This window comes from Pseudomonas sp. TH34, assembly GCF_016650865.1.
GTDB lineage: Bacteria > Pseudomonadota > Gammaproteobacteria > Pseudomonadales > Pseudomonadaceae > Aquipseudomonas > Aquipseudomonas yamanorum.
The window spans coordinates 1-87,394 of sequence record NZ_JAEKFB010000024.1 but is presented as its reverse complement, the minus strand read 5'-3'; the positions used below and the strand labels follow the sequence as shown (position 1 = coordinate 87,394).

Genomic DNA, 87,394 nt, shown 5'->3' with positions numbered 1-87,394 from the left:
CCGCGATGGCGGTGTGTCAGGCAACCTCTTTATCAACCATGCCGCCGCCTTCGCAGCCTCGCTAAAGCTCGACAGCTCCCACATTTGATTTGTGCAGCCCGAATGGTTGCGACCGAACACACAATTCCCAGACTTCCCCCAAACCCTGTGGGAGCTGTCGAGCCCTGGCGAGGCTGCGATAGCGGTGTGTCAGGTAACCTCTTTATCAACCATGCCGCCGCCTTCGCAGCCTCGCTAAAGCTCGACAGCTCCCACATTTTACCGTGCCCGCTTTAGCCGTCCCCGGCCAGGGAGGACTCATGGGTCCAAAGCCGGATAGGCACGCCCCCTCAAACGCATCCAATATAGTTAGCCTGCTTCCTTTTACCCCAAGCCCTTGCCATGATGCGCTCACCGCCCGCCCGCGAACGAGTTCCCATGCCTGCCACACAGCCCGCCGCCCCCAGCTCCTTGTCGATCACTCTGCAGATCGTCTCCATCGTCTTCTACACCTTTATCGCGTTTATCTGCATCGGCCTGCCGATTGCGGTGATCCCCGGCTACGTCCACGGCGAACTGGGCTTCAGCGCAGTAATTGCCGGGATAACCATCGGCTCGCAATACCTGGCCACGCTGCTCAGCCGCCCGATGGCCGGACGCATGTCAGACAACGTAGGCACCAAACGCGCCATCGTGCTGGGCTTGAGCGGAATCCTCCTGAGCGGCGTGCTGACGTTTATCGCCACGCTGGTGCAAAGCCTGCCGTTGCTGAGCCTCGGCATCTTGATTGTCGGGCGGCTATTACTGGGGGTTGCGCAGGGCCTGATCGGCGTCGGCACCATCAGTTGGTGCATGGGCGCAGTCGGTGCCGAACACACCGCACGCTCGATCTCCTGGAATGGCATCGCCTCCTACGGTGCAATTGCCATCGGCGCACCGCTTGGGGTCGTGATGGTTGCAGACTACGGCTACACCAGCCTCGGAATCGCCCTCACGGTGCTATCCGCCCTGGGACTGCTGCTGATTCGCAACAAGCCTTCGGTGCCCGTGGTACGCGGCGAGCGGCTGCCCTTCTGGGCGGTCTTCGGACGTATCGCGCCGTTTGGCGCCAGCCTGTGTCTCGCATCGATTGGCTACGGCACCCTCACCACCTTTATCACCCTCTACTACCTGAGCCGAGGCTGGATCGGCGCGGCCTGGTGCCTGACGGTATTTGGCGTGTGCTTTATCCTGTCACGCCTGGTGTTTATCACGGCCATCAACCGCTTCGGCGGCTTCACGGCGGCGATTGCCTGCATGACCATCGAAACCCTGGGGCTGACGCTGCTGTGGCTGGCACCGTCCACCGGCGTGGCCTTGATCGGCGCCGGGCTGACGGGCTTCGGCTTGTCGCTGGTGTACCCGGCGCTGGGGGTGGAGGCGATCAAGCAGGTGCCCAACAGCAGCCGGGGCGCCGGGTTGAGTGCGTATGCGGTGTTTTTTGACCTGGCGCTGGCGATTGCCGGGCCGGTGATGGGCGCGGTGGCGTTGAACCTGGGCTATTCGTGGATCTTCTTCTGCGCCGCCTTGCTCTCCGTCACCGGCCTGGGCCTGACGTTGCTGCTCAAGCGCCGCGCTTACTGATCCGCCGTTTGCAAGCCCGCCCGGGTGGATTGCCCAAGGGTGTGATTGAAGAACCGCCCGGCCTCGGAAATCAGGTCGCGGTGGATGCTTTCACGGTCAACCCCGTCGGCATCGGTGCACATGGCCGGCATCGCGGCCAGTTGGCTCTCATCGCAAGGCGCCATGAACACGAAGTGCCCTGCCCCGGCCAACAGCTTGAAGTCCGGCGGCTCCGGCAGTTTGCGCGCCAGGGCCTCGGCGTTCTTGTCCACGGCCACCAGCTTGTCGCCGTCGCCACTGTAGAGCAGCACCGGTACATGCACGTCCGCCAAGGTGTGGCGGCCAAACATCAGGCTCAGCGGCGCCATCAGCATCAACGCATGAATGCGCGGGTCGGCCTGGGGCTGCAAATCGTCACGGTCGACGATCAACTCGCCCTTGGTGGTGCAGGCGTCGCGGTCTTCGGGGCGTTGTTGGCAGTAACGGCGCAGGCGGTCCAGGTCCGGCTTGGCACCGGCGAGGATCAGCGCGGTTTCGCCGCCGGCCGAATAGCCGATGACACCCACCTGGTCGACGTTGACGAACGGCGACAGCATCGGGTCGCCGAGGGTGGCGGTGATGGCTTCGGAGATCTGGATCGGGCGCCCATACAGGTTGCTCAAGGTCCCCAGGCGGCTGTGGTCCTTGTAGTTGTCGCCAGGGTGCAACACCGCCACCACGACAAACCCCTTACGCGCCAGAGAGGTCGCCAGGTCGTGCAGGGCCAAGGGTGTGCCGGTATTGCCGTGGGACAGCATCAACATCGGAAAACGGCCAATGGCGATTTTAGAATCTTCAGTGGCAGCGATGTGATAAGCGCCCACCTTGGTGATGTGTTCCTGGTCGGTGGACGGATAGAACGCGACGGCCTTCATCGGCTGAAGATCCAGCGGATCGAGAAACGTCATGCGATGAAAGCCCACACTCCAATGGGGGTGCGGTGCGGGCGCGGCTTGCACTGAAATCAGGCCACCGAGCAGAGAAAGAACCAAGACGGCACAAAGACGCATCATGAGGATGTCCAACTTTGCTGCATAAGCCCGCGTAGCTATTGAAGTATCCATGGTTCAGGCGCTCGGACTGGCAGGGTTTACCCATGCGTGCATAACCTGGGCCAAAGTAGTGACAGCGGGTAAACGAAAAAACTCCGTACTCCGTTCGCTTTTCAGGCGAGCAGAATACAGAGTTTAGGCGCCTCGATTCAGATTGATATCGAGGAACAGCAAAATTTACACAAGTCTTACGCTGCGGCGAACAACTGGTCGCTGATCAATACATGGGCGTCGCTCAGTGCCTTGGTGCGGGCCTCGTCACCATAGGCCAGGCCGTGGGCACGGACGAACTCGATGTCGGTGATCCCGAGGAAACCCAACAGCACGGTCAGGTAGTCTTCGTGGGCTGCGCCCGTCGGCTGGCCCACATGCAAGCCGCCGGAGGTGGAGACAATGATGACTTTCTTGCCGCCACACAGGCCTTCCGGGCCGGCTTCGGTGTAACGGAACGTCTGGCCGGCGACGGCAATGCGGTCGATCCAGGCTTTCAGTTGGGTCGGGATGGTGAAGTTGTACATCGGCGCGGCCAGCACTACGGCATCTGCTGCCAGGAATTCGGCCAGGGTGGAAGCGCTCAGGTCGGCTTCGTGTTTTTGCACGGCATCGCGCAATTCGGCGGCAGTGCCCAGGGCGCCCAGAGTGACACCGGAGAAGTGGGTGATGGCGTCAGCGGCCAAGTCACGATAAACCACTTCGACACCCGGCTCTGCTGCCTGCCAGGCTTTGACGACACCGGCGCTCAACTGACGGGAAACCGAGTTGTCGCCGAGGATGCTGGAATCGATATGCAACAGTTTCATGGTTCATCTCCAAGTAAGCATCGCCTTTGGCGACGGAATGGAACTAAGCCTACAGATGAATCCAATCAACGATTAGTCGGGCAGAATGCGATTGTTTGTCCCACTGACAGGACAGTGATCCTAATGTGACGAGACATAGATCGACGCGCTCGTGGGCGGCGGCAACGCGTAGGTACGTTTCATCCAGTCAATCTCTTCATGGGGCGTGCGACCGAAAAACCGCTTGAACTCGCGGCTGAACTGGGAAGCGCTCTCGTACCCCACCCTGGCGCAGGCCGTGGCAGCGCTGATGTCACTCCTCAGCATCAGTAACCGCGCCTGGTGCAAGCGTGTCGACTTCAGGTACTGCATGGGCGAGGTGTCGGTCACCGTACGAAAATGCGCATGAAAACTCGGTACGCTCATCATCGCTTCGTTAGCCAACCCTTCCACGTCCAGGCGCTGGTGGTAACACGCGTGGATCTTGCGAATCGCCCGGGCCACCTTGCCAAACTGACCCTGGAGATTCAATGCAGCCCGCATCGAACCGCCCTGCTCGCCCGTGATAATGCGGTAGTAGATTTCACGCATCAGGGTCGGCCCGAGCACCCGCGCGTCCACTGGCACACTCATCACCTCCAGGAAGCGCAGCAACGACTCACTGAGCTTGTCATCCATCGGCGAGGCGTACATGCCCTTGGGCCTGGCGTCGGGCTGCGGGGCCACCGCGTCGAGCTCCAGCATCAGCTCGGCGGCCAGGTTGAAATCCAGGCGCAAATACACCGCGAGCATTGGCTCTGCTTCGCTGGCCTCGGTTTCCATGGTGAACGGCACCGGCACCGACACCACCAGGTAGTGCTGGGCGTCGTAGACGTAGATGTCTTCCCCCAGGAAACCGCGCTTGCGGCCCTGGCACACGATCACGATACCCGGGTCGTAAAGCACCGGAACCCGCGTCAATGGCCGATTGGAGCGCAGGAAGCGCACGTCATCCAGCGGCGTCAGGTTGTAACCCTCCACGGGCGCCAACTGTCCCATCAGCTCGATGATTCGGCGGGTACGTGGCTGCTCAAGGTTCATTGGAATGCACTGGCCGGGGAAAACCAAAAGGTAACCCGTCGGTGCTTCACTGGCCAGCCAACCGTAGTCGCAAGCTTGCTCACCGCTGTATTTTGGGGTGGATTTGCCGACGTCAGGCGCGGATAGTTCGTCCCATCGACAGGACAATAGGCCGACCATGCAAGATCTGAATGACCTCTACTATTTCGCCAAGGTAGTGGAAGCCGGCGGTTTCGCCGCCGCCGGACGGCTGTTGGGGATCCCCAAGTCGCGGCTGTCGCGGCGCATTGCCGAACTGGAGGAGCGCCTCGGCGCCCGCTTGCTGCAACGCACTACCCGCCAACTGACCCTGACCGCCGTGGGTGAACGCTACCTGCGCCACTGCCAGGCGATGCTGCTGGAGGCGGAAATGGCCGATGAGGCGGTGGCCAGCATGTCCAGCGAACCCCGTGGCAGGCTGCGGGTCAGCAGCCCGGTGGGCTTGGCTCACCAATTCCTGCAAACCGTGGTGGCGGAGTTTCTCACCGCCAACCCGTTGGTGCAGTTGGAGATGAACCTGGTCAACCGCCGCGTCGACCTGGTGGCCGAAGGCATTGATGTGGCCTTGCGCGTGCGCGAACTGGGGGATGAAGACCCGCTGCTCGTCACCAAGCGCCTGCGCCAGGCCCAGACGGCGATTGTTGCCAGCCCCGGCTTTGTGCGTGAGCGGCAGATCAACAGCCTCGAAGACCTCAAGCAATTGCCGGTGCTGGGCGCCCTGGAAGCAGACCGCATGGTGCACTTCCGCATGCTCAGCCCGGAGGGCAACAGCCACGACCTGGTCATGGAAGCCCGATTGGGCATCGACGATTTCCTGGTACGCAAGGCCTGCGCCCTCGCCGGCCTGGGGTTTACAGTGCTGCCGATGATGTATTGCGAAGAGGAATTGGCTAACGGCCAGTTGGTGCAGCTCTTGCCCGAATGGTCATTGCCGGGTGGCTGGTTGCAGGCGGTGTACCCACATCGACGCGGCGTGTTGCCAGCAGTGCGAGCCTGGATCGACCATCTGGATAACGCCTTCAAAGGTTGCGGAGACCGTTTGCTATGAGAATGACCGAAGAACAAGTCGCCACGTTTTGCCTGGGCTTGCCCGGCGCGCGGGAAGACTACAAATGGGGTGGCGTGCGGGTGTTTTCGATTGCCGGCAACAAGATGTTTGCCTTGCAGAATCTGCGGGGAGACTCGCTGGCGTTCAAGGTCGACAAGGAGCTGTTCCTGGGCCATGTGGATCGCCCCGGCATCCACCCGGCGCCGTACCTGGCACGGGCGCAGTGGATCATCATGGAAACGCCCTACCCGCTGGGCGCTGAGGAACTGCGTGGCCTGTTGCAGCGTTCCCACCAGTTGGTGGTGAGCAAGCTGCCCAAGCGCACGCAGGTGGGGCTGAGGCGGGATGACTGATACACAACCCTCAGGCCAAAAAAAGCCACTCTATTGAGTGGCTTTTTTGTATCTGAGGAGGAATCAGCATCCCGTTTCCGCAGCGGGTTGTTACCGTGGTAGCGGCTAAATAAGCACGCCCCCGCATCGACCATTACTCCAGGGGCAAACCTTGCTCCACCAGTGAGGCCAATAAGCCTGCGCCGAGGGGGATGATGCTGTCGTTGAAGTCATAGTGATCATTGTGCAACTGACAGGAACCGGCGCCCTGGCTTGGGCTGCCTCCCTGCCCCAGATAAATATAGGCGCCCGGTCGTTGTTCCAGCATGTATGAAAAGTCTTCGGCCCCCATGGTCAAGGGTTCGTTGCACTTCACGTTTTCCTCGCCTATCAAGCTACGGGCAACCTGGGCGGCGAACAGCGCTTGCTCAGTGTGATTGACGGTCGGCGGATAGCCTCGCTGGTAATCACACGTGGCCGTGGCACCGAATGCGGTGGCGACGCCCTGGGCAATCTCACCAATGCGCCGGTCCAACAAATCCCGATTGGCCGCCGTAAAGCTGCGGGCAGTTCCACGCATTTTCACCTGTGCCGGAATAACGTTAGAAGCAGTAAGTTGACTGGTTTGCATACTGGCAACTGTCACCACGCCCGCCTCCAGAGGGTGCAGGTTACGGCTGACAATGCTTTGCAGTGCAATGACGATATGGCTCGCGACCACCACCGGGTCAATGGTTTCGTGAGGAATGGCGGCATGGCCACCACGACCGGTCACGATAATGTCGAACGTGTCGGCGGCCGCCTCCACAGGTCCCGGCTGAACTGCGATGACCCCTGCCGGGTAATCCGGATTGTTGTGCAGGGCATAAATCGAATCCACGTTAAATTGTTCGAACAGGCCTTGTTCAATCATCACCTGCGCGCCCCCGCCGCCTTCTTCCGCAGGCTGGAAAATCACCACTGCCGTACCGCGGAACCGGCGCGTCTGCGCCAGGTAGCGGGCTGCGGCCAGCAACATCACGGTGTGCCCGTCGTGCCCACAGCCGTGCATCAGGCCGGGGTGGACCGAGCGGTGCGCAAAGTCGTTGGCCTCGACCATGGGCAGGCAGTCCATGTCCGCCCGCAGGCCAATGCTCCCGCCGGGGCTGGCGCCATGGATGACACCGACAACCCCGGTACCCGCCAGCCCACGGAAAACCTCAATGCCCAACCCCTCAAGAAAGCTTGCGACGATCTGTGAGGTTCGATGCTCGTCAAACCCCAACTCCGGGTGGGCGTGGAGGTCGCGTCTCAAGGCGGTCAGTTCTTCGAGGTCTGGACAGATTGCATCTACTGGGTTTTGTGACATGGACTGGCTCTTCTTATTGGAATAGTCGAACTGCAAATCTACAGGCCGTCAGCGTTAGTTCAAGCCCCAGGTGAGGCATCAGGCGCGTTTGCCGACCCTCCAAATACGCCAAGGTCGCGAAGGTGATGTATCAACTTCCTGGGCTGACGCACTGCGGGCGAACTCAAGCCAAATGGAACGCAGGGCTTTACCCTGAATTTCAAGGTCACTCCATACCGCGCCCTCAAGCATCGGCGCAGTCGACCAGGCACCTTCATCGCCTAACAAAAAGGGCAGTTCAATACAGTGGGCAGCGCCCCAGATAGAGTCGGGTGCTTGCCAGGAGAATTTGTAGAGATAAACCGGCTGGGTACCGTCAGCCAGCGTGGAAGCCAGCTCTTTCATGCCATCGGTGAACAGCGAATGAGTCAATGCCTTTCCATGCTGGCGCATTGCCAACTTGCGTTGCTCCTTTGACAGGTGTTCCCCGTCCACCACGGGAAGGAACGGCAATGCTTCATCGTCTACCCATCCCATTAATGTCGGTATGCGACAGGCAGACCAGGCCTTTTCCAGTTCAGGCAATCCAGGCAGTGGGTAGCAATCGACAATCGGCCCTACGATCATCACGGACTCTATTTGCGCAGCGGCCTGGGCTTGTGCGGCCAACAACTCTTCTACCGTTGCGCTGAGCGGGTCTTTGCCCAGCAGTGCTGCGAACACGTTACCGAACGCCCTGGCAGTTTTTTGATCCTGGTGGGATCCCATGGGTGGACTTTGCAAAATGGCATGGGCGAACAGTGGACGGTCTTTTCCCATCGCCATCATATAAGCAATCGAATGAGCGCCCGCAGACTGCCCGAATAATGTGATGTTGTTTGGGTTACCCCCCAGTTTTGCGATATGGCGGTTCACCCAGCGAACGGCCTCAATCTGATCCAGCAGGCCCAGGTTGCCCTGGCAGACTCCATCCAGCAGCAAGTAGCCGAATACGCCCAACCGATAGCTCACATTAACAACGATAACGTTACCTTCCTGCGCAAGCTTTTCAGCCCCGTACCAGGGCATTCCTCCACCGCCACTGAAGTAGCCACCGCCATGAAACCAGACCATCACCGCGCGGTTTTGTAGGTTGCCCGCTGGCAAAGTGATATCCAGCAGTAGGCAATCCTCACTCTGCGGCATATCCACCGACGGCTTCCCCATTACCCGTTCCAAACGTGAGGGCAACTGGCAGGGAATCTTCGATGAGGTGGGCGCCGATCGTAAATCTTCAGGAGGCAAGACCGGCTGTGGAGGCTGAAAACGTTCGGCTTGAGCGTAACGAATACCTGTCAGGCGCGTAATACCCGTATCGGGCAATGAACCTGAACCATTTTTTTCTTTCGACGACATGGAAACTTCCTGTTAGTTGGCGATTAATGAACACAACCGGATAAATATGACCTGACAATGAAACGTGATATAGGTCAGACACATGAATATCGAATTCCAGAGAACTATTTACCGTAACCCGGCTTTGGAGAGATTACATGGATGCTTACTCGAACTTGCTTCTTCAGGTGTTCCACGAAGAAATACTCACACCGTTAGCACTATCATTCGCCTTAGTCATATTTTTGAACGGTATCGTCAAAAAGGTAAAAAACACCGCCCTGTGGAAAATATCGATACTGCTAACCCTGGGGCTGGTTTTAATCATTTTTTGGCCTCACGTTTGGTTTATGTTCTATCCCGAACCGTGCATTCAGGCGGCTGGCCCTCCAACAGCCCCTTGCCATTTCAGCCCTTGGGCTCGGATTAAACTGGGTTTGTTCTCCGCGATGCTCGGATGCCTGCTGGCTTTACTCTCGGTGAAAGCATGGCAGTTCTTGGGCGAAAGAATGCTTAACCCTAAATAGACATTTAAATCAGATATTGGCACGTAGTTGATCGTAGCCACGCACGTAATAATTAACGGCCGAGATCAACCAGCACAGCACAAAGATCCCAATAATCCAGTAGCCAATCTGGCCGAAGTTATCGCTGATGGCGTTGATTGGCGTCCAGATACCACCGGTCAATTCCAGCTTTTCGGAAATCAGGCCCAGTGCTTCAACACCACCGATAAACAGCGCAACGACAACCGAGGCCGCCGTGATGGTGATGTTGTAGTAGAGCTTGCGTACCGGCTTAGAGAACGCCCAGCCGTAGGCGCCCACCATCACGAAGTTATCCAGCGAATCGATCAGCGCCATGCCCACCGCAAACAGCACCGGGAACACCATGATCGACCACAGGCTGATGCCGTGTGAGGCGCTGGTGGCACTGATGGCCAACAATCCGACTTCCGTAGCGGTGTCAAAACCCAGGCCGAACAGAAAACCTACCGGGTACATGTGCCAGCTCTTGTTGACCAGGTTGAACACCCGCCGAAACAGGCGAGCCATCAGGCCGCCGACGTCCTGGAACCAGGCCATGTTGTCCTTGAATGCCATCGCGGTGACGGCAATCGCAAAGCACGCCAACACCACAATGGTGGAGTGCCCCAACGAGAACCAGGTGCCCACCGCAATCGGCCGTTTGCCTTGTTGCATCAGCTTGCGGGTTACGTTGTCGATAGCCGCGATATGGTCGGCATCCACCGCGTGGCGCAGACCGAAGCCGTAAGCCAGTAACGCGGTGCCCATCAGCACCGGGTTGTGGCCGAACTCGATCAACGCCCACGCCCACGCGAGGCCGTTGGCGGCAAGCAGGCCGGTGAGCAAGTAGAGTGCATGTCGCTTGGTGGTTGCAGGCTCGCAGGTGCTGGATAACGGAGTGATAGCGTTCATTACGGTTTCTTGTTTGGCAGTGAGCGTGCGGGGTTGGCTCAGCGCCAAAGGACTGTGTGGTGACATGCCCGCAGGCACCCACAACCTGCCGTGGAGATCATGGTGACGCAGGGCAAACCGGGCAGCTCTTCGTCCCGTTACAACGTCTTCTGCACCAGCGATGGCACGCGCCGCTCAATGTCCGCCAGCACACTGCGATTGCCGCGCTTCTCAAAACCCAGGCGCAGGTAACCGCTTTTGCCGACCGCCCCACTGGATCGAGGTCGAATGCGCAGTCACTGAGTGAACGTTTGGAAACAGCCGAATAATCGGCTGCTAGCGGAGGAGTCTAGGCTGCGGGGGGCACATTTGATCTTGATCGGCTCCCGCGAACCTGTAGGGAATTTCCCAAGGATAGATTTTTTCGGGCTAATAGGGCGTTAGAAAATCGATAACAGTGTGCCACCCAGGAACAGCTGATCAATCCAGAACACCTGGTGCAGCAACACGATCAGCCAGAAGACCACCTGATAAGACACCTTGCGCGTCTTGTGGCGGAATACCTGCTGAGCAATCAACGCCCCCGGCCAACCGCCTGCCAGCTCCACGGCGTGCAGGACGTTTTCCGGGGTGCGCCAGCTGTCTTCGCGAGCCTTACGCTTGTCGCTCCAATACAGCAGGAACGCCACCACGCTGACTACGCCATAGGCCACCAGCGGGATCAGCGAGACCCCGCGGTACCACAGCAGCGCCGAACCAAACAGCGGCGCGGCGCACAGCAGTGCAAACACCAACGCCTTGAAGCGCGGATGCTGGATGATCATGGCTTGACGGCCGACCAGTCGATCCAGCCGAACTGCCAGGTGGCCAGGATCACCAGGCCGAAGGCGATCCGGTACCAGGCAAACGCCGCGTAGCTGTGGCTGGCGATGAACTTGAGCAGCGCCTTGACCGCGATCATCGCGAAGATGAACGAGGTGACAAAGCCGATGGCGAACACCGGCAAGTCATCCGGCTGGAACAGGTGGCGGTACTTGTAGCCCGAATACACCGCAGCACCGACCATGGTCGGCATCGCCAGGAAGAACGAGAACTCGGTGGCGGTCTTGCGCGACAGGCCGAACAACAGGCCGCCAATGATGGTGGCGCCCGAGCGCGAGGTACCCGGGATCATCGCCAGGCACTGGGCGAAGCCAACTTTGATCGCGTCCTTCCAGGTGATGTCGTCGACGGTTTCGGCGTGCACTTCATGCTGGCGACGCTCGGCCCACAACATGATGACGCCGCCCACCACCAACGCCGCCGCCACGGTGATCGGGTTGAACAGGTAGTGTTTGATCAGGTCGGCGAAAATCACCCCCAACACCACCGCCGGCAACACGGCGATGATCAGGTTGACGGTGAAGCGTTGGGCATTGCGCTGGGTCGGCAAGCCGACCACCACGTCGAGGATCTTGCGTCGAAACTCCCACACCACCGCCAGGATCGCGCCCAGCTGGATGATGATATTGAACGCTTCAAAGCGTTCGCCACCAAAGTTGATCAAGTCGGCCACGATAATCTGGTGCCCGGTACTGGAGATCGGCAAAAACTCCGTCAATCCCTCTACAACGCCGAGTATCAGTGCCTGTACGGCGGTCCAAAGATCCATCGATTCCCCCAAAGGTCATGCCCACGGCATGCCTCGTTGATATTTTTTAGACGTTCACTAACGAAGAGTGCGCTGCAAGCACAGCGCAAATAATCAAGGCCGAACTGCGAAAATTCCGTGAAAAATCAGGCAGGACTCAGGTTTTTTGATTCTGGGCCGAAAGCCTATCAGACAAGCCGGAAAAGTCGATGCAGCACCCAAAATTATAAGAACACGGAGTGACAGGACCATGAACAGTTTGCGCAATATGTCTATCAGCCGGCGCCTCTGGCTGATCCTGATCGTCGCCGTGCTGATGCTGCTAACCCTCGGCCTGCTTATGCTCAAGCAGATTCATGGCGACCTGTACCAGGCCAAGAGTGAGCAGACCCAGCGTGTGGTGCAAACCGCCAGCGGGATCCTGACTTATTATCACAGCCTCGAAACCAGCGGCGTGCTGACCCGTGAAGCGGCGCAGAAGCAAGCCTTGAGCGCAGCGCGCGGGCTGCGGTATGGGAAGGATGATTACTTCTGGATCAATGACCTCACGCCCGTGATGATCATGCACGCGGCCAACCCCAAGCTCGACGGCCAGAACCTGTCGGCCATCCGTGACCCGGATGGCTTTGCGGTGTTCAATGAGTTCGTGATCCTGGCCAAGGCCAAGGGCGCCGGGATGGTGAATTACCGCTGGCCCAAGCCCGGCGCCGATGCACCGGTGGCCAAGACCTCCTATATCCAGCTGTTTGAACCCTGGGGCTGGATCATCGGGTCCGGCGTGTATGTCGATGACGTGCAAGCGGAATTCCGCGGCCAGGTGTGGAAGGCCTCGATGGTGGGCCTGGTGATCGCCGTAATCATGGCCCTGCTGGTGGTGCTGATTGCCCGCAGTATCGTGCGCCCGTTGCAGCAAGCGGTGAACGCGATGGCCAATATCGCCAGTGGCGAAAGCGACCTGACCCGCACCCTCGACACCCACGGCCAGGACGAGGTCACTCAACTGTCCCGGCACTTCAACAGCTTTACCGCCAAGTTGCGGCAGGTGGTCGGCCAGTTGCAGACCTGCGCCAATGCGTTGGGCCAGTCATCCACCGAACTGGGCAGCAACGCCAGCGACGCCCATGACCGCAGCCAGCAGCAATCGCAGCAGATGGAATTGGTCGCAACCGCGATCAACGAAGTCACCTATGGCGTACAGGACGTGGCCAAGAACGCCGAGCACGCGGCCAGCGAAATGCGCGATGCACAGGTGCAAGCCGAACAGGGCCAGCTCAATATCGACGGCAGCCTGCAACGCATCGACCAACTCTCCAGAACCATCAGCCAGGCCGTGGACGTGATCCGCACGCTGTCGACTGAAAGCACAGAGATTGGCGGGGTACTGGAAGTGATCCGCTCCATTGCCGACCAGACCAACCTGCTGGCCCTCAACGCCGCCATCGAAGCAGCCCGTGCCGGGGAACAAGGTCGTGGGTTTGCGGTGGTGGCCGATGAAGTGCGGCTGCTGGCCCAGCGTACGCAAAAATCCACCGCTGAGATCCAGGCCATGATCGAGCGCCTGCAAGGTCATTCGGAGGCAGCGGTCAAGGTCATCAGCGACAGCCACCAGGCCTCGCAACTGACCATTGAGCAAGCGGGCCAGGCGGGAGCGAGCCTGACGGCTATCGGCCAGGCGCTGCGTAATCTCAACGGCTTGAACGCTTCGATTGCCAGCGCCACGTTGCAGCAGGCGCATGTGGTGGAAGACATCAACCAGAATGTGACCCAGGCGGCTGGTTTGTCCCACAGCACGGCATTGGCGGCGCAGCAGTCCAGCGTGGCCAGTGCGCACTTGAAGGGCCTGAGCGAACAACTCGACAGCCTTCTGCACCAGTTCAAGGTCTGACGCCGATGATCGTTCCCACGCTCCGCGTGGGAACGCATCCTGTGACGCTCTGCGTCACCGTTGCGCAAAGCCGGGACGCGGAGCGTCCGGAACTGCATTCCCACGCAGAGCGTGGGAACGATCTACCCCCGCGCCCACCACTCTGGTTACAATCACCGCCCTCTTCGACTCCCCCAAGGAACCGCCATGTCCGGGCTTGAACTGTTTGCCGCCGCCCTGGGGGTGATCGCTGTCTGGTTGACGGTTAAACAGAACCCGTGGTGCTGGCCCATCGGCCTGGTGATGGTGCTGCTGTACACCTGGATCTTCTTCGATGTGAAGCTCTACTCCGACATGCTCCTGCAAGTGATCTACGCCGCCCTGCAACTCTACGGCTGGTGGCAGTGGACCCGCGCCGGCGAGGTCAAGCAAGGGCGGCAAGTCACTAGCCTGGGCCTGCAACCGATCCTCCAAGGCCTGGCCGTGGGCGCTCTGGGCAGCCTGTTGCTGGGCGCCGCCATGGCCCACTGGACCGACGCCGCCCAACCCTGGCTAGACGCGGCCCTGACTGGCTTCAGCCTGGTGGCGCAGATGTGGATGGCGCAGAAGCGCGTGCAGTGCTGGCCATTGTGGGTTGCCCTGGATGTGATCTTTGTCGGGCTGTTCCTCTATAAAGGCCTGTACCTCACCGCCGCACTCTATGCCTTGTTCACCGTGATCGCGGTGCAGGGCTGGCGCGAATGGCGCGCCGACCCGGCGTTGCATGCATGAAAGTCGTGGTATTGGCCGGCCCGGAATCCAGCGGTAAAAGCTGGCTGGCCACGCAGTTGCAGGCGCATTTTGGCGGGGTGATGGTGGGCGAATACGTGCGCCATTTCATCGACCACCACCAGCGCGATACCACCCTGGCCGATATCCCCGACATCGCCCGTGGCCAACTGGCCTGGGAAGACGCCGCCCGCGCCCGGCAGCCAGCGTTGCTGATCCTGGACACCAACCTGCTGACCAACAAGCTGTGGAGCCAGACCCTGTTTGGCGACTGCCCGGCCTGGCTCGGCAGCGAACTGCTCGCCCGCCACTACGACTTGCACCTGCTGCTGTCGCCGGAAGACGTGGAGTGGACCGCCGATGGTCAACGCTGCCAGCCGGAGTTTGCCGACCGCCTGGCGTTTTTCCAGGCCAGCCTTGACTGGCTGGAGCAACATCATCAGCCGTTACGGATCATCCGTGGGGATTGGCAAGCGCGCCAGGACCAGGCGTTTTCAGCGGTGGAACAACTGCTGGATTGACCGACGAGGACAGTTTTCATGAATAGCTCATTACGCATTGCCATCGTCGGAGGCGGCCCTGCCGGGCTGACCCTGGCACGGATTCTTACGATCAATGGCTTTACCGCCAGCGTGTTCGAGCGCGAGCGCGGGCCACTGGAACGACCTCAAGGCGGGACTCTGGATTTACACGTTGAATCCGGCCAGCTGGCGCTCAAAAAAGCCGGCCTTGAAGATGCCTTCCACACCATCGCCCGTTATGAAGACCAAGGCTCGCGCCTGATGGATAAACACGCGCGACTGCTGTTTGAAGACCCCAGTCCGGCCGCCGGCGACCGTCCGGAAGTCGATCGCACCGCCTTGCGACAAATCCTCTTGGATTCGTTGCCTGCTGATTGCGTGAAATGGGACGTCAACGTCAGCGAGATCCGCCAGGCAGGCGACACATGCTGGACCCTGCATCAGGGCGACACCGTCCACGGCCCGTTCGACCTGGTCGTCGGCGCCGACGGGGCCTGGTCGAAAGTGCGCCCCTTGCTGTCGCGCTATCAGCCTCAATACAGCGGGCTGACGTTTATCGAATTCGGGGTTGATGACGTCAACCGCCGCCACCCGGCCCTGGCCACGCTCGTCGGCCAGGGCAAACTGGACGTTTCGGGCGACGCCAGGTTGCTGGTCGTGCAACGCAACGCCAACGCGCATCTGCGCGGCTATGGAATCTTTCGCGTCCCCACTGACTGGGCGGCGCAGCAACTGGACTGGTCTTCGCCACAGGCGACCCGGCAATCGCTGCTGGCGCAGTTCGAAGGCTGGCACCCGGACATCCTCGCGCTGCTGCACGCCTCAAACGAGCGCTTTCTGTCCCGGGCCATTTACGCGCTGCCCGTCGGGCATCACTGGGCACACCGCCCAGGCCTGACCCTGATCGGCGATGCCGCACACCTGATGTCACCGTTTGGTGGCGAAGGCGTCAATGCGGCGATGCTCGATGCTGCGGAGCTGGCCCGGCACCTGATCGAAAACAGCACATGCTCCGAGGCGGTAAGGGCCTATGAAACGCAGATGTTCGACCGCATAGAGCCGATCGCCCGTGACAGCGCCGAAGCGGCCGCCACCCAACTCTCCCATGATGATATCGCCCTCTCCCTGGCGCATTTTCGCAGCCACAGCGCGCAAGACTGAAGACCGGTTATCGGGTCAACGCAGTTCTCCACGCAGGGCACAGGTCAATCCTTAAAAGGAGATTGGCCTATGAACATGCGCATTGTTGCCCGCTTGATCAACTTGCCCGAAGACCGTGGCGTTCGCGTTGAAACCGCCGCCCACAAGCTCCTGCTGGTGCGTTCGGGCAACCAGGTGCGGGCCTATCAGGCGGAGTGTCCCCACGCCGGGGCGCCTTTGGAGCAAGGCGTAATCTGTGACGGGAGGATCATTTGCCCGTGGCACAAGGCGGCTTTCCAGGTGGATGACGGCCAGGTCTGCGAGCCGCCCGCATTGGTGCAGCTCACGCAATATCCGGTGGAGATTCACGATGGTGTGGTCAGCGTGGGAGACGAAGCGCTGCCCTCTTCATCAGCCCCACAACCCAATGATTCCCGCTGCTTTATCGTGATTGGCGCCGGCGCAGCTGGTTCGGCGGCCGTCGCCACCCTGCGCCGAGAAGGCTTCAGCGGCCGCCTGCTGTGGATCGACCAGGAGCAAAATCCTGCCTACGACCGCACTGCCTTGAGCAAATTCGTCATCGCAGGCGAGATGCCGCCCGACGAAACCCCACCGTTGCTGGATGAAGCCAGCTACCGCGACATCCAGATCCACGGCGAAGTCCAAAACCTTGACCCTCACGCCAAATGCCTCCAACTCGTAGACGGTCGCCGCTTCGACTACGACGCGGCGCTGCTGGCCACTGGTGGCGAGGCCAAACCGCTGGATATTCCGGGCGCCGTACTCAATAACGTCTTTGTGCTGCGCTCACGGGATGACGCGGTGCGCATCGTCAAGGCAGCGCAATCCGGTAAATGCGCGGTGATCATCGGCGACAGTTTTATCGGCCTGGAGGCCGCTTCAGCGTTACGCAAGCGTGGGTTGACGGTACAGGTGGTGGGCCGTCGCGAGATTCCTCTGGCAGCCCAACTGGGCAAGCGCATCGGTGCGTCACTGCGCCAATTGCATGAGGCCAATGGCGTGATATTCCACAGCGCCAGTGAGCCCGCGCGCCTCGAAGGACACGGGGACGTGACGACGGTCGTGCTGAAAAACGGCCACAGACTGGCCGCAGACCTGGTGCTGGTGGGCGTCGGCGTGACACCTGCCACCGGTTTTGTTCAGGGGTTGGAAAAGGCCGAGGACCAGTCACTGAAGGCCGAAGCGGATTTGCGGGTCGCACCCGGGCTATGGGCAGCGGGCGATATGGTGACCTTCCCATGGAACGATCAGCCCGTGCGCATCGAACACTGGCGCGTGGCGCAGCAACTCGGGGTGCTGGCGGCGCGCAACATGCTGGGAGCGCAGCAGGCGTATGCCGACGTGCCGTTCTTCTGGACCTATCACTTCGGCAAGACGTTCGAACTGCTGGGCCATCCCCGTCACTGGAATCAACTCCACGTGGAAGGTGACCTGCAGCACCACCACTTCATCGCCCTGCTCTGCCGTGGCGATGAAGTGGAAGCAGTGATTGCCTGCGAACATCAGCGGGCCATGGTGCTGCTCTCGCAACGCATGAAGCACCCGCTGAAAAAAGCCGAGGTGCTTGAGCTGATCCGCGGGCTCTAACGGGCCTTGCGGGTGCCGAGCTGGATCCAGGTCGGCGCATGGTCGCTGGCATGGGGCTCGTTGCGCACCCACGCATCCACCCCGGCGCCTTTCAGATAAGGCTTGAGCGCCGGATTGAGCAGCAAGTGATCAATTCGCAGGCCGGCGTTTTTCTGCCAGTGCTGGCGGAAATAATCCCAGAAGGTATAGACCTGCTCGTCGGGATACAGATGGCGCAAGGCGTCCGTCCAGCCCTGCTCCAGCAGGCGCTGATAACACTCACGACTTTGCGGTTTCAACAACGCGTCCTTCAGCCAGGAGCGCGGGTTGTAGATATCGAGGTCGGTGGGCACCACATTGAAATCCCCGGCCAGCAACACCGGGTGTTCACTGGATTGCAGGTGCCTGGCGTAGTCGATCAGCCGTTCAAACCACGCCAGCTTGTAGTCGAATTTCGGCCCCGGCTGGGGGTTGCCGTTGGGCAAGTACAGGCAGCCCACCAGAATGCCGTGCACGGCGGCTTCGAGGTAGCGGCTTTGATGGTCGGCGTCATCGCCGGGCAAACCCCGGCGGCTTTCCAGCGGTTGCGCGTCGCGGGCCAGAATCGCCACGCCGTTCCATGAGGCCTGACCCAGGCACAACGCACCGTAGCCGGCGGCGTCAAAGTCGTTGAAGGGAAACAGGCTGTCGGGCGCCTTGAGTTCTTGCAGGCAGACAATATCCGGCTGTTCCCGCGCCAGCCATTCCAGCAGATTGGGCAGGCGGGCGCGGATGCCATTGATGTTGAAGGTCGCGATCTTCAGCGCTTTCATGGGAAGGGTCCTTCCAGGGCTCTTGGAGTAGAGCCTGGAAGGTGTTCGGTCGTTCCGTTTTCAGGCGCGATTGACCTCAGTAGCCCAACGACAACCCGGTATTGCGCCGTGGGTCGTTGGCCCCATAGAAACGGTTATTGCCCACCGGCTTGCCGTCCAGGGACGGTGCGCCCACCAGGATCGCCGCCAGGTGGTTGGCATCTTGCGGGCCGGCAAACTTGTGGCCCCAGCCTTCGAGGATTTTCTGGGTATCGGGGCTCAGGGCAAAGCGCTCGATATTGGTCGCCTCAGGCAGCCATTGCTGGTGGAAACGCGGGGCGTCCACGGCTTCCTGAATGTTCATCTTGTAGTCGATGACATTGAGGATGGTCAGCAAGGTGGCCGTGATGATGCGGCTGCCACCCGGCGTCCCCACCACCATCACCGCCTTGCCATCCTTGGTGACGATGGTCGGGCTCATGGACGACAGCGGCGTCTTGCCCGGCGCGATGGCGTTGGCTTCGCCCTGGACCAGGCCGTACATGTTCGGCACGCCGATCTTGGAGGTGAAGTCGTCCATTTCGTCGTTGAGGATCACCCCGGTCTTGCTCGCCATCACGCCGGCGCCGAACCAGTCGTTGAGGGTGTAAGTCACCGAGACGGCGTTGCCCCACTTGTCGACGATGGAGTAGTGGGTGGTGTTATTGCCTTCGTGGGGCGAAACCCCGGGCTTGATGTCCTGGGAGATCCCGGCTTTCTGCGGGTCGATGGCGGCGCGCAGTTTGGCGGCGTAGTCCTTGTCCAGCAGGTGCTCGACCGGGTTCTGCACGAAGTCCGGGTCGCCGAGGTAGCTGTTGCGGTCAACGTACGCATGGCGCATGGCCTCAATCTGGTAGTGCAGGCCCTGGGCCGAGTGATAGCCGAGGTCGGCCATCGGGTAACCTTCGAGGATATTCATGATTTCGCAGATGACCACCCCGCCCGAGCTCGGTGGTGGCGCGGACACCACGTGGTAGCCACGGTAGTCACACTCGATGGGCGCCAGTTCGCGGGTCTTGTATTTGTCCAGGTCGGCCTGGGTGATGATGCCTTTGCCCGACTGGCTGGAATCCACGATCGCCTTGGCTACCCAGCCTTTGTAGAAGCCGTCGGTGCCCTTGGCGGAGATTTCCCTCAGGGTTTTCGCCAGGTCTTTCTGCACCAGCTTCTGGCCCACCAGCATCGGCTCGCCACCGTGCAGGAAGATGCCGCGCAGGTCTTTGTCTTTCTTGAATTCGTCGGTAGCGGTGTGCAACAGGTCGACATCGCCCTGCTCCAGGGCAAAACCGTCTTCGGCCAGCTTGATCGCCGGGGCGATCACCTGGGCACGCTTGAGGGTGCCGTATTTGCTCAACGCCAGTTCCATGCCCGACACGGTGCCGGGTACGCCGACGGCCAGGTGACCCTTGGAGCTGAGGTCCGGAACGACGTTGCCGTCCTTGTCCAGGTACATGTCGGCAGTCGCCGCCAGCGGGGCTTTTTCGCGGAAGTCGAGGAAGGTTTTGCGTCCATCGGCCAGTTGCACGGTCATGAAGCCGCCGCCGCCCAGGTTGCCGGCCGCCGGGTAGACCACGGCCAGGGCGTATCCCACCGCCACCGCCGCATCCACCGCATTGCCACCGGCCTTGAGCACATCCACCCCCACATGGGTAGCGAGATGCTGGGCCGTGACCACCATGCCATTTTCGCCAGCCACCGGGGCCTGGGAGGCCGCCTGTACACCGCTGACGGTCAGCACCAACGCGGTGGCAATCAAAGTTCGGGTAAACGGTTGGTATTTCATCCCTGGCTACTCTGCTTATTAGAAGAACTAGAAAGTAATACGTTTCCGATCCAAGCCCCAGCGTTATGCCGCGTTTGTGACAGAGCCTGTCGGTAACGGAATAATGCCCATGCTATATTCCGGGCCTTTACGCTGCGCAGCTGAGGCTTTTCGATGGTGATCAAGAAGACCGGTATCCGCGCCCAGCAAGCCGACCAGACCCGCGCGCGGATTCTCCAGGCGGCGGTCAAGGTCTTCACCCGGGACGGCTATTCCGGCGGGCGTGTGGAAAGCATTTCCCGGGAGGCCGACTCCAACGACCGCATGTTGTATTACTACTTCGGCAGCAAGGAGCACCTGTTTGTGCGTGTGCTGGAGCACACCTATGAGCAGTTCAATAAAGCCGAAAGCAAACTCAAGCTCGACCTGAGTGCGCCGGTGCAAGCGTTGCAGGCGTTGGTGGGGTTTATCTGGAATTACTACGTCAAGCATCCCGAGTTTGTGGCAATCCTGAGTATCGAGAACCTGCACAAGGGCAAGCATGCGAAGCAGTCCGGGGAGCTGCGGCGGTTGTCCGGGGAGGCGGTTGGGGTGTTGCGGCCGATTATCGAGGCGGGTCAGGCCCAGGGGCTGTTTCGTGAGGATGTGGACATCAAGCACGTGTATTTGATGATTGCTTCGTTGTGCTACTTCTATAACTCCAACCAGCACACGCTGAGTTCGTTTTTGGGGGAGGATTTGGCGGACAAGGGACAGCAGCGGGATTGGCTGGGGTTTATCAGTGATCTGGTGTTGCGTGGGGTACGGTAGAAACCGAATCAAAATGTGGGAGCTGGCTTGCCTGGGATTGCGGTGGGTCAGCTCATAATTCAGTGACTGGCGCACCGCTATCGCAGGCAAGCCAGCTCCCACATTTGATCTCCATATGGCTTGAATCCGTCAGTGAGTGCCGGGATTGGCTCGCAGGTGAGCGACCTTTTGCTCCAGGCCTTCCCACTGTGGTGCATTGGGCGCGAAGCGGGTACGCAGGTATGACGCCAGCTCTGCCACTTGGGTATTCGACAGGCTGTCCTTGAAGCCCGGCATATAGCCCAGGTCCCTGGTCGCCGGAGTGCTGATCCCTTGCAAAATCACCTTGATCAGATTGTCCGGTTCATCGCTGTGCACGTTGGTATTGGTCGCCAGTGACGGGCTGACCCCGAACAGCTTCGGCCCCTGCCCGTCGGCATGGCAGGCTTTGCACGAGCCTTCGAATACCCGCCGCCCGTTGGCATTGGGCACTGTCACAGCCGCCACCACCTGTGCTTCGGCGGCGCCGCTGTCATTCAGCGAGGCCAGGTATACCGCCATCGCGCGGATATCGGTCTTGGGCAGTTTGGCCAGCTCAGTCACCACCGGCCCCATCGGCCCTGTCGCTACGCCGTGGGCATCGGAATAACCGGTGCTCAGATAGGTGAACAATTGGTCCTCGGTCCACGGCGTTGGCGCCTTGGACAAGCCATTCAACGCCGGCGCCTCCCAACCATCCACCCTGCCGCCCGCGAGGAATGCTTTACCGCCCTTCTCCGCGCCCATCAGGTTGCGCGGCGAGTGGCACGCCGCGCAGTGCCCCAGCCCATTGACCAGATAGGCGCCGCGATTCCATTGCTCACTTCTTTGGGGTTGCACGCTGATTTCCCCTCGGCGCAAAAACAGTGCGTTCCACCCGGCCATCAACGGCCGGATATTGAATGGAAACTTCATCGCATTCGGCACCGGTGCCTGGCTGACCGGCGCCTGGGACATCAGGTAGGCGTACAGCGCCTGCATGTCCGCATCGTTGATATTGCGAAACGCGGTATAGGGAAACGCCGGGTACAGGTTGCGCCCGTCACGGCCGATGCCGTCGCGCATCGCCCGCTCGAACGCCGGGTACGACCAGCCGCCAATCCCGGTCTTCTCATCCGGGGTGATATTGCTGCTGTACAGCGTGCCGAACGGCGTGTGCATGGCCAGCCCGCCGGCATTGGTGGCGCCACCCGGCGCCGTGTGGCACACCGCGCAATCCCCTACGGCCGCGAGCAAACGCCCACGTTCCAGGGTGTCCTTGGACCAGGTGCCGGCGCTGGGCGGCGCGATCGGGGCGATTTCACTGTGAAACGGCCACGCGGTGGCGGCCATGCCCAGCACCGCGCCAAAGGCGGCGAACAATGAGCCGAACAACCATTTGCGGCGCTTCTCCGGGGACTTCGCCGGCTCGCCCAATGTGCCTGCATTCAGCGCCGCCAATACCCGCTCGGGAGTAATCGGCAGCTCGCGAAAACGAATCCCGGTAGCGTCGTAGATCGCGTTGGCAATCGCGGCTGCGCTGGGCACCGAGGCGGATTCACCGGCGCCCATCGGTGGCTGGTCCTGGCGCGGCATCATCAGCACGTCGATCTGCGGCACTTCAGGGAAGGTCAGGATCGGATAACCGCCCCACTCTTTGCTCGCCACGGTGGACTCTTCAAAGGTCACGCGCTCCTTGAGTACGCGGCTGGTGGACTGAATCACATTGCCGTGGATCTGATGCTGCACCCCCGCCGGGTTGATCATCATCCCCGAGTCGTGCCCGATCACCACGCGGGTCACCGAGACATCGCCGGTCTGTTTGTCGATGGCCACATCCGCGACCCACGCCGCCCACGCCGCGCCGAAGCCAGGGAACTTGCTGTGGATATAGCGCGCATAGGCAAAGCCCCGGCCTCGCAGCAGGTGGTCTTCGTTGGCAGTCTGCATCGGCGCGGTACGCGGTGCCCAGTTGGCCCGCTCGGCAGTGGATTTCACCAGGTCGATGGCGCGCTCGTCCTTCAGGTAACGCAGGCGGTATTCCACCGGATCGACGCCGGCGGCGAACGCCAGTTCGTCGATATAGGATTCATGGGCGAAGGTGTTGGGCAACGCCGACACGCCGCGCATCCACGAGGCTCGCACGATCGGTGCCATGTCGTTGATGGTGACGCGCATGTTCTCGATGTCGTAGGGCGGAATTGAGGTGCGGTCGCCCATCTCGAACATCGCCGCCACCGGCTCGACCCGGCCGGTCAGCAGCAGCGCCAAAGTGGGCGCGCCGTTGGACGGGTAGCTGGTTTCAAAGTCATAGGCGGCGATGCTGCCGTCGGCGTTCAGGCCGCCGTCGACCTCCATCAGTTGCGCAGTGCCTTTGGGCTCCCACTGGTGTTCCTGTTCGCGGGTCAGTTGCACACGCACCGGCTTGCCCACGGCGCGGGACAGCAGCAACGCGTCGGCGCATACATCGTCGGCGCAATTGCGGCCGTAGCAGCCGGCCGCCTCCATGCGGATCACGTCGATGGATTCTTCCGGGCACTCCAGCAGCCACGCAAGATCAGCCCGCAGCAGATGCGGGTTCTGGCTGCCGGACCAGACCCGGCTGACCCCGGGCTGATAATCCGCCACGCCGCAAGACGGGCCGATGGAGCCGTGCATCTGGTACGGCCACAGGTAGGTGCGCGGCATGCGCTGGCTGGCGGCGGCCAGGGCTTCGTCGACATTGCCTTGGTCGAGCACGGTTCGGCGTACCCGTGGGTTGTCGCGAATCGCCTGCTCCACATCGCTCATGTCCGGCAGTTGGTTATTCCAGGGTTTCCAGTGAACCCGCAGTTCCTGGGCGGCCTTGATCGCCTGTTCTTCACGCAAGGCGACCACACCGACAAAATCACGGATCACCACCACGGCAACAATGCCCGGGATATGGGCAACGGATGATTCGTCGACGTCCAGCAGGCTATTGCCGACAAAATCACCGCAATCCAGCCCAGCATAAGGTGGGCGGATTACCCGGCCGTGGAGCATGTCCGGCACGCGCATGTCGTGAACGTAAGTCAGCTCGCCGGTGGCTTTGCCGGGGATATCCACCCGGGCTGCGCCCTTGCCCACCAGGCGGTAATCGACGGTGGCTTTAAGCGGTGCATCGCCGCTGATGCGCAGTTCGTCATGCTCGCCCATGACCAGTTCGCCATAGGTGGTGGTTCGTCCGTCTTCGGCGGTAATCACGCCCGCGTCGACCGTGAGGCTCTGTGCACTGACCGACCAACGTTGCGCCGCCCGCATCAGCAGGAAACGCCGGGCTTCGGCGGCGGCGTTGCGCAACGGGATTGCGGAGATCTGCAACGTTGCGCTGGCAATGGTCGCGCCCTGGTTCGGCGCCCGTTCGGTGTCGCCCAGCACCATGCGCACCTGCTCCATGGTCAGGTCCAGTTCTTCGGCGACGATCTGCGCCAGAGAGGTGCGAATGCCGGTGCCCAGGTCCACATGCCCGTTGAAGGCGTACACCAGCCCGTCATCGTTCACCGCGATAAACAGCCCCAGTTCCTTGGGCTTGATCGTAGGTGTACCGCCCTTGGCTACCGGACCCGAAGGCGGCAGCACGTCGTCGACGATCAGCAGGACGCCGGCCTTGGCCAGCCATTGGTCGCGGGAAGGGATTGCGTCAGTCATGGTCATCGATCCACGTTCAAGGCGTTTGGCGGGCGGCACGCAGCACCGCGCGGAGGATTTCGATATGGGTGCCGCAGCGGCAGAGATTGCCCGACAGCCCGGTGCGCACCTCGGCTTCGCTGGGGTTGGGATTGCGGTCGAGCAAGGCCTTGGCGGTCATGATCATGCCGTTGAGGCAGTAGCCGCACTGGGCGGCCTGCTCGTCGATAAAGGCCTGTTGCACCGGGTGCGGGGTTTGGCGGGTGCCGAGGCCTTCGAGGGTGACGATGTCGCGGCCCACGGCGCCCGACAGAGGGAAGACGCAGGAGCGTGCAGCCACGCCGTCGATGATTACCGTGCAGGCGCCGCACTCCCCCAGGCCACAGCCGTATTTGGGGCCGTTGAGTTGCAGGTCATTGCGCAGGATCAGCAACAGCGGGGTGTCGGCCATTGCGCTGACTTCGCGGGTGTGGCCGTTGACCTCAAGCGTTACCGTGATGTGCTGGCTGATCATTCGCTTCGCCCGTTGGTTTTGGTGAAGTGCCCACTACATCAAACAGTCAAAAAAAGCGTCGCGTACCTGGGGTCTCGCGACACACTTGACTGGTGAAGTGGTTACTACATGAACGTAGAGCAAAAACGGTGCCAGACCATCGTGGAAATAACATATCCGCCGTAGCAGCTGTCGAGCCTTGGCGAGGCTGCGTGGCGGGCGACGCGGTTTTGTGCCTGGCTCGATAGCGGCGGTGCGGCCGACGCGGTCTTGTGCCTGGCTCGATAACGGTGGTGCGGCCGACGCAGCCTCGCTGGGGCTCGACAGCTGCTACGGGGGGTCAGGTTTGGGGGTCGTCGATCATTTTGCGTAGCAGGAAGAGTACGGCGACGCGTTCGGCGGGGTTGAGGTTGCTCAGGGTCAGTTCGGTGATGGTGGCGGCGCAAGGCACGGTTTGCTGCACCAGGGCGGCGCCAGAGTCGGACAGGTTGACGACGACTTTGCGTTTGTCCTGGGGATCGGGTTCGAGGGTGATCAGTTCGCGGGCCTTGAGGCGTTCGACGATGCCGCGGATGGTCGCCTGGTCGACGGCGGTGGCCTTGACCAGTTCGGTGAGCGAACTTGCACCGTGATCGCGCAGGGCGCACAGGGTGACGAACTGCACGGCGGTGAGCTGGGAGTCGCCGACGTTCTGCTGGAAGATCGCCAGGTGGCGCTGGTAGGCCTTGCGCAACAGGTGGCCGACTTGCTCGGAGAAAACGTAGGAATCAGGCACGGCGGGCTCGGGAAGGCGGTGGTCGATGGGGTGGCATGATGGCGGGCTTACCCGAGGTTCTCAAGTTTCTCATCGAAGAAACCCGATCAAAAATGTGGGAGCTGGCTTGCCTGCGATAGCGGTGTATCAGGCACATTGGTGTTGAATGTGCCGGCGCTATCGCAGGCAAGCCAGCTCCCACAGAGATTTTCAGTGGGCCAGGGAGGCCTTGGGGGCTACGACGTCGCCGGCGATGACGACGGCTTGGTCATTGAGGTAGACGTCGCAATTGCGCAACGGGATGTCCATGTGGCACGGGGTTTTGCGGGTGCCGCCGACTTCGGTGTTCGGGCCGGTGGAGAACAGGAAGTTGCCGTAGAACGCCCGGGCGTCCATGCACATGCCGTCGTTCTTGTCGTGCAGGCCCATCGCCGTCCATTGCGCCCGTGGCTGCAGGCCCCAGCCGATGTGGGAGATGCCGTAAACCTCAGGGTCGTTGAAGTATTTCATGTAGTCGCGCAGGTATTCGGCTTCGAAACCACCGTGGATTTTGGTGATGAAGCCCTTCTCGATCTCCAGGGTGATTTTCTCCCGGGTGTAGGTCTTGAACGGCAGCAGGATGTCGCCGATGTCCAGCACCAGCACGCCTTCGGCGGTTTCTTCGTTGGGCCAGGAGAACAGGAAGCCGCTCGGCCAGTGGTCCCAGCGCCCAGGTTCGTCAGCAAAACCGTATTCGGTGACGGACGGGTATTGCCCCAACGCTGCACGGAAATCACTGCCGGCGCGGGATTTGACGTGGATCGAGCGGGCCTTTTTCAGCAGTTCTTCAGCGGCCAGCACCCGTACCTTGTCTTCTTCGGTGGGCAGCATGCGCGCCAGTACTTCCGGGGGTTCGACCGCCAGCAGAATGCGTGTGCCGGTCTTGAGGATCTGTTCCTGCTCCGGCGAGTGCAGCAGCATCATGGTGTCGACGATCAGGTCCGCCGCTTCCAGCGCCCGCTGGGCCGCGATATTCCCGGTCAGCGCGGTGTCGCCGCAGTAGGCGGTCATGTCATTGCCCATCGCCCGGGGATGGTTGAACGACGGCAACTCCACCGCATACACCTTGGCCCCCAGACGCTGCGCCGCATCCATCGCGGCGCGCACGATGCGTGGGTCGGAGTAATGGCTCTTGAGCACGGCGACGCTCTGGGTCGGGTCGACCTTGGACAGCTTCAACACGTGTTCAAACATCTGGGTCAGTTCGCAATCACTTACCGGCATTTCCTGTCTCCTCAGCTGCTGCACCAAGATCTTGCAGTGCGCTTCACTCTAGTGCGTTTTTATAGCGTATACACCAATTAACCACGATAAGAACTGATTTCAGGATGGACTGCAAGCGCCAAGCCAAAACGTTACCAATCCACACAACCCCAATGATATATGGCGATAATCGGTTACAGGGGATCGATATGGCCAAAAATACAATTTTTCAAACCCGGGCTTTTCATTTGAAAAAATGAGCGTATACACTTTAAAAACCTTGCGGACTGACGCCGCTGGCCATCATTCGAAAAAGAGGACCACGCCCCATGGCAAGCACACAAAAAATCGCAATCGTCGGCGCCGGCCTTGGCGGTGCCGCCGCTGCCACGCTGCTGCAACAGGCAGGGTTCGACGTGGACATCTACGAACAGGCGCCAGAATTTTCGCGCCTGGGTGCCGGGATCCACATGGGACCCAACATCATGAAAATCTTCCGGCGCATGGGCATTGAAAAGCAGCTGGACCTGATGGGATCGCACCCCGAGCACTGGTTCAGCCGCGACGGTGAAACCGGTGATTACCTGTCCCGCATTCCTCTCACCGGCTACGGCGCGTCCTACATCACAGTGCACCGTGGCGACTTGCACGCGCTGCAGATGTCCACCCTCAAGCCCGGCACCCTGCACTTCAACAAACGCCTGGAAACCCTCGAGGAAACCGACACCCAGGTGCGCCTGACCTTCGCCGACGGTGAAGTGACCTACGCGGACATCGTGATCGGTGCCGACGGCATCAACTCGCGCATTCGTGAAGAGCTGCTGGGCGCGGAAAAGCCGCTGTACAGCGGCTGGGTCGCCCACCGTGCGTTGATCCGTGGCGATCAACTGGCCAAGTACGACCTGAAGTTCGAAGACTGCATCAAGTGGTGGACCGAGGACCGGCACATGATGGTCTATTACACCACCGGCAAGCGCGACGAGTACTACTACGTCACCGGCGTGCCGCACCCGGAATGGGACTTCCAGGGCGCCTTCGTCGACAGCAGTCGCGAAGAGATGTTCGACGCCTTCAAGGGCTACCACCCCACCGTCCAGGCCCTGATCGAATCCACCGAAAGCGTGACCAAATGGCCGTTGCGTAACCGCAACCCGCTGCCGCTGTGGAGTCGCGGCCGCCTGGTATTGCTGGGCGATGCCTGCCACCCGATGAAGCCGCACATGGCCCAGGGCGCCGGCATGGCCATCGAAGACGCGGCGATGCTCACCCGCTGCCTGCAGGAAACCGGCATCGGCGACTACCGCACCGCCTTCGAACTGTATGAAGCCAACCGCAAGGAACGGGCTTCCCGGGTACAAGCCGTGTCCAACGCCAACACCTGGCTGCGCACCCAGGAAGATCCGGACTGGGTCTACGGCTATGACCTCTACGCCCAGCAGCTGAAATCGGGGGTGGCCGCGTGAGCAGCTTTCTCTACGGCGGCAACATCCAGGCCAATGGCATTCGCCAGCATTACCTGCGCTATGGCGGCAAGGGTCCGGCGCTGATCCTGATTCCCGGCATCACCAGCCCGGCGATTACCTGGGGTTTTGTTGCGGAACGCCTGGGCCTGCATTTCGACACCTACGTGCTGGATGTGCGCGGTCGCGGCCTGTCGTCCACCGGCCCGGAACTGGACTACAGCGCCGACATCTGCGCCGATGACATTGGTGCCTTTGCCGACGCTCTCAAGCTCGACAGCTATCACTTGGTAGGTCACTCCATGGGCGCGCGGTTTGCGGTGCGCAGTGCGGTGCGCCACCCACGAGGGGTTAACCGTGTGGTGCTGATCGACCCTCCGGTGTCCGGCCCCGGTCGCCGTGAATACCCGAGCAAACTGCCGTGGTACGTCGATTCGATCCGCCAGTCGCTGGTGGGCATGGACGCTGAAGCAATGCGCGCCTTCTGCGCCACCTGGACCGAAGAACAATTGCAACTGCGCGCCGAATGGCTGCACACCTGCTACGAGCCGGCCATCGTTCGCGCCTTCAACGACTTCCACACCGTCGACTTCCATCAGGATCTGCCGCACCTGGAGGCCCCTGCCCTGTTAATTGTTGCCGGACGCGGCGGTGTTATTCAGCCCGAAGATGTCGCGGAAGTCCGGCAGTTACAGCCAGGCCTGCAGGTCGCCCATGTGCCGAATGCGGGACACATGATCCCTTGGGACGACCTTGAGGGGTTTTTCAGCGCCTTCGGCGACTTCCTCGGCCAGCCCCTGACTGCATAACGGAGACCATCATGCTCAAGCCTTACCGCATCGGCCAGATCGTGCCGAGTTCCAACACCACCATGGAGACCGAGATCCCGGCGATGCTCAACGCACGCCAGGCGATCCGCCCGGAACGTTTCACCTTTCACTCCAGCCGCATGCGCATGAAGCAAGTGCGCAAGGAAGAACTGGCGGCGATGGACGGCGAGTCCGACCGTTGCGCCATCGAGCTGTCCGACGCCAAGGTCGACGTGCTGGGCTACGCCTGCCTGGTGGCGATCATGGCCATGGGGCTCGGTTACCACCGCAAATCCGAGCAACGCCTGCGCAAGGCCACTGCCGACAACGACGCCAACGCCCCGGTGATCACCAGTGCCGGCGCCTTGATCGAAGGCCTGAAAGTGATGGGCGCCAAGCGCATCGCCATCGTCGCACCGTACATGAAACCCCTCACCGAATTGGTGGTGAACTACATCCGCGAAGAAGGCTTTGACGTGGTGGACTGGCGCGCCCTGGAAATCCCCGACAACCTCGAAGTGGCCCGCCATGACCCGGCCAACCTGCCGGCCATCGTCGCCGGGATGAACCTGGAAGGCGTCGACGTGATCGTGCTGTCGGCCTGCGTACAAATGCAGTCGCTGCCGGTAGTGGCCAAGGTCGAAGCGCAAACCGGCCTGCCGGTACTCACCGCCGCCATCGCCACCACCTACGCCATGCTCAAGGCCCTGGACCTGGAACCCATCGTCCCCGGCGCCGGCGCCCTGCTCTCCGGCGCCTACTAAAAACGCTTTTGTGGCGAGGGAGCTTGCTCCCTCGCCACAGGTTATGTGCACTGTCCATTACCGAGGACTGAAAAATGACCGAACAATCCGCCGATGCCAACTACCAGGGCGTCTGGGGCAACCGAATCGGCTTCGGCAAAAAATCCGCCCTGCTGATGATCGACTTCATGCAAGGCTATACCACCGAAGGCGCCCCGCTGTTTGCCCCCGAAGTGCGCATCGCCGTGACCGAAAGCGCCGAGCTGCTGGCCTGCGCCAGGCGTCACGGAATCAGCGTGGTGCACACCAATATCCGCTACCATCCCGGCCATTTCGCCGACGGCGGTATCTGGGTCAAAAAGGCCCCGGTGATGAAAGACATGGTGGAGGGCAATCCCCTCGCCGCCTTTTGCACCGAGGTCTTGCCCCTGGCCAATGAAGTGGTGATCACCAAACAATACGCCAGTGCGTTTTTCGGCAGCAGCCTGGCCCCGATGCTGCACGCCCAGGGCATCGACACCGTGGTGCTCGCCGGCTGTTCCACCAGCGGCTGCATCCGGGCTACGGCGGTGGATGCGGTGCAACACGGCTTTCGTACCATCGTCGTGCGCGAATGCGTCGGCGACCGTCACCCGGCGCCCCATGAAGCCAACTTGTTTGATATCGACAGCAAGTACGGCGATGTGGTCAGCAAGCAGGAGGCGATGAGCAAGTTCAAGGAGCAATAAGGTTTCATAAGAACCGCGCCACAGAGCGCGGTCTTGCACTCTTCTGACACTGCCTTTGGACGTCGCTTTCACAGCACTCCGAAGTGCTGAAAAAAAGCGGCTGTATAAAAACCATAAGTCACCGCCAGGAGACACCCCAATGCCCATTGCGAATGCAGCGCCCGCGACTACGGTCGCCGATCCGGTCAACACGCTCTACCACAAGATCACCTGGAAGCTGATTCCGTTCCTGTGTTTCTGCTACCTGGCAGCCTACCTGGACCGCATCAATATCGGCTTTGCCAAACTGCAGATGCTCGACCAGTTGCACTTCAGCGAAACCGCGTTCGGCCTCGGCGCCGGGCTGTTTTTTGTCGGCTATATCCTCTTCGAAGTCCCGAGCAATCTGATCCTGGAAAAGGTCGGTGCGAAGATCTGGATCGCCCGCATCATGATCACCTGGGGCCTGCTTTCGGCCTGCACCATGCTGGTCACCTCCACCACCCAGTTCTACATCCTGCGGTTCCTTCTGGGCGCCGCCGAAGCCGGGTTCCTGCCGGGCGTGCTGTATTACCTGACCACCTGGTTTCCCACCCATCGCCGGGGGCGGATCATCGCCCTGTTCATGATCGGCCTACCGTTGTCCAGCGTGATCGGCGGCCCGTTGTCCGGCTGGATCATGGGCCACTTCGACAACATGGGTGGCCTGCGCGGCTGGCAGTGGCTGTTCCTGATCGAAGCGGTGCCCAGCGTATTGCTCGGTGTGTGGACCTTCTGGGCCCTGCCCAATACCTATCAGCAAGCCAAGTGGTTGTCGCCGGAAGAAAAGACCCTGCTGGAAAGCGAACTTCGCAAGGATGACGCCGACGGTGCCGACAGCAAGCACAGCTTCCGCGACGGGTTCTTCAACCTCAAGGTATGGATGCTCGGCGGTATCGACTTCTCGATCCTGCTCAGCGCCTATGCCATGGGGTTCTGGATGCCGACCTTTATCCGCAACGCCGGCATCACCGACACCTTTCACATCGGCATCCTCACCGCCTTGCCCAGCGTGGCGGCGCTGCTGGGTATGCTGCTGATCGGCGCCAGCTCCGATAAACACCGCGAACGCCGCTGGCACATCATCGTGCCGTTTTTCATCGGCGCAGCGGCGATGGCCACCAGCACCTTCTTCACCCATAACGTGGTCGCCACCGTGGCCTTGTTTGCGATTGCCTCCGCGGCAATCATCGGTGCGGTGCCGGTGTTTTTCAGCCTGCCGGCGACCTTTCTCAAAGGCACCGCAGCGGCCACCGGTTTTGCCCTGGCCTGCTCACTGGCGAACATCGCAGGCCTGGTGAGCAATTCGTTGATGGGGGTGGCGATCGACGTCACCGGCAGCAGCGCGGGCGCCTTGTGGTTTTTTGCAGGCTGCCTGATTCTCAGCAGCTTCCTGGTCATCGCGTTGCCGGCGAAACTGGTAAACCGTTAACAACAACAATTCCTGGGGTGAGTCTCCATGCAAGGTTTCATCAAGCGCTGTGCCCTGCTTGTCGCCGTCGGCCTGTGTGCCGGTACGGCGCAGGCCGCAGAAAAGGTGATCTTCGATACCGACTTCAACGTGCTCAACGATGACGGCCAGGCCTTTATCATGCTTGCCCAGCTGCATGGGCAAAAACGCATCGACCTGCTGGGCATGACCCTGGTCAGCGGTAACGCCTGGGTCGACCAGGAACAGGTGGACGCCCTCAAGGCCGTGGAGCGCATGGGCGTGGAAAAGGCAGTCGGCGTCTATTCCGGCGCCGCCTACCCGTTGCTGCATGACTACACCACCTATGAGGCGGAAAAAGCCCTGTTCGGTTCCGGCTGGCCGGGCGCATTCAAGAACCCGCGTCCAACCAGCGCATCCCAACTGGCAACCCCGCCGGACGGGCTGGCCACTCACACCCAACTGCGCAAGGAAACCGCCGTCCAGTTCATCGTCGACAGCGTGCGGGCCAACCCCCACGAGGTGACGATTCTGGCGGTCGGCCCACTGACCAACATTGCCCTGGCGATTCGTTCGGCGCCGGACATCGTGCCGTTGATCAAGCGCATCGTATACATGGGCGGCGCCTTGGAAATTCCGGGCAATACTACGCCGGCGGCGGAGTTCAACTGGTGGTTCGACCCGGAGGCCGCGAAGATCGTGTTGCGCTCGCCGATCGAACACGTGATTTTCCCCAACGATGTCTGTGAGAAAGTCACCTTCGACAAGTCGGTGTACCAGCGGGTGATTGCCCACAAAGGCGCAATTGCCGACCTGTATAAACACGAGTTCGGGCCGCTGTTCGACAAGGACCCGGCCTACCACAGCTTCACCTGGGACAGCCTGCCGGCGCTGTTTCTCGTCAGCCCCGAGATCGTCACCGAATCCCGCGAACTGTGGGTGGATGTAGACGCCACCTTCGGCGCCGATTACGGCCGGGCACTGGGCTACCAGAAAGGCGCGCCGGTGGGCACGCAGAAGGCCAAGGTGGTGTTTGCCGTGGACCAGAAGAAGTTCTGGGATGGCTACGTCAACCTGGTGACGTTGCCCACGCCGGTCAACATCTCCCGCTGACTGCGCTGTAACTTGAAGGGCTGTGGTTTAATTGCGCGTTTTGCCCAGCCCTTCAAGGAATCCGTTGTCGATGAATCAGCCCGCCACCAAAGTCCTGGTCATTGGTTACGTCTGGCCAGAGCCCCGCTCCTCGGCAGCCGGCGGGCACATGATGCAGATTCTCGAGAGTTTCCTGGCCCAGGGTTGGGACATTACCTTCAGCAGCCCCGCCGCCTCGGGTGAGCACAAGGCCGACTTGCCCGCTCTGGGCGTTCGCGAATGTGCGATCGAGCTGAATAACAGCAGTTTCGACGAATTCATTCAGCAACTTGCCCCGGATATCGTGCTGTTCGACCGTTTCATGATGGAAGAACAGTTCGGCTGGCGCGTAGAGAAATGCTGCCCGAATGCGCTCCGCGTACTCGAAAGCTCCGACCTGCAAAGCCTGCGGGATGCCCGGCACCAGCGCCTCAAGGACTTCCTGAAGACGCAACCCGAGGCTGACGACTTCAGCCCTTTGTTCAGCCAGGACCTGGCCGCCGAATTCACTTACATGGCCGATACCGACCTGGCCAAGCGCGAGATCGCCGCGATCTACCGCTGCGACATCAGCCTGATGATCTCCGATGTGGAAATCCAGTTGCTGACCGAACACTTCAACGTGCCCGCCGCCCTGCTCCACTGGTGCCCGCTGATGGTGATACCGCCCACCGAGGACTTCGCGCCGTTTGAAGACCGCGCGCACTTCCTGAGCATCGGCAACTTTCGCCATGCGCCGAACTGGGATGCGGTGTTGTGGATGAAGAACAGCGTGTGGCCGCTGATCCGCAAGCAACTGCCGGGTGTTCAACTCCACGTGTATGGCGCCTACACGCCGCCCAAGGCCACTGCCCTGCACAACCCGGCCCAAGGCTTCCATGTGATGAACTGGGCCGAAGACGCGTTGCAGGTCATGACTGCCGCGCGCATCTGCCTCGCGCCTCTGCGGTTTGGTGCCGGGATCAAGGGCAAGCTGGCCGACGCGATGCTCTGTGGCACACCGAGCGTCACCACACCAGTGGGTGCCGAAGCCATGGGTGAACCGTGGCCCGGCGTGGTCGAGCACAGCGCCAGTGCGCTGGCGGCGCAAGCGGTTGCGTTGTATCAGGACCAGGAGCGCTGGGCCCAGGCCCAGGAAGACGGTAGGCAATTACTCGCCCGCCGGTACGCTCAGGATCTTCACGGCCCGGCCCTGGTGGCGCGCCTGGAGCAGTGCCGCAGCGAGCTGGCCGAGCACCGCCGCAACAACTTCACCGGCAGCATGCTGCGCCATCACCTGCACAAAAGTACCCAATACATGGCGCAGTGGATCGAGGCGAAAAACCGCAGCCTGTAAACACAGACGCTGGCGAGGTGGCGCGCAAGGGGGCATTATCCTTTTTGCGCCCCCACAATAAAGCGACTGCAGCATGACCCGAGCAGCGAGAATCACCGATCCTTCCTATGAGCTGATGGACGATCACAACGGTCTGTCCATCATCTACCGCCAACACGGCTTCCCGTGCCCGTTGGTGCGCTGGCATTTCCACAAGGAATATGAGCTGCACCTGATCGTCGCCAGCTCCGGCAAGGTGTTTATCGGCGACTACATCGGCAACTTCTACCCGGAAAGCCTGTTCCTCACCGGCCCCAATCTGCCCCACAACTGGATCAGCCAGGTGGCCGAGGACGAAGTGGTGCCCAAGCGAGACATGCTGGTGAACTTCACCGACGAGCTGTTCGACGGCGGCAGCCATATCTTTGCCGAGCTCAAGACCCTGGCGCCGCTGCTGGAACGGGCGCAATACGGCATCGAATTTCGTTGCAAGAAGACCATCGCCCAGGCCATGACCCTGATGCAGCGCATCGAAGACGCCCAGGGCATGGCGCGCCTGGGGCATTTCTTCATCCTGATGGAGGTGCTCAGTGCCTGCGAGGATTACCAACTGCTCTCCGGCGTGACCACCCCGCAACTGGCAGACGAACACAGCATCGACCGCACCAACCGCGCGGTGGACTACATATTTGCCCACTACGCGCGTGAGTTGTCCCTGGAAGAAGTGGCCGAATACCTCGGAATGAAGCCCACCTACTTCTCCCGCGTATTCAAACAAGCCACCGGGCGCACCTTCATCGAATTCGTTAATCGGCTGCGCATCAGCAAGTCCTGTGAGCTGTTGGCCGATGGTGACAAGGCCGTGACCGATGTGTGCTTCGAGTCAGGTTTCAACAACATCTCCAATTTCAACCGCCGGTTCCAGCAGCTCAAGGGCATGACACCGTCCCACTACCGGCGTTTGGCGGTTCAGCGGTTAACCGAGCAGAACCTGGCCTGAAAACCGAAACGCAGGGCTGCTTTACTGTGGGGAGCTGGCTTGCCTGCGATAGCGGCGGATCAGCAATGGCTGAGTTGACTGGCACACCGCGATCGCAGGCAAGTCAGCTCCCACATTGAACCGTGTTCCCGGGAAATCCTACCCGCCTGGTAAACCGTTTCAGTAATTTTCCGATGCAGTGCAAAAAGTATCAGTAAAAGTGCTCCCAAGGATTTGTCAGCACGTCAATTGAAGGCTGTAATCAACGCACACTCTTCCAGCTGTCGTGGAAGACACAACAACAATAACTGTCCTTCTGCAGCCCCTGGGCGCAGAAATGGAGTGCGCGATGAAGTTCACAGCTAAAGCTCTGCTTGCCTGTACCTGCATGACCCTCAGCGCCGTCAGTCTTGGCGCGCAAACCCTGACCATTGCCACCGTCAACAACAGCGACATGATCCGCATGCAAAAGCTCTCGAAAACCTTCGAGACCGAGCATCCGGAGATCAAGCTGAACTGGGTGGTACTCGAAGAAAACGTCCTGCGCCAACGCCTCACCACCGACATCGCCACCCAGGGCGGACAGTTCGACGTGCTGACCATCGGCATGTACGAAGCTGCACTCTGGGGCGCAAAAGGCTGGCTGGAACCGATGAAGGACCTGCCTGCGTCCTACGACCTGGATGATGTTTTCCCGTCCGTGCGTGACGGCCTTTCCGTCAAGGGTTCGCTGTACGCCCTGCCGTTCTACGCCGAAAGCTCCATCACCTATTACCGCACCGACCTGTTCAAGGACGCCGGGCTGACCATGCCTGAGCACCCCACCTGGACGCAGATCGGCGAGTTCGCCGCCAAACTCACCAACAAGGACAAGGAACAGTACGGCCTGTGCCTGCGGGGCAAAGCCGGTTGGGGCGAGAACATGGCGCTGATCACCACCCTGGCCAACGGCTACGGTGCACGCTGGTTCGATGAGAAGTGGCAGCCGGAATTCAACGGGCCTGAGTGGAAGGACGCGCTGAACTTCTACGTCGACAACATGAAGAAGTCCGGCCCGCCAGGTGCTTCCAGCAACGGTTTCAACGAAAACCTGGCGCTGTTCAACAGCGGCAAGTGCGCGATCTGGGTCGACGCCAGCGTCGCCGGCTCGTTCGTCACCGACAAGACCCAAAGCAAGGTGGCTGACCACGTCGGCTTCACCTTTGCACCCCACGAGAAGACCGACAAAGGTACTTCGTGGCTGTACTCCTGGTCCCTGGGGATTCCAACCAGCTCCAAAGCCAAGGACGCCGCCAAGGTCTTCACCACCTGGGCCACTTCCAAGGAATACAGCCAGTTGGTCGCCAAGACCGACGGGATTGCCAACGTACCGCCAGGTACCCGCACGTCGACCTACAGCGACGAATACATGAAGGCTGCGCCGTTTGCCAAGGTGACGCTGGAATCGCTGAAAGTCGCGAACCCGAAAGATCCGTCGGCCAAGCCGGTGCCGTATGTGGGTATCCAGTTGGTGACCATTCCTGAATTCCAGGCGATTGGTACCCAGGTCGGCAAGTTCTTCTCCAGCGCACTGACCGGTGGCTCCACTGCCGAAAAAGCCCTGGCGGACGCACAGACCTTCACCGAACGCGAAATGAAGCGGGCCGGTTATCCCAAGTAAAGCGGGCACACCCCACTGAATGTGGGAACCCGCTTTTGTGTGAGAGGCTCTTGGCGGGAGCTGACTTGTCTGCGATGCACACACCTCGGTCTGTCAGTTAAACCGAGGGGATGCCATCGCAGGCAAGCCAGCTCCCACACAAGCCAGCTCCCACATCGACCGCGCTTCGACGCTCGCTCTGCATGTACCTGACTGGTCCTGATCACCATGAATACCACCACTGCCCAAGTGCAAACCGCTTCGCCGGACAAGCCGCGTAAAAGCCGCCTGATCAACCCCGGCTGGTTCCTCGTCAGCCCCTCGGTGGCCTTGTTGCTGCTGTGGATGATCGTGCCGCTGGGCATGACCCTGTACTTCTCGCTGATTCGCTACAACCTGCTCTACCCCGGCGAAAACCAATTCGTGGGGCTGGAGAACTTCACCTACTTCATCACCGACTCGGGCTTCTTGCCCGGCGCCACCAACACCCTGTTGCTGGTGGGCAGCGTCTTGCTGATCAGCGTGGTGTTTGGCGTACTGATCAGTGCCCTGCTGGAAGCCAGCGAGTTCTTCGGTCGCGGGCTGGTGCGGGTGTTGCTGATTTCACCGTTCTTCATCATGCCCACCGTCGGTGCGCTGATCTGGAAGAACCTGATTTTCCATCCAGTGTCGGGGATCCTCGCCTACGTGTGGAAACTGTTCGGCGCCCAGCCGGTGGACTGGCTGGCCCATTACCCGTTGCTGTCGATCATTATCATTGTGTCCTGGCAGTGGTTGCCCTTCGCGATCCTGTTGCTGATGACCGCCATGCAGTCCCTCGACCAGGAACAGAAGGAAGCCGCCCGCCTCGACGGTGCCGGCGCCATCGCGATCTTCTGGCACCTGACTCTGCCGCACCTGGCGCGCCCGATTGCCGTGGTGGTGATGATCGAAACCATCTTCCTGCTCTCGGTGTTCGCCGAAATCTTCACCACCACCAACGGCGGCCCCGGCTACGCCTCGACCAACCTCGCCTACCTGATCTACAACCAGGCGCTGGTGCAGTTCGACGTGGGCATGGCCTCGGCCGGCGGTTTGATTGCCGTGGTCATCGCCAATATCGCGGCGATCATCCTGGTGCGGATGATCGGCAAAAACCTGACTGACAAGCCTTGAGGGCCGCGCCATGACGCTTCAACAATCCCGCCGCCTGCAAAGCGTGCTGCTCGGCACTCTGGCCTGGGCCATCGCGATCCTGATTTTCTTCCCGATCTTCTGGATGGTGCTGACCAGCTTCAAGACCGAAATCGACGCGTTCGCCACGCCGCCGCAGTTCATCTTCACGCCGACGCTGGAGAACTACCTGCACATCAACGAGCGCAGCAACTACTTCAGCTACGCCTGGAACTCGGTGCTGATCTCCTTCAGCGCCACCGCGTTGTGCCTGCTGATCTCGGTACCGGCCGCCTACTCCATGGCCTTCTACGAGACCAAGCGCACCAAGGGCACGCTGCTGTGGATGCTCTCCACCAAGATGCTGCCGCCGGTGGGCGTGCTGATGCCGATCTACCTGCTGGCCAAGAGCTTCGGCCTGCTGGACACACGCATCGCGCTGATCATCATCTACACCCTGATCAACCTGCCGATTGTGGTCTGGATGGTTTACACCTACTTCAAGGACATCCCCAAGGACATCCTCGAAGCCGCCCGCCTGGACGGCGCCACTCTGTGGCAGGAAATGGTCCGGGTGCTGCTGCCGATCGCCAAGGGCGGCCTGGCTTCCACGGTGTTGCTGTCGCTGATCCTGTGCTGGAACGAGGCGTTCTGGTCGCTGAACCTGACCTCGTCCAACGCTGCGCCGCTCACCGCGCTGATCGCCTCCTATTCCAGCCCCGAAGGTTTGTTCTGGGCCAAATTGTCTGCCGTGTCGACCCTGGCCTGTGCGCCGATCCTGATCTTTGGCTGGATCAGCCAGAAACAGCTGGTCCGCGGCTTGTCCTTCGGCGCCGTGAAGTAACGGCTCCTTTAAAAATATTTAGAAGCGGAGGCCCATCATGGCCAACCTGAAAATCAAGAATCTGCAAAAAGGCTTCGAAGGTTTCTCCATCATCAAGGGCATCGACCTTGAGGTGAACGACAAGGAATTCGTGGTGTTCGTCGGGCCGTCGGGCTGCGGTAAATCCACCTTGTTGCGCCTGATTGCCGGCCTGGAAGAAGTCACCGAAGGTACCATCGAACTGGATGGCCGCGACATCACTGAGGTCACTCCGGCCAAGCGCGACCTGGCGATGGTGTTCCAGACCTACGCCCTGTACCCGCACATGAGCGTGCGCAAGAACATGTCGTTTGCCCTGGACCTGGCCGGCGTCGACAAGAAGATTGTCGAGAGCAAGGTCAACGAAGCGGCGCGTATCCTGGAGCTGGGCCCTTTGCTGGAGCGCAAGCCGAAGCAGTTGTCCGGTGGCCAGCGTCAGCGTGTCGCCATCGGCCGTGCGATTGTGCGTAACCCGAAGATCTTCCTGTTCGATGAACCGCTGTCCAACCTCGATGCCGCCTTGCGGGTGCAGATGCGCCTGGAGCTGTCGCGCCTGCATAAAGAACTGCAAGCCACCATGATCTACGTGACCCACGACCAGGTCGAAGCCATGACCCTGGCCGACAAGGTGGTGGTGCTCAACAGCGGCCGCGTGGAACAGGTGGGCTCGCCGCTGGAGCTGTATCACCAGCCGGCCAACCTGTTTGTCGCAGGCTTTTTGGGCACGCCGAAAATGGGTTTCCTCAAAGGCAAGATCAACCGCGTGGATGCCCAGAGCTGCGAAGTCGAACTGGACGCCGGCGGCCGCATCAGCCTGCCCCTGAGCAGCGCCACCTTGAGCGTTGGCAGCGCGGTGACCCTGGGCATTCGTCCGGAACACCTGGAAATCGCCACCCCTGGCCAGGCCACCCTGACCGTTACCGCCGACGTCGGTGAGCGCCTGGGCAGCGACACTTTCTGCCACGTCATCACCGCCAGCAAGGAGCCGTTGACCTTGCGGATCCGTGGCGACATGGCCAGCCAGTATGGCGAAACCTTGCAGCTGTACCTGGACCCGACCCAATGCCATCTGTTCGACGCTGACGGTGTTGCCGTGGCCCGTCCACTGCGCGCCGCCGCCTGATTTCGCGAGAATTTCCTGATGAAACTGAACAAGCAAAACCTCACGCAACTGGCGCCTGAAGTGCAACTGCCAACCTATGCGATTGCCAATACCCGTCAGGGCATCGCGCACATTGGCGTCGGCGGCTTCCACCGCGCGCACCAGGCGTATTACACCGACGCCTTGATGAATACCGGCGTGGGCCTGGACTGGAGCATTTGCGGCGTGGGCCTGCGGGCTGAAGACCGCAAGGCCCGGGACGACCTGGCCGGCCAGGACTATCTGTTTACCCTGTATGAACTGGGGGACACCGACGACACCGAAGTGCGTGTGATCGGCTCCATCAGCGACATGCTGCTGGCCGAAGACGGTGCCCAGGCGCTGATCGACAAGCTGGCCAGTCCACAGATTCGGATTGTCTCGCTGACCATCACCGAAGGCGGCTACTGCATCGACGACAGCAACGGCGAGTTCATGGCCCACCTGCCGCAGATCCAGCACGACCTGGCCAATCCGGGCTCACCGAAAACCGTGTTCGGCTTTATCTGCGCTGCGTTGACCCAGCGCCGGGCAGCCGGGGTTCCGGCGTTTACCGTGATGTCCTGCGATAACCTGCCCCACAACGGCGCCGTGACCCGCAAGGCGTTGCTGGCCTTCGCCGCGCTGCACAACGCTGACCTGCATGAGTGGATCAAGGCCAACGTCAGCTTCCCGAATGCCATGGTCGACCGCATCACGCCGATGACCAGCACTGCGCACCGCCTGCAACTGCATGACGAGCATGGCATCGACGACGCCTGGCCGGTGGTCTGCGAGCCGTTTGTGCAGTGGGTACTGGAAGACAAGTTCGTCAACGGCCGCCCAGCTTGGGAAACCGTAGGCGTGCAGTTCACCGACGACGTGACGCCGTATGAAGAGATGAAGATCGGCTTGCTCAACGGCAGCCACCTGGCGCTGACGTACCTGGGTTTCCTGAAGGGTTACCGCTTCGTCCACGAAACCATGAACGACCCGTTGTTCGTGGCCTATATGCGCGCCTACATGGACCTGGACGTCACGCCCAACCTGGCACCGGTGCCGGGGATCGACCTGACCGAATACAAGCAGACCCTGGTGGACCGCTTTTCCAACCAGGCGATTGCCGACCAGTTGGAGCGCGTGTGTTCCGATGGCTCGTCGAAGTTTCCCAAGTTCACCGTACCCACCATCAATCGCCTGATTGCCGACGGGCGCGAGACCGAGCGTGCCGCACTGGTGGTGGCCGCATGGGCGCTGTACTTGAAAGGCGTGGATGAAAATGGGGTGATCTACCGCATTCCGGATCCCCGCGCCGAGTTTTGCCAGGGGCTGGTGACGGAAGACGCGTTGATCAGCAAGCGGCTGCTGGGGGTGGAAGAGATTTTTGGTACGGCTATTCCCAACTCGCCCGAGTTTGTGGCAGCGTTTGAGCGGTGTTTCGAAAGCCTGCAGGATGTGGGTGTGAGCAAAACGCTGGAGCGGCTGCTCGCCAATCTCAACTGACGGAACCGAATCAAACTGTGGGAGCTGGCTTGCCTGCGATAGCGGTGTATCAGTCACACCATTACTGACTGAACAGGCGCCATCGCAGGCAAGCCAGCTCCCACATTGATCGCATTCCACATCCCTAATGTGCTGAGCGACCTACCATGACCCAGCAAAACCTCTATCTCGGCATCGACTGCGGCACCCAGGGCACCAAGGCCATCGTGCTGGACGCCAGCAGCGGCAAAGTCCTGGGCCTGGGCGCCGCCAGCCACACGCTGATCAGCGGTGCCAATGGCCGCCGCGAACAGCACACCCAGGAGTGGCTGGACGCCTTTACCGAAGCCACTCACCGCGCCTTGCAACAGGCTGGCGTGGACGGCCAGGACATCCTCGCCATCGGCGTTTCCGGCCAGCAACACGGCCTGGTACTGCTCGACGACCAGGGCCAGGTGCTGCGCCCCGCCAAACTCTGGTGCGACACCGAAACCGCACCGGAAAACGATCGTCTGTTGCAGCACCTCGGCGGTGAAAGCGGCTCCCTGGAACGCCTCGGCGTGGCCATCGCGCCGGGCTACACCGTGTCCAAGCTGCTGTGGACCCGCGAGCAACACCCGGAAGTGTTCGCGCGCATCGCGCTTATCCTGCTGCCCCACGACTACCTCAACTACTGGCTCACCGGCCGCGCCTGCGCGGAATACGGCGATGCTTCCGGCACCGGTTATTTCAACGTACGCACCCGGGCATGGGACCTCGCACTGCTGCGCCACATTGATCCCGACGGGCGCCTGGAAGCGGCACTGCCCGAGTTGATCGAAGCGAATCAAGCCGTGGGCACCATCCTGCCCGCCATCGCCGAGCGCCTGGGCATCAACCCGAATGCGCAAGTCTCCAGCGGCGGCGGCGACAACATGATGGGCGCCATCGGCACCGGCAATATCGTCCCCGGCGTGATCACCATGAGCCTGGGCTCATCCGGTACAGTGTATGCCTTTGCCGATCAGGCCAACGTCAGCCCGCAGGCGTCGGTCGCGACCTTCTGCTCCTCCAGCGGCGGCTGGCTGCCGTTGATCTGCACCATGAACCTGACCAACGCCACTGGGGTCATCCGCGAGCTGTTCGACCTGGACTTGGCGGCGTTCAACGCGCTGGTGGCCGAGGCACCTATTGGCGCCGACGGCGTGAGCATGCTGCCGTTCCTCAACGGCGAGCGGGTGCCCGCCCTGCCCCACGCCACCGGCAGCCTGCACGGCTTGACCATGACCAACCTGACCCGCGCCAACCTGTGCCGCGCCGTGGTCGAAGGCACCACCTTCGGCTTGCGCTACGGCCTGGACCTGTTGCGCCAGACCGGTCTGCAAAGCCAGAGCATCCGCCTGATCGGTGGCGGCTCGAAAAGCCCGGTGTGGCGGCAGATGGTCGCGGATATCATGAACACCGAAGTGGTCTGCACCGAACAAAGCGAAGCCGCGGCCCTCGGCGCGGCGATCCAGGCCGCGTGGTGCCAGTCCGGTGAGAGCCTGGCGCAGTTGTGCCAGCGTTGCGTCAGCGTCGACGCGGCCAGCCGCACGGTGCCAAATGCCGGCAGCGTCAGTGCCTACCAGCAGGCTTATGAGCGTTATCAACAGCACGTGGCATCCCTTTAAGAGCGAACGAATATGTATTTGGTATGTGGCGAAGCGCTGTTTGATTTCTTCAGCGAGGACGATGCCAGCGGTAAGGCATCCAGGGTCAATTACAAGGCGATTGCCGGCGGCTCGCCGTTTAACGTCGCAGTAGGTTTGCGTCGACTGGGAACCGATGCGGGCTTTTTCGCCGGGATCTCCGACGACTACCTGGGTCGACGCTTGTTGCAGGTGCTCAAGGACGAAGGCGTGGGCGAGGAGTACCTCGTGGAGTTCGCCGCGCCGACCACCCTGGCAATGGTCGCCGTGGGTGCCAACGGTTCACCGCAATACAGCTTTCGCGGTGAAGGTTGCGCCGACCGCCAGTTGCGACTTGAGCATCTACCGGCGTTGGGCGACGAAGTGCGTGGTGTACACATCGGCTCGTTCTCACTGGTGGTGCAGCCGATTGCCGACACGTTGCTGGCCCTGGTGCGCCGGGAAAGTGGCAAGCGCCTGATCAGCCTCGACCCCAACGTACGCCTGAACCCCGAGCCGAACATCGAGCTGTGGCGCGCCCGCGTGGCCGAGCTGGTCAAGCATGCCGACCTGATCAAGGTCAGTGACGAAGACCTGCACCTGCTCTACCCCGGCCAAGCCCCGGAAAGCGTCCTGCAAGGCTGGTTGCAGCACCGTTGCCAACTGGTATTCCTGACCCGTGGCGGCGATGGCGCGACGGTGTTCAGCCGCCAGCACGGCAGCTGGTCGGCGCCAGCGGTCAAGGTCGTCATGGCGGACACGGTAGGGGCTGGCGATACATTCCAGGCCGCGTTGATTGCCTGGCTGACCGAGCAGCAACTGGACTCGGTGGAGGGCCTGCAACAGCTGACCCGGGAGCAGATCAGCAGCATGCTTGCCTTTGCCATCCGTGCTGCGGCACTCACCTGCAGCAAGACCGGGCCGGACCTGCCCTATCGTCGTCAGCTGGACTGACAAATACGCGGAAAAAAATCAATATGCCACTATGTAAGCCACGTATCACGTGGCTTACAGCCCTGCGGTTATCTGTCCGAAAATTCTGCATTGTGTAAAAAACTGTACTAAACCCAAAAAACATGTGCAGTTTTTATAACAAAAACAGGGCAGATCAATGCGTAATAAACGGACTTTTCAGCCTCGCGCCGTGTTGGCTGTCGGCATCCTCTCACTGCATTACCTGGCCCCCCAACAAGCCCTGGCGGCTTGCGTACTCACCCCGGGCCCGGGCAACGATACCTATACCTGCGACAGCGGCAGCAGCCCCACCGGCCTGACCGACCTTACGGGCAATAACACCCTGACCCTGCCTGCAGGCGGCACCGGCACTATCAACGGCAATATCACCTTCGGCGCCGGCACGGATTTCGTCGATATGAACTCCGGGCGCATCGTGGGCAGCATCACCCAGGGCGACGGTGCCGATCGCTTCCAGATCAGCGCGGGGACCGTGACCGGCGCCGTTTCCCAGGGCAACGGCATCGATGATTTCGTGATGAGCGGCGGGCAGATCCAGTCCCTGGCCCAAGGCGATGGCCGCGACACGTTCCTGATGACCGGCGGCACCATCGTCGGTGCTTTTGAGGATGGCGACGTGGCCCGGCAAACCGGTGGCACCATCGGCCGGGTCGACATGAAGCTGGACAACAATATCTATGACATGTCCGGCGGGGCAATCCTCGGCAATCTGGTGACCGCCTTCGGTACAGATACCATCATCGTCTCCGGCGGCAGCATCGGTGGCAATATCAGCACCAGTGGCGGCAACGACAGTATTACCGTGAGTGGCGGCGTCATCAGTGGCGAGATCCGCGCCAGTGTCGGTAATGACACCTTCAACTGGATCAATGGTGGCCAGATCAAGTCCGCCGTGCTGATGGGCGACGGCGACGACACCGCACTGATCAGCGGCCTCAATGAAACCCTGCTCGGCACTACGCCTTCGATTGACGGCGGCCTGGGCAATGACCAACTGACCTTCGACAACACCACTTCCAGCACCGCCGCCCGGTATATCGGGTGGGAAACAGTCAACCTCAACAACAACTCGCGTTTCGACCTGGCCGGCGACTTTTTCCTCGGCGACAGTGCCAGCAATACCGGCACCTTCAACATCGATGGCAGCAGCACCCTGGGCGTGACGCAAGGCAGTATCCGCCCCTACACCGCAGGCGCACTGGCCACCCTGAATAATGCCGGCACCGTCGACATGACCAGCCGCAGCAACAGCGCCACCGATACGTTGACGGTGTACGGCAACTACGTGGGCAACAATGGGCAGCTTTGGTTGCAAACCGTGCTGGGCGACGAGAACTCGGCTACCGACAAACTGGTTGTGTCTGACGGGACCATCAGCGGGCACACACAAATGACCGTGAGCAATCTCGGCGGCCTGGGCGGTCTCACGCAAAACAGCGGGATCGAAGTGGTGCAAGCCCTCAACGGTGCCACCAGCAGCACCGATGCGTTTGCCCTGAAAGGCTCGGTATCCGCCGGAGCTTATGAGTACCTGCTGTTCAAAGGTGGTGTAACCGCCGGCACGGAAAATAACTGGTACTTGCGTTCGTCGGTGGTCGCCGTGCAGCCACCGGTGGTTCCACCTGTCCCGCCGACGCCACCGGTGGTGGTGCCCGTGCCGCCGATCCCGCCAGTGCCGCCCGTGGTCGCGCCGGATGAACCGCCCGTTGAGCCACCGACCGCGCAACCCGTCGCGCCGGTGGAGCCCCCTGCTCCGCCACCCAGCCAGGTCGCGGCCGCCAACTCGCCGGAGTCGGCAGCGAGCAACCCGGTGTTGCCTACCGCCATCGCCGGGGCCGAGCCGATTCCGTTGTATCGCCTGGAGGTGCCGGTGTACTCGGTGGTCGTCCCTGCCGCGCAGTTGATGACGCTTCAGGCCCTGGGCACCTTCCACGACCGCCAGGGCGAACAAAGCCTGCTCAGCGAAACCGGGCCGGTCCCGGCGGGATGGGGCCGTGCCTATGGCAGTGGCTTCAACAAGAGCTGGTCGGGCACGGTATCGCCGAGTTTCGACGGTTCCATCAAGGGCTATCAGGTCGGCCACGACCTCTATGCCTCCGAGACCAGTGGCGGGCAGATCCAGCGTTTCGGCCTGTTTATCGGTCAAAGCCGCCTGCAAGGTGACATCAAGGGCTTTTCAATGGGCTTCCAGGACAACCGCGCCGGGCGGGTGAAGCTGGATGGCGATAACTTCGGCGCCTACTGGACCCTCACCGACCCCAAGGGCTGGTACGTGGACCTGGTAGCCATGGGCACACGCTTAGACGGTGACAGCAAGTCCGACCGTGACGTGAAGATCGACAACAAGGGCCACGCCCTGGCCCTGTCGGCAGAAGCGGGTTACCCGATTACCGTCTCCGAACATTGGGTGGTGGAACCTCAGGTGCAGGTGATCAACCAGCAGATTGACATGGACCACCAGAACGATGGCATCTCGAAGGTTTCATTCGATTCCCAGGACTACTGGACCGGCCGCCTGGGCGCACGCCTGAAGGGGCGTTACCTGGTGCAGAACACCCCGATCGAGCCCTATGTGCGGGCCAACGCCTGGCGTACCTTCGGTGGCAGCGACACGGTGACCTACGACGACGTGGACCGGATTAAAACCGATCACAAGTCATCCACCGCCGACCTCGGCGTGGGCGTTGTCGCCAAGCTGTCGTCCACCGTCAGCGTGTACCTGGCGGCGGACTACAACACCCAACTGGACAGCAATACGCTGGAGGGTTTCAGCGGTAACGCGGGGCTACGCGTGAGCTGGTAGGCTCACGCCTCCCTTGGGCAGGTGACCCCTCGCGCAACGATGGCGCCGATCACCGCGCCCACTGTCGGCGCCACCCAGAACAGCCACAATTGCATCACGTACTCCCCCCCGGCAAATAACGCCGGCCCCGTGCTGCGGGCCGGGTTGACCGAGGTATTGGTGACCGGCATGGTCACCAGGTGAATGAGGGTCAGCGCCAGGCCGATCGCGATGGGCGCGAACCCCGTTGCCGAACCAGGGCCGGTGACGCGCATGATGATGAACACCAAAAAGAACGTCGCTACGGCTTCAACCACCAATGCCGCCAGCAGGCTGTATTGCCCCGGGCTCAACTGACCATAGCCATTGGCGGCGAAAGCGTCGATCTCGAAATCCGGGCGGCCGCTGGCGATCAGCGCCAACACGGCGGCAGCGACTATCGCACCGGCCACCTGGGCGATGATGTAGGGCACTACATCGATGCCGGCCACCCGACGGCCGACCCACAGGCCGATGGTCACCGCCGGATTGAAGTGCGCACCTGAAATGCCGCCCACCGCGTAAGCCATGGTCAGCACTGCCAAGCCAGCGGCCAGGGCCACACCCGCAAAGCCAATACCCAACTCCGGGAATGCCGCGGCCAGTATCGCACTGCCACACCCCCCGAAGGTCAGCCAGAACGCTCCGAGAAACTCTGCTGCGATTTTCTTTTGCACACTCAACTCCGCCCTTTTACATACACCATCCGATGGATGGATCCACAGGCGACGGTAGCAAGCACGAATACCTGGCCCGTATCGGACTATTCCGGATGATGTGAGCGATCTTGCGGATACGCTGAAGATGAAGCTTTTGTCAGTAAAGCCTCACTTAATCGATGGTTAATCCCCCGGGAAGACAGTTGATTCGACCGCACTCGCACGGCTCCAGCCGTTGCCCAGGGCGGCCGCGGCTCATCACGTTGATGCGCCTGCGAACGACTTGCGGAGAAACACCATGAAACTGCGTACGTTAATGCTCGGTGCTGCACTGGCCCTGACGGCTGTAACGGGGATGGCGCAGGCTGACACCGCCCCCGTCGTCACGCCTTATCACTACGGCGAGAAGATGGATGTGCAAAAGGTACTTGCCATGCACGAACCCGACACCAATGTCTGCAAAGTGATCAACGCCGATATCAAGTTCGTGGACAGTCAAGGGAAAGTCCAGGACGTGGGTTATCGCAAACTGTCGGAAGCCTGCGATTGGCAGAACTGATCCCGTGCACTTTGTGGTAGGAGCGAGCTTGCTCGCCAGCGAAACGCGGGAGTTCTGAATTGACGCCGTGACTTTGCGTTCTTCGCGAGCAAGCTCGCTCCTACATGGGTATCCTTGAGCGATCGTTACGGCTGAAAGGATTCGCCATGCAATTGCACTTCCGCCCCCTCGCTACCTTCACTGCCCTGCTGTGTTTTGCCCTCGCGTTGATCTGGGGTTTGCGCCCGGACCTGCTCCTGTGGGTGTGGAGTGTTGAATACTCCAGTGCCACCGGCCTGGTCGCCCGTCGCAATGCCGCGCTGTTCCTGGCCATCGGCATCATGTTTTACCGCGCCCGCCACTCCCCCCTGATGCGACACGGCACGCCATGACCTCCGGCTTTGTGATCGGCTGTTTTGTGCTGGCGATGTTGGGGATCAGCGAATGGATCAGCGGCCACGCGGGCCCGGGAATTTTGCTGGCGGTAATCACGGAAACGGCGTTGGGCCTGACGTTTATCCAGGCCCGCAAGTCTTCACTGATTGAAGCTCAACCGTCCGTTTAATAGAAAGGACGCGCACCGGCTCGTTTGAGGGCCGGGGCATGGGTGTGGGTGTGCTTGAGGTCTTCACGCAACTCGGAAATCAAGTTGCAGATCGCCCGACTGCTGTCGAGCTTGTTCGCGCAAATGCCGGTGACCACCAGGTCGACCCGGTCATGGTCGATCTCGTGATAAACCTTCACCGTCAGCGAGGCGTCTGGCGCCTTGGTGACTTCACAGCGCTTAGGCAGAAAACTTCCTTCAATAATGCCGCGTAGTTCCAGATCCGAAAGCATGGCCGACCTCTCCTTTTATGAGATTGCCAATCGATATTTATCAATATTCGTACCGCTGGCGACCGCGATGTCACGCTCACCTTTTGCGCCTTGCCAGCCCTGGCAGACGGCTTCACGTACCCAGCCTACTAGGCCCTTTGAAGTTGCGTTGGAACCTTTCCTCATAAGCGACCACATTACTTATATAAGTTACGTGGCAGACCGCTATTACCCCATCCGTTCGGGGTGTTAACCGCTATATTTGTTGCTCATTCAGAGTTGTAACAGGATCTTATAAAGCATTAAACGTGCCGGCAGACGCACAGCTGTGCGCCCTAGAAAAATCGGGGCTTTCGGAAAAAAATACGCCCGCTGGTTCATGCGTCTTGCAACGAGCCTCCATTGGCGTCATGCAAATTGAAAGACAGCTCGTTATAAGTGCCCGCAAAAACTTTTTCCCACCTTAATAGCGGCTATCCAAACGGGTGAATGTAACTAAATTAAACATTCGTTAGATTAAACGTTTAACCTGCCTGGGCGGCCACTCGTTCAGCAACATGCCGCAAACTATCGAAGTTAATATTGGCCCCAGAGTTGATCGCCACCCATGTTTGGCCCTGGATGCCGGTCTTCGCCACATGCTTGCGGATACCGGCCAGCGCCAGGGCACCTGAAGGCTCAGTAATCGATCGCGTATCGTCGTAGATCAGCTTGATGGCACTGCACAGCTCGTCATTGCTGACGGTGATCACCTCATCTACGTGGTGCCGACAGATTTCAAAGCCGTAGGCGCCGATCTGGGCCACTGCGGTCCCATCGGCAAAGCTGTCGACACTCGGCAGCACCACCCGACTCCCCGCACGCAAGGCTGCCAGCAGGCAACTGGAGCCTTCGGGCTCGACGCCGATGATGCGCACTTCGGGGCGCAGGTATTTCACGTAGGCCGCGATACCGGCGATCAACCCGCCGCCGCCCACCGGGACGAAGATCGCGTCCAGCGGGCCCTGCTGCTGACGCAATACTTCCATCCCCACTGTGCCCTGCCCGGCGATTACGTCCGGGTCGTCGAACGGCGAGACAAAGGTGCTGCCCGTGGCCTCGGCCAGTTGCAACGCATGGGCCAGGGCAAACGGAAAGCTCTCCCCGTGCAACACCGCCTCGCCGCCTCGGGAGCGCACCCCCAACACCTTCAGTTCAGGGGTGCTGCAGGGCATGACGATCGTCGCCTTGATCCCCAATTCCCGCGCCGCCAATGCCACGCCCTGGGCATGATTGCCCGCCGACGCGGTGATCACGCCCCGGGCCTTTTGCGCGGCACTGAGCTGCACCAACTTGTTGTAGGCGCCACGAATCTTGAAGGAAAAGGTCGGTTGCAGGTCTTCGCGCTTGAGCAGGATCTGATTGCCCAGCAAGGCCGACAGCGCCGGCGCCACCTGCAACGGCGTGCGCACCGCCAGGTCGTAGACCGGGGCGGCCAGGATCTTCTTCACGTAGTGCTCAAGCAATCCCGAATCTTGGGGCTGGCTCGCCGGACGGGTACTCATGGATGTCTCCTGGGTGTTTACAAGGCCCTGGAGACGGAAAAACAAAACCCGCCTCTAGGGCGGGTTTGGGTGCAGCCGTGCGCTATCCCGCCAAATGAGGAATGGCGGTAATAATGCTTGGCTGGCAACGAAAGGTTTGAAATGTCATGAATCAAAACTAACCGGCGCCATCGGGCAAGTCAATGGCGAAACGCCAGGCTTTACGCGAAGCATACGAAACGTATACGCTTTGTATATCAACCCTGCACAGTGAAGCTCATGGGCATCGTCAAGATCACCGACCAATTGCACGAACAACTCCGTCTGGCCAGCGCCACCATGGACCGTTCCATCAACGCCCAGGCCGAGTTCTGGATCAAGATCGGCCTGCTCGCCGAGCTCAATCCACACCTGGCCTATAACGACCTGATCAACAAGCTGTTGCTGGACAAACCCGACCTGATCCGGGGGCGCGCGCAATGATCAAGACGGCGGAACAACTCGCGGTGATGCGCGAATCCGGCCGTCTGTTGGCCCAGGTGTTTACCATGCTTGACGGCTTTGTTGCCGCCGGCCAGTCGACCCTGGAGATCGACAGCGCCGTCGAAGCCTTCATCCGCAACGACCTGCAATCACGGCCTGCGAGCCTGGGGCAGTACGACTACCCCTTCTGCATCAACACCTCGATCAACGAGGTGGTGTGCCATGGCATGCCGAGCGCCAAGGACGTGCTCAAGGACGGCGACATCGTCAACATCGACATCACTCTGGAAAAAGGCGGCTATATCGCCGACTCCAGCAAAATGTACATGATCGGCAACGTCGCGCCCAAGGCCCGGCGCCTGGTGGAAATGACCTTTGAAGCCATGTGGGCCGGCATCCGCCAGGTCAAGCCCGGCGCGCGCCTGGGGGATATCGGCTACGCCATCCAGAGCCATGCCCAGAGCAACGGCTACAGCGTGGTGCGTGAGTATTGCGGACATGGCATTGGCCGCGAGATGCACGAAGAGCCGCAGATCCTGCACTTCGGCCGCCCCGGTACCGGCCTGGAACTGCGTGAAGGCATGGTGTTTACCATTGAGCCGATGCTCAACCAGGGCAGCGCCAAGGTGCGCAGCTTGAAGGATGGCTGGACGGTGGTGACGCGGGATAACAGCTTGTCGGCGCAGTGGGAACATACCGTGGCGGTGACGCGGGATGGGTTTGAGGTGTTGACGTTACAGCCGGACGTCTGAATGGCGCAAATCCCCTGTGGGAGCGGGCTTGCTCGCGAAAGCGGTGTGACAGTCGCCATCTACAGCGACTGATCCAACGCTTTCGCGAGCAAGCCCGCTCCCACATTTAGACCTCAGTGATATTCAAGATCTTAGTCAAACTGCCTTGTCGCCACTCCCCGCAATCCGCTTCAACCCCAACACCATCAACCCCGCTCCCAGCCCCATCGCCGTCATGAACAATGGGTACGAAATCCACCACGGCGTGCCCGCCGTCATCATGCTGAACTCCGACATCCCGCCTACGCTGGCGATCAGGTTCAACGGCAGGAACACCACGTTGATCAGCGTCAGCTTGCGCAGCAGGTTGTTCATGCTGTTGTTCATCAGGTTGCCCCGGGCATCGATCAGCCCGGAGAACACGTTGGAGTAAATCTCCGCCTGCTTGTAGCACTGGTTGTTCTCGATGATCAGGTCATCGATCAGGCCCAGGGTCTCAGCACTGAAATGCTCCTTTTCCCCATGGTTGCGCAGGCGCGTCAGCACCGCGCCGTTGCTGTGCAGGGCGTTGATGTAATAGATCAGGCTTTCGCTGAGGTTGAACATCTGCATCAGGTGGCGATTGCTCATCGATGCATTGAACTGCTGCTGCAACTCCCGGGCGACCATCTTGATCACCTTCAGGTGGCCCAGGTAGTGGTGGATGTTGTTGAGCAGCAAGTCCAGCAACACATCCAATGGCGTGCGTAATGGCCGGCGGGCGCCCAGCCCGGAAAGCTGGCTGTCGTCGGTGGCGATCACCAGCAACTGGTCCCCGGAAAACAGCAAGCCGCAGGACGCCACTTCAAACACAAGGTTGCCGCCGCCGGAATAGTTCTCCGGGCGCTTCCAGATCAGGAACAGATTATCGGGGTGGAACTCGATGCGGGACACTTCGTCCGGGTCCAGCGCCGAGGCCAGGGCATGTTCGTCGAGCTTGTAGCAGTCGCGCAGGTACTTGCGCTCGTGGGGGTCCGGATTGCTGAACAGCAAGACATCCCCGCCATCCCCCAGGCTGTTGTACAACTTGCCATCGGCTAATTCAAAGCGCTGGATCATCGCGCGTCACCACACCTGGCCTTGACGCTTCAACTCCAGGCGTCGTACGAACTCCTCCAGTACCAGGGAATACAAGTCGTCTTGCAGGTAGGCATCTTCGATACCGGCGTCCATGTTGGGGTTGTCGTTGACCTCGATCACCACCACCTTGTCGCCGGATTGCTTGAGGTCCACGCCGTACAGGCCGTCGCCGATCAGGTTGGCGGTTTTTACCGCCAGTTCCACTACCGCCTTGGGCGCTTCGTGGACCGCCAGGGTGCGGCACTCGCCGTTGATGTCCTGGCCGATGGCCTTGTGGTTATAGATCTGCCAATGCCCCTTGGACATGAAGTACTGGCAGGCAAAGATCGGCTTGCGGTTGAGGACGCCGATGCGCCAGTCGTACTCGGTGTAGAAAAATTCCTGGGCCAGCAGCAACACAGAATGCTCGAACAATTCGGCGGTGGCGGTCAGCAGCGCTTGCTGGCTTTCGACCTTGATCACGCCACGGGAGAAACACCCGTCGGGGATCTTCAGCACCAGCGGGAAGCCAAGGCGCTCGCCCACCCGTTCAAAGTCTTCGGGTCGCTCCTTGTAGAGAATTTCGGTGGCGGGCATGCCCAGTTGATGGCTTTTCAGAAGGTCGGTGAGGTAGACCTTGTTGGTACAGCGAAGGATCGACGCCGGGTCGTCCATCACCACCAGACCTTCGCTCTCGGCTTTTTTGGCGAAGCGGTAGGTGTGGTTGTCGACGCTGGTGGTCTCGCGGATCAGCAAGGCGTCGTATTCGGCCAGGCGGGCGTAGTCCTTGCGTTCGATCAGCTCCACATCGATGCCCAGGCCCTTGCCCACCCGGACGAAATTGTCCAGGGCGCGGGCGTTGGATGGCGGCAGTTGTTCCTGCGGGTCATGCAGGATCGCCAGGTCGTAGCGGGCCAACCGTCGGGAGCGCGGTTGGCGCCAGATCTTGCGGCTGAAGTTATCCAGCGCATTGGCAAACTGATCTTCCTGGTCATCCCGCAACTTATGCAATACGCCAGACTTGATGCCTTCGATGTGCCAGCCGTTATTCTTGCGAAACTCAACTAACAGGATTGGACAAGGGAACGCTTCAAACAACTGACGAGCCAAATCCTGCAAGGGTTCAATATTGGTTCGGCCAAAATAAAGTGTCAGGGTAAAGCCTTCGGTGTTGCTGTAGAGATGATGACTCAAGGCTTTGTCGAGGGTTTTATCCAGGTCATCCAGGGCCAGGCCGTACAGGGACTTTTTCGTCAGTTCGCTGATGGTGCGCACCGACGGAATCACCTTGTGGCCCCGCGCCTCGGCCAGCAGCGAGCAGTAGTAGCCGTGCCCCAGGTACTTGTAGCTGCGGCACAGGTTGATCACCTGCACACGCTTGCCCGTCTCGTTTTCCCGGGTTTGCTCAAGGTATTCCTGGGCGGTGACGATGTCTTCGCTAGGGAAGTACGACGCCCAGTCTTCCTTGCGCTCGACAATAATCACGACTTGACTTGCACTCTTGGGAGGGCTGGAAAAATAACCGCTGGAAGTTATTGTCGCCGCCACTGTTTGCTCGGATACTTCACGCCAATGACCTTGTACCGCTGACATATTGATTGATCCGCTTTAGAGAACTAGACCTTTTCTATTAAGCACGATCTTTTAGAGAAGTCCCGTTTCGTTACGCAACTTTTACGGCGGTCACATGGCTCTTTCCTTTCGCGTTGCAACACCCGATGACGTGCCTGCATTGGTGGCATTGGAACAGCACTGTTTCACCACGGACCGGCTCTCCACCCGCAGCTTCCAGTGGATGGTCAGCCGCGCCCACGGGCAACTGCTGGTGGCGGAAAAAGGCGACGATTTGCTGGGCTACGCCCTGGTGCTGTTCCACCGTGGCACCTCCTTGGCGCGCCTGTATTCCATCGCCATCGCCGAGTCCTCCCGGGGCCTGGGTTTGGGCAAGCAACTGCTGACGCGCATCGAAGCCTGTGCGGTGGAACATGACTGCGCCTACCTGCGCCTGGAAGTGCGCACCGACAACCCCGGCGCCATCGCCCTGTACGAGCGCAACGGCTATCGGCGCTTTGCCCTGGTCAACGACTACTACGAAGACCATGCCCCCGCCCTGCGCCTGGAGAAACGCATCCTCCAGCACCAGGACGCGCGAGCCTTGAGCGTGCCCTATTACCAACAGACCACCGACTTCACCTGTGGCGCCGCCAGCCTGCTGATGGCCATGGGCGCCCTGGAACCTGCACGGGTGGCCCAGCGCCGCGAAGAACTGCAGATCTGGCGCGAAGCAACCACCGTGTTCATGACCGCCGGCCACGGCGGTTGCAGCCCCCAGGGCCTGGCACTCGCCGCCTGGCGCCGGGGCTTTCGGGTGCGTATGCAGGTCAATGTCAGTGGGCCGTTGTTTCTCGACGGGGTGCGTGATCAGCATAAAAAAGACGTCATGCGTTTGGTGCATGACGCCTTCGAGGAAGAGTTGGCCTTGAGCGACGTTGAGCAAGTGCTCGGCGGCCCGCTGGATTTACCCCAGGTGCTGCGCGACGGCGGGCAGCCGCTGGTGTTGATCAGCAGCTACCGGCTGACCCGCTCCAAGTCGCCCCATTGGGTGATCGTCACCGACTGCGACGAAGACTTCGTGTACCTGCACGACCCGGACGTGGATCACAGCCAGCATCGCCAACCCATGGACTGCCAGCACCTGCCGGTCAGCCACGGGGAGTTCGAGCGAATGTGCCGGTTCGGCAACAACAAATTGCGGGCGGCGGTGGTGGTGTTCAGGCGACTTGCTTGATCCCGGCCTTGGCTTCCAGCTCGCGCACCAGCGGCAACACGCGCTGGCCGAAGTACTCGACTTCTTCCTGGAAATGCAGGAAGCCAGCCAGCACCAGGTCCACGCCGACCGCCTTCAACGCCACGATGCGCTCGGCGATCTGTTGCGGGGTGCCAATCAGGTTGGTCTTGAAGCCGTCGTTGTATTGCACCAGATCCTCAAAGGTCGACTTGGCCCAGTTGCCCTCGCCTTCCGGCGATGCCTTGCCCGCCTGCTTTGCCGCATCGCCAAATGCGTTGACGGCTTCCGGGTCGGCCTGCTCGATGATTTGCGCGAGCACGGCGCGGGCTTCTTCCTCGGTGTCGCGGGCAATCACAAACGCATTGACCCCGACTTTCACCGAGTGGTTGTTGGCAGCGGCCTTGGCGCGAATGTCGTCCACCTGAGCCTTGATGCCTTCCGGCGTGTTGCCGTTGGTGAAGTACCAGTCCGACACCCGAGCGGCCATGTCCCGCGCGGCCCGTGAACTGCCACCCTGGAAGATTTCCGGGTGCGGTTCGCCCAGTGGCTTGGGCTTGAGGCTGTAATTGTCGAAGCGGTAGAAATCCCCCCGGAAGGTGAAATTGTCCTGGGTCCAGATGCCTTTCAGGGCGCGGATAAATTCCTCGGAGCGGCGATAACGCTCGTCGTGCTCCAGCCAGTGTTCGCCAATGGCCTGGAACTCACCCTTGAACCAGCCGCTGACGATATTCACGGCGACGCGGCCGTTGGTGAGTTGGTCGATGGTTGCCAGTTGCTTGGCCGCCAGCGCAGGTTGCCAAGGGCCGGGCAAGATCGCCGCAATTACCTTGAGCTTGGTGGTGGCCGCCAGCAACGCGTGGCTGAACGCGACGGACTCATGCTGGTATTCGGCGCCATAGCCGGCGGTGAAGCGAATCTGCGTCAGAGCGTATTCGAAGCCGGCTTCCTCGGCCAACTGCGCCAGCTTGCGGTTGTAGTCGATGCCCCAGTGGGTGCGCTGTTCGATCTTGCTGACCACCAGGCCCCCGCTGACGTTGGGCACCCAGTAGGCAAATTTAACGGCTTGCTGACTCATCGGACTGTACCTCGTGGATTGGCATGTACAGCGTAGGGAGCAGCAACTGTGCCAGGCACCGTGAGAGGCCCGTCCCAAGTGGCCTGGCGCGCTGAAAAGGGCGAAAAACGACCTGCGGGAAGGTGTCATGGATTGCGGTGGTTTGTCGTTTTGCTGTTGCCGCAGCAACAGTTGGATTCGCCCCGCCCCCGCAAACAGGGCCGTTGGCACCCGGCATGGACCGTGCAACAGCTCCACTGTCCAACTGCCCAGGAGCCGTCCCCATGACCGAACATCACGTGATCAATCCACTGTCCACTGGCGTCGACTATCACGCCCTGGCCGAACGCTTCCGGCCGATTTTCCAGCGCATCGCCGAAGGTGCCGTAGAACGCGAACAAACCCGCGCCCTGCCCTACGAGCCGATCCAATGGCTCAAGCAAGCCGGCTTTGGCGCCGTGCGCGTCCCGGTGGAATACGGCGGTGGCGGCGCCTCCCTGCCCCAGCTATTCGAACTGCTGATCGAACTCGCCGAAGCCGACTCCAACGTGCCCCAGGCCCTGCGCGGGCACTTCGCGTTTGCCGAAGACCGCCTGAATGCCGCACCCGGCGCGGCGCGAGACCTCTGGTTCAAACGCTTTGTCGACGGTGACATCGTGGGCTGCGCCTGGACCGAAATCGGCAGCGTGGCCATCGGCGATGTTGTCACTAAAGTCAGCCCCGACGGCGATAAATGGAAACTCAACGGTGAGAAGTTCTACAGCACTGGCAGTCTGTTTTCCGACTGGATCGACGTCTATGCCCAACGCAGCGACACCGGCGGCGATGTGATTGCCGCCACCCGCACCCGCCAGCCTGGCGTGGTGCAAAGCGATGACTGGGACGGCTTTGGCCAGCGCACCACCGGCAGCGGCACCTCGCGCTTTACCGACGCGGTGGTGGAGGCAGAAAACGTCATCGACTTTGCCACCCGTTTCAAATACCAGACCGCGTTCTACCAGTTGGTACTGCTCGCCACCCTGGCGGGCATCGGTCGCGCGGCCCTCAAGGATGTGGCGCATCAGGTGCGCAGCCGCAAGCGGATCTACAGCCATGGCAACGCGGCCCATGTGAGCCAGGACTCGCAGATTCAGCAAGTGGTGGGTGAAGTCGCGGCGCTGGTGTATGCCGCCGAAGCCAGTGCGCTGAAGGCCGCAGTTCCGGCGCAGCGGGCTTATGTGGCAAGGTTCGGTGGGGATGATGCGGTGGAGCGCGAAGCCAACGTCGCCGCTGAAATCGAATCAGCCACGGCGCAGGTGGTGGTCTCGGAACTGATCCAGCGTGCCACCACTGAACTGTTCAACGCGCTGGGGGCGTCGGATGTGCGCCAGGGCAAAGCCCTCGATCGGCACTGGCGCAATGCACGCACGGTGTCGTCCCACAATCCGGTGATCTACAAGGCGCGGATTGTCGGCGACTGGGTGATCAATGGCACCGAGCCGCCGTTTGTATGGCAGATCGGCAATGGGTCGGCGCGTTAAAGTGCCAGCTTGAAGCCAATCATCACCAGCATGAACGCCAGGCAAGGCCGCAATATCCCGTCCGGGACCTTGCCAGCCATGTGGCTGCCGACATAAATCCCCGGCAGCGAGCCCAGCAACAGGAAACCCAGCAGGGTCCAGTCCATGTTGCCCATGCTCGCGTGGCCGAGGCCTGCCACCAGGGTCAATGGCACGGCATGGGCGATTTCCGTGCCCACCAGGCGCTTGGTGGCCAGGAACGGGTACAGGATAAACAGTGCCACGGTGCCCAGGGCGCCGGCGCCGATGGAGGTCAGGGCCACCATGGTGCCGAGGATCGCGCCGGTGACGACGGTCAGCCCATTGAGGTTGCGCGGCGCCATCTTGTAGTCGTCGCCGGCGTGCCGCTGGGCGAAGGCCAACAGCTTGTTCTTGAACAGGATCGCCGTGGCCGTCAGCAGCAGCACCACGCCCAGGGATTGCTTGATGACCGCGTTCAAGGCGGCGGGATCGGTGTCCAGGCTCTTGAGGAACCACAAGGTCAGCAACACCGCAGGCACGCTGCCCAGGGTCAACCAGCCGGTGATGGTCCAGTCGATGTTGCGATTCTTGCTGTGAACCAGCACACCACCCGACTTGGTGATGGCGGCATACAACAGATCGGTGCCCACGGCGGTGGCCGGGTTGATGCCGAACCAGAGCAGGATCGGCGTCATCAACGAGCCACCGCCTACACCGGTCATTCCCACGATAAATCCAACAATCAGGCCAGCAATCGAGAAACCAAAATTACCTACATCCATTACCACTACCTGCGGCCTTATAAAATTCTGGCCGCAGCATAGCGATTTTTCTTATAACGACTTATATCAATACGATCTTACTTTATGCTTTTTTCGTCAGTCGCTGGCTGCGATAGGCTTGGGTCTGGTACGGGAACGCGACGGTCTCACGGCCACGCAAGGCCGGGTGGGTGTTGATCAGAGACTGCAACTGCCCGGTGACCAGCGCCTTTTCCGCCTCCGGCAACGCCGCGATAAAGCTCACGGAGAGGAAGCGATCCATGATCACTTCCTGAGGGCTGCCCACGTGGCTGTAGGGGAAGCAGGTCATTTCGGGGGCGGAAAAATACTCGCCGGTAAACGCCTCGCGCCAACGTCCGGTGTGAAAGCGTGGGGTGTCACCCTCGTAAGGCGTGATGATTTCGGTGATCGCCGCGACCCAGTCAACCGACTCGTCCCGCACGTTCCAGATCAACCCCAGGCGGCCGTCCGGCTTGAGCACCCGGTGAATTTCCGCCAGGGCCGCTTCCGTGGAGAACCAGTGGAACGCTTGGGCACACACCAGCGCATCGGCGGTTGCCGCCTCAAGCGGGATGGCTTCGGCGATGCCCGACAGCAGGCGCACGTTCGGCAGCAGCTTTTTCAACTGCGCGCCCATCGCCTCCACCGGCTCGACCGCAATCAACGTCGGCGCCACGGTATTGAGCAAACGGGTGAACTTGCCGGTGCCCGCGCCCAAGTCGATGACTGTGGAGTGGGAATTGATCTGCAGGGCGTCGGTCAGCCAGCCCGTGAGCTGCCGTGGATAGTCCGGTCGGCCTTGGGCGTAGGTGACGGCCTGAGTAGAGAAACCCTGTTGAGCAGACGTGTGAACACCGGTCATTGCCAATCTCTCCTCTGGTAGTGCGGGGGCCACAGTGTGCGCCCTTACCGATTTATTTTCTAATCGCTGCATCCGTTTGCGCGTGCCGTGGGTAGTACCGGTAGCAGCGCCTTGCTGCCCTTAAGGAGAGACACCGATGAACGCCAAAGCCCTGTTCTGCGTGACCTGCCTGTTTGCCGCTGCACCGACCGCCTTTGCCCAGACCGGTTTACCCGACAGCATCAAAGTGCCGGACGGTCACAAGGTAGCGATGGAAACCACTGGAGTCGGCGAAATCACTTATGAATGCCGGGACAAGGCCAACGCTGCCGGCCAGACCGAATGGTTTTTCGTCGGGCCCAAGGCCGTGCTCAATGACCGCAGTGGCCAGCAGGTCGGCAGCTACTTCGGCCCGCCGGCCACCTGGCAGGCCAAGGACGGCTCGAAAGTCACCGGCACCCAGTTGGCGGTGGCACCGTCCAGCCCCGGCAACCTGCCCTATCAACTGGTCAAGGCCAACCCAGCCGAAGGCAAGGGGGCGATGAGTGGCGTCGCGTACATTCAACGGGTTGCCCTCAAAGGTGGCGTAGCACCAAGCACCGAATGCACCGCGGCCAACAAGGGCCAGCAGGCAGTGGTGAAGTACCAGGCTGACTACATCTTCTGGGCGGCCAATTAATCAAACTCGTCTACGCTGCTGCGAAAGCGCCCCGGGCTCTCCGCCGGGGCCTCCACCTGGAAACCTGTCTTTGCCTGAAGCCGATTTTGACTATGAAGCCTGCCTGCTGGCTTGCGCCCGTGGCGAACAACTGGCCTTGCGCGGGCTGTACCAACAGGAAAGCTCCCGGCTGCTGGGAGTTGCCTTGCGCATCGTGCGCGACAAGGCCGTGGCCGAAGACATCGTGCATGATGCCTTTATCAAGATCTGGAAGGGTGCCGCCAGCTTTGACCCGCACAAGGGCTCGGCCCGCGGCTGGGTGTACAGCGTGACTCGGCATTTGGCGCTGAATGCTGTGCGCAGTAGTGGCCGCGAAGTGCCCCTCAGCGAAGAACATGAAAGCGCAGCGCCCACCGACACCTTCGACTATCAAGCGCGCTCGGGGCGGATCTACAGTTGCCTCGAACAACTCGACCCGGCCCGCCGCAATTGCATCCTGCATGCGTATGTAGACGGTTATTCCCACAGCGAAATCGCGCACAAACTCGGCACTCCATTGGGCACCGTGAAAGCGTGGATCAAACGCAGCCTCGCGGCATTGCGTGAGTGCATGGCATGAACAGCATCGACGAACTGGCCAGCGAATATGTGCTGGGCACCTTGCCCGCCGAGCAGCGTGCCGAGGTGGAACAGCGCCTGACAACCGACACCGCGTTACGCGCAGCGGTGGACGCCTGGGAGCAGCGCCTGCTGCCATTGACCGAACAGGCTGCGCCCGCAACGCCGTCGGTGTATTTATGGCGACGCATCGAGCGCAGCCTGGGGCATTCGACCAATCACGATTCGCCCGTATCGTGGTGGAACCGGCTGGCCCTGTGGCGCGGGCTGGCCGGTGCGGGCATCGCGGCAAGCCTGGTATTGGCGACGTTGCTACTGACCCGTACGGCTGCCATCAACCCGACCGCTTATGTGGTGGTGCTGGTCGCCCCGCAAAACCAGGCGCCGGGCTGGGTGATCCAGGCGAGTAATACTCAGGAAATCCAGCTGATTCCACTGGGCGTCATGGAAGTACCGGCAGACAAGACCTTGCAGTTCTGGACCAAGGGCGAAGACTGGCAAGGCCCGGTGTCGCTGGGCTTGGTCAAACCCGGGCAGACGTTATCTGTGCCCCTGGACAAACTCCCGCCACTGGCACCGAACCAGCTGTTTGAGCTGACCCTGGAAAATCCGGGCGGCTCGAAAACCGGCAAGCCGACAGGTCCGATTCAGGCAATCGGCCGGGCGGTTAAAGTAATCTGAACGTAATGCAATGTTGTGGAAGGCCAGTTCGTGCACTGGCATTACATCTCGGGGCTATGGCGTCACCATTGCGCTATAGAATCGGGCTCGAAAACCCGGCTCCCTGGACCCTTCATGCCCTCAAAAACCCGTTCGCTGCTGATTCTCGCCCTTGTCGTCATCTTCACCGGCATCGGCGCCGGCCTGGGCGGCATGCTCCTCGCCTTGCTGCTGCACGGCATCCAGCACCTGGCCTACGGCTACAGCCTCGACAGCCTGATCAGCCATGAAACCTTTCTGCTCGGCGTCACCGCCGCCGCGCCCGAACGCCGGGTGTTGGTACTGATCTCCTGCGGCCTGGTGGCCGGTGTGGGTTGGTGGTTGATCTACCGCTATGGCCGCCCGTTGGTGAGCATAAAGCAAGCGGTCTCGGCCGACGCGCCGATCATGCCGCCCAAGACCACCCTCGCCCACGCCGTGCTGCAAATCATCACCGTGGCCCTCGGCTCGCCCTTGGGCCGTGAAGTGGCGCCACGGGAAGTCGGCGCGCTGGCCGCCACCTGGTTGTCACAACGGGCGCGGCTGGCGCCGGACATGCATCGGCTGATCGTCGCCTGCGGCGCGGGTGCCGGGCTGGCGGCGGTGTACAACGTGCCGCTGGGTGGTGCGGTGTTTGTGCTCGAAGTGTTGGTGGGTGTGTTCAGCTGGCCGGCAGCGGTAATCGCCCTGGCCACCTCGGCCATCGGCGCATCGGTGGCCTGGATCGGCCTAGGGGCAGAGGCGCAATACGTGGTGCCGCACTTTGTGCTCAGCCCTGGCTTGATCGCCTGGGCGCTGGCCTGCGGGCCGGTGTTCGGGTTGGCCGCCTATGGGTTCACCCGCTTGACCGGCGCCGCCCGCAGCAACGCCGCCCGTGGCTGGCGGCTGCCGGTGCTGTCGCTGATCAACTTCACCATCATTGGCGGCCTGGCGATTTTCCTGCCGCAAATCCTCGGCAACGGCAAAGGCCCGGCACAGTTGGGCTTCGACAACGAGCTGACCATCGCCTTGGCCGCCGTGCTGCTGGTGGTCAAAGTACTGATCACCGCCAGCAGCCTGCGCGCCGGTGCCGAAGGCGGTCTGCTGACCCCGGCGCTGGCCAACGGCGCCCTGCTCGCGATCATCCTCGGTGGCGCCTGGAACCTGCTGTGGCCCGGCGTACCGCTGGGGGCGTTCGCGATCATTGGTGCGGCGGCGTTCCTGGCATCGAGCATGAGCATGCCGTTGACGGCGATTGTGCTGGTGGCGGAATTCACCCGCATCGACCATGACTTCCTGGTGCCGATCATTCTCGCGGTGGCGGGTTCGATGTGCATGAGCAAGCTGTGCGTCCTGTGGGAAAAGCGTTGAAGAAGCTGGATTAAAACCCCGACACGCGCCATCCTCCGCGCTTTAAGCCGCCCCATCAGCGGCGTTCTACGCACAAAGGATATGCCCATGCACGACCAACCCCTCGCCCCCGCCGATTTCGAGTTCATCGACGAAACCCTGCTCAAGTACGGCGACGACCATTCGGTGCTGAACCTGGCCGAGCTCGACGGCTACTTCACCGCACTGGTTTCAAGCCCCGCGCAGGTGGAGGTTGCCGAATGGTTTCCCGGTATCTTTGGTGGGCAGAACCCGGATTGGGAAAGCCCGGAAGAAGCCGGGCAGTTTCTTGAACTGTGCGTGCGCCATATGAATGCTATTGCCACGCAACTGGCGACCGATGCCCAAGGTTTCAAGGCGCGTTTCGAAGAAACCGAGCACCAGGACCAGCCACTGACCCTGGCGGAAGAATGGTGCTTTGGCTATATCCGTGGCGCCGCCATTGGCAACTGGCCAGAGCTGCCCGCCGAACAGGCCGGGCAACTGGAGAAGATTTCCTGGTGCGCCGAGCAGGACAACTTCGAACTGCCGGCAGACCTGGATGTTGATGCCCATCAGCAACGGGTAGCCGCTATCGAACCGGCCGCCCGCGCGTTGCACGACTACTGGTTGGCCCAGCGCTGATTGAGCGTGTGCTGAACGCAACACCTGTGGCGAGGGAGCTTGCTCCCTCGCCGCATTTATGTTGTTGCTCCAGGTTCAGTTGCCGCTAGTTGAAATCGACGTCAAATGCCTGGTAGAACGCATTGCCAGTGTTGGCTACGATCCACATCAACACCAGCACATGCCGGCCCTTCTTGCCCTTGGGCAATGTCACTTGATGCTCGACCTTGGCCTTCAATTCTGCCGAGTGCTGGTAATACGGCACCTGGGTGTAGAAATCCTCAAAGAAAGGCTTGGCCTCCAGTTGAGCACGGCTGATGCGCTGCTTGGGGTCCCAACCGTCCTTGGTGATCAACCAGCGATAGCCACGGGTCACGTGCGCGGCGGTGTAAGCCCACTGCACCTTGAATACCTGGCCGGCTTCAACATTCAACAACGGCCAGTTAAACGGGGTGTTGAGCTTCTTACCCATTTCTTCGTCGGTGAAGTTCACGCAGTCGCGGGCATCGGTCTTGCCGCCGCTGAGGATGTGCCCGTCGGCGGGGGGCGTGACGCTCTGATCGTCAGTTTCGTAAGGTGCCGGAAACGGTCCGGCGTTGAGGGCCGGGAAGTTCTTGCCGCCTTCCATTTCGTTGACTTGCCAGTTTTCCAACAGGCCACGCTCTACCGCCACCGAACCACGGCTGGCGGGGGTCACGACGCGACCATGCCTGAGTTGAGTCTGGGGTTTGTTCATTTCAGTCACTCCTTGATTGAAGACTTCCCCTCATGGGAAGCGCCTTGAACTTAGCCCACCCCGCCGGGTTGTCTACCCGACGGTTCTGTCAGACAAATCGCGTCATGTCCTTGTTTTGCGGAGTTTTCGTAGCGGTCCTGCATCGGTTCTGTCGTCGGTCCTACCCTGCAACAGGCGATCGGACTACAGCGGCCGTCCGTGAACACCTGACCTCAGGTGTTCAGGATCAGCTCAAATCCGCCATAGATCATCCGCTGCCCATCAAACGGCATCGGATTGGCGTCCGCCTTCAGGCGCGGGTCTTCCATCACCTTGCTCATCCCGGCATCACGCACCTCGCGTGATGGCCACAGGATCCAGGAAAACACCACGGTTTCATCGTCCTTAAGCTTGACCGCCATGGGAAACGAGGTCACCTGCCCTTGGGGCACATCGTCGCCCCAACACTCGACAATATTCAGCGCCCCGTGCTCCTTGAACACCACGGCTGCGGCCTTGGCGTGCCGGATGAATTGTTCGCGGTTTGCGGTGGGCACCGCGATCACACAGCCATCTACGTAAGACATGATCATTCTCCTGACTCGACGGGTTGTTGTGCTTGTAGTCGATCCATCAGGCGCTTAATCGACATCAACGTGGCAAATGTCGACCAGTGGTGTGTTATCGATTGCGATGCCGGGTCGATTCTTGATATGACAGGCGCCTTCAACAACAAAGCCCACCCAAAGGACTGACCCGCCATGACCGCCCACGCTACCGCCTTCCACGCCCTGCACCATGCTCAACTGTTGATCCTGCCCAACGTCGCCGATGCCGGCGGTGCGCGCCTGGTGGCGCAACTGGGCAGCCAGGCCGTCGCCACCAGCAGCGCGGCCGTTGCCTGGACCCACGGCTATAAGGACGGCAATCAGCTGCCGCTGCCGCTGCTGGTCAGCACCGTGCAATCCATGGCCCGGGTGATTGACGTGCCGCTGAGCGTGGACATCGAGGCCGGTTATTCCGACGACCCGGAGCACGTGGGCCGGGTGATCAAGGCCGTAATCGACGCGGGCGCCGTCGGCGTCAATATCGAGGACGGTGCCGGCACCCCTGAACTGCTGGCGCGCAAGATCGAGGTTGCCCGTCGTGTGGCGGACAGCTGTGGCGTGAAGCTGTTTATCAATGCCCGCAGCGACGTGTATTTGAAAGGATTGGCCCCAGAGCCACAGCGCCTTGAAGAACTCCTCAAGCGCGCGGCGTTGTACCAGGGCGCAGGCGCCGACGGGCTGTTTGCCGCCGGCATCCATCTGGAACACGAAATCCGTCAGCTCTGCCAGGCGACCAACTTGCCGGTCAACGTGCTGGCCTGGGCCGGCCTGCCCGCGCCCGAGACGCTGCAAGCCTTGGGCGTACGCCGCCTCACGGCCGGCTCGAGCATCGCCGAATTCCTGTATGGCGCCATGCACAGCCTGGCCGAAGGTTTCCTGCGAACCGGGAAGCTCGATACCCATGAGCTGAAGGCGTTCACCTACGGCGACTTGAATGGCCGCATGCCGGGTTAAGACGTCCCACGTACCAACGGCATATTGGCGACAATAAATTCGATAAACACCCGCAGCTTGGGCGGCACCTGCCGCCCCGACGGCCAGAGCAGGTTGAACTGGCCACCCCCCCAGGTGTAATCCCCAAGCACCTCCACCAGATGCCCGGCCGCCAGCGCCTCGCGCACCACGAAGTCGGCCGCATAAGTCAGGCCTTGGCCTTGCACCGCCAGCTCCATGCGCCCTTCCACCGAATTGCAGATCATCGAGCGCGGCAGCTCAAGCTCCAGCGCTCGCTCGTCGCGGCGCATCTGCCAGGCCTGGAGTTTGCCGGAGGCGGGAAAGCGGAAATGGATGCAGCGATGTGCGTGCAGGTCTTCCGGGCAACGCGGCGTTCCGTTCCGAGCCAGATAATCCGGGGAGCCAACGACCAACATTCGATAAGTGCCCAGCGGACGCGCCGACAGCCCGGAATCCTTCGGCGCACCGCTGCGGATGACCGCGTCGAAACCTTCGGCAATCACGTCTGCCAGACGGTCGTTGAAATCCAGGTCCAGCTGGATCTGCGGGTACAACGCCTGGAACTCGCCGAACATCCTCAGGAACGGCCGGGCAATCATCGGCAGGCCAACCCGCAGCGGTCCCTGGGGCGCGGCAAGGGTTTGCGACAGCTCTTCACCCGCCACTTCCAGCTCCGCCAACACCCGCCGGCAGCGCCCGACAAACTGCGTGCCCTGGGCCGTGAGGGTGATGCTGCGGGTGCTGCGATGGAACAGCCGCACACCAAACTTTGCCTCCAGCCGGGCAATGCTCTTGCTCACCGCCGACGCCGAGATGCCCAGCGCCCTGCCCGCGCCGACAAAACTGCGGGCTTCAGCCGCCGCGACAAACACGCCGATGGCATTCAGGCTTTCCATACGCTCCCCCATTAAGGACTCTGGAGTCCATTCTAAACAGAACTGAGGCCTGTTTTTCCGCTAATTGTTCACGCCTATGGTGGTGGCTCGTTCCCCAGCCACAGGCTTTTACCCATGAAGATTTTCCTTACCGGTGCCAATGGTTTCGTCGGCGGCAGCGTCGCCCATCACTTGATTGCCCAAGGGCACAGCGTGCGCGGCCTGCTGCGGGACCCGCAGAAAGCCGCACGCCTGCAAGCCCAGGGCATCACTCCAGTGATTGGCAGCCTGGATGATCGCCAGTTACTGATCGACGAAGCTCGCCAAGCCGATGCGGTGATTGATGCCGCCAACAGCGACCACGCCGGCGCCGTCGACGCGTTTATCGAGGCGCTGCGGGGCTCCGGCAAATTGCTGATCCACACCAGCGGCTCCAGCATCATCGGCGATGATGCGTTGGGTAATACGCTGTCCGAACACATCTTCGACGAAGACACGCCGTTCATCATCGAGGCCCCCAAGCAAGCCCGCTACGACATCGACCTGCGCATGATGGCTGCCGCCGACCTGGGTATTCGCAGCGTGGTGATCTGCCCGAGCAATATCTATGGCGTAGGCCATGGCCTGACCAATCACAGCTTCCAGCTGCCATTCCTGATGGCCCGCGCCCGGGAAACCGGAGTAATGCGTATTGTTGGGCGTGGGGTTAATCGCTGGTCCAACGTGCACATTGATGACGTTGCGCAATTGTTCCTGCTGGCCGTGGAAAAAGCCCCGGCTGGCGCGTTCTATTTTCTGGAGAACGGTGAAGCGTCGTTTATCGATATGGCCGCCGCGCTGGCCAAGCGCATGAACCTGGGCGCGGTGCAGTCATGGCCCGCCGACGAAGCCGAACGACACTGGGACCCGATGCACGTGCATTACACCTTCGGCACCAATAGCCGGGTCAAGGCCAAGCGGGCTCGCGCCGAGCTGGGTTGGGCGCCGCGTCACGCTTCGATCCTCGACTGGATCGGCAGCGAGATGCCGCTATGAGCCGCGTCTGGATGATTACCGGCAGCGCTGGCGGCCTGGGTGCCGGCATCGCCCGCGCGGCGCTGGTTAACGGCGACCAGGTGGTAGCCACCGACCTTGACGTGGCCCGTCTGGACCAGACCTACAGCAGCGACCAGGTGATGACCGCCGCGCTGGACATCCGCGATGAGCAACAGGCCCAAACGGTGGTGGCCGCCGCCATCGCACGATTCGGACGCATCGATGTGCTGGTCAATAACGCCGGCTACGGACAGTTCGGGCCTTTCGAGGAAGTCGAACCCGAGGCCATCGAGCGCCAGTTCGCCACCAACGTGTTCGGCACCTTCAATGTCACCCGCGCGGTGCTGCCGGTGATGCGCCGCCAGCGCAGCGGCCACCTGGTGATGATGTCGTCCAATGGCGGCTTCAAGGGCGTGCGTGGGGCCTCGATGTATTCGGCGTCGAAGTTTGCGATTGAAGGGTTCTCCGAAGCCCTGGCCGAGGAAGTCGCCGAGTTCGGCATCCGCCTGACGCTGCTGGAGCCCGGGGCGTTTCGTACTGACTTTCTCGACAGCCGGATGCTCAAGCTTGGCACCCGGGGACTTGAGGATTACGCCGAATTTCGCGCCCGCACCCTGGCGGTCTTCGAGGCTCGTAATCACCGGCAAATCGGCGACCCGGACCGGCTAGGCCTGGCGGTTGTGCAATTGGCGGCTCTGGCAGCACCGCCCTTGCGCTTCGTCGCTGGCAGCGATGCGGTCAGCGTCGTCGAGGCAAAGCTGGGCCAGGTCCACGCCGATCTTGAACGCTGGCGCTCGCTGTCCACCTCCACCGATTTCCCTCAATAAAGGCCTCTGTCATGACCGACCTCATCACCCGCGTAGAACAGCTGGAAACCCGCTTCGCTCTGGAGCGCCTGATCAGTGAGTACGCCCACGCCTTCGACGCTCGCGACGAAACGCTGCTGCGCAGCATCTGGCACGACGACGCACGGCTGGACCTCGGTGCCGCGTTTGGCTGCCATGACGGCGTTGCAGCGATTATTGCTTCCGCCCACCTCAACTGGGCAGCCATGCCGCATATGCATCACTGGATGGCCAACCCGCTGATCGACATCAGCGGCGACACCGCCAGCGCGAGGGTTGCGGTGGATTGCCTGTGCACCCATAACGAACTGGGACAGGTGCAGATCAGCGGTCTTTATCACGACCGGTTCGAACGCCGGCAAGGGCGCTGGGCGTTCAGCGAGCGGCGCTTTGAGCTGCACTTTCTGACGCCGCTGGCAGGCTGGAAGCCGGTGGCGGGGCTTGAGGCGTAGATCCATGCTCGACAAGGGTGGCGTGTTTGGCCGATTATTCGTGTCCGCCAAACGCCACCCGCCTTGAAGCAGGAGCCTTGTACCTTGAGTTCGCAGAAAACCGTGACCGTTACACCGCCCAACTTTCCACTGAACGGCAAGGTAGCGCCCCCCGGCTCCAAATCCATTACCAACCGTGCCCTGCTGCTGGCGGCCCTGGCCAAGGGCACCAGCCGTTTGAGCGGCGCGCTGAAAAGCGATGACACTCGCCACATGTCGGTGGCCCTGCGGCAGATGGGCGTGGTGATCGATGAACCGGACGACACCACGTTCGTCGTCACCAGCGTTGGCAAGCTGCAATTGCCGGCGCAACCGCTGTTCCTCGGCAACGCCGGCACCGCGATGCGCTTTCTCACCGCCGCCGTGGCCACCGTGCAAGGCACCGTGGTGCTGGACGGCGACGCCTACATGCAAAAACGCCCGATCGGCCCGCTGCTGGCGACCCTCGGCCAGAATGGCATCCAGGTCGACAGCCCTACCGGTTGCCCACCCGTGACCGTCCATGGCACTGGCCGCGTGCAAGCCAAGCGTTTCGAGATCGACGGCGGCCTGTCGAGCCAGTATGTATCAGCACTGTTGATGCTGGCGGCGTGCGGCGAAGCGCCGATTGAAGTGGCCCTGACCGGCAAGGACATTGGCGCCCGTGGCTACGTCGACCTGACCCTGGACTGCATGCGCGCCTTCGGTGCCCAGGTGGACATCGTTGATGAAAGCACCTGGCGCGTGGCCCCGACCGGCTACACCGCCCACGATTACCTGATCGAACCTGACGCTTCCGCCGCCACCTACTTGTGGGCTGCCGAAGTGTTGACCGGCGGCCGCATCGACCTCGGCGTCGCCCCGCAGGATTTCACCCAGCCCGATGCCAAGGCCCAGGCGGTGATCGCACAGTTCCCGCAGATGCAGCCGGTAGTCATCGGCTCGCAGATGCAGGACGCAATCCCCACCCTCGCCGTACTGGCCGCGTTCAACAACACGCCGGTACGTTTCACGGAACTGGCCAACCTGCGGGTCAAGGAATGTGATCGGGTGCAGGCACTGCATGACGGCCTGAATGAAATCCGTCCGGGCCTGGCGACCATTGAAGGTGATGACTTGCTGGTGGCCAGCGATCCGGCCCTGGCGGGCACCACGTGCAACGCGCTGATCGACACCCACGCCGACCACCGCATCGCCATGTGCTTTGCCTTGGCGGGCTTGAAGGTCTCGGGGATCAGGATTCAGGACCCGGACTGCGTCGGCAAGACCTATCCTGAGTACTGGAAAGAGCTGGAAAGCCTTGGGGTCCATCTGACGTATTAAGCCGCCGGCGCCGGTAACGGGAGGGAGACTGCATGACGATTCGCCAACCCTGCCCACCCGGCGTCTGCGACTGCAATCGTGAGCAACTGCTCGACGTTCCCGGCGCCGATCCGCGCATCCTGCACCTGACGCGCCAGGAAGAAAAACGCCTGCTCGAACGCCTCGAAAACCTGCAAAGCCTGCCCGACCTGGAGCGCATGCAACAGCTGATGCACCAGCAACTGGGGATTCGCGTGCATGTCGCGCCGGGCCATATGGAAGTGAAGACGATGCGCGGGATTCAGATCGTTATCGATGACTTGCCGGGGTTGTGTCGCAAGACCCGGCAGTCGATTCCGGCAGCGATTCGCAAGGGCATGGAGAAACGGCCGGAGATTGCGTATCGGTTGCTGGATGCTCATGACTTGTTTCGAGAGGGTTGAATCAGTTCCCTCTGCCACCTGCAAACGACCACTCATCCGCCGCCGTCGTCGTAATCACCACCATCACATCCTCGGGGCTCAGCCCAATCGCAGCCTCCAGCCGCTCTACCAATACTTGGTAAAACCGCCGTTTTGTCTCGGTATCACGAGGTTTACCGCCCGTGATCGCGATGAGTACATAGTCGTGGCTGCGGGGGCCGCCCAGGTAGTTGGGGTCGATGATCATCTCGCCAATTTCGTGCTGGTGGATCACGTGGAAGCGATCCGCGTCAGGAATCTTGAAGCTTTCAACCAGGGCGTCATGCAATCCCTGTGAAAGCGCTTGCAGATACTCAGGGGATTTCCCACGGTGCAGTGAGATTCGGGCGTAAGGCATGGTGGTTACTCCGCAGGAGGAATGGCTGCCAACAGGTTCAGCGCCGACGCCGCTGTCGGCCAGCCGGAGTAAAACGCCAGGTGAGTGATGACTTCACCCAGTTCCTCGACGCTCAAGCCATTGCCAACCGCCCGCTGCAAGTGAAACGGTAGTTGCTCCAGACGGTACATCGCCACCAGCGCCGCCACGGTGATCAGTCTGCGCTCCCTGGGCGACAGGCCCTCGCGCTCCCAGATATCGGCGAACAGCACGTCGCGGGTCAGCTCGGTAAATTTGTTGCTCATGGGCTCTCGCTCCGACAATTCAGTTGACGGGCAAAAACTAGCAAGCCAGGATCATTCCGAATATCAGATTTAATGGCACCCACCATCCCGATTTAATGGACCATTCAATGCGCCGTCCCACCTTCGACCTTGATGTACTGCGCACCTTCGTCACCGGCGTGGAGCTGAACAGCTTTGCCAAAGCGGCGGACCGCCTGGGCCGTTCGACCTCAGCCGTCAGCGCGCAATTAAAGAAACTCGAAGAACAGGTCGGCACGCCGGTGCTGAGCAAATTCGGGCGCGGGCTGGTGCTGACGCCGGTGGGTGAAGCGCTGCTCGGCCACGCCAGGCGGTTGCTGGACCTCAATGACACTGTCTTCAGCAGCCTTAACGAAACCCAAACCGCAGGCACCTTGCGCCTCGGCTTGCAGGAGGATTTTGGCGAGCACGTGCTCAGTGACATCCTTCGACGCTTCGCCAGGTTGTATCCGATGATCAGTCTTGAAGTGCGGATAGGCCGCAATGCCGAGCTGCTGACCCTGATCGACAGCGCGAGCCTGGACCTGGCGCTGACCTGGGAAACCGGTCAGACATCGTCCTGCCGCACCCGCCTGGGGCAGACACCCATGCACTGGATCGGGCCCCGGGACAACCCCCTACTACCGCGCGCCGAAGATGCGCCGCTGCCCCTGGTGATGTTCGAGGCGCCCTGCGTATTACGCAGCGCGGCCACTGAAGCCCTGGACCGCGCCGGCATTGCCTGGCGCATTGCCTTGACCAGCCCCAGCGTGGGCGGGATCTGGGCGGCGGTCGATGCCGGGCTGGGCGTGACCTTGCGCACCCGCATCGGTTTGCCTGCGCACCTGCGGGTGCTCGACGGCCTGCCGCCGGTGCCGTCCCTTGGCTATGAATTGCATTGCAGCCATCCAGCGCCAGGCGCTGAGGTAGCACAGCTGGCAGCGCTCATACAGAGCAGCCTGGTTTAGGCGGTTTCGCAAGGTTCAAGGGTCACGAACAGTTGTCGCCCCAACTTCGCCACCGTTTCCAGGTGCTGTTCGGCAGCGCCGCTTTCCGAGTCCAGTAGCAGCTCGGATGTCAGCACTTTCGCACCGCAGTAATCAAAGATCCCATGGTCGATTTGCGTACGCATGGCGTTGGCATAGCCGTGGCGTTCAAACACACCTTCGTCCGCCCCGCCAACGCCCAGTAAGTGCACCTGCAAATGGCCGAGCTTTTTCACCACCTTCGTCTCAAGGCTGTAGTCGATCGCCCAACCGTTGACGAATACCCGGTCGATCCAGCCCTTGAGCAAGGCCGGCATCGACCACCAGAAGATCGGGAACACCAGCACCAAGGCGTCGGCGCGGTCCAGACGGGCCTGTTCGGCCAGTACGTCGGCCGGCGGCGTGGCGCGGGTGCGATGCACTTTATGGTCGGCGGCGTTGTAACGCGGGTCGAAACCTTCAGCGGCGAGGTCGGCGATTTCAAAGGTGTGGCCGGCGGCGGTTATGCCGGCGGCGGCCTGTTTGGCGAGGCTGTGGGTCAGGGAGTGTGAGTCGTGGTGAGCAACAACGATCAGCGCGTGCATGGCGGTGACTCCGTCGGGGTAGCGATGAGAAGGCAAATTGAGTAGGCTTGAGCTAAGTTACCGTTGGTAAGTTACTTTTGGTATATAAGCATGTCAAGCGATCAATCCCCTGCCCCTCGCCGCCGCCTGTCCCGGGATGACCGGTTGCGCCAGTTGCTCGACGTGGCCTGGCAACTGGTGCGAGAAGAAGGCACCGATGCCCTGACCCTGGGGCACCTGGCTGAGTTGGCCGGCGTTACAAAGCCGGTGGTGTATGACCATTTTGGCGATCGCGCGGGGCTGCTGGCGGCGCTGTATGAAGATTTCGACGCCCGTCAGAACCAGGTGTTTGCCGCCGCGATTGAAGCCAGCGAACCCACCCTGGACGACCGCGCGTGGGTCATCGCCTCGTGCTATGTCGACTGTGTGTTGCTGCAGGGACGTGAAATTCCGGGCGTGATTTCCGCCTTGGCTGGCAGCCCGGAACTGGAGAGCATCAAGCGTGAGTACGACGTGATATTCCTCGGCAAGTGCCGCGATGCCCTCGCCCCTTTTGCCGTGGACGGTGTGATAACCCAGGCCGGTTTGAGGGGGATGCTGGGCGCAGCGGAAGCCTTGTCCCATGCCGCAGCGAGCGGGGAAATCAGCGCGCTGGAGGCACAGGAGGAGCTGTTTGCGAGCATCAAGTCGATGGTGAGTCGAGGAGCGCGTTAGCCCAGCCTTGCGTGCACAAACATCCGGGCCTTGTGGGTCATTTGGTCGAAGTGACGATCACGTTGTTTTTCCGCATCGATCATCGCCCGCTTACCGTGTTTTTGCAGGAGATAAGTGTGGATCTGTCGCACCTCCAGCGAGCTGTAGATCGACGCCACATCCAGCAAACCCATCAGACCGTCAGTGCTGTAGTCGCGGGTGTTCATCAGCACCTGGGTACCGCGCACGCCGCGCAGTTGAAAGCCCATGGACTCGAACGCCTGTACCTTCTCTACCGCGCAGGTCAGTTCGGCATGGGGGTAGCGGGCCAGCATGTCCTGCATCATCGCCCGCGCCACGCCTTTGCGCCGATGGCTGGCGTGCACCGCCATGTACGCCACGCCGCACGCCTCGGGATCGTCTTTCACCGGCAGGTACAGCAGGAAGCCGATCACCTGCTCCTGCGCGTCCAGCGCGACGATCAGTTCAACCGCAATGCCTTTGGAGCCGCCCAGCGCTTCGAGGTACAGGTGCACTTCGTAGCCGATCGCGTACTGGTAGACGTTGTACAGCAGGTTGCTCGGCGGGATGGCGACCATGCTGATGTCGGTCAGGTTGTCGACCACCATCTGCAGGATCTGCGCGTTGATCGGCTCGGCGCATGGGGTTTCATAATGGGTAAGGCTGAACATTCGAATTCCTGGTGTTTCATTTTAAGGCCCGGCGGATTGTACCTGCTGAAGGGCCGCCGTGGACCCGGAAACACCCATTGTGGCGCTTTCCAAAGGGGTGTCCAGGCTCGGCTCATTGCGCACACACTTCCCGCAGGCAACCGCGCAGCCAGCGATGGGCCAGGTCGGCGTCCAGGCGCGGGTGCCAGAGCATCGACACGGTGAAGTCCGGGAAGGCAAACGGTAGCGCAAAGCGATGGAGGTCGCTGTGCAGGTTGGCGGTATGGCGCTCCGGCACGCTGGCGATCAGGTCGGTGCTGCGGGCTAACGCCAGGGCGGTGGAGAAGCCGGCGACGATGGTTACCACGTCCCGGGTCAGCCCCAGCGCTTCAAGGGTTTGATGGATCTGGCCCTGATCACGACCGCGCCGGGACACGTAGATGTGCTGGCCTTCGGCGAAGCGTTGCGGTGTGACGATGCCTTCGCTCAGCGGGTGCCCTTTGCGCACCACGCCGATAAACCGGTCGCGAAACAGCGCCTGGGTCAGCACCTCGGGGCTGGCGCTGCTGTCGACCACGCCGGTTTCCAAGTCGACGCTGCCGTCGCGCAGCGGCGTACTGCCTTTGTCCGGCTTCTGCACGAAGCGCAACCTCACGCCCGGCGCCTCCCGGGCGATCCGCGTCAACAGCGCCGGGCCGAAGTTTTCAACAAATCCGTCGCTGGTGCGCAAGGTGAAGGTGCGTACCAGTTGACTTAGGTCCAGCGTCGCCGCCGGTCGCAAGACTGCTTCGGCGTCCTGCACCAACTGACTGACCTGTTCGCGCAACGCCAACGCCCGCGGCGTGGGTACCAGGCCGCGTCCAGCACGCACCAGTAACGGATCGCCCGTGGTTTCCCGCAGTCGCGCCAACGCCCGACTCATCGCCGACGGGCTCAGGCGCAAGCGTTGAGCGGCACGGGCGACGCTGCCTTCGGCGAGCAACACATCCAGGGTGACCAGCAGATTGAAATCAGGTGTCGACACGGCAGACCTCACAGGGCGTTTGGCGCACGTATAAAGTGCAAATGCTGCGCCTTCCGCCATGTTAGGTGACGGCGTAGATTTCCGACAGCGGTCAAATCCAGGAGCCTCTTGATGAAATCACCTGCACCCCGTGGCGCCCTCGCCGCCCTGTCGCTGTCCATGTTGCTGGCGTCTTTGGGCACCAGCATCGCCAACGTTGGCCTGCCAAGCCTGGTACAAGCGTTTGACGCATCCTTTCAGGCGGCGCAGTGGGTGGTGCTCGCGTACTTGCTGGCGATCACCGCCGTGATCGTCAGCGTCGGGCGACTGGGCGACCTGATGGGCCGCAGCCGCTTGCTACTGGCGGGGTTACTGCTCTTCACCGTGGCCTCGGCCTTGTGCGGCATGGCCCCGTCCCTCGGGCTGTTGATTGCCGCCCGCGCCCTGCAAGGCCTGGGCGCGGCGATCATGATGGCGATGACCATGGCGCTGGTGGGTGAGACCGTCGCCCAGGAGCGTACCGGCCGTGCCATGGGTTTGCTGGGCACGATGTCGGCCATGGGCACCGCGCTGGGGCCAAGCCTTGGCGGGATGTTGATCGCCGGGTTTGGCTGGCGCGCGCTGTTCTTCATCACCGTGCCGCTGGGGTTGCTGACCTTTGCCCTCGCCCGGCGTTATCTGCGCGTCGACCGCCGCGAGCGACAGCCTGCTCAATCCAGGTTCAGTTTCCTGTCGACGCTACGGGATTCGACCCTGAGCGCCGGCCTGGCCATGAGCGCGCTGGTATCGGCGGTGATGATGGCGACACTCGTCGTCGGGCCGTTCTACCTGACCCACGGTGCGGGTCTCGACCCCGCCTGGATGGGCCTGACCATGGCAGTCGGGCCCTGCGTTTCCGCATTGATGGGCGTACCTGCGGGGCGTTTGACCGACCGTTTCGGCAGCGGGCCGATGACGATTGTCGGGCTACTGGCGATGCTGACCGGCTGCCTGTTGCTCGCACTGACGCCACCGAACCTCGGCATTGCCGGGTACATCGGCCCGCTGATTATCCTCACCCTCGGCTACGCCCAGTTTCAGGCCGCCAACAACACCGCAGTGATGAGCGACGTAAAGGCGGACCGCCGTGGCGTGGTCGCTGGCTTGCTCAACCTGTCGCGCAATCTGGGACTGATCGCCGGCGCTTCGGCCTTGGGCGCGGTGTTTGCGCGGGTTTCAGGTGACCTCGCCACGGCCACTCCCGCCGACGTGGGAAGTGGGATGCGAGCCACGTTCGGCGTGGCATTGGCACTGATTGGTGTAGGCCTTTTCCTGGCCCTACGCGCCCGGTTCCGCGTGACGCCTGTCTTGACAAGGTAAAATCGTAACGACTATTGTCTGACAACCTGATTACCAAGGTTTTGCCATGCTTGAGCTCCAACGCCCAGATTCGCTCGTTATGCGCGTTGTCAGCGCCATTCGTGCAGAAATCGACTCCGGCCAACTGGCGCCCGAAGCACGCCTGCCCACCGAACAGCAACTGGCTGAACAGCTCAATGTCAGCCGCTCGGTGGTGCGCGAAGCGATTGCCCAGCTAAAGGCCGACGGCGTACTGACTGCGCGGCGTGGCCTGGGCTCATTTATTTCCCAGACCCCGGCCGGCACCGTGTTCCGCTTTCCGGAAAAAAACGGCCGCCGCCCGGACCTCGCGCAAATGTTCGAAGTACGCCTGTGGATCGAAACCCAGGCCGCCTCGATTGCCGCCCAGCGCCGTGATGCCGCTGACCTGCACCGCATGAAAACCGCCCTGCAGGAAATGCACGACAAACGCGCCGACTTTGAAGCCGCCGCCCTGGCCGATGTGGAATTCCATCGCGCCATCGCCGAAGCCAGCAAGAACGACTATTTCGTGGCCTTCCATGACTTCCTCCGAAGCCAACTGGCCAGTGCGCGCAAGACCGCCTGGGAAAACTCTGCCACCCGCTTTGTCAGCGGTTCGGCCGACGCCACCCAGGAACACACCGCGCTGTACCAGGCCATCGTCGACAGTGACGCCCAAGGCGCCGCTGCCTGTGCCGAGGCCCACTTGCGCGCGGCAGCACGGCGTTTGCACCTGGAATTGCCCGCCATCAATTAAACGATCCAAACCCTTTTGAAGCGTGCCGTCGGGCACGCCGTTTTTTTAACAAAACCATTAGTCTGACAACCTGATAAGCAGACTGAAATGCGTAGGTACCTAAAACAATGATTTATGACTTTTGCATCATCGGCGGCGGCATCGTCGGCCTGGCCACCGCGATGGAGTTGCTCAAGCGCCAGCCCAACGCTTCCTTGGTGATCCTGGAAAAGGAAACCCTCCTGGCCAAGCACCAGACCGGCCACAACAGCGGCGTGATCCATGCCGGTATCTACTACGCGCCGGGCAGCCTCAAGGCCGACTTGTGCAAACGCGGCGCCGAAGCCACCAAGCAGTTCTGCACCGAGCACGGGATCAAGTTCGAGGTGTGCGGCAAGTTGCTGGTGGCCTCGACCCCGCTGGAAGTGCAGCGGATGGAAGCGCTGTACGCCCGCTCGCAGCTCAACGGAATGAAGGTCGAACGCCTGGACGCCGACCAGTTGCGCCAGCGCGAACCGAATATCGTCGGACTGGGCGGGTTGTTTCTCGACGCCACCGGCATCGTCGATTACCGCGAAGTCTGCGAAACCATGGCCCGGGTCATCCGCCGTGCCGGTGGGGAAATCTGCCTGGAACGCACCGTGACCTCCATCGTCGAGGACACTGACAAAGTCACCGTCAGCACTCGGGGTGAAAGCTGGCAGGCCAAGCACCTGGTGGTGTGTGCAGGTTTGCAATCGGACCGTCTGGCGGTAATGGCCAGGGTCAAGATCGACCACCAGATCATCCCGTTTCGCGGCGAATATTTCCGCCTGCCGGAATCGAAGAACAACATCGTCAACCACCTGATCTACCCGATCCCTGATCCGGAGTTGCCGTTCCTTGGCGTGCACCTGACCCGCATGATCGACGGCAGCGTCACGGTCGGCCCGAATGCCGTACTTGGCCTGGGCCGCGAGAACTACCGCAAGTTCTCAGTCAACTGGCGCGATGTGGCGCAGTACGCGAGCTTCCCCGGCTTCTGGAAAACCATCTGGCAGAACCTCGGTTCAGGCAGCGTCGAGATGAAGAACTCGCTGTTCAAGTCCGGCTACCTGGAGCAATGCCGCAAGTACTGTCCGTCGCTGAACATCGAAGACCTGTTGCCCTACGAAGCCGGCATCCGCGCCCAGGCCGTGATGCGCGACGGCACCCTGGTGCACGACTTCCTGTTCGCCCAGACCCCGCGAATGCTCCACGTGTGCAACGCGCCCTCACCCGCTGCCACCTCCGCAATCCCTATCGGCGCGATGATCGCCGACCGCATGTTCAAGCCCGACTGACACCCTGCATCACGCGTCACTTTGACAATAAATATAATGACTCATAAGGAAGTACAGAATGACGGCAACAGCCCGCACCCCGGACGTTGAAACCCCCGAACAAACCCAGAAACGCCTGCGCAAAGTCGCGGCCGCGACGATCTTCGGCTCGATGCTGGAGTGGTATGACTTTTACCTGTACGCCACCATGGCGGCGATTGTGTTCTCGAAGATCTTCTTCGATAACAGCGACCCGAAGGCCGCCACGCTGATGGCGTTTTCTACCTTTGCCATCGGCTTCATCGCCCGCCCGTTCGGCGGCATTCTGTTTGGCTACCTGGGCGACAAGTTCGGGCGTAAACAAGTGCTGGTGCTGACCTTCTGCATGATGGGCGTGTGCACCACGCTGATCGGCCTGATCCCCAGCTACGCCTCCATTGGCATCTGGGCGCCGATCGTGCTGGTGTTTATCCGCATCATCCAGGGCCTGGGCGCCGGTGCCGAATTGTCTGGAGCGGCAGTCACCTCCTACGAGCATGCCTCGGAAGGCAAGCGCGGCAGCCAGGGTGCATGGCCGGCGTTGGGGCTGAACCTGGGTTTGCTGCTGTCGTCGCTGACCGTGTACCTGCTGACCATCAACGGCAACGAATTCCTGCTGGCCGGCGGCTGGCGGATTCCGTTCATTTGCAGCATCGCGCTGGTGGGTGTGGGCCTGTGGGTGCGCAACAGCATCCCGGAAACCCCGGAATTCAAGGAACTGAGCAAGGAAACCGCGAAGGCCAAGGCCTCGCCGCTCAAGGCGCTATTCAAGAATGACCTCAAGGGTTTGGCGGTGGTGTTCTTCGTGGCGATTGGCTACAACGCCCTGAGCTACATCTTCAAGACCTTTTCCCTGGCGTACCTGACCCAGTTCAAGGGCGTAGATGTGCACGTGACGTCGCTGTCGGTGACTATCGCCAGCCTGATCGCCATCGTCGCCGTGCCGTGCTTCGGCTGGTTGTGCGACAAGTGGAGCAGCAAGACCGTGCTGATGCTCGGCGGCCTGCTGTCGCTGCTGTTTGCCTACCCGTTCCTGGCGCTGCTCAATACCGGTGAGAGCCTGATGATCTACATTGCCATCGGCGTGGCCACCGGCATCCTCGCCCCGATGATGTTCGCGCCCCAAGGTTCGTTCCTGAGCCGGCAGTTTCCGACCCAGACCCGCTCTTCAGGCTTTGGCACCGGGCGCGAAATCGGCACCGCTATCGCAGGTGGCCTCGCGCCATTAGGCGCCTTGTCGATGGTTGCGGCGTCGGCCACCCACTCCACTGATGGCGTTGTGATAATCCTCGCCATCTCATCGCTGCTGGTGGTGGTGTTCGCCCTGTGCGATCAGGGCCGTAAACACTCGGCATTCAAGAACTGAGGCAAAAAGTTCGGACCAACGGGTGCATGAATGCCCCCTCATCGCGCATCATGGGCACTTTCAAGCTCAAGGGAAACGTCCATGCGCGTTCTGTCATTGATGATGGGTCTTACGACGCTGGCCGCCAGTCTGGTGTTTAGCGCCCAGGCGCAGGCGGGTGAAGAAAGCCTGTTGGTCGACTCGATCAATCAATACCGCAGCCAGGTTCAGCGCTGCGGCACTCAGGGTTCCCAGGAATTGCCTCCGCTGGCCAGCGACACGCGTCTGGTGCTGCCGGTCAACAGCGTCGGCGATCTGCAGCAGGCGTTGGCGCGGGCGGCGTACCCGATGGTCAACGTCCAGGCCATCAGCCTGTCGGGGCCCAAGAACGCCGAAGCCGCGATGAAAGCCGTGCGTGAAAGTTTTTGCCGGGTGGTGCTCGACCCGCAATTCATTGATATCGGCGTGAGCAACAGCGGCCAGGACTGGCGCATCGTGCTGGCCCGTCCGCTGTTGACCAGTGGCCTGGGCGAGACCCAGACCGAAGGCAGGAAGGTCCTCGACCTCATCAACGCCGCCCGCCAGCTACCCCACCAGTGTGGCGGCCAGGCCTTTGCCGCCACCACACCCCTGAGCTGGAACGAAGAACTGGCCACCGCCGCCGCCGGCCACGCCCGCAACATGGCCAATGGCAACTTCTTCGATCACCTCGACCACGACGGCCGCACGCCGGGGGACCGGGCTGAACTGGCGGGCTACATCGGCCAGCAGATCGGCGAGAACATCGCCGCCGGCATGGACACCCCGCGCAAAGTGGTCGACGGCTGGCTCGCCAGCCCCGGGCATTGCGCCAACCTGATGAACCCGCAGTTCCGCGAGATGGGCGCCGCCTACGCCATGGACCCGAAAAGTGATGCCGGCATCTACTGGACGGGCTTGTTTGGGGTGCAGCAATAACGGTTTGTATCCCAACGTATCGTTGCGCCGAGGCGACACACTGCGAGGCGCGCAGCCACTGGCGATGACACATTGCGGATACGCCAGCACGGTTTCCTGTGCACACCGGCCCGCCCCGGGCCACTCACAAGGAAACCGTCATGTCCCAGAACAGCACCGTGCTCTACACCGGCAAAACCCACACCACTGGCGGCCGTGAAGGCGCGTCCCACAGCGATGACCTGCAACTGGACATCAAGCTGTCGCCGCCCGGTTCCAAGACGGCTGGCACCAACCCCGAGCAACTGTTTGGCGCCGGCTGGTCCGCCTGCTTTATCGGCGCAATGGGCAAAGCTGCACAAACCCTGCAAATCCGCCTGCCGGCCGACACTGCGGTGAGCGCCGAAGTGGACCTGGTGAACAGCCCGGAAAACGGCTATTACCTGCAAGCGCGCCTGCGGGTCAGCTTGCCGGGTATTGAATATTCGACCGCCCAGGCACTGGTAGACCTTGCCCACCAGACGTGCCCGTACTCCAAGGCCACTCGCGGCAATATCGAGGTTGCGATCAGCGTGGTCTGAAGGCGGTTTGGCGGGTCATTGTCCAGCGCAGGCATTAAAGTGCCATCTAGTGGATAATCCCGCTGAACTGGCTGGGTCCAGGGGTGTCTGTTGCTTGGCATCCCTGCTCAGCAAACCGTGGCAAAGAAGGCGTTCACCGAATGACAAACTGGCTGCAAGGCGGCGGCGAAATGGCCGAACGGGTCCGGCATCACGATTGGGCCAATACCCCACTGGGGCCGCTGGACCAATGGCCAGACGTATTGAAGACCACCGTCGCGCTATGCCTTGCCTCCAGTTTTCCCCAGGCGATCGTCTGGGGGCCTTCGCTGATCACGCTGTACAACGATGGGTTTATCCCGATCCTTGGCGACAAACCCGATGCCCTCGGGCGGCCTTTCAGCCACATCTGGCAGGAAGCCTGGCCCCAAATCAGTCCGTTTGCCGACGCAGCCTTCGCCGGTAAAGCCACTTTTATCGAAAATTACCCGTTGACGATCGAACGGGGCGGCGCGCCGGAGCAGGCGTACTTCACCTTCTGCTACAGCCCGATCCGCGACGTGCAGGGCAAGGTGGTCGGCATGCTCGACACCGTCACCGAAACCACCGCCACCGTTGTCCTGTCGCGACGATTGACCGAGTTGAATGCGAGCCTGGAGCAGCGTGTCAACGAAAGAACTGCCCTGCTGACCCAGACCGAAGCCGCATTACGCCAATCGCAAAAGCTCGAAGCCATCGGCCAGTTGACCGGAGGCGTGGCCCATGACTTCAACAACCTGCTGACCATCATTCGTTCATCCGTCGATTTCCTGCGCCTGCCGAGCCTGTCTGAAGAACGTCGCCAGCGCTACATGAGCGCCGTCACCGACACCGTGGAACGGGCCGGGAAATTGACCAGCCAGTTGCTCGCGTTCGCCCGCCGCCAGCCGCTCAACCCGGAAGTGTTCGATGCGGCCCAGCGGGTCAAGAACATCGGCGAGATGCTCGAGACGGTCACTGGCGCACGGATTCAGGTGCGCGTCGAAATGCCGGGGCAGCCGTGCTACATCCGCGCCGACTCCAGCCAGTTTGAAACCGCACTGATCAATATCGCCCTCAACGCCCGGGACGCCATGAACGGCCAGGGCACCCTGACCCTGCGCCTGGATGCCGAGCAGACACTGCCGAGCATCCGCGGTGACGCCGGCTCACGTCAGGCGTTTATTGCGATCTCCCTCACTGACACCGGCAGCGGGATTCCCGGTGAGACGTTCGAGCGCATCTTCGAACCGTTTTTCACTACCAAGGAAGTCGGCAAGGGCACCGGCCTTGGGCTGTCCCAGGTGTTCGGCTTCGCCAAGCAGTCAGGCGGCAACGTCGATGTGGCCAGCGAGGTCGGCCAAGGCACGGTGTTTACCCTGTACCTGCCGCAAGTGGTGCCCGAAGAGGGCTTCGAGCGCTGCGCCCCCGAGCGGTGTGGCCTGATCGCGGACTGCGCCCAGCGCCATATTCTGGTGGTGGAAGACAACCTGGAAGTGGGCCGCTTTGCCAATCAGATCCTCCAGGACCTGGGCTACCAGACCACCTGGGCGACCAATGCCGAACAGGCCCTGGAGCTGGCCGGTACAGAGGTAAAGGGCTTCGATGCGGTGTTTTCCGATGTGGTGATGCCCGGCATCACCGGCGTGGCGCTGGCCAGGGAACTGCGGCGGCGCAGGCCTGGCTTGCCGGTGGTGCTGACCTCGGGCTACAGCGAGGAGCTGGCAGAAAGCGGCTACGAAGGCCTGGCCTTCCTGCCCAAGCCCTACTCCGCCGACCAGGTCTCACAGGTATTGGCCAAGGCATTGCTCAAAGGCTGAGCCCTATTCGGCCACGGCCACCTGGTTGCGCCCGAGGGCCTTGGCGCGGTACAGCGCCTTGTCTGCGGTGTTCATCAAGCCGTGCAGGTCCTGGTCCACCGCCCGAGCCCAGGCCACGCCGAGGCTCGCGGTCAACCCATGGACCGGCTCGCTGGCCAGCCCTGCGATGGCCTTGATCAACTGCTCGGCGATGTGCCGCCCGGTCTCCAGCGACGTATCCGGCAGCAGCACCGCAAACTCCTCGCCCCCCAGCCGTCCGTAGACATCGGCCTGGCGAAACGACGCGCTGATCACCCCGCCGATCTGCCGCAGCACCTGGTCCCCGGCCTGGTGGCCGTAGGTGTCATTGATGTTTTTGAAGTGATCCATGTCCATCATCAGCGCGCACAACGGCTGCTGGTTATGCCGGCACTGTTCGTAGAGCAACTGCGCATGCTCGAAGAACGCCCGGCGGTTCATCAGCCCGGTAAGCTCGTCGGTTTGTGCGGCGCGGGTGGAGATATTGTGGGCACGTTCCATTTGCCGAGTCAGGCGAAAGGCTTTCTCCAAAGCATCCGACAACTTGCGCGTGGCGCCGCCAACAAACGAAGAGAACACCAGCACCGCCAGCGCCATGCCGACTTGCATCGAGGACGGTTGAAACAGCAGCCACAGGGTGCATGGCAGCAGAACCAGGCCCATAGAGACCAGGGTCATGTAGCGATAGGCCGAATAACAAGAAACGGCGCTGACCGACATGCCCACAGTGAACAACATCACCAGGGCCTGGGAGAGTCGGTCGTCGGTGGGCATCAGCGCGAGTGCACCGATCCCCCAGACCCCGGCTGACAACATCAGCGTCACCCAGTAACGCCGTTCCCAGCGTGCGGGGGTGCGATCACTGTTGGGGCAGCGAAACCAGGCCATGAACATCGACACTCGCAGCAGCGACGTGCCCGCCAGCACCACCAGCCAGACCAGCATTACCGAGTGATCAAAACGTTCCCAGCACAGCCAGCAGAGCATTGCGGCGGCCATATAACTGCCGAACACCGCAGAAAATGATTGGCGAAACAGCTGGTGCAATCGATCTGTTCGTACCTGCTCCTCGATGAAGCAATCCTGGTCCTGCCCACGCCCAAGGCCATTCATTTGGTCCGCCTGATCTTACTGCCGCGACAAAGTGCCATTGTGGCATCCTGCCAGTAGCCCTAACAACTGAATCAAGCGTGCTAGAGCGCCGAAAGCAGGATAAATATAGGTGAACACCTTCTCTCTCGCTCCAAGGACCAGAGCCCATCCATGAATACTTGCCCGATAACCACCTCACGCCTGATTTTCAGGGCCCCGACGGTCGACGATGCGGCCAGTGTATTCGCCATTTATGGCGATCCCGAGACCAACCGCTATAACCCGGCGGGCCCCTTGACCGACCTGGGTCAAGCCGAGGCCGCCCTGGCTCGCTGGCTGAAGCACTGGGCAGAACATGGCTTCGGCCAATGGGCGATTGCGACCCGGGAGGCGCCGGAGTGTGTGATCGGTTTCGGCGGCATCACGTTGTACAAGTACAACGACGTTGAGCGAATCAACCTGGGCTACCGCTTCGCGGTCAGCGCCTGGGGCCAAGGCTACGCGACGGAGCTTGCCAGGGCAGCGTTGCAGTTTGGCTTTGTCGAACTGGACCAGCCGCAGGTGTACGGCGTGGTGCGTCCGGCCCATACAGCCTCGATCAAGGTGCTGGAGAAAATCGGTATGCGGCCCATCGATGAGCTGGACGATGTGCCCGGGCAGGCGCCGAGCTTGGTGTTCGTGGCCACGCGCGCGGATTAATCCAGCGGCGGAATGACCCCGTCAGCCAGGGTTTTAAGCAACCGTGCGCGCCGCAGCTCAAGGTCGGCAATCTGCCGCTCGATCGAGGCCAGTCGTTCCCGCTGGGCAGCGGACGTCTGCGAACACGCGGCAGCCCCTTCGATCATGCGCATGCAGTCAGGGAAACTGCGGATCTCGGCCAGGCTGAAGCCCGTCGCGATCATCCGCTGGATCTGCCGGACCTGCGCCACGGCCGCAGCGGGAAACGTGCGATAGCCATTACTGGCACGGCTGGACGTGAGCAAACCATGCTCATCGTAATGGCGGATCGAACGCACACTCGCGCCGCTCTGCCGCGCAAGTTCGCCGATGCTCAAGGCGCTGGAGGCTTGGGTATTTTTCATCGAAAAAACATAACACGATTTTCCCCTTGACCCTCACACCAGTGTGAGGGCTGACGCTAGGGCACCTACCCTGAACCGGAGCACCGTTCATGCCCTTTCGTACCCTCACCCGTCGCCTGTGCGCACTGTTGCTGGCAGGCGTGCTGCTTGCCGTATCCGCGGCCGCCCTTGCCCAGACCGACACCTATACCGTTACCGCGCCGGACGGCGTCACCCTGGCGGTCCAGGAATCAGGAAACCCCGACGGCCCCACCCTGCTCTTCATTCACGGCTTGCTGGGCAGTCACTTGAACTGGGAAGCGCAGGTAAACAGCCCGCAACTACAACGTTTTCGCATGATCACCTACGACCTGCGCGGCCATGGCCTTTCGAGCAAACCCGCCGAAGACGCGGCCTACATCGAAGGCCGTCGCTGGGCGGATGATCTCAATGCGGTGATAACCGCCTCCCATGCCGACAAACCCTTACTGGTCGGCTGGTCGCTGGGCGGCGCAGTGATTTCCAACTACCTGGCCCGGTACGGCGATAGCCAGATTGCGGGCGCGGTGTATGTCGACGGCGTCATTGAGCTTAAGGCGGACCAAATCGTGGCGCATCCCGAGGTGTACCGCGACTTGAACTCGCCAAACCTGAAGACTCATCTGGACACCGTGCGCGAGTTCCTGGCCCTGTGTTTTCACACCCAACCCGACAGCCGCACATTCGAACGCCTGCTGGCCAACGCAGCCATGGCTTCCTGGGACATGCAGCGCGCCGTGCAATCCATGACGGTCGACGCCGCCAAAGGCCTGGGCGGCGCGAAAGTGCCGGTGTTGCTGCTGTATGGCGCCCGCGATGCCCTGGTCCAGGCGGGGCCGGCCATCGCCCGGGCGAAACAGCTCAATCCACAGGTGCACAGTAGGTTGTATGCAAACGCCGGCCATGCACCGTTCACCGAAGAGCCCGACCGATTCAATCACGACCTGGCAGGTTTCTTCGACGCGCTCCAGGCCAACGCCAATCATTAACCTGCCTTGTATCGCAGTGTGTCCAAACCACTCTGCGATACAAAAGCTTTAACCCAAGGGTTTTCCCGAAACAGGCGGG

General features: G+C 61.4%; 85 protein-coding genes and 2 pseudogenes. 55 read left to right on the top strand and 32 right to left on the bottom strand.

Features of this window, described 5'->3' with window-relative positions; genetic code table 11:
- The first annotated feature begins 417 nt into the window (after positions 1 to 417).
- On the top strand, positions 418 to 1,602 hold the full coding sequence (locus JFU58_RS19855) for an MFS transporter (protein ID WP_063029893.1): 1,185 nt from the start codon (positions 418 to 420) through the stop codon (positions 1,600 to 1,602).
- On the opposite strand, the gene JFU58_RS19850 is transcribed toward JFU58_RS19855, so the two are convergent.
- From JFU58_RS19850 to JFU58_RS19840, 3 genes are all read right to left on the bottom strand, one after another.
- Positions 1,596 to 2,633, bottom strand: coding sequence for an alpha/beta hydrolase family protein (locus tag JFU58_RS19850; RefSeq protein ID WP_026077749.1), 1,038 nt, complete (start codon positions 2,631 to 2,633; stop codon positions 1,596 to 1,598). The genes JFU58_RS19855 and JFU58_RS19850 overlap by 7 nt on opposite strands.
- Positions 2,634 to 2,860: 227 nt before the next feature.
- Entirely contained in the window at positions 2,861 to 3,472 is a 612-nt protein-coding gene (locus tag JFU58_RS19845) for an FMN-dependent NADH-azoreductase (protein ID WP_063029889.1), read from the bottom strand.
- Positions 3,473 to 3,592: 120 nt separating this feature from the next.
- On the bottom strand, positions 3,593 to 4,531 hold the full coding sequence (locus JFU58_RS19840) for an AraC family transcriptional regulator (RefSeq protein WP_093209676.1): 939 nt from the start codon (positions 4,529 to 4,531) through the stop codon (positions 3,593 to 3,595).
- Between the two features lie 157 nt (positions 4,532 to 4,688).
- Between JFU58_RS19840 and JFU58_RS19835 the strand changes: the two genes are divergently transcribed.
- On the top strand, positions 4,689 to 5,597 hold the full coding sequence (locus JFU58_RS19835) for a LysR substrate-binding domain-containing protein (protein ID WP_063029885.1): 909 nt from the start codon (positions 4,689 to 4,691) through the stop codon (positions 5,595 to 5,597).
- On the top strand, positions 5,594 to 5,950 hold the full coding sequence (locus JFU58_RS19830; protein WP_201141760.1) for an MmcQ/YjbR family DNA-binding protein: 357 nt from the start codon (positions 5,594 to 5,596) through the stop codon (positions 5,948 to 5,950). The genes JFU58_RS19835 and JFU58_RS19830 overlap by 4 nt, the downstream gene beginning before the upstream one ends.
- A 133-nt stretch (positions 5,951 to 6,083) precedes the next feature.
- Here JFU58_RS19830 and JFU58_RS19825 read toward each other — a convergent pair whose 3' ends face one another.
- Together JFU58_RS19825 and JFU58_RS19820 are read right to left on the bottom strand one after the other, a co-directional pair.
- Positions 6,084 to 7,313 (bottom strand): M20 aminoacylase family protein, encoded by a 1,230-nt coding sequence (locus JFU58_RS19825; RefSeq protein WP_404606468.1) that lies wholly within the window; start codon positions 7,311 to 7,313, stop codon positions 6,084 to 6,086.
- A 42-nt stretch (positions 7,314 to 7,355) separates the two neighbouring features.
- Entirely contained in the window at positions 7,356 to 8,651 is a 1,296-nt protein-coding gene (locus JFU58_RS19820; RefSeq protein WP_201141758.1) for a carboxylesterase family protein, read from the bottom strand.
- A gap of 137 nt (positions 8,652 to 8,788) precedes the next feature.
- On the opposite strand from JFU58_RS19820, the gene JFU58_RS19815 reads away from it, so the two are divergent.
- On the top strand, positions 8,789 to 9,157 hold the full coding sequence (locus tag JFU58_RS19815; RefSeq protein ID WP_063029879.1) for a hypothetical protein: 369 nt from the start codon (positions 8,789 to 8,791) through the stop codon (positions 9,155 to 9,157).
- A 9-nt stretch (positions 9,158 to 9,166) separates the two neighbouring features.
- Here the strand turns inward: JFU58_RS19815 and JFU58_RS19810 are convergent, their stop codons facing one another.
- The 3 genes from JFU58_RS19810 to JFU58_RS19800 all read right to left on the bottom strand — a co-directional run bounded on the left by JFU58_RS19810 (position 9,167) and on the right by JFU58_RS19800 (position 11,699).
- Positions 9,167 to 10,069: a HoxN/HupN/NixA family nickel/cobalt transporter gene (locus tag JFU58_RS19810; RefSeq protein ID WP_201141756.1), complete on the bottom strand. Its 903-nt coding sequence runs from the start codon at positions 10,067 to 10,069 to the stop codon at positions 9,167 to 9,169.
- A 419-nt stretch (positions 10,070 to 10,488) separates the two neighbouring features.
- Positions 10,489 to 10,872 (bottom strand): DUF1294 domain-containing protein, encoded by a 384-nt coding sequence (locus tag JFU58_RS19805; protein ID WP_063029875.1) that lies wholly within the window; start codon positions 10,870 to 10,872, stop codon positions 10,489 to 10,491.
- A complete protein-coding gene (locus JFU58_RS19800) occupies positions 10,869 to 11,699 on the bottom strand; it encodes an undecaprenyl-diphosphate phosphatase (RefSeq protein WP_063029873.1) in 831 nt (276 codons plus the stop codon). The genes JFU58_RS19805 and JFU58_RS19800 overlap by 4 nt, the downstream gene beginning before the upstream one ends.
- A 229-nt stretch (positions 11,700 to 11,928) precedes the next feature.
- Here JFU58_RS19800 and JFU58_RS32630 point away from each other — a divergent pair.
- The 6 genes and pseudogenes from JFU58_RS32630 to JFU58_RS19775 all read left to right on the top strand — a co-directional run.
- Positions 11,929 to 12,708 (top strand): annotated as a pseudogene (locus tag JFU58_RS32630) (cache domain-containing protein); the annotation flags it as partial.
- Positions 12,709 to 12,828: 120 nt separating this feature from the next.
- Positions 12,829 to 13,563 carry a methyl-accepting chemotaxis protein gene (locus tag JFU58_RS32625; RefSeq protein WP_374106802.1) on the top strand — a complete coding sequence of 245 codons (735 nt, stop codon included), beginning with the start codon at positions 12,829 to 12,831 and terminating at the stop codon, positions 13,561 to 13,563.
- A gap of 186 nt (positions 13,564 to 13,749) precedes the next feature.
- Complete coding sequence (gene pnuC, locus JFU58_RS19790) at positions 13,750 to 14,313, top strand: nicotinamide riboside transporter PnuC (RefSeq protein ID WP_063029869.1); 564 nt, start codon at positions 13,750 to 13,752, stop codon at positions 14,311 to 14,313.
- Positions 14,310 to 14,831: an AAA family ATPase gene (locus JFU58_RS19785; protein WP_201141752.1), complete on the top strand. Its 522-nt coding sequence runs from the start codon at positions 14,310 to 14,312 to the stop codon at positions 14,829 to 14,831. The genes pnuC and JFU58_RS19785 overlap by 4 nt, the downstream gene beginning before the upstream one ends.
- Before the next feature lie 18 nt (positions 14,832 to 14,849).
- Positions 14,850 to 15,992 (top strand): FAD-dependent oxidoreductase, encoded by a 1,143-nt coding sequence (locus tag JFU58_RS19780; RefSeq protein ID WP_201141750.1) that lies wholly within the window; start codon positions 14,850 to 14,852, stop codon positions 15,990 to 15,992.
- A 69-nt stretch (positions 15,993 to 16,061) separates the two neighbouring features.
- A complete protein-coding gene (locus JFU58_RS19775; protein ID WP_201141748.1) occupies positions 16,062 to 17,579 on the top strand; it encodes an FAD-dependent oxidoreductase in 1,518 nt (505 codons plus the stop codon).
- On the opposite strand, the gene xth is transcribed toward JFU58_RS19775, so the two are convergent.
- Positions 17,576 to 18,370, bottom strand: a complete 795-nt coding sequence (xth, locus tag JFU58_RS19770) for an exodeoxyribonuclease III (protein ID WP_201141746.1) — start codon at positions 18,368 to 18,370, stop codon at positions 17,576 to 17,578. The two genes, JFU58_RS19775 and xth, sit on opposite strands and share 4 nt — an antisense overlap.
- Positions 18,371 to 18,446: 76 nt before the next feature.
- Complete coding sequence (ggt, locus tag JFU58_RS19765; RefSeq protein ID WP_003215346.1) at positions 18,447 to 20,171, bottom strand: gamma-glutamyltransferase; 1,725 nt, start codon at positions 20,169 to 20,171, stop codon at positions 18,447 to 18,449.
- 153 nt (positions 20,172 to 20,324) lie between these two features.
- Here ggt and JFU58_RS19760 point away from each other — a divergent pair, with 153 nt between their 5' ends.
- The gene (locus JFU58_RS19760) at positions 20,325 to 20,960 is read left to right on the top strand and encodes a TetR/AcrR family transcriptional regulator (RefSeq protein WP_201141744.1); all 636 of its coding nucleotides are present in this window, start codon (positions 20,325 to 20,327) and stop codon (positions 20,958 to 20,960) included.
- 129 nt (positions 20,961 to 21,089) lie between these two features.
- On the opposite strand, the gene JFU58_RS19755 is transcribed toward JFU58_RS19760, so the two are convergent.
- From JFU58_RS19755 to JFU58_RS19740, 4 genes are all read right to left on the bottom strand, one after another.
- Positions 21,090 to 24,626: a molybdopterin cofactor-binding domain-containing protein gene (locus JFU58_RS19755; protein WP_201141742.1), complete on the bottom strand. Its 3,537-nt coding sequence runs from the start codon at positions 24,624 to 24,626 to the stop codon at positions 21,090 to 21,092.
- A 16-nt stretch (positions 24,627 to 24,642) separates the two neighbouring features.
- Positions 24,643 to 25,119 (bottom strand): (2Fe-2S)-binding protein, encoded by a 477-nt coding sequence (locus tag JFU58_RS19750; protein WP_201141740.1) that lies wholly within the window; start codon positions 25,117 to 25,119, stop codon positions 24,643 to 24,645.
- A gap of 319 nt (positions 25,120 to 25,438) precedes the next feature.
- Positions 25,439 to 25,873 carry a MarR family winged helix-turn-helix transcriptional regulator gene (locus tag JFU58_RS19745; RefSeq protein WP_167664219.1) on the bottom strand — a complete coding sequence of 145 codons (435 nt, stop codon included), beginning with the start codon at positions 25,871 to 25,873 and terminating at the stop codon, positions 25,439 to 25,441.
- 189 nt (positions 25,874 to 26,062) lie between these two features.
- Positions 26,063 to 27,115: a 2,5-dihydroxypyridine 5,6-dioxygenase gene (locus JFU58_RS19740; RefSeq protein ID WP_201141738.1), complete on the bottom strand. Its 1,053-nt coding sequence runs from the start codon at positions 27,113 to 27,115 to the stop codon at positions 26,063 to 26,065.
- A 308-nt stretch (positions 27,116 to 27,423) separates the two neighbouring features.
- On the opposite strand from JFU58_RS19740, the gene JFU58_RS19735 reads away from it, so the two are divergent.
- The 16 genes from JFU58_RS19735 to JFU58_RS19660 all read left to right on the top strand — a co-directional run bounded on the left by JFU58_RS19735 (position 27,424) and on the right by JFU58_RS19660 (position 47,385).
- Positions 27,424 to 28,557, top strand: a complete 1,134-nt coding sequence (locus JFU58_RS19735; protein ID WP_201141736.1) for an FAD-dependent monooxygenase — start codon at positions 27,424 to 27,426, stop codon at positions 28,555 to 28,557.
- A complete protein-coding gene (locus JFU58_RS19730; RefSeq protein WP_201141734.1) occupies positions 28,554 to 29,363 on the top strand; it encodes an alpha/beta fold hydrolase in 810 nt (269 codons plus the stop codon). The genes JFU58_RS19735 and JFU58_RS19730 overlap by 4 nt, the downstream gene beginning before the upstream one ends.
- Before the next feature lie 11 nt (positions 29,364 to 29,374).
- Entirely contained in the window at positions 29,375 to 30,127 is a 753-nt protein-coding gene (locus JFU58_RS19725; RefSeq protein WP_063029845.1) for a maleate cis-trans isomerase family protein, read from the top strand.
- Positions 30,128 to 30,201: 74 nt separating this feature from the next.
- Complete coding sequence (locus tag JFU58_RS19720) at positions 30,202 to 30,834, top strand: N-carbamoylsarcosine amidohydrolase (protein WP_201141732.1); 633 nt, start codon at positions 30,202 to 30,204, stop codon at positions 30,832 to 30,834.
- Positions 30,835 to 30,973: 139 nt separating this feature from the next.
- On the top strand, positions 30,974 to 32,284 hold the full coding sequence (locus JFU58_RS19715) for an MFS transporter (RefSeq protein ID WP_063029841.1): 1,311 nt from the start codon (positions 30,974 to 30,976) through the stop codon (positions 32,282 to 32,284).
- Positions 32,285 to 32,311: 27 nt separating this feature from the next.
- Positions 32,312 to 33,394: a nucleoside hydrolase gene (locus tag JFU58_RS19710; RefSeq protein WP_201141730.1), complete on the top strand. Its 1,083-nt coding sequence runs from the start codon at positions 32,312 to 32,314 to the stop codon at positions 33,392 to 33,394.
- Between the two features lie 70 nt (positions 33,395 to 33,464).
- Positions 33,465 to 34,748: a glycosyltransferase gene (locus JFU58_RS19705; protein ID WP_177026058.1), complete on the top strand. Its 1,284-nt coding sequence runs from the start codon at positions 33,465 to 33,467 to the stop codon at positions 34,746 to 34,748.
- Positions 34,749 to 34,821: 73 nt separating this feature from the next.
- Positions 34,822 to 35,727, top strand: coding sequence for an AraC family transcriptional regulator (locus JFU58_RS19700; RefSeq protein WP_063029835.1), 906 nt, complete (start codon positions 34,822 to 34,824; stop codon positions 35,725 to 35,727).
- Between the two features lie 328 nt (positions 35,728 to 36,055).
- Positions 36,056 to 37,366, top strand: a complete 1,311-nt coding sequence (locus JFU58_RS19695) for an ABC transporter substrate-binding protein (protein WP_063029833.1) — start codon at positions 36,056 to 36,058, stop codon at positions 37,364 to 37,366.
- 207 nt (positions 37,367 to 37,573) lie between these two features.
- Positions 37,574 to 38,500, top strand: coding sequence for a carbohydrate ABC transporter permease (locus tag JFU58_RS19690; RefSeq protein WP_017475596.1), 927 nt, complete (start codon positions 37,574 to 37,576; stop codon positions 38,498 to 38,500).
- A 10-nt stretch (positions 38,501 to 38,510) separates the two neighbouring features.
- A complete protein-coding gene (locus JFU58_RS19685) occupies positions 38,511 to 39,341 on the top strand; it encodes a carbohydrate ABC transporter permease (protein WP_003215312.1) in 831 nt (276 codons plus the stop codon).
- Positions 39,342 to 39,378: 37 nt separating this feature from the next.
- Complete coding sequence (locus JFU58_RS19680) at positions 39,379 to 40,482, top strand: ABC transporter ATP-binding protein (RefSeq protein ID WP_063029831.1); 1,104 nt, start codon at positions 39,379 to 39,381, stop codon at positions 40,480 to 40,482.
- 18 nt (positions 40,483 to 40,500) lie between these two features.
- The gene (locus tag JFU58_RS19675; protein WP_201141728.1) at positions 40,501 to 41,982 is read left to right on the top strand and encodes a mannitol dehydrogenase family protein; all 1,482 of its coding nucleotides are present in this window, start codon (positions 40,501 to 40,503) and stop codon (positions 41,980 to 41,982) included.
- Positions 41,983 to 42,128: 146 nt separating this feature from the next.
- A complete protein-coding gene (gene xylB / locus JFU58_RS19670; protein ID WP_201141726.1) occupies positions 42,129 to 43,610 on the top strand; it encodes a xylulokinase in 1,482 nt (493 codons plus the stop codon).
- A 12-nt stretch (positions 43,611 to 43,622) separates the two neighbouring features.
- The gene (locus JFU58_RS19665) at positions 43,623 to 44,561 is read left to right on the top strand and encodes a carbohydrate kinase family protein (RefSeq protein WP_201141724.1); all 939 of its coding nucleotides are present in this window, start codon (positions 43,623 to 43,625) and stop codon (positions 44,559 to 44,561) included.
- Between the two features lie 157 nt (positions 44,562 to 44,718).
- Positions 44,719 to 47,385 (top strand): autotransporter family protein, encoded by a 2,667-nt coding sequence (locus JFU58_RS19660; protein ID WP_201141722.1) that lies wholly within the window; start codon positions 44,719 to 44,721, stop codon positions 47,383 to 47,385.
- Positions 47,386 to 47,387: 2 nt separating this feature from the next.
- Here JFU58_RS19660 and aqpZ read toward each other — a convergent pair whose 3' ends face one another.
- A complete protein-coding gene (gene aqpZ / locus JFU58_RS19655; protein WP_093209624.1) occupies positions 47,388 to 48,080 on the bottom strand; it encodes an aquaporin Z in 693 nt (230 codons plus the stop codon).
- Positions 48,081 to 48,360: 280 nt separating this feature from the next.
- Here aqpZ and JFU58_RS19650 point away from each other — a divergent pair, with 280 nt between their 5' ends.
- Positions 48,361 to 48,621, top strand: coding sequence for a DUF2790 domain-containing protein (locus JFU58_RS19650; RefSeq protein WP_063029819.1), 261 nt, complete (start codon positions 48,361 to 48,363; stop codon positions 48,619 to 48,621).
- 146 nt (positions 48,622 to 48,767) lie between these two features.
- Positions 48,768 to 49,165: pseudogene (locus JFU58_RS19645) on the top strand (hypothetical protein).
- Here JFU58_RS19645 and JFU58_RS19640 read toward each other — a convergent pair.
- Entirely contained in the window at positions 49,162 to 49,437 is a 276-nt protein-coding gene (locus JFU58_RS19640) for a DUF1652 domain-containing protein (protein WP_201141720.1), read from the bottom strand. The pseudogene JFU58_RS19645 and the gene JFU58_RS19640 overlap by 4 nt on opposite strands.
- Before the next feature lie 503 nt (positions 49,438 to 49,940).
- The gene (gene ilvA, locus JFU58_RS19635; protein ID WP_201141718.1) at positions 49,941 to 50,960 is read right to left on the bottom strand and encodes a threonine ammonia-lyase, biosynthetic; all 1,020 of its coding nucleotides are present in this window, start codon (positions 50,958 to 50,960) and stop codon (positions 49,941 to 49,943) included.
- 258 nt (positions 50,961 to 51,218) lie between these two features.
- On the opposite strand from ilvA, the gene JFU58_RS19630 reads away from it, so the two are divergent.
- Complete coding sequence (locus JFU58_RS19630) at positions 51,219 to 51,422, top strand: ParD-like family protein (RefSeq protein WP_017475587.1); 204 nt, start codon at positions 51,219 to 51,221, stop codon at positions 51,420 to 51,422.
- Positions 51,419 to 52,174, top strand: a complete 756-nt coding sequence (gene map / locus JFU58_RS19625) for a type I methionyl aminopeptidase (RefSeq protein WP_201141716.1) — start codon at positions 51,419 to 51,421, stop codon at positions 52,172 to 52,174. The genes JFU58_RS19630 and map overlap by 4 nt, the downstream gene beginning before the upstream one ends.
- Before the next feature lie 135 nt (positions 52,175 to 52,309).
- Here map and JFU58_RS19620 read toward each other — a convergent pair whose 3' ends face one another.
- Together JFU58_RS19620 and JFU58_RS19615 are read right to left on the bottom strand one after the other, a co-directional pair.
- Positions 52,310 to 53,251, bottom strand: coding sequence for a magnesium transporter CorA family protein (locus JFU58_RS19620; RefSeq protein WP_063029811.1), 942 nt, complete (start codon positions 53,249 to 53,251; stop codon positions 52,310 to 52,312).
- A gap of 6 nt (positions 53,252 to 53,257) precedes the next feature.
- Entirely contained in the window at positions 53,258 to 54,844 is a 1,587-nt protein-coding gene (locus JFU58_RS19615; RefSeq protein ID WP_063029809.1) for a RimK family protein, read from the bottom strand.
- Between the two features lie 94 nt (positions 54,845 to 54,938).
- Here JFU58_RS19615 and JFU58_RS19610 point away from each other — a divergent pair, with 94 nt between their 5' ends.
- A complete protein-coding gene (locus JFU58_RS19610; protein WP_026077744.1) occupies positions 54,939 to 56,039 on the top strand; it encodes a GNAT family N-acetyltransferase/peptidase C39 family protein in 1,101 nt (366 codons plus the stop codon).
- Here the strand turns inward: JFU58_RS19610 and sfnG are convergent.
- Positions 56,023 to 57,114, bottom strand: a complete 1,092-nt coding sequence (sfnG, locus tag JFU58_RS19605; protein ID WP_093209610.1) for a dimethylsulfone monooxygenase SfnG — start codon at positions 57,112 to 57,114, stop codon at positions 56,023 to 56,025. The two genes, JFU58_RS19610 and sfnG, sit on opposite strands and share 17 nt — an antisense overlap.
- Positions 57,115 to 57,377: 263 nt before the next feature.
- Between sfnG and JFU58_RS19600 the strand changes: the two genes are divergently transcribed.
- A complete protein-coding gene (locus JFU58_RS19600) occupies positions 57,378 to 58,613 on the top strand; it encodes an acyl-CoA dehydrogenase family protein (protein ID WP_201141714.1) in 1,236 nt (411 codons plus the stop codon).
- Here the strand turns inward: JFU58_RS19600 and JFU58_RS19595 are convergent.
- Both JFU58_RS19595 and JFU58_RS19590 read right to left on the bottom strand, forming a co-directional pair.
- On the bottom strand, positions 58,610 to 59,395 hold the full coding sequence (locus JFU58_RS19595) for a sulfite exporter TauE/SafE family protein (RefSeq protein WP_063029803.1): 786 nt from the start codon (positions 59,393 to 59,395) through the stop codon (positions 58,610 to 58,612). The two genes, JFU58_RS19600 and JFU58_RS19595, sit on opposite strands and share 4 nt — an antisense overlap.
- A gap of 82 nt (positions 59,396 to 59,477) precedes the next feature.
- The gene (locus JFU58_RS19590; RefSeq protein ID WP_201141712.1) at positions 59,478 to 60,257 is read right to left on the bottom strand and encodes a class I SAM-dependent methyltransferase; all 780 of its coding nucleotides are present in this window, start codon (positions 60,255 to 60,257) and stop codon (positions 59,478 to 59,480) included.
- Positions 60,258 to 60,393: 136 nt separating this feature from the next.
- Here JFU58_RS19590 and JFU58_RS19585 point away from each other — a divergent pair, with 136 nt between their 5' ends.
- From JFU58_RS19585 to JFU58_RS19565, 5 genes are all read left to right on the top strand, one after another.
- Positions 60,394 to 60,915: a DUF3455 domain-containing protein gene (locus JFU58_RS19585; protein ID WP_017475578.1), complete on the top strand. Its 522-nt coding sequence runs from the start codon at positions 60,394 to 60,396 to the stop codon at positions 60,913 to 60,915.
- A gap of 70 nt (positions 60,916 to 60,985) precedes the next feature.
- Positions 60,986 to 61,513 (top strand): sigma-70 family RNA polymerase sigma factor, encoded by a 528-nt coding sequence (locus JFU58_RS19580; RefSeq protein WP_201141710.1) that lies wholly within the window; start codon positions 60,986 to 60,988, stop codon positions 61,511 to 61,513.
- Complete coding sequence (locus JFU58_RS19575; protein WP_177026069.1) at positions 61,510 to 62,193, top strand: anti-sigma factor; 684 nt, start codon at positions 61,510 to 61,512, stop codon at positions 62,191 to 62,193. The genes JFU58_RS19580 and JFU58_RS19575 overlap by 4 nt, the downstream gene beginning before the upstream one ends.
- Positions 62,194 to 62,307: 114 nt before the next feature.
- Positions 62,308 to 63,561: a chloride channel protein gene (locus JFU58_RS19570; RefSeq protein WP_063029796.1), complete on the top strand. Its 1,254-nt coding sequence runs from the start codon at positions 62,308 to 62,310 to the stop codon at positions 63,559 to 63,561.
- Between the two features lie 87 nt (positions 63,562 to 63,648).
- Positions 63,649 to 64,203 carry a UPF0149 family protein gene (locus JFU58_RS19565; protein ID WP_063029794.1) on the top strand — a complete coding sequence of 185 codons (555 nt, stop codon included), beginning with the start codon at positions 63,649 to 63,651 and terminating at the stop codon, positions 64,201 to 64,203.
- Between the two features lie 85 nt (positions 64,204 to 64,288).
- Here the strand turns inward: JFU58_RS19565 and JFU58_RS19560 are convergent, their stop codons facing one another.
- Both JFU58_RS19560 and JFU58_RS19555 read right to left on the bottom strand, forming a co-directional pair.
- The gene (locus JFU58_RS19560; RefSeq protein WP_177117397.1) at positions 64,289 to 64,918 is read right to left on the bottom strand and encodes a lytic polysaccharide monooxygenase auxiliary activity family 9 protein; all 630 of its coding nucleotides are present in this window, start codon (positions 64,916 to 64,918) and stop codon (positions 64,289 to 64,291) included.
- A 212-nt stretch (positions 64,919 to 65,130) separates the two neighbouring features.
- Positions 65,131 to 65,484, bottom strand: a complete 354-nt coding sequence (locus JFU58_RS19555; RefSeq protein ID WP_201141708.1) for a DUF1428 domain-containing protein — start codon at positions 65,482 to 65,484, stop codon at positions 65,131 to 65,133.
- A 174-nt stretch (positions 65,485 to 65,658) separates the two neighbouring features.
- Here JFU58_RS19555 and JFU58_RS19550 point away from each other — a divergent pair, with 174 nt between their 5' ends.
- Positions 65,659 to 66,459 carry an isocitrate lyase/PEP mutase family protein gene (locus tag JFU58_RS19550; protein ID WP_201141706.1) on the top strand — a complete coding sequence of 267 codons (801 nt, stop codon included), beginning with the start codon at positions 65,659 to 65,661 and terminating at the stop codon, positions 66,457 to 66,459.
- On the opposite strand, the gene JFU58_RS19545 is transcribed toward JFU58_RS19550, so the two are convergent.
- Complete coding sequence (locus JFU58_RS19545; protein ID WP_201141704.1) at positions 66,456 to 67,355, bottom strand: LysR family transcriptional regulator; 900 nt, start codon at positions 67,353 to 67,355, stop codon at positions 66,456 to 66,458. The genes JFU58_RS19550 and JFU58_RS19545 overlap by 4 nt on opposite strands.
- Positions 67,356 to 67,469: 114 nt before the next feature.
- Here JFU58_RS19545 and JFU58_RS19540 point away from each other — a divergent pair, with 114 nt between their 5' ends.
- From JFU58_RS19540 to JFU58_RS19520, 5 genes are all read left to right on the top strand, one after another.
- Positions 67,470 to 68,369, top strand: a complete 900-nt coding sequence (locus JFU58_RS19540; RefSeq protein ID WP_063029785.1) for an NAD-dependent epimerase/dehydratase family protein — start codon at positions 67,470 to 67,472, stop codon at positions 68,367 to 68,369.
- Positions 68,366 to 69,196: an SDR family NAD(P)-dependent oxidoreductase gene (locus tag JFU58_RS19535; RefSeq protein ID WP_201141702.1), complete on the top strand. Its 831-nt coding sequence runs from the start codon at positions 68,366 to 68,368 to the stop codon at positions 69,194 to 69,196. Before JFU58_RS19540 ends, JFU58_RS19535 begins: the two co-directional genes overlap by 4 nt.
- An 11-nt stretch (positions 69,197 to 69,207) precedes the next feature.
- Positions 69,208 to 69,666, top strand: coding sequence for a nuclear transport factor 2 family protein (locus tag JFU58_RS19530; RefSeq protein WP_063029781.1), 459 nt, complete (start codon positions 69,208 to 69,210; stop codon positions 69,664 to 69,666).
- A gap of 84 nt (positions 69,667 to 69,750) precedes the next feature.
- Positions 69,751 to 71,007, top strand: coding sequence for a 3-phosphoshikimate 1-carboxyvinyltransferase (aroA, locus tag JFU58_RS19525; protein WP_093209582.1), 1,257 nt, complete (start codon positions 69,751 to 69,753; stop codon positions 71,005 to 71,007).
- A gap of 32 nt (positions 71,008 to 71,039) precedes the next feature.
- Positions 71,040 to 71,429: a hypothetical protein gene (locus JFU58_RS19520; RefSeq protein ID WP_201141700.1), complete on the top strand. Its 390-nt coding sequence runs from the start codon at positions 71,040 to 71,042 to the stop codon at positions 71,427 to 71,429.
- Between the two features lies 1 nt (position 71,430).
- Here JFU58_RS19520 and JFU58_RS19515 read toward each other — a convergent pair whose 3' ends face one another.
- Positions 71,431 to 71,805, bottom strand: a complete 375-nt coding sequence (locus tag JFU58_RS19515) for a tautomerase family protein (RefSeq protein ID WP_008436392.1) — start codon at positions 71,803 to 71,805, stop codon at positions 71,431 to 71,433.
- Positions 71,806 to 71,810: 5 nt separating this feature from the next.
- On the bottom strand, positions 71,811 to 72,089 hold the full coding sequence (locus JFU58_RS19510) for a carboxymuconolactone decarboxylase family protein (RefSeq protein WP_201141698.1): 279 nt from the start codon (positions 72,087 to 72,089) through the stop codon (positions 71,811 to 71,813).
- Between the two features lie 107 nt (positions 72,090 to 72,196).
- On the opposite strand from JFU58_RS19510, the gene JFU58_RS19505 reads away from it, so the two are divergent.
- Positions 72,197 to 73,054, top strand: a complete 858-nt coding sequence (locus JFU58_RS19505; RefSeq protein ID WP_201141696.1) for a LysR substrate-binding domain-containing protein — start codon at positions 72,197 to 72,199, stop codon at positions 73,052 to 73,054.
- Here the strand turns inward: JFU58_RS19505 and JFU58_RS19500 are convergent.
- Positions 73,051 to 73,656 (bottom strand): NAD(P)H-dependent oxidoreductase, encoded by a 606-nt coding sequence (locus tag JFU58_RS19500; protein WP_177026076.1) that lies wholly within the window; start codon positions 73,654 to 73,656, stop codon positions 73,051 to 73,053. The two genes, JFU58_RS19505 and JFU58_RS19500, sit on opposite strands and share 4 nt — an antisense overlap.
- A 90-nt stretch (positions 73,657 to 73,746) precedes the next feature.
- On the opposite strand from JFU58_RS19500, the gene JFU58_RS19495 reads away from it, so the two are divergent.
- Complete coding sequence (locus tag JFU58_RS19495) at positions 73,747 to 74,349, top strand: TetR/AcrR family transcriptional regulator (protein ID WP_102605868.1); 603 nt, start codon at positions 73,747 to 73,749, stop codon at positions 74,347 to 74,349.
- Here JFU58_RS19495 and JFU58_RS19490 read toward each other — a convergent pair.
- Positions 74,346 to 75,020 (bottom strand): GNAT family N-acetyltransferase, encoded by a 675-nt coding sequence (locus JFU58_RS19490; protein WP_201141694.1) that lies wholly within the window; start codon positions 75,018 to 75,020, stop codon positions 74,346 to 74,348. The genes JFU58_RS19495 and JFU58_RS19490 overlap by 4 nt on opposite strands.
- A gap of 112 nt (positions 75,021 to 75,132) precedes the next feature.
- On the bottom strand, positions 75,133 to 76,023 hold the full coding sequence (locus JFU58_RS19485) for a LysR family transcriptional regulator (RefSeq protein WP_093209569.1): 891 nt from the start codon (positions 76,021 to 76,023) through the stop codon (positions 75,133 to 75,135).
- A gap of 111 nt (positions 76,024 to 76,134) precedes the next feature.
- Here JFU58_RS19485 and JFU58_RS19480 point away from each other — a divergent pair, with 111 nt between their 5' ends.
- From JFU58_RS19480 to JFU58_RS19450, 7 genes are all read left to right on the top strand, one after another.
- The gene (locus JFU58_RS19480) at positions 76,135 to 77,361 is read left to right on the top strand and encodes an MFS transporter (protein ID WP_177071553.1); all 1,227 of its coding nucleotides are present in this window, start codon (positions 76,135 to 76,137) and stop codon (positions 77,359 to 77,361) included.
- 46 nt (positions 77,362 to 77,407) lie between these two features.
- Positions 77,408 to 78,118, top strand: coding sequence for a FadR/GntR family transcriptional regulator (locus JFU58_RS19475; protein WP_201141692.1), 711 nt, complete (start codon positions 77,408 to 77,410; stop codon positions 78,116 to 78,118).
- Positions 78,119 to 78,225: 107 nt separating this feature from the next.
- The gene (gene lhgO / locus JFU58_RS19470) at positions 78,226 to 79,419 is read left to right on the top strand and encodes an L-2-hydroxyglutarate oxidase (RefSeq protein ID WP_201141690.1); all 1,194 of its coding nucleotides are present in this window, start codon (positions 78,226 to 78,228) and stop codon (positions 79,417 to 79,419) included.
- A gap of 58 nt (positions 79,420 to 79,477) precedes the next feature.
- Positions 79,478 to 80,803: an MFS transporter gene (locus tag JFU58_RS19465; RefSeq protein WP_201141688.1), complete on the top strand. Its 1,326-nt coding sequence runs from the start codon at positions 79,478 to 79,480 to the stop codon at positions 80,801 to 80,803.
- Positions 80,804 to 80,884: 81 nt separating this feature from the next.
- On the top strand, positions 80,885 to 81,739 hold the full coding sequence (locus JFU58_RS19460; RefSeq protein WP_063029755.1) for a CAP domain-containing protein: 855 nt from the start codon (positions 80,885 to 80,887) through the stop codon (positions 81,737 to 81,739).
- A 140-nt stretch (positions 81,740 to 81,879) separates the two neighbouring features.
- Positions 81,880 to 82,299 carry an organic hydroperoxide resistance protein gene (locus JFU58_RS19455; RefSeq protein ID WP_201141686.1) on the top strand — a complete coding sequence of 140 codons (420 nt, stop codon included), beginning with the start codon at positions 81,880 to 81,882 and terminating at the stop codon, positions 82,297 to 82,299.
- A 140-nt stretch (positions 82,300 to 82,439) separates the two neighbouring features.
- A complete protein-coding gene (locus tag JFU58_RS19450) occupies positions 82,440 to 84,116 on the top strand; it encodes an ATP-binding protein (RefSeq protein WP_177071551.1) in 1,677 nt (558 codons plus the stop codon).
- A 3-nt stretch (positions 84,117 to 84,119) separates the two neighbouring features.
- On the opposite strand, the gene JFU58_RS19445 is transcribed toward JFU58_RS19450, so the two are convergent.
- The gene (locus tag JFU58_RS19445) at positions 84,120 to 85,247 is read right to left on the bottom strand and encodes a GGDEF domain-containing protein (RefSeq protein ID WP_063029748.1); all 1,128 of its coding nucleotides are present in this window, start codon (positions 85,245 to 85,247) and stop codon (positions 84,120 to 84,122) included.
- 150 nt (positions 85,248 to 85,397) lie between these two features.
- Here JFU58_RS19445 and JFU58_RS19440 point away from each other — a divergent pair, with 150 nt between their 5' ends.
- Positions 85,398 to 85,925, top strand: coding sequence for a GNAT family N-acetyltransferase (locus tag JFU58_RS19440; protein WP_177026084.1), 528 nt, complete (start codon positions 85,398 to 85,400; stop codon positions 85,923 to 85,925).
- Here JFU58_RS19440 and JFU58_RS19435 read toward each other — a convergent pair.
- Positions 85,922 to 86,308, bottom strand: a complete 387-nt coding sequence (locus tag JFU58_RS19435; protein WP_063029744.1) for a MerR family transcriptional regulator — start codon at positions 86,306 to 86,308, stop codon at positions 85,922 to 85,924. The two genes, JFU58_RS19440 and JFU58_RS19435, sit on opposite strands and share 4 nt — an antisense overlap.
- Before the next feature lie 89 nt (positions 86,309 to 86,397).
- On the opposite strand from JFU58_RS19435, the gene JFU58_RS19430 reads away from it, so the two are divergent.
- A complete protein-coding gene (locus JFU58_RS19430) occupies positions 86,398 to 87,315 on the top strand; it encodes an alpha/beta fold hydrolase (protein WP_201141684.1) in 918 nt (305 codons plus the stop codon).
- Positions 87,316 to 87,394 lie beyond the last annotated feature (79 nt).

Bases quoted from the DNA above. Each gene is read 5' to 3' on its own strand.
- xth (WP_201141746.1), bottom strand. From the start codon at position 18,370: ATGAAAGCGCTGAAGATCGCGACCTTCAACATCAATGGCATCCGCGCC.
- JFU58_RS19510 (WP_201141698.1), bottom strand. From the start codon at position 72,089: ATGAGCAACAAATTTACCGAGCTGACCCGCGACGTGCTGTTCGCCGAT.
- JFU58_RS19505 (WP_201141696.1), top strand. From the start codon at position 72,197: ATGCGCCGTCCCACCTTCGACCTTGATGTACTGCGCACCTTCGTCACC.
- JFU58_RS19850 (WP_026077749.1), bottom strand. From the start codon at position 2,633: ATGATGCGTCTTTGTGCCGTCTTGGTTCTTTCTCTGCTCGGTGGCCTG.
- JFU58_RS19780 (WP_201141750.1), top strand. From the start codon at position 14,850: ATGAATAGCTCATTACGCATTGCCATCGTCGGAGGCGGCCCTGCCGGG.
- JFU58_RS19430 (WP_201141684.1), top strand. From the start codon at position 86,398: ATGCCCTTTCGTACCCTCACCCGTCGCCTGTGCGCACTGTTGCTGGCA.
- JFU58_RS19845 (WP_063029889.1), bottom strand. From the start codon at position 3,472: ATGAAACTGTTGCATATCGATTCCAGCATCCTCGGCGACAACTCGGTT.
- JFU58_RS19640 (WP_201141720.1), bottom strand. From the start codon at position 49,437: ATGCTTTCGGATCTGGAACTACGCGGCATTATTGAAGGAAGTTTTCTG.
- JFU58_RS32625 (WP_374106802.1), top strand. From the start codon at position 12,829: ATGGAATTGGTCGCAACCGCGATCAACGAAGTCACCTATGGCGTACAG.
- JFU58_RS19805 (WP_063029875.1), bottom strand. From the start codon at position 10,872: ATGATCATCCAGCATCCGCGCTTCAAGGCGTTGGTGTTTGCACTGCTG.
- JFU58_RS19595 (WP_063029803.1), bottom strand. From the start codon at position 59,395: ATGGATGTAGGTAATTTTGGTTTCTCGATTGCTGGCCTGATTGTTGGA.
- JFU58_RS19695 (WP_063029833.1), top strand. From the start codon at position 36,056: ATGAAGTTCACAGCTAAAGCTCTGCTTGCCTGTACCTGCATGACCCTC.
- JFU58_RS19590 (WP_201141712.1), bottom strand. From the start codon at position 60,257: ATGACCGGTGTTCACACGTCTGCTCAACAGGGTTTCTCTACTCAGGCC.
- JFU58_RS19630 (WP_017475587.1), top strand. From the start codon at position 51,219: ATGGGCATCGTCAAGATCACCGACCAATTGCACGAACAACTCCGTCTG.
- JFU58_RS19495 (WP_102605868.1), top strand. From the start codon at position 73,747: ATGTCAAGCGATCAATCCCCTGCCCCTCGCCGCCGCCTGTCCCGGGAT.
- JFU58_RS19565 (WP_063029794.1), top strand. From the start codon at position 63,649: ATGCACGACCAACCCCTCGCCCCCGCCGATTTCGAGTTCATCGACGAA.
- JFU58_RS19610 (WP_026077744.1), top strand. From the start codon at position 54,939: ATGGCTCTTTCCTTTCGCGTTGCAACACCCGATGACGTGCCTGCATTG.
- JFU58_RS19550 (WP_201141706.1), top strand. From the start codon at position 65,659: ATGACCGCCCACGCTACCGCCTTCCACGCCCTGCACCATGCTCAACTG.
- JFU58_RS19815 (WP_063029879.1), top strand. From the start codon at position 8,789: ATGGATGCTTACTCGAACTTGCTTCTTCAGGTGTTCCACGAAGAAATA.
- xylB (WP_201141726.1), top strand. From the start codon at position 42,129: ATGACCCAGCAAAACCTCTATCTCGGCATCGACTGCGGCACCCAGGGC.
- JFU58_RS19760 (WP_201141744.1), top strand. From the start codon at position 20,325: ATGGTGATCAAGAAGACCGGTATCCGCGCCCAGCAAGCCGACCAGACC.
- JFU58_RS19540 (WP_063029785.1), top strand. From the start codon at position 67,470: ATGAAGATTTTCCTTACCGGTGCCAATGGTTTCGTCGGCGGCAGCGTC.
- JFU58_RS19455 (WP_201141686.1), top strand. From the start codon at position 81,880: ATGTCCCAGAACAGCACCGTGCTCTACACCGGCAAAACCCACACCACT.
- JFU58_RS19615 (WP_063029809.1), bottom strand. From the start codon at position 54,844: ATGTCAGCGGTACAAGGTCATTGGCGTGAAGTATCCGAGCAAACAGTG.
- JFU58_RS19840 (WP_093209676.1), bottom strand. From the start codon at position 4,531: ATGAACCTTGAGCAGCCACGTACCCGCCGAATCATCGAGCTGATGGGA.
- JFU58_RS19515 (WP_008436392.1), bottom strand. From the start codon at position 71,805: ATGCCTTACGCCCGAATCTCACTGCACCGTGGGAAATCCCCTGAGTAT.
- JFU58_RS19830 (WP_201141760.1), top strand. From the start codon at position 5,594: ATGAGAATGACCGAAGAACAAGTCGCCACGTTTTGCCTGGGCTTGCCC.
- JFU58_RS19560 (WP_177117397.1), bottom strand. From the start codon at position 64,918: ATGAACAAACCCCAGACTCAACTCAGGCATGGTCGCGTCGTGACCCCC.
- JFU58_RS19680 (WP_063029831.1), top strand. From the start codon at position 39,379: ATGGCCAACCTGAAAATCAAGAATCTGCAAAAAGGCTTCGAAGGTTTC.
- ggt (WP_003215346.1), bottom strand. From the start codon at position 20,171: ATGAAATACCAACCGTTTACCCGAACTTTGATTGCCACCGCGTTGGTG.
- JFU58_RS19500 (WP_177026076.1), bottom strand. From the start codon at position 73,656: ATGCACGCGCTGATCGTTGTTGCTCACCACGACTCACACTCCCTGACC.
- JFU58_RS19475 (WP_201141692.1), top strand. From the start codon at position 77,408: ATGCTTGAGCTCCAACGCCCAGATTCGCTCGTTATGCGCGTTGTCAGC.
- JFU58_RS19465 (WP_201141688.1), top strand. From the start codon at position 79,478: ATGACGGCAACAGCCCGCACCCCGGACGTTGAAACCCCCGAACAAACC.
- JFU58_RS19820 (WP_201141758.1), bottom strand. From the start codon at position 8,651: ATGTCGTCGAAAGAAAAAAATGGTTCAGGTTCATTGCCCGATACGGGT.
- JFU58_RS19450 (WP_177071551.1), top strand. From the start codon at position 82,440: ATGACAAACTGGCTGCAAGGCGGCGGCGAAATGGCCGAACGGGTCCGG.
- JFU58_RS19600 (WP_201141714.1), top strand. From the start codon at position 57,378: ATGACCGAACATCACGTGATCAATCCACTGTCCACTGGCGTCGACTAT.
- JFU58_RS19835 (WP_063029885.1), top strand. From the start codon at position 4,689: ATGCAAGATCTGAATGACCTCTACTATTTCGCCAAGGTAGTGGAAGCC.
- JFU58_RS19520 (WP_201141700.1), top strand. From the start codon at position 71,040: ATGACGATTCGCCAACCCTGCCCACCCGGCGTCTGCGACTGCAATCGT.
- JFU58_RS19585 (WP_017475578.1), top strand. From the start codon at position 60,394: ATGAACGCCAAAGCCCTGTTCTGCGTGACCTGCCTGTTTGCCGCTGCA.
- JFU58_RS19435 (WP_063029744.1), bottom strand. From the start codon at position 86,308: ATGAAAAATACCCAAGCCTCCAGCGCCTTGAGCATCGGCGAACTTGCG.
- JFU58_RS19735 (WP_201141736.1), top strand. From the start codon at position 27,424: ATGGCAAGCACACAAAAAATCGCAATCGTCGGCGCCGGCCTTGGCGGT.
- JFU58_RS19480 (WP_177071553.1), top strand. From the start codon at position 76,135: ATGAAATCACCTGCACCCCGTGGCGCCCTCGCCGCCCTGTCGCTGTCC.
- JFU58_RS19620 (WP_063029811.1), bottom strand. From the start codon at position 53,251: ATGATCCAGCGCTTTGAATTAGCCGATGGCAAGTTGTACAACAGCCTG.
- JFU58_RS19800 (WP_063029873.1), bottom strand. From the start codon at position 11,699: ATGGATCTTTGGACCGCCGTACAGGCACTGATACTCGGCGTTGTAGAG.
- JFU58_RS19750 (WP_201141740.1), bottom strand. From the start codon at position 25,119: ATGATCAGCCAGCACATCACGGTAACGCTTGAGGTCAACGGCCACACC.
- JFU58_RS19725 (WP_063029845.1), top strand. From the start codon at position 29,375: ATGCTCAAGCCTTACCGCATCGGCCAGATCGTGCCGAGTTCCAACACC.
- JFU58_RS19690 (WP_017475596.1), top strand. From the start codon at position 37,574: ATGAATACCACCACTGCCCAAGTGCAAACCGCTTCGCCGGACAAGCCG.
- JFU58_RS19810 (WP_201141756.1), bottom strand. From the start codon at position 10,069: ATGAACGCTATCACTCCGTTATCCAGCACCTGCGAGCCTGCAACCACC.
- JFU58_RS19710 (WP_201141730.1), top strand. From the start codon at position 32,312: ATGCAAGGTTTCATCAAGCGCTGTGCCCTGCTTGTCGCCGTCGGCCTG.
- JFU58_RS19660 (WP_201141722.1), top strand. From the start codon at position 44,719: ATGCGTAATAAACGGACTTTTCAGCCTCGCGCCGTGTTGGCTGTCGGC.
- lhgO (WP_201141690.1), top strand. From the start codon at position 78,226: ATGATTTATGACTTTTGCATCATCGGCGGCGGCATCGTCGGCCTGGCC.
- JFU58_RS19545 (WP_201141704.1), bottom strand. From the start codon at position 67,355: ATGGAAAGCCTGAATGCCATCGGCGTGTTTGTCGCGGCGGCTGAAGCC.
- sfnG (WP_093209610.1), bottom strand. From the start codon at position 57,114: ATGAGTCAGCAAGCCGTTAAATTTGCCTACTGGGTGCCCAACGTCAGC.
- JFU58_RS19785 (WP_201141752.1), top strand. From the start codon at position 14,310: ATGAAAGTCGTGGTATTGGCCGGCCCGGAATCCAGCGGTAAAAGCTGG.
- JFU58_RS19575 (WP_177026069.1), top strand. From the start codon at position 61,510: ATGAACAGCATCGACGAACTGGCCAGCGAATATGTGCTGGGCACCTTG.
- JFU58_RS19570 (WP_063029796.1), top strand. From the start codon at position 62,308: ATGCCCTCAAAAACCCGTTCGCTGCTGATTCTCGCCCTTGTCGTCATC.
- JFU58_RS19530 (WP_063029781.1), top strand. From the start codon at position 69,208: ATGACCGACCTCATCACCCGCGTAGAACAGCTGGAAACCCGCTTCGCT.
- JFU58_RS19685 (WP_003215312.1), top strand. From the start codon at position 38,511: ATGACGCTTCAACAATCCCGCCGCCTGCAAAGCGTGCTGCTCGGCACT.
- JFU58_RS19445 (WP_063029748.1), bottom strand. From the start codon at position 85,247: ATGAATGGCCTTGGGCGTGGGCAGGACCAGGATTGCTTCATCGAGGAG.
- JFU58_RS19755 (WP_201141742.1), bottom strand. From the start codon at position 24,626: ATGACTGACGCAATCCCTTCCCGCGACCAATGGCTGGCCAAGGCCGGC.
- JFU58_RS19460 (WP_063029755.1), top strand. From the start codon at position 80,885: ATGCGCGTTCTGTCATTGATGATGGGTCTTACGACGCTGGCCGCCAGT.
- JFU58_RS19775 (WP_201141748.1), top strand. From the start codon at position 16,062: ATGAACATGCGCATTGTTGCCCGCTTGATCAACTTGCCCGAAGACCGT.
- ilvA (WP_201141718.1), bottom strand. From the start codon at position 50,960: ATGAGTACCCGTCCGGCGAGCCAGCCCCAAGATTCGGGATTGCTTGAG.
- JFU58_RS19555 (WP_201141708.1), bottom strand. From the start codon at position 65,484: ATGTCTTACGTAGATGGCTGTGTGATCGCGGTGCCCACCGCAAACCGC.
- JFU58_RS19720 (WP_201141732.1), top strand. From the start codon at position 30,202: ATGACCGAACAATCCGCCGATGCCAACTACCAGGGCGTCTGGGGCAAC.
- JFU58_RS19490 (WP_201141694.1), bottom strand. From the start codon at position 75,020: ATGTTCAGCCTTACCCATTATGAAACCCCATGCGCCGAGCCGATCAAC.
- pnuC (WP_063029869.1), top strand. From the start codon at position 13,750: ATGTCCGGGCTTGAACTGTTTGCCGCCGCCCTGGGGGTGATCGCTGTC.
- JFU58_RS19700 (WP_063029835.1), top strand. From the start codon at position 34,822: ATGACCCGAGCAGCGAGAATCACCGATCCTTCCTATGAGCTGATGGAC.
- JFU58_RS19535 (WP_201141702.1), top strand. From the start codon at position 68,366: ATGAGCCGCGTCTGGATGATTACCGGCAGCGCTGGCGGCCTGGGTGCC.
- JFU58_RS19855 (WP_063029893.1), top strand. From the start codon at position 418: ATGCCTGCCACACAGCCCGCCGCCCCCAGCTCCTTGTCGATCACTCTG.
- JFU58_RS19650 (WP_063029819.1), top strand. From the start codon at position 48,361: ATGAAACTGCGTACGTTAATGCTCGGTGCTGCACTGGCCCTGACGGCT.
- JFU58_RS19440 (WP_177026084.1), top strand. From the start codon at position 85,398: ATGAATACTTGCCCGATAACCACCTCACGCCTGATTTTCAGGGCCCCG.
- JFU58_RS19715 (WP_063029841.1), top strand. From the start codon at position 30,974: ATGCCCATTGCGAATGCAGCGCCCGCGACTACGGTCGCCGATCCGGTC.
- JFU58_RS19705 (WP_177026058.1), top strand. From the start codon at position 33,465: ATGAATCAGCCCGCCACCAAAGTCCTGGTCATTGGTTACGTCTGGCCA.
- JFU58_RS19665 (WP_201141724.1), top strand. From the start codon at position 43,623: ATGTATTTGGTATGTGGCGAAGCGCTGTTTGATTTCTTCAGCGAGGAC.
- JFU58_RS19740 (WP_201141738.1), bottom strand. From the start codon at position 27,115: ATGCCGGTAAGTGATTGCGAACTGACCCAGATGTTTGAACACGTGTTG.
- JFU58_RS19675 (WP_201141728.1), top strand. From the start codon at position 40,501: ATGAAACTGAACAAGCAAAACCTCACGCAACTGGCGCCTGAAGTGCAA.
- map (WP_201141716.1), top strand. From the start codon at position 51,419: ATGATCAAGACGGCGGAACAACTCGCGGTGATGCGCGAATCCGGCCGT.